At 42.0% G+C, this 115,343-nt stretch carries 107 protein-coding genes and 2 tRNA genes (1 of these 109 cut by a window edge); 64 read left to right on the forward strand and 45 right to left on the reverse strand.

The window, feature by feature from the left end; all coding sequences use genetic code 11:
• A protein-coding gene (locus LEP1GSC185_RS16690) for a bifunctional 3,4-dihydroxy-2-butanone-4-phosphate synthase/GTP cyclohydrolase II (protein WP_008592643.1) crosses the window boundary here: on the forward strand, positions 1-455 show its final stretch. The gene continues 751 nt to the left of window position 1, outside the view; the window shows 455 of its 1,206 coding nt (coding positions 752-1,206); its start codon lies beyond the left edge, outside the window; the stop codon is at positions 453-455.
• On the opposite strand, the gene pdxH is transcribed toward LEP1GSC185_RS16690, so the two are convergent.
• Genes pdxH through LEP1GSC185_RS16705 form a run of 3 tightly spaced genes read right to left on the reverse strand, consistent with a single transcriptional unit; the run spans position 452 to position 3,069 of the window.
• Complete coding sequence (pdxH, locus tag LEP1GSC185_RS16695; protein ID WP_008592639.1) at positions 452-1,093, reverse strand: pyridoxamine 5'-phosphate oxidase; 642 nt, start codon at positions 1,091-1,093, stop codon at positions 452-454. The two genes, LEP1GSC185_RS16690 and pdxH, sit on opposite strands and share 4 nt — an antisense overlap.
• A gap of 5 nt (positions 1,094-1,098) precedes the next feature.
• Positions 1,099-1,944, reverse strand: coding sequence for a prepilin peptidase (locus LEP1GSC185_RS16700; RefSeq protein WP_008592466.1), 846 nt, complete (start codon positions 1,942-1,944; stop codon positions 1,099-1,101).
• Between the two features lie 9 nt (positions 1,945-1,953).
• Entirely contained in the window at positions 1,954-3,069 is a 1,116-nt protein-coding gene (locus LEP1GSC185_RS16705) for a pyridoxal phosphate-dependent aminotransferase (protein ID WP_008597215.1), read from the reverse strand.
• A 321-nt stretch (positions 3,070-3,390) separates the two neighbouring features.
• Here LEP1GSC185_RS16705 and LEP1GSC185_RS16710 point away from each other — a divergent pair, with 321 nt between their 5' ends.
• From LEP1GSC185_RS16710 to LEP1GSC185_RS16740, 7 genes are all read left to right on the forward strand, one after another.
• A complete protein-coding gene (locus tag LEP1GSC185_RS16710; protein ID WP_008592278.1) occupies positions 3,391-6,420 on the forward strand; it encodes a vWA domain-containing protein in 3,030 nt (1,009 codons plus the stop codon).
• A 37-nt stretch (positions 6,421-6,457) separates the two neighbouring features.
• Positions 6,458-6,940: an SsrA-binding protein gene (gene smpB, locus LEP1GSC185_RS16715; RefSeq protein ID WP_008597191.1), complete on the forward strand. Its 483-nt coding sequence runs from the start codon at positions 6,458-6,460 to the stop codon at positions 6,938-6,940.
• Entirely contained in the window at positions 6,941-8,314 is a 1,374-nt protein-coding gene (der, locus tag LEP1GSC185_RS16720) for a ribosome biogenesis GTPase Der (RefSeq protein ID WP_008592987.1), read from the forward strand. It begins immediately after the preceding gene.
• Complete coding sequence (gene plsY, locus LEP1GSC185_RS16725; RefSeq protein ID WP_010515374.1) at positions 8,311-8,943, forward strand: glycerol-3-phosphate 1-O-acyltransferase PlsY; 633 nt, start codon at positions 8,311-8,313, stop codon at positions 8,941-8,943. The genes der and plsY overlap by 4 nt, the downstream gene beginning before the upstream one ends.
• Positions 8,944-9,024: 81 nt before the next feature.
• Entirely contained in the window at positions 9,025-9,711 is a 687-nt protein-coding gene (locus tag LEP1GSC185_RS16730) for a hypothetical protein (protein WP_008592730.1), read from the forward strand.
• 202 nt (positions 9,712-9,913) lie between these two features.
• On the forward strand, positions 9,914-10,126 hold the full coding sequence (locus LEP1GSC185_RS16735) for a hypothetical protein (protein ID WP_008592748.1): 213 nt from the start codon (positions 9,914-9,916) through the stop codon (positions 10,124-10,126).
• Positions 10,127-10,240: 114 nt separating this feature from the next.
• Entirely contained in the window at positions 10,241-11,173 is a 933-nt protein-coding gene (locus tag LEP1GSC185_RS16740) for a DMT family transporter (RefSeq protein WP_008592944.1), read from the forward strand.
• Here the strand turns inward: LEP1GSC185_RS16740 and LEP1GSC185_RS16745 are convergent.
• From LEP1GSC185_RS16745 to LEP1GSC185_RS16770, 6 genes are all read right to left on the reverse strand, one after another.
• Positions 11,170-11,391: a hypothetical protein gene (locus tag LEP1GSC185_RS16745; protein ID WP_010515377.1), complete on the reverse strand. Its 222-nt coding sequence runs from the start codon at positions 11,389-11,391 to the stop codon at positions 11,170-11,172. The two genes, LEP1GSC185_RS16740 and LEP1GSC185_RS16745, sit on opposite strands and share 4 nt — an antisense overlap.
• A gap of 12 nt (positions 11,392-11,403) precedes the next feature.
• Complete coding sequence (locus LEP1GSC185_RS16750) at positions 11,404-12,615, reverse strand: EAL domain-containing protein (protein WP_008592808.1); 1,212 nt, start codon at positions 12,613-12,615, stop codon at positions 11,404-11,406.
• Positions 12,616-12,879: 264 nt separating this feature from the next.
• Positions 12,880-14,130, reverse strand: a complete 1,251-nt coding sequence (locus LEP1GSC185_RS16755) for an MFS transporter (protein WP_008592130.1) — start codon at positions 14,128-14,130, stop codon at positions 12,880-12,882.
• A gap of 3 nt (positions 14,131-14,133) precedes the next feature.
• Positions 14,134-14,814: a biliverdin-producing heme oxygenase gene (locus LEP1GSC185_RS16760; RefSeq protein WP_008592530.1), complete on the reverse strand. Its 681-nt coding sequence runs from the start codon at positions 14,812-14,814 to the stop codon at positions 14,134-14,136.
• A 155-nt stretch (positions 14,815-14,969) separates the two neighbouring features.
• Complete coding sequence (locus LEP1GSC185_RS16765) at positions 14,970-16,022, reverse strand: serine/threonine protein kinase (protein ID WP_008592443.1); 1,053 nt, start codon at positions 16,020-16,022, stop codon at positions 14,970-14,972.
• 5 nt (positions 16,023-16,027) lie between these two features.
• Positions 16,028-17,851 (reverse strand): motility associated factor glycosyltransferase family protein, encoded by a 1,824-nt coding sequence (locus LEP1GSC185_RS16770; RefSeq protein WP_008592778.1) that lies wholly within the window; start codon positions 17,849-17,851, stop codon positions 16,028-16,030.
• A 77-nt stretch (positions 17,852-17,928) separates the two neighbouring features.
• Here LEP1GSC185_RS16770 and LEP1GSC185_RS16775 point away from each other — a divergent pair, with 77 nt between their 5' ends.
• The 3 genes from LEP1GSC185_RS16775 to thiH are packed head-to-tail and all read left to right on the forward strand — an operon-like array spanning position 17,929 to position 22,651.
• On the forward strand, positions 17,929-20,712 hold the full coding sequence (locus tag LEP1GSC185_RS16775) for a chromosome segregation SMC family protein (protein ID WP_008592926.1): 2,784 nt from the start codon (positions 17,929-17,931) through the stop codon (positions 20,710-20,712).
• 9 nt (positions 20,713-20,721) lie between these two features.
• Positions 20,722-21,534 (forward strand): thiazole synthase, encoded by an 813-nt coding sequence (locus LEP1GSC185_RS16780; protein ID WP_008592845.1) that lies wholly within the window; start codon positions 20,722-20,724, stop codon positions 21,532-21,534.
• The gene (gene thiH, locus LEP1GSC185_RS16785; protein ID WP_008592820.1) at positions 21,515-22,651 is read left to right on the forward strand and encodes a 2-iminoacetate synthase ThiH; all 1,137 of its coding nucleotides are present in this window, start codon (positions 21,515-21,517) and stop codon (positions 22,649-22,651) included. The genes LEP1GSC185_RS16780 and thiH overlap by 20 nt, the downstream gene beginning before the upstream one ends.
• A 79-nt stretch (positions 22,652-22,730) precedes the next feature.
• On the opposite strand, the gene LEP1GSC185_RS16790 is transcribed toward thiH, so the two are convergent.
• The 3 genes from LEP1GSC185_RS16790 to LEP1GSC185_RS16800 all read right to left on the reverse strand — a co-directional run bounded on the left by LEP1GSC185_RS16790 (position 22,731) and on the right by LEP1GSC185_RS16800 (position 24,487).
• Positions 22,731-23,018, reverse strand: coding sequence for a Cys-rich protein (locus LEP1GSC185_RS16790; protein ID WP_008592573.1), 288 nt, complete (start codon positions 23,016-23,018; stop codon positions 22,731-22,733).
• A gap of 23 nt (positions 23,019-23,041) precedes the next feature.
• Positions 23,042-23,115 (reverse strand) — tRNA-Met (locus tag LEP1GSC185_RS16795).
• Positions 23,116-23,239: 124 nt separating this feature from the next.
• Entirely contained in the window at positions 23,240-24,487 is a 1,248-nt protein-coding gene (locus LEP1GSC185_RS16800) for a hypothetical protein (protein ID WP_008592251.1), read from the reverse strand.
• 318 nt (positions 24,488-24,805) lie between these two features.
• Here LEP1GSC185_RS16800 and glnA point away from each other — a divergent pair, with 318 nt between their 5' ends.
• Complete coding sequence (gene glnA, locus LEP1GSC185_RS16805; RefSeq protein WP_008593017.1) at positions 24,806-26,227, forward strand: type I glutamate--ammonia ligase; 1,422 nt, start codon at positions 24,806-24,808, stop codon at positions 26,225-26,227.
• A 51-nt stretch (positions 26,228-26,278) separates the two neighbouring features.
• Here the strand turns inward: glnA and LEP1GSC185_RS16810 are convergent, their stop codons facing one another.
• Positions 26,279-27,037 carry a hypothetical protein gene (locus LEP1GSC185_RS16810; protein ID WP_008592494.1) on the reverse strand — a complete coding sequence of 253 codons (759 nt, stop codon included), beginning with the start codon at positions 27,035-27,037 and terminating at the stop codon, positions 26,279-26,281.
• Positions 27,038-27,273: 236 nt separating this feature from the next.
• Here LEP1GSC185_RS16810 and LEP1GSC185_RS16815 point away from each other — a divergent pair, with 236 nt between their 5' ends.
• Positions 27,274-29,199 (forward strand): alginate export family protein, encoded by a 1,926-nt coding sequence (locus LEP1GSC185_RS16815; RefSeq protein ID WP_008592547.1) that lies wholly within the window; start codon positions 27,274-27,276, stop codon positions 29,197-29,199.
• 233 nt (positions 29,200-29,432) lie between these two features.
• Positions 29,433-30,839, forward strand: coding sequence for a cytochrome c biogenesis protein CcdA (locus LEP1GSC185_RS16820; RefSeq protein ID WP_008597269.1), 1,407 nt, complete (start codon positions 29,433-29,435; stop codon positions 30,837-30,839).
• A gap of 223 nt (positions 30,840-31,062) precedes the next feature.
• Here LEP1GSC185_RS16820 and LEP1GSC185_RS16825 read toward each other — a convergent pair whose 3' ends face one another.
• Entirely contained in the window at positions 31,063-32,025 is a 963-nt protein-coding gene (locus LEP1GSC185_RS16825) for a prolipoprotein diacylglyceryl transferase (protein ID WP_008592786.1), read from the reverse strand.
• 72 nt (positions 32,026-32,097) lie between these two features.
• Positions 32,098-33,114, reverse strand: a complete 1,017-nt coding sequence (locus LEP1GSC185_RS16830; protein WP_008592954.1) for a M23 family metallopeptidase — start codon at positions 33,112-33,114, stop codon at positions 32,098-32,100.
• Positions 33,115-33,173: 59 nt separating this feature from the next.
• On the opposite strand from LEP1GSC185_RS16830, the gene pcnB reads away from it, so the two are divergent.
• The gene (pcnB, locus tag LEP1GSC185_RS16835) at positions 33,174-34,646 is read left to right on the forward strand and encodes a polynucleotide adenylyltransferase PcnB (RefSeq protein ID WP_010515394.1); all 1,473 of its coding nucleotides are present in this window, start codon (positions 33,174-33,176) and stop codon (positions 34,644-34,646) included.
• Positions 34,647-34,649: 3 nt separating this feature from the next.
• Here the strand turns inward: pcnB and recJ are convergent, their stop codons facing one another.
• From recJ to LEP1GSC185_RS16865, 6 genes are all read right to left on the reverse strand, one after another.
• A complete protein-coding gene (gene recJ, locus LEP1GSC185_RS16840) occupies positions 34,650-36,554 on the reverse strand; it encodes a single-stranded-DNA-specific exonuclease RecJ (protein WP_008592614.1) in 1,905 nt (634 codons plus the stop codon).
• A gap of 2 nt (positions 36,555-36,556) precedes the next feature.
• Positions 36,557-36,877: a bactofilin family protein gene (locus LEP1GSC185_RS16845; RefSeq protein ID WP_010515397.1), complete on the reverse strand. Its 321-nt coding sequence runs from the start codon at positions 36,875-36,877 to the stop codon at positions 36,557-36,559.
• Positions 36,878-37,167: 290 nt separating this feature from the next.
• Positions 37,168-38,337, reverse strand: coding sequence for an iron-containing alcohol dehydrogenase (locus LEP1GSC185_RS16850; protein WP_008592525.1), 1,170 nt, complete (start codon positions 38,335-38,337; stop codon positions 37,168-37,170).
• An 82-nt stretch (positions 38,338-38,419) separates the two neighbouring features.
• The gene (locus LEP1GSC185_RS16855) at positions 38,420-38,743 is read right to left on the reverse strand and encodes a flagellar biosynthesis anti-sigma factor FlgM (RefSeq protein WP_008592868.1); all 324 of its coding nucleotides are present in this window, start codon (positions 38,741-38,743) and stop codon (positions 38,420-38,422) included.
• An 18-nt stretch (positions 38,744-38,761) separates the two neighbouring features.
• A complete protein-coding gene (gene rsmI / locus LEP1GSC185_RS16860; protein WP_008592768.1) occupies positions 38,762-39,505 on the reverse strand; it encodes a 16S rRNA (cytidine(1402)-2'-O)-methyltransferase in 744 nt (247 codons plus the stop codon).
• Positions 39,502-40,227 carry an LIC11073 family putative lipoprotein gene (locus LEP1GSC185_RS16865; RefSeq protein ID WP_008592216.1) on the reverse strand — a complete coding sequence of 242 codons (726 nt, stop codon included), beginning with the start codon at positions 40,225-40,227 and terminating at the stop codon, positions 39,502-39,504. The genes rsmI and LEP1GSC185_RS16865 overlap by 4 nt, the downstream gene beginning before the upstream one ends.
• Positions 40,228-40,285: 58 nt before the next feature.
• Here LEP1GSC185_RS16865 and LEP1GSC185_RS16870 point away from each other — a divergent pair, with 58 nt between their 5' ends.
• Positions 40,286-41,005 carry an LIC_20245 family lipoprotein gene (locus LEP1GSC185_RS16870; protein ID WP_024864052.1) on the forward strand — a complete coding sequence of 240 codons (720 nt, stop codon included), beginning with the start codon at positions 40,286-40,288 and terminating at the stop codon, positions 41,003-41,005.
• Positions 41,006-41,076: 71 nt separating this feature from the next.
• On the opposite strand, the gene nadE is transcribed toward LEP1GSC185_RS16870, so the two are convergent.
• Together nadE and LEP1GSC185_RS16880 are read right to left on the reverse strand one after the other, a co-directional pair.
• On the reverse strand, positions 41,077-42,966 hold the full coding sequence (nadE, locus tag LEP1GSC185_RS16875; RefSeq protein ID WP_008592313.1) for an NAD(+) synthase: 1,890 nt from the start codon (positions 42,964-42,966) through the stop codon (positions 41,077-41,079).
• Positions 42,967-43,339: 373 nt separating this feature from the next.
• Complete coding sequence (locus LEP1GSC185_RS16880) at positions 43,340-44,581, reverse strand: 3-deoxy-D-manno-octulosonic acid transferase (protein ID WP_008592703.1); 1,242 nt, start codon at positions 44,579-44,581, stop codon at positions 43,340-43,342.
• A gap of 6 nt (positions 44,582-44,587) precedes the next feature.
• Between LEP1GSC185_RS16880 and LEP1GSC185_RS16885 the strand changes: the two genes are divergently transcribed.
• Positions 44,588-45,205: an HAD family hydrolase gene (locus LEP1GSC185_RS16885; RefSeq protein WP_008593034.1), complete on the forward strand. Its 618-nt coding sequence runs from the start codon at positions 44,588-44,590 to the stop codon at positions 45,203-45,205.
• Here LEP1GSC185_RS16885 and LEP1GSC185_RS16890 read toward each other — a convergent pair.
• Positions 45,177-45,917, reverse strand: coding sequence for a flagellar filament outer layer protein FlaA (locus LEP1GSC185_RS16890; RefSeq protein ID WP_008592566.1), 741 nt, complete (start codon positions 45,915-45,917; stop codon positions 45,177-45,179). The two genes, LEP1GSC185_RS16885 and LEP1GSC185_RS16890, sit on opposite strands and share 29 nt — an antisense overlap.
• Before the next feature lie 99 nt (positions 45,918-46,016).
• Between LEP1GSC185_RS16890 and LEP1GSC185_RS16895 the strand changes: the two genes are divergently transcribed.
• Genes LEP1GSC185_RS16895 through proC form a run of 3 tightly spaced genes read left to right on the forward strand, consistent with a single transcriptional unit; the run spans position 46,017 to position 48,144 of the window.
• Entirely contained in the window at positions 46,017-46,700 is a 684-nt protein-coding gene (locus tag LEP1GSC185_RS16895; protein WP_232298459.1) for a hypothetical protein, read from the forward strand.
• Between the two features lie 2 nt (positions 46,701-46,702).
• Positions 46,703-47,368 carry a YggS family pyridoxal phosphate-dependent enzyme gene (locus LEP1GSC185_RS16900; RefSeq protein ID WP_008592194.1) on the forward strand — a complete coding sequence of 222 codons (666 nt, stop codon included), beginning with the start codon at positions 46,703-46,705 and terminating at the stop codon, positions 47,366-47,368.
• A complete protein-coding gene (gene proC / locus LEP1GSC185_RS16905; RefSeq protein ID WP_008592456.1) occupies positions 47,365-48,144 on the forward strand; it encodes a pyrroline-5-carboxylate reductase in 780 nt (259 codons plus the stop codon). Before LEP1GSC185_RS16900 ends, proC begins: the two co-directional genes overlap by 4 nt.
• Positions 48,145-48,262: 118 nt before the next feature.
• Here proC and LEP1GSC185_RS16910 read toward each other — a convergent pair.
• Positions 48,263-48,335: transfer RNA gene (locus LEP1GSC185_RS16910), tRNA-Met, on the reverse strand.
• Between the two features lie 199 nt (positions 48,336-48,534).
• Here LEP1GSC185_RS16910 and LEP1GSC185_RS16915 point away from each other — a divergent pair.
• The 12 genes from LEP1GSC185_RS16915 (at position 48,535) to LEP1GSC185_RS16970 (ending at position 62,533) form a co-directional block, all read left to right on the forward strand.
• Positions 48,535-49,599 carry a sensor domain-containing diguanylate cyclase gene (locus tag LEP1GSC185_RS16915; protein ID WP_008592708.1) on the forward strand — a complete coding sequence of 355 codons (1,065 nt, stop codon included), beginning with the start codon at positions 48,535-48,537 and terminating at the stop codon, positions 49,597-49,599.
• 65 nt (positions 49,600-49,664) lie between these two features.
• A complete protein-coding gene (locus LEP1GSC185_RS16920; protein ID WP_008592549.1) occupies positions 49,665-49,895 on the forward strand; it encodes a hypothetical protein in 231 nt (76 codons plus the stop codon).
• A gap of 109 nt (positions 49,896-50,004) precedes the next feature.
• Positions 50,005-51,024, forward strand: a complete 1,020-nt coding sequence (locus LEP1GSC185_RS16925; protein WP_008592541.1) for a retropepsin-like aspartic protease — start codon at positions 50,005-50,007, stop codon at positions 51,022-51,024.
• A complete protein-coding gene (gene mnmA, locus LEP1GSC185_RS16930) occupies positions 51,017-52,171 on the forward strand; it encodes a tRNA 2-thiouridine(34) synthase MnmA (RefSeq protein ID WP_008592783.1) in 1,155 nt (384 codons plus the stop codon). Before LEP1GSC185_RS16925 ends, mnmA begins: the two co-directional genes overlap by 8 nt.
• Entirely contained in the window at positions 52,141-54,432 is a 2,292-nt protein-coding gene (locus tag LEP1GSC185_RS16935) for an alpha-hydroxy-acid oxidizing protein (protein ID WP_302621678.1), read from the forward strand. The genes mnmA and LEP1GSC185_RS16935 overlap by 31 nt, the downstream gene beginning before the upstream one ends.
• A gap of 250 nt (positions 54,433-54,682) precedes the next feature.
• Positions 54,683-55,909: a PilZ domain-containing protein gene (locus LEP1GSC185_RS16940; protein WP_008592837.1), complete on the forward strand. Its 1,227-nt coding sequence runs from the start codon at positions 54,683-54,685 to the stop codon at positions 55,907-55,909.
• Positions 55,910-55,973: 64 nt separating this feature from the next.
• A complete protein-coding gene (locus LEP1GSC185_RS16945; RefSeq protein ID WP_008593006.1) occupies positions 55,974-56,873 on the forward strand; it encodes an RluA family pseudouridine synthase in 900 nt (299 codons plus the stop codon).
• On the forward strand, positions 56,870-58,318 hold the full coding sequence (gene nhaC / locus LEP1GSC185_RS16950; RefSeq protein ID WP_008592899.1) for a Na+/H+ antiporter NhaC: 1,449 nt from the start codon (positions 56,870-56,872) through the stop codon (positions 58,316-58,318). The genes LEP1GSC185_RS16945 and nhaC overlap by 4 nt, the downstream gene beginning before the upstream one ends.
• 187 nt (positions 58,319-58,505) lie before the next feature.
• The gene (locus LEP1GSC185_RS16955) at positions 58,506-60,512 is read left to right on the forward strand and encodes a plastocyanin/azurin family copper-binding protein (protein ID WP_008592311.1); all 2,007 of its coding nucleotides are present in this window, start codon (positions 58,506-58,508) and stop codon (positions 60,510-60,512) included.
• Positions 60,513-60,562: 50 nt separating this feature from the next.
• Positions 60,563-60,877, forward strand: coding sequence for a phospholipase (locus LEP1GSC185_RS16960; RefSeq protein ID WP_008592468.1), 315 nt, complete (start codon positions 60,563-60,565; stop codon positions 60,875-60,877).
• Between the two features lie 16 nt (positions 60,878-60,893).
• Positions 60,894-61,928: a multicopper oxidase domain-containing protein gene (locus LEP1GSC185_RS16965; protein ID WP_008592516.1), complete on the forward strand. Its 1,035-nt coding sequence runs from the start codon at positions 60,894-60,896 to the stop codon at positions 61,926-61,928.
• Positions 61,925-62,533 carry an SCO family protein gene (locus LEP1GSC185_RS16970; RefSeq protein WP_008592658.1) on the forward strand — a complete coding sequence of 203 codons (609 nt, stop codon included), beginning with the start codon at positions 61,925-61,927 and terminating at the stop codon, positions 62,531-62,533. Before LEP1GSC185_RS16965 ends, LEP1GSC185_RS16970 begins: the two co-directional genes overlap by 4 nt.
• Positions 62,534-62,575: 42 nt before the next feature.
• Here the strand turns inward: LEP1GSC185_RS16970 and LEP1GSC185_RS16975 are convergent, their stop codons facing one another.
• The 3 genes from LEP1GSC185_RS16975 to LEP1GSC185_RS16985 form a co-directional block, all read right to left on the reverse strand.
• The gene (locus tag LEP1GSC185_RS16975; RefSeq protein ID WP_010515410.1) at positions 62,576-62,917 is read right to left on the reverse strand and encodes a DMT family protein; all 342 of its coding nucleotides are present in this window, start codon (positions 62,915-62,917) and stop codon (positions 62,576-62,578) included.
• 88 nt (positions 62,918-63,005) lie between these two features.
• Entirely contained in the window at positions 63,006-63,401 is a 396-nt protein-coding gene (locus LEP1GSC185_RS16980) for an Hsp20/alpha crystallin family protein (protein WP_008592159.1), read from the reverse strand.
• 11 nt (positions 63,402-63,412) lie between these two features.
• Positions 63,413-63,820, reverse strand: coding sequence for an Hsp20/alpha crystallin family protein (locus LEP1GSC185_RS16985; protein ID WP_008592749.1), 408 nt, complete (start codon positions 63,818-63,820; stop codon positions 63,413-63,415).
• A gap of 255 nt (positions 63,821-64,075) precedes the next feature.
• On the opposite strand from LEP1GSC185_RS16985, the gene purU reads away from it, so the two are divergent.
• The 4 genes from purU (at position 64,076) to LEP1GSC185_RS17005 (ending at position 69,242) form a co-directional block, all read left to right on the forward strand.
• On the forward strand, positions 64,076-64,939 hold the full coding sequence (gene purU / locus LEP1GSC185_RS16990) for a formyltetrahydrofolate deformylase (RefSeq protein ID WP_008592512.1): 864 nt from the start codon (positions 64,076-64,078) through the stop codon (positions 64,937-64,939).
• 38 nt (positions 64,940-64,977) lie between these two features.
• The gene (locus LEP1GSC185_RS16995; protein ID WP_008592627.1) at positions 64,978-66,384 is read left to right on the forward strand and encodes an SLC13 family permease; all 1,407 of its coding nucleotides are present in this window, start codon (positions 64,978-64,980) and stop codon (positions 66,382-66,384) included.
• Positions 66,385-66,490: 106 nt separating this feature from the next.
• Complete coding sequence (locus LEP1GSC185_RS17000) at positions 66,491-67,957, forward strand: SBBP repeat-containing protein (RefSeq protein WP_232298460.1); 1,467 nt, start codon at positions 66,491-66,493, stop codon at positions 67,955-67,957.
• 64 nt (positions 67,958-68,021) lie between these two features.
• The gene (locus LEP1GSC185_RS17005) at positions 68,022-69,242 is read left to right on the forward strand and encodes a CapA family protein (protein WP_008592999.1); all 1,221 of its coding nucleotides are present in this window, start codon (positions 68,022-68,024) and stop codon (positions 69,240-69,242) included.
• Here LEP1GSC185_RS17005 and LEP1GSC185_RS17010 read toward each other — a convergent pair.
• Positions 69,239-69,643: a type II toxin-antitoxin system VapC family toxin gene (locus LEP1GSC185_RS17010; RefSeq protein WP_008592337.1), complete on the reverse strand. Its 405-nt coding sequence runs from the start codon at positions 69,641-69,643 to the stop codon at positions 69,239-69,241. The two genes, LEP1GSC185_RS17005 and LEP1GSC185_RS17010, sit on opposite strands and share 4 nt — an antisense overlap.
• The gene (locus LEP1GSC185_RS17015; protein WP_008592560.1) at positions 69,627-69,905 is read right to left on the reverse strand and encodes a FitA-like ribbon-helix-helix domain-containing protein; all 279 of its coding nucleotides are present in this window, start codon (positions 69,903-69,905) and stop codon (positions 69,627-69,629) included. The genes LEP1GSC185_RS17010 and LEP1GSC185_RS17015 overlap by 17 nt, the downstream gene beginning before the upstream one ends.
• Positions 69,906-70,223: 318 nt before the next feature.
• Between LEP1GSC185_RS17015 and rpsF the strand changes: the two genes are divergently transcribed.
• The 14 genes from rpsF to LEP1GSC185_RS17085 all read left to right on the forward strand — a co-directional run bounded on the left by rpsF (position 70,224) and on the right by LEP1GSC185_RS17085 (position 83,975).
• A complete protein-coding gene (gene rpsF / locus LEP1GSC185_RS17020) occupies positions 70,224-70,499 on the forward strand; it encodes a 30S ribosomal protein S6 (RefSeq protein WP_008592451.1) in 276 nt (91 codons plus the stop codon).
• A complete protein-coding gene (locus LEP1GSC185_RS17025; RefSeq protein WP_008592888.1) occupies positions 70,492-70,932 on the forward strand; it encodes a single-stranded DNA-binding protein in 441 nt (146 codons plus the stop codon). Before rpsF ends, LEP1GSC185_RS17025 begins: the two co-directional genes overlap by 8 nt.
• Before the next feature lie 18 nt (positions 70,933-70,950).
• Positions 70,951-71,265 (forward strand): 30S ribosomal protein S18, encoded by a 315-nt coding sequence (gene rpsR / locus LEP1GSC185_RS17030; protein WP_008592731.1) that lies wholly within the window; start codon positions 70,951-70,953, stop codon positions 71,263-71,265.
• Between the two features lie 10 nt (positions 71,266-71,275).
• The gene (gene rplI, locus LEP1GSC185_RS17035) at positions 71,276-71,740 is read left to right on the forward strand and encodes a 50S ribosomal protein L9 (protein ID WP_008592149.1); all 465 of its coding nucleotides are present in this window, start codon (positions 71,276-71,278) and stop codon (positions 71,738-71,740) included.
• A gap of 12 nt (positions 71,741-71,752) precedes the next feature.
• The gene (gene dnaB / locus LEP1GSC185_RS17040; protein WP_008593036.1) at positions 71,753-73,075 is read left to right on the forward strand and encodes a replicative DNA helicase; all 1,323 of its coding nucleotides are present in this window, start codon (positions 71,753-71,755) and stop codon (positions 73,073-73,075) included.
• A 108-nt stretch (positions 73,076-73,183) separates the two neighbouring features.
• A complete protein-coding gene (gene aspS / locus LEP1GSC185_RS17045; RefSeq protein ID WP_008592312.1) occupies positions 73,184-74,989 on the forward strand; it encodes an aspartate--tRNA ligase in 1,806 nt (601 codons plus the stop codon).
• A gap of 4 nt (positions 74,990-74,993) precedes the next feature.
• A complete protein-coding gene (locus LEP1GSC185_RS17050; protein ID WP_024864053.1) occupies positions 74,994-75,962 on the forward strand; it encodes a PhoH family protein in 969 nt (322 codons plus the stop codon).
• On the forward strand, positions 75,962-78,370 hold the full coding sequence (locus LEP1GSC185_RS17055; RefSeq protein ID WP_008592080.1) for an HD family phosphohydrolase: 2,409 nt from the start codon (positions 75,962-75,964) through the stop codon (positions 78,368-78,370). Before LEP1GSC185_RS17050 ends, LEP1GSC185_RS17055 begins: the two co-directional genes overlap by 1 nt.
• A 64-nt stretch (positions 78,371-78,434) precedes the next feature.
• A complete protein-coding gene (ybeY, locus tag LEP1GSC185_RS17060) occupies positions 78,435-78,854 on the forward strand; it encodes an rRNA maturation RNase YbeY (protein WP_415857740.1) in 420 nt (139 codons plus the stop codon).
• Complete coding sequence (recO, locus tag LEP1GSC185_RS17065) at positions 78,827-79,600, forward strand: DNA repair protein RecO (RefSeq protein ID WP_008592565.1); 774 nt, start codon at positions 78,827-78,829, stop codon at positions 79,598-79,600. The genes ybeY and recO overlap by 28 nt, the downstream gene beginning before the upstream one ends.
• On the forward strand, positions 79,593-79,850 hold the full coding sequence (locus LEP1GSC185_RS17070) for a hypothetical protein (protein WP_008592434.1): 258 nt from the start codon (positions 79,593-79,595) through the stop codon (positions 79,848-79,850). Before recO ends, LEP1GSC185_RS17070 begins: the two co-directional genes overlap by 8 nt.
• 20 nt (positions 79,851-79,870) lie before the next feature.
• A complete protein-coding gene (gene argS, locus LEP1GSC185_RS17075; RefSeq protein WP_008592784.1) occupies positions 79,871-81,637 on the forward strand; it encodes an arginine--tRNA ligase in 1,767 nt (588 codons plus the stop codon).
• A complete protein-coding gene (locus LEP1GSC185_RS17080; RefSeq protein WP_008592776.1) occupies positions 81,634-82,890 on the forward strand; it encodes a nicotinamide-nucleotide amidohydrolase family protein in 1,257 nt (418 codons plus the stop codon). Before argS ends, LEP1GSC185_RS17080 begins: the two co-directional genes overlap by 4 nt.
• The gene (locus LEP1GSC185_RS17085) at positions 82,887-83,975 is read left to right on the forward strand and encodes a TolB-like translocation protein (protein ID WP_008592667.1); all 1,089 of its coding nucleotides are present in this window, start codon (positions 82,887-82,889) and stop codon (positions 83,973-83,975) included. The genes LEP1GSC185_RS17080 and LEP1GSC185_RS17085 overlap by 4 nt, the downstream gene beginning before the upstream one ends.
• Before the next feature lie 175 nt (positions 83,976-84,150).
• On the opposite strand, the gene LEP1GSC185_RS17090 is transcribed toward LEP1GSC185_RS17085, so the two are convergent.
• The 8 genes from LEP1GSC185_RS17090 to lepB form a co-directional block, all read right to left on the reverse strand.
• Positions 84,151-85,146, reverse strand: coding sequence for a response regulator transcription factor (locus LEP1GSC185_RS17090; protein WP_008592316.1), 996 nt, complete (start codon positions 85,144-85,146; stop codon positions 84,151-84,153).
• Position 85,147: 1 nt separating this feature from the next.
• Positions 85,148-86,272 (reverse strand): LIC_12097 family sensor histidine kinase, encoded by a 1,125-nt coding sequence (locus LEP1GSC185_RS17095; protein WP_024864054.1) that lies wholly within the window; start codon positions 86,270-86,272, stop codon positions 85,148-85,150.
• A 5-nt stretch (positions 86,273-86,277) separates the two neighbouring features.
• The gene (lenA, locus tag LEP1GSC185_RS17100) at positions 86,278-86,958 is read right to left on the reverse strand and encodes an endostatin-like outer membrane lipoprotein LenA (protein ID WP_008592132.1); all 681 of its coding nucleotides are present in this window, start codon (positions 86,956-86,958) and stop codon (positions 86,278-86,280) included.
• A gap of 19 nt (positions 86,959-86,977) precedes the next feature.
• A complete protein-coding gene (gene secG, locus LEP1GSC185_RS17105) occupies positions 86,978-87,358 on the reverse strand; it encodes a preprotein translocase subunit SecG (protein ID WP_008592814.1) in 381 nt (126 codons plus the stop codon).
• A 135-nt stretch (positions 87,359-87,493) separates the two neighbouring features.
• Positions 87,494-88,246, reverse strand: a complete 753-nt coding sequence (gene tpiA, locus LEP1GSC185_RS17110; RefSeq protein ID WP_008592879.1) for a triose-phosphate isomerase — start codon at positions 88,244-88,246, stop codon at positions 87,494-87,496.
• 29 nt (positions 88,247-88,275) lie between these two features.
• Entirely contained in the window at positions 88,276-89,457 is a 1,182-nt protein-coding gene (locus LEP1GSC185_RS17115; RefSeq protein ID WP_008592716.1) for a phosphoglycerate kinase, read from the reverse strand.
• Positions 89,458-89,460: 3 nt separating this feature from the next.
• Entirely contained in the window at positions 89,461-90,468 is a 1,008-nt protein-coding gene (gene gap / locus LEP1GSC185_RS17120; protein ID WP_008592325.1) for a type I glyceraldehyde-3-phosphate dehydrogenase, read from the reverse strand.
• A gap of 237 nt (positions 90,469-90,705) precedes the next feature.
• A complete protein-coding gene (lepB, locus tag LEP1GSC185_RS17125) occupies positions 90,706-91,263 on the reverse strand; it encodes a signal peptidase I (RefSeq protein WP_008592417.1) in 558 nt (185 codons plus the stop codon).
• 60 nt (positions 91,264-91,323) lie between these two features.
• Here lepB and LEP1GSC185_RS17130 point away from each other — a divergent pair, with 60 nt between their 5' ends.
• From LEP1GSC185_RS17130 to topA, 6 genes are all read left to right on the forward strand, one after another.
• On the forward strand, positions 91,324-92,910 hold the full coding sequence (locus LEP1GSC185_RS17130) for an LA_3751/LA_3752 family putative glycosyltransferase (RefSeq protein WP_008592770.1): 1,587 nt from the start codon (positions 91,324-91,326) through the stop codon (positions 92,908-92,910).
• 104 nt (positions 92,911-93,014) lie between these two features.
• On the forward strand, positions 93,015-93,572 hold the full coding sequence (locus LEP1GSC185_RS17135; protein WP_008592625.1) for a gamma carbonic anhydrase family protein: 558 nt from the start codon (positions 93,015-93,017) through the stop codon (positions 93,570-93,572).
• A 51-nt stretch (positions 93,573-93,623) separates the two neighbouring features.
• Positions 93,624-94,694 (forward strand): hypothetical protein, encoded by a 1,071-nt coding sequence (locus tag LEP1GSC185_RS17140; protein WP_008592996.1) that lies wholly within the window; start codon positions 93,624-93,626, stop codon positions 94,692-94,694.
• Positions 94,695-94,817: 123 nt separating this feature from the next.
• Positions 94,818-95,747 (forward strand): cysteine synthase A, encoded by a 930-nt coding sequence (gene cysK, locus LEP1GSC185_RS17145; protein WP_008593003.1) that lies wholly within the window; start codon positions 94,818-94,820, stop codon positions 95,745-95,747.
• Positions 95,748-96,111: 364 nt separating this feature from the next.
• Positions 96,112-96,960 carry an oxygenase MpaB family protein gene (locus tag LEP1GSC185_RS17150; RefSeq protein ID WP_008592400.1) on the forward strand — a complete coding sequence of 283 codons (849 nt, stop codon included), beginning with the start codon at positions 96,112-96,114 and terminating at the stop codon, positions 96,958-96,960.
• A 38-nt stretch (positions 96,961-96,998) separates the two neighbouring features.
• Positions 96,999-98,843, forward strand: coding sequence for a type I DNA topoisomerase (topA, locus tag LEP1GSC185_RS17155; protein ID WP_008592235.1), 1,845 nt, complete (start codon positions 96,999-97,001; stop codon positions 98,841-98,843).
• 189 nt (positions 98,844-99,032) lie between these two features.
• Here topA and LEP1GSC185_RS17165 read toward each other — a convergent pair whose 3' ends face one another.
• Positions 99,033-99,833 carry an ABC transporter ATP-binding protein gene (locus tag LEP1GSC185_RS17165; protein ID WP_008592620.1) on the reverse strand — a complete coding sequence of 267 codons (801 nt, stop codon included), beginning with the start codon at positions 99,831-99,833 and terminating at the stop codon, positions 99,033-99,035.
• Positions 99,820-101,301 (reverse strand): HDOD domain-containing protein, encoded by a 1,482-nt coding sequence (locus LEP1GSC185_RS17170; RefSeq protein WP_008592769.1) that lies wholly within the window; start codon positions 101,299-101,301, stop codon positions 99,820-99,822. Before LEP1GSC185_RS17170 ends, LEP1GSC185_RS17165 begins: the two co-directional genes overlap by 14 nt.
• A gap of 114 nt (positions 101,302-101,415) precedes the next feature.
• Here LEP1GSC185_RS17170 and LEP1GSC185_RS17175 point away from each other — a divergent pair, with 114 nt between their 5' ends.
• Positions 101,416-101,703, forward strand: coding sequence for a hypothetical protein (locus LEP1GSC185_RS17175; RefSeq protein WP_008592351.1), 288 nt, complete (start codon positions 101,416-101,418; stop codon positions 101,701-101,703).
• Between the two features lie 77 nt (positions 101,704-101,780).
• Positions 101,781-102,023, forward strand: a complete 243-nt coding sequence (locus LEP1GSC185_RS17180; protein WP_008592624.1) for a hypothetical protein — start codon at positions 101,781-101,783, stop codon at positions 102,021-102,023.
• A gap of 68 nt (positions 102,024-102,091) precedes the next feature.
• Here the strand turns inward: LEP1GSC185_RS17180 and LEP1GSC185_RS17185 are convergent, their stop codons facing one another.
• The 3 genes from LEP1GSC185_RS17185 to LEP1GSC185_RS17195 all read right to left on the reverse strand — a co-directional run bounded on the left by LEP1GSC185_RS17185 (position 102,092) and on the right by LEP1GSC185_RS17195 (position 104,024).
• Complete coding sequence (locus tag LEP1GSC185_RS17185; RefSeq protein ID WP_008592855.1) at positions 102,092-102,940, reverse strand: hypothetical protein; 849 nt, start codon at positions 102,938-102,940, stop codon at positions 102,092-102,094.
• 187 nt (positions 102,941-103,127) lie between these two features.
• Positions 103,128-103,484, reverse strand: coding sequence for an aspartate 1-decarboxylase (panD, locus tag LEP1GSC185_RS17190; protein WP_008592788.1), 357 nt, complete (start codon positions 103,482-103,484; stop codon positions 103,128-103,130).
• A gap of 6 nt (positions 103,485-103,490) precedes the next feature.
• Entirely contained in the window at positions 103,491-104,024 is a 534-nt protein-coding gene (locus LEP1GSC185_RS17195) for a type II toxin-antitoxin system antitoxin SocA domain-containing protein (RefSeq protein WP_008592123.1), read from the reverse strand.
• Here LEP1GSC185_RS17195 and lipB point away from each other — a divergent pair.
• The 6 genes from lipB (at position 104,002) to LEP1GSC185_RS17225 (ending at position 113,262) form a co-directional block, all read left to right on the forward strand.
• A complete protein-coding gene (gene lipB, locus LEP1GSC185_RS17200) occupies positions 104,002-104,691 on the forward strand; it encodes a lipoyl(octanoyl) transferase LipB (protein WP_008592445.1) in 690 nt (229 codons plus the stop codon). The two genes, LEP1GSC185_RS17195 and lipB, sit on opposite strands and share 23 nt — an antisense overlap.
• Before the next feature lie 65 nt (positions 104,692-104,756).
• Entirely contained in the window at positions 104,757-105,740 is a 984-nt protein-coding gene (locus tag LEP1GSC185_RS17205; protein ID WP_008592961.1) for an LIC_12071 family protein, read from the forward strand.
• Between the two features lie 5 nt (positions 105,741-105,745).
• Complete coding sequence (locus tag LEP1GSC185_RS17210) at positions 105,746-106,450, forward strand: STAS domain-containing protein (RefSeq protein ID WP_008592587.1); 705 nt, start codon at positions 105,746-105,748, stop codon at positions 106,448-106,450.
• A gap of 38 nt (positions 106,451-106,488) precedes the next feature.
• The gene (gene murJ, locus LEP1GSC185_RS17215) at positions 106,489-108,078 is read left to right on the forward strand and encodes a murein biosynthesis integral membrane protein MurJ (RefSeq protein ID WP_008592160.1); all 1,590 of its coding nucleotides are present in this window, start codon (positions 106,489-106,491) and stop codon (positions 108,076-108,078) included.
• Positions 108,079-108,098: 20 nt separating this feature from the next.
• Positions 108,099-108,320, forward strand: a complete 222-nt coding sequence (locus LEP1GSC185_RS17220) for a DUF167 domain-containing protein (protein ID WP_024864057.1) — start codon at positions 108,099-108,101, stop codon at positions 108,318-108,320.
• Positions 108,313-113,262 (forward strand): LA_1737 family protein, encoded by a 4,950-nt coding sequence (locus LEP1GSC185_RS17225; RefSeq protein ID WP_008592360.1) that lies wholly within the window; start codon positions 108,313-108,315, stop codon positions 113,260-113,262. The genes LEP1GSC185_RS17220 and LEP1GSC185_RS17225 overlap by 8 nt, the downstream gene beginning before the upstream one ends.
• A 55-nt stretch (positions 113,263-113,317) precedes the next feature.
• On the opposite strand, the gene groL is transcribed toward LEP1GSC185_RS17225, so the two are convergent.
• On the reverse strand, positions 113,318-114,958 hold the full coding sequence (gene groL / locus LEP1GSC185_RS17230) for a chaperonin GroEL (RefSeq protein WP_008592473.1): 1,641 nt from the start codon (positions 114,956-114,958) through the stop codon (positions 113,318-113,320).
• Between the two features lie 18 nt (positions 114,959-114,976).
• On the reverse strand, positions 114,977-115,264 hold the full coding sequence (gene groES, locus LEP1GSC185_RS17235; RefSeq protein WP_008592978.1) for a co-chaperone GroES: 288 nt from the start codon (positions 115,262-115,264) through the stop codon (positions 114,977-114,979).
• Between the last annotated feature and the right edge of the window lie 79 nt (positions 115,265-115,343).

Below are 115,343 nucleotides of genomic sequence, written 5' to 3' on the forward strand. Positions count from 1 at the left end.
TGGTCCGTGTACATTCAGAATGTTTTACCGGAGATATTTTCGGAAGTGGTCGATGCGATTGTGGGCCTCAGCTCCATTCTGCTCTTTCTATGATCGCTCAGGAAGGGAAGGGTATTCTTCTCTATATGAGACAAGAAGGTAGGGGGATCGGTCTGATCAATAAGCTCAAGGCTTATAATATGCAGGACCAAGGTTTGGATACTGTAGAAGCTAATGAGAAGTTAGGATTTGCTCCAGACCTCCGAGAATACGGTGTGGGCGCTCAGATCTTAAAAGATATAGGCGTAGGTAAGATGAAACTTCTCACAAACAATCCTCGCAAGATCGTCGGACTAGAGGGTTATGGTTTGGAAGTTACGGATCGAATTCCAATAGAGATCAAACCTACTGGAAACAACCACCACTACCTATTCACTAAAAAAATGAGAATGGGGCATTTACTCGGACTGAACTAAGGTTGTAGTCTGGTTTTTGCCCAAGAGCCGCTTTCTTTTCGGAATAGGATCCGATCATGTAAGCGGCTTCTTCGTCCCTGCCAAAATTCTATTTCAGAAGGTTCTAATACATATCCTCCCCAGTTTTCGGGTAAAGGTACGGTTTTACCTTCGTATTTTAGTTTTAGCTCTTCATAATGTTTATCTAAAATAGATCTATCTGCCACAGGATCGCTTTGAGAAGATGCAAGCGCTCCTATTTGGCTTGCGAAAGGTCTGGAATGAAAATAGTTTTCTGAATTTTCTCTGGAAACCTTGGAGATCTTTCCTCTGATCCTGACCTGTCTTTCCAGTTCTGCCCAAAAAAATACCAAACAAGCATTCGGATTGGATTCTAATTCTTTTCCTTTGGCGCTTGTGTAATTCGTATAAAATTGGAATCCTTCATTTTCGATTCCCTTGAGTAGAACGATCCTTGCGTCCGGCATTCCGTCTTTTCGAACAGTCGCCAATGTCATTGCAGTCGGTTCCAATACTTCCGAATGGACCGCCTGATCGAACCAAGTTTTGAAAAAATCGATGGGAGAATCTCCGATATCTTTTTCGTCCAGAGAAGCTTTACTGTATTCGTTTCGGATATCGGAGATATTGTTTTTCATATTTCTTATAAAATGAGATCAGCCCAATTGGGAAGTAAACCCGAATTTGAGAGCATTCTACTTATAAATGTCAATGCCAGACCGATCGAAAAATAGACTCCCATTGGGATCGGAACATGTCTCAAACTTTCTCCTTTTTTCCTCTTTAAGACAGTGACTATGATCGCTATCCCATACGAAGAATTTAAGAAGAATATCCACCATGGATGTATACTTAAGAAAGCGAATGCAGGAGCGAATATTGCATCGGCAAATCCCATACTTGCAGGGAATATAAAATAAATTAAGAAAAATACGGCGGAGAATGAAACATACACGATCAACTCGGCTTTGCCGGGGATAGAATCGAATAATAGATAATTTGCCAATCCTCCAAACAAAAGAATGAACGGCAAATTTTCGTAATCTAAAGAAAACTTTTTGAAGTCGGTGCTCGCCGCTACAAGCAAATGTCCGCATAAGGCGAGGAATACAAAACTTCCGAGTAATTTTCCGGAGAGAAGAAAGCTGACTACGAACAATAATCCGAACATCGCCTCACAAAGAGAATATAACGGATTAATGGGAGCCTTACAGTTCGTACATTCTTTTTTGGAGATCCAGTATCCTAATACAGGAATGATCGCTCTTCCTTTGATTTGTTTTCCGCAGGATTCGCAGGCGGAAGGTTCTAGTAAGATCTTTTTAAGCCTGAAAAGTTTGGAGCCGACCTTTCTCTCTTTTCCATAATAGAATCTAAGTATTCTATAGGCTAAAGTGGAATAAAAACTTCCTATGGAAAAGGAGACTAAAACGCCTCCAATCCATATAAAGAAGATCAAACTGGGAAATTCGGAATAGTACTCCGCCAAAATTTCCTCTTAAGACGCCAGTTCTTTTAGCGCTGTTATGCCTCGTTTCAGATTCTCCCATTCGGAAGCGAAACTGATCCGAATATATTCTTTGGAATCTACGAATATATAACCAGGCACTAAGATCAGGCTTTTTTCTTTTACTGCTCTTACGATAAAGTCGTCGTCCTTCTCCTTTATTTTTAAGAAGAAGTAGAACGCACCGCCGCTTTTTTTAAGCTGGTAATGGTCCTTTAGATTTTCGTAAACATAATCCCTTTTTTCCTTATAATCGTCTATATAAGGTTGCATTTCGGTTTTGAGTGCTTCTATTCCCATCCATTGGGTGACAGAAGGTGCGCAAACCAAAGTGTATTGTTGTAAGGTAGTTAACGTTTTTATGATAGGGGCCGGCGCCACTATCGAGGCAAGTCTTAGTCCTGTCATACTATACGTTTTAGAAAACCCGGAAAGAGTGATCGCTCTTTCATAAAAAGATCCTACGGACAGAAAAGACTTATCGTAATCGAATTTCTCGTAGATCTCGTCGGAGATCAGATAAGCTCCCGTTTTTTCCGCGAGCTCTGCAAGCGCCGTCAGTTGTTTTTTAGTTAAAACTGTTCCTGTCGGATTGGATGGGGTAGAGAAGATGATGATCTTTAACTTTTTATCCTTGAATACATTCAGGTCTTCCGGTTGGAAATCTTCCGAAACCGTATGCATTTTCCCGCCGTAAATTTTTATATAAGCAGGATACATTAAGAAGTGAGGAGTTACTACTAAGCACTCATCTCCTTCGTTCAAAAGAGAATTGAATAGTAGTAAAAACGCGGAACTGATCCCTGAAGTAACCAATATACGATCGGGACTCGCATAATCGATCTGGTTTTCCTGTTTGTATTTTTGGGAAAGTGCCTCTTTCAGTTCAGGAATTCCTGCAGTTAATGTATAAGCGGTTTTACCGTCGCGCAGCGCTTTAACCCCCGCTTCTATTATATTTGGAGGACAAGGGAAATGGGGTTGTCCAATGGAAAGATTGATCGGGTCTTTTAAGGTCCCGGCAAGTTCGAATGCTTTTCGTATGGCTGAGGAATCCAAACCTTGGATTCTTTGCGCTAGTACATAATCAAGGGTACTTTGGCTCATATAAATACGCTAATGTGGAAGCCTTATGGCGAACAAACGGAAATTGGATGAGGAGTAGAAAATTTTCACACAGAGGCGCATGGCACGCAGAGTAGCAAGGTCAAAAGAGCCGCAGAGGATTACGGCACGCAGAGGCGCAGAGAGGTGTGATGTTGGAGTTCCTACATTGGTTCAAATTTTTATACCTCCGCGACTCGGCGTCTCTGCGTGAGATCCTTAACGCTGTGCCTCCGTGTGATCTAGTTGGAGTTCCCAACCAATCGTTTTCAGAAATACCGAAATGAGATTGCCTCGGAATTCCACTTTCCGGATCTTGGGGACATGGATTCAATTTCAATCGCCGGCATCAAAGTACCTAAGTCTAAATTAGGAAATAACTCCGGCTCTTTAGGTTCCGATCTGGTGGAGACAGATTCCACGGTCAGGAATTTGCAAAATATTCTGTATCCTCTTTTAGAATCTAGGCCCGTGCTCCTAGTCGGAGACGCAGGTGTAGGGAAAAACGCACTTATCTATTATATCAACTTTAAGAGAAATCATCCTACTGCAAGATTCAGTTTTAACGAGGACACACTTCCCGAAGATCTGATCGGTTCTTACCGTTTACTTTTGGATGGAAAAGGTTTTGCTTGGGGAGACGGACCTTTGACTTCTGCAGTCCGAAGCGGTGCTAGCTTCGTTGCGGACGAAATGAATCTTTGTCCTCCCCATATCATCAAACGTTTTTCCACCGTTTATGAATCCAATTATCTGGAACTGATCGAAGGAGACGGAAGTCGTATCCACGGTGCAGACGGTTTCAATTTTATTGGGACCCAAAATCCTTCCGAAGGATTTGAGGGACGTAAACCTCTTCCTTTCGATATCACCAGATATTATTCTACTGTATTCATCGATTCTCATACCCCGGATGAGATCTTATTCATATTGGGGAAATTATATCCGAACATGAATACGGATATTCTGAAATCCTGTATCCGAATTTCTTTAGAAACCGAGTCTAAAGTGGTCTCTGGAACATTAGGAAAAGGTGATTTAGAAAAATATCACTTCAATATCCGAAACCTAAAAAAACTTTGTAATCGTATCCTGGCATTAAAAGCGGACCAACCCGAGCTTAGATTCAGGGAGCTTTGGAATTTTTATGTGGAACCGTTCCGTAAAGAAGAAGACCGAAATTCCCAAATAGAACTTCTGCTCAAGGAAACCGGATTAAAAACAAAGCCGAATCTTCCGGAGCCTAAGTTCGAAATACATAAGGGTTCCTTATTTTGCAATGATAAGGAAATCCATGTAACCAACGAAAATACCGCAAAAGAAATTCTATCTTCCGTTCCGATGCCTTTAAAACTAAGAGAGTTCGCGGAGAAGGTTTACTCTGCCGTTCAATTTAAAGAAAACGTTCTAATAGAATATTCCGAAGAGCAGGATCCTCAGCTCATTCTACCTTTGTTTACCGAGATTAGCGGTGTTCCATTGGAAGCGGTCCATCTTTGCAAAGGGATCCATACCGCGGATATCATAGGCGCTTTAAAACCGATCGCAGGTTCCCAAGTAGGATGGGTAGACGGCCCTCTTACAAAGGGGATTAGAGAAGGCGGGAATATTCTCATTACAAATCTGGAAGCGGCAGGCGCGGAACTAGTAGAAAAATTGAATATGCTTACGGACGATGCAAGAGCGCTTGTTCTTCCTCCGGAAAGTTCGGAAGATAAGCCTCTTTCTTTAAAGGAAGATTCCCGAATTTTTGCGCTTAAATTATTCAGAAAGACTAAATCTACTCCAACCATTTCAAGAGCGTTCCGTAACAGGTTTACCTCCGTTCTATTCCCAGAACTGGAAGATAATGCGACGCTCAAAGAGATCCTGAATTTTTATCTGCCGGAAGGTGATCTTGTTTCTAAAATGGCGGAGTTCCATACTAAGATTAAGGATCTTGCTAAAAAGAGAACGATCGGTTCCGCAAATTTGATGCCTTATACATTCGGACTTTCTAATCTTCTACAATGGAAGGACCATATCCTTCGTTATGCGGACGAGTCTCTCGGTAAAGAAGGACTGAGGGAGATCGCTCTCAGAGGTGGAAAGATCGCTTATTCCAACCAGGTGTCCGATCCCGGAGAAAGAAAAGAATTGGAAAGAATTTTGGAATTCTCCTTATCAGGGATCGAGATCGTATCGGACTTCTTCCAAACTTTGGAGGATAAGAAAAAAAAAACTCTGACTCCTTCCACCGAAATAGAAAAGAAACGTTGGTGGGATCCGGAACTACATAAGAGAGAACCTCTTACCGGAAAAGCAGAACTTAAAAACTCAGGAAGAGAACTAAGAGAAGGTCTGGAGATCAACACTCCTGAAACAGGTGGTCAAAGAAAAGAAGGACCTGATGCCTGGTACGGACAAGAGACCAGGGGGAACATGGGCCAAGGAGAACCCGCAGGCGGAGGCGGAGCCTGGGGTTATCGCACCGAGGAATTATACAAAGCATTCTTAGCAAAGCGCAGGATACTTTGGGAATATACCATCCAAACAAGCATCAAAGAATTTAAGGAAGTTTTCGGACGCAGCTTGGAAGAAGTGGAACTGAATCTGGAAAGGCTTTTTGATCCGGAGATAGATATCAACCGGATGTATAGAAGCGAAGGTTCCCGCATAGACACTCGAAAATATATATCCTTTCTCTCAGGCAAAGGAGACTCTAAGGTATTCGATAAGACCACTATCGATAAGGACGAAGAAAAACTAAAAGGTGTGGAAGTTGCCTTCTTGGTTTCCAAATCGCGTAGGATCTTCAACTTCGAATATTCTGTGGCTACATTATCCGCCATGCTTTCCAGCGCTCACATCTTGGATGAACACGACGTAAACTTCTCCGTAACGGCGTATTCGGATAGAATGAACCGAAAAGATAGGATCGACCTAGTCCAAGTGAAACGAATGGACGAATACTTCGATGCTAAGAAGGAAGAAGAGATGTTCGATTCTCTCCGTTCCGACTGGCAAGGGGATTCGATCGAAGAATACCAGCTCTTAGAACAGATAGAATCCTACTTTTCCCCGGAGGCCCAGACGAAAATACTGGTTATGATTTCGGACTTTAGGGGACAAAGGGGAAAAACGGAGATCGAACAGGAGATCCAATCCCGGGATAATAAACGTCTAAAAGCAGAGATCCTAAAACATTCGAATAAAAATTACGTGTTTTTGGGTGTGGGATTGGGTCGCAGATATATTGCTGAGCATTTATTTCCTGATTCCATCCAAATCACTTCCGAAAACTTTTATAATATGCCGAATTTAATCGGAGCGGAACTGGGAAGATTGATCCTGACTCACCATTCTTCCCGATAAAGGCAAGTGCGCGGTAAATTTCCGCGCCTTTCGAACTATGGCAACGAAGAAAGAAAAAGACAATAGCCACACGCCACTGGTAAATAAAAAAGCCAAGTTTAACTTCGAATTGATCTCGTTCATCGAAGCAGGCATTGTTTTGTCCGGATCGGAAGTCAAAAGTCTTCGAGAAAAAAAAGCGAACCTCACCGACGCGTTCGCCAAGATAAAGAACGGAGAAGTTTACCTGGATAGTTTTTCCATCACTCCTTATAAGAATGGAGGATATTCTAACCATCCGGATATCCGCCCGCGTAAACTTTTACTGAATAGAAAAGAGATAGATAAGTTAGATAAACAGATCAAAGAAAAGGGATTGGTGCTCGTCGCTACGAAAGTATATTTCAAAGACAATCGTTGGGCTAAGGTTGAATTAGCGTTAGCAAAACCTAAAAAACTCTACGATAAACGGGAAGATATGAAAAAAAGCGACGCAAAACTGGAAATCGCAAGAGCGATGAAGACCAAGAATTACTCCTAAATGTCCTCTAAAAAAAGAGTTCCGATTATAAGCATCGTAGGGCGCCAGAACGTTGGCAAGTCCACATTATTCAATGCACTTCTTAAGAAAAAATTAGCGATTACCGAGGATTATCCTGGTGTGACACGTGACGTTCTTCGTGCGCGCGTTTTAAATCCGGAGAAGGGTCTGGACTTTATTCTATGCGATACACCAGGTCTGGATATAGAAAGACCTGAAAGTTTAGAAGAAGCAGTTCTTGAAAATGCCTTCAGGCAAGTTGCGGAGTCCGACCTTGTAGTTTTTCTTTTAGATCTACACGAAGTCACTTCTTACGATTCCAGACTGATAGACAAATTCAGAAAAGATCCGGAGCTAAATCAGATCCCGGTCTTATACTGCGTAAACAAAGTGGATCATCCTGAGGACGAAGAGGATCTGGATTCTTTTTATAAGATGGGTCTGTCGGAGATCCTACCGATTTCCGCTATAGGAAGAAGGAATCTTCCTCTTCTTTTGGAAAAAATCGCATTCTTGCTTCCGAACGCAAAAAGAAGAGCCCAAACCTCGGAAGAAGGTGAAACTCCTACCACCAACGAAGACTTCAGTCTTGCAATCGTAGGCAAACCGAATGCAGGAAAATCCAGTTTATTAAATGCGCTTTGCGGATATGATAGAGCGGTTGTGAGCGAAGTTGCCGGAACAACTAGAGACTCGGTGGATACGACCGTTACCTTCGATGGCAAAAAGATCCGAATCACCGACACAGCAGGTATCCGAAAAAAATCGGATAAGGCCGAAGCCTTGGAATTTTATTCTTACCAAAGAACCAAAAGGACCATCCAGAATTCGGACGTAGTCATTCATCTTTTGGATGCACTCAAAGGTTTCGGAGAATTCGATAAAAAGATCGTCGGAATGTTGCAGGAAGAAGGAAAACCGTTCCTACTCGCGGTAAATAAATGGGACGCAATAGAAGATAAGGATAACGATTCTTTTAAGAACTACCAAGAACGTTTGTATTCTAGATTTCCTCTTCTAAAAGAAATACAGATCATCACTTTAAGCGCCAAGGAAAAGCAGCGGATCCATAAGATGATGGAGATGACAATCGACCTTGCATCCCGCTCCAAAAAAAAGATCTCTACTTCAGAATTGAATCAGTCGCTTAGGGCTTGGATGGCAGAAGCCGGTAGGTCTTTCTCTGCAAACAAACCTCCGAAGATGTTGTATTGTACACAAGTTTCAGTTTCTCCATTTCACCTCATCTTATTCGTAAACCATGTGGATTATTTTAAATCTAATCTATTAACATTCATTAAGAAAAAGCTGACTGAAAAGTATAACCTGAAAGGGATCCCAATCCGTTTGGAATTGAGATCTGATCGAAAATGAACGAGTTGTATATATTCTTCTTACCTGTATCTTTTCTACTCGGTTCTATTCCTTTCGGATTTTTGGCCGCCAAATTGAAAGGGATTGATATCAGACAAAAAGGAAGCGGGAATATCGGCGCCACCAACGTAACTCGTTTGCTTGGATGGAAGATCGGGCTTCCCGTTTTACTCTTAGATATCTTGAAAGGTGCTGTCTTCCCACTTACGATCAGATTGTTATACGGAGAATCCCAGGAACTACTTTCCCTTTTTTGCGGGGTTGCCGCAGTGCTTGGTCATATGTTTTCTCCCTTCTTAAAGTTAAAAGGTGGGAAGGGGGTGGCGACTAGCTTCGGAGTATTTGCAGTTCTTGCCCCAGGGCCGACTCTTATCACATTGATCGTATTCCTGAGTTTGAAAAAGATCTTCGGATTTGTGTCCATCGGTTCCATTGGAGGAGCAGTCACTCTACCTATTTCATATTATCTACTTTCTTTGATCGACGGAAGAAATTTTAATACTCCAATCTTTTGGGCGATTGTAAGTATCAGTTTGACGATCTTGGTCCTCCACCGAACAAATTTGATCCGATTGATCAAAGGACAAGAATTCGCTTCTGATAAAGAGAAGTATAAAGCCCAAGAATAAACTTTTTCTAAAATTTCCTAAGACCGGTTTTACGCTTGAACTAAAAGTGAATCCGATCTAAAAATCGATCATCAGGTTTTTATGATTCATAAGGAGATAGACGAAAACCGTACTAGGGAAGAGAAGATCGAGAGTCTGAACCGATTCTTGCAAGCTCATCCATTGGCGGAGATCCAAGATCTTTACAAATGGCTCTATTACGGAGAATTCGGAGAGATCGCCATCCAGGAATTTTATACGGAAAAAAAGAATGCTCCTGCTCTTCATTCTATGTTAGAAGAGTTAAGATTTGATGCGGATAATAATATTTCTCCCGAGAATGTTTGGGAACCTCTCGGTTTTTCTCAAAGATACCTGATGGTCTATCTTACACCATATTATAATATGGAATATCCTCTGATGAGGGTGGTCAATCTGATCCAAAGATCATCCGCATTCCAAGGATATCGAATGAGATTCAAACTGGATTGGATCTTACTCAAGGATGAGATCGTTTCCCGAAATATAGGATTTTCCAAACAAGACTTTATCAATTTTGAGGATAGGATCCAATTCCACCAATTGCCTGAGTTGGATTTTTCCGATACATTCAAAAAAAATTATCCTGCCGCAAAAAGGATTATTGCCGCCAAATTGTTCTTCGAATATTTTCCGGAATTTATAGGAGAGCCAAGGGGATTCACCTTGCTTGAAGACGAGGCTGGTTCTTCCATTCCGGAAGAGGAAGAAGAGATGGTTTACCCTCGCTGGGAAGGCGAGGCTTTATAGGGAGACGCGGAGTTTTTTGGACACGCGGAGACGCTAAGCCGCCGAGTTTCGGAGCGGATAAAATAATAAACCTCTGTGTCTCTGTGCCTCTGCGTGGTAATCTCTTCGCGGCTCTTCCAAACTCTGCGCCTCATAATCGAAATTTATTTCTTTACAGAACTTCCCGAATAGTCTAAATTTTGTAAAAATAGGATTCGCAGTTATGTTACAAGAAATCAACGCAGCCGGAAGCAATAACCGAGCAGCCCAACAATTCTCCCAATCCGAATTCACTATCCGTAATATGCCGGATCGTCTTCATCCGCTCAGCAACATGGACACGGTTGTAACAGCGCCGAAGAGTCTCGCCAAGGTAGGCGTAAATACCGACGATCAAATTACTCGCAGGGGTTATCTAATCGATCTAAATGCATGATCTTTCAGATACAGACTAAAGTCGAAAGGAAAACCCGGCAACTAAGGCCGGGTTTTTTATTATACTCCTCTTCAAGGAGAGAACAAAAACACTGGTAATGAGGCAGAACTAGGGATGTTCCAAAATCAATCTATAAAATTCTTTATCCTTCTCGTGATCGCTATGGTGAGTTGGGGATTCGCTTGGCCTTCCGCAAAATCTATCGTAGGTACGGAACCGCCGATCGTGATCGTATTCTGGAGATTTTTAGCAACGGCGCTTTCTTTAGTTCCTATATTGATCGTTAGGAAAGAATCCATCGCGTTGCCTGACAAAAAAGGATTACTACAGGTAGCGATAGGCGCCGTCTTATACACAATATACAATCAATTCTTCCTATTAGGGCTTAGCCAAGGATTAGCGGGAGCAGGCGGGGTATTAGTAACCACAATGAATCCGATCTTTACCTATATCTTAGTCCACACTTTCCAAAAAAAACTTCCTTCCGGAAAAGAACTTATAGGTTTGTTCATCGGACTAACCGGCGGCTTCTTACTCTTAAAAATTTGGGAAGGAGATTGGACGCAACTGTTCCAGTCAGGGAATGTTTACTTTTTACTCTGCGCGTTCAGTTGGGCTATTCTAAGCATGAACAGCCATAGCACTGGACAAAGAATTTCCCCTATGGTATACAGCTTCTACGTGTTTAGCATAGGAACAGTTCTAGATCTATTTCTTGCACTTCCATACGATCTAAGCGGAGTATTGGATAATGGTTGGAATTTTTGGGTCCAATTACTTTATCTTTCCGTAATATCTACGACTTTCGGGACGACGGTATATTTTTACGCGTCCAGTAGATTGGGATCCAGAACGGCGAGTTCCTTTATATTCTTAGTTCCTGTTACTGCGCTTTTTGGGAGTTGGATTTTTCTGGGAGAAGAGCCCAAATTGAGCACATTACTTGGCGGTTTGTTCGCAATCTCTTCGGTGATCATATTGAACAGAACTCAGGGAAAAAAAGAGGAAGTTTTAGCGGTGGAAGAAGAACTAGAAGTTCCGAATTAACCCCAATTACTTTTATAAAAATGTTTGCCTTTAGGAGCCACCTGGAAACCTTCCGGGTGCTCCACTATCAGACTTGCTTCTTTCAAATCTTCTAAATGAGGTCTCAACTTCCATTCGGTAAGGGAAGTGTTCAGTTCCAAATCCCTCATAGTAAGGAATCCTCCTTCGGAAGACGCCCTATAAATATCTTGTAGGATTTGATTTTCAACATCGCTCATTAAAACCGTTTTTTAATACGGTCGAGGAGCGGTCACGTCCAAAAATACATAAGCCCCCGATTCCACTTCTCTACTAAAAACGATCAGATCTTTGACCGCGTCGCTATCAAAGTAACGCTCGCTCATTCCCCAATCATCAGGTTTTCTCATCGAATCTCTAAGCTGCCTATAAAAGTAAGGGAGATATGACCAATTTTTGCCGATCCCATGACTTGTTTCCCTAAAAGAATCTTCTCCAGTCCTCATATAATAAGGAGATAATTGGGTTCCTTTAGAATCCGTAATATACACCCTATGGATCTCTTTGGAAGATTGAAAAACAGTATAAGCGTCTATTAAATATCTATTAGCTATTTTTAATACGGGAAAAGGATTTAGAAATTCTCCTAAAGTTAATCGTATCTTATTTTCAAAATTTAATTCCTGTTTAAGTGCTTCCATCTTTTTCTGGTGGAAAAATTTCACCATTTCTTTGATGGATAGAGAAGGTTCTTTCCCCGTGGAAAGTTCAGCCCCTGGTCTCAAAAGTAAAAAGCCCTGTAAGAATCTGGCTCCACCTTCTAATGCAAAATACAATTCTTCTTGGGTCTCTAATCCTTCATACAAAACGGAAGCTCCTAAAGAGAAGGCAAGGTCACGTATATGCTCTAACACTTTCCTTACCGACGGAGAGCGAGAAGATGCTCGTATCAATCTGAGGTCTAATTTTAAAAAATCAGGTCGGAGAAGTCCCACTCTTTCGATACCGGAAGCCTCCGATCCTAAATCGTCCAAAGCGATCTTGAATCCATATGCTCGGAGAAGGTCGACAGCGATCCTTAATGAATCCAAACTTCCGGAAAATTCTTCTTCTGTGACTTCTAATATGATCCGATTCGGTTCTATTCCGTATTCCCTAGTTAGACGCAATAATCGAAAAGAATCAATCCGTTCATTCTCCAATTCCCTGTAAAGCCGATTGGGAGAAATATTTAGAAATAGTTTGGACTGGTCCTGGTGAACTTTAAGCTTTTCTAATGCTTTTCTCCAAATATTTTCTTCCAATTCTCCCAATTCAGAATCGGTTAGACCGGCTTCAGAAGAGAAAAGATATCCCGCAGAAACGACTCCATCCTCCGTTTTTTTACGCGCCAAAACCTCATGCGCGAAAATTTGACCGTCTTCAACGGATAGGATAGGTTGGAAGTACGGTATGATTTCCGCTTTCTGGACTTGGAGGATCATTGTTCGTTATATCGGATGTCTTTGTCGCTATAGCAAATAGAAATCCCTAACCATAGTTGTTTTGGAGAGAAATACGTTAATATTATTAAATTAGTTTAATATAGTTTAAAATCAATTTCGCCATTCGCAAATTTATGCGAGTGTCTCATATTCTTCCAATTTCTTTAAATCGTAGAAAGAATTTTCTAAAATTTCGCGAGACGTTTTTTCTTTTGCGGATTCTGCACTAATCCTCAAACAAATTAATACAACTGATTTGTTGTATTAATCTAGTCTTTTTTCTTTTTCTAAAATTTTAGATAATAGGGGAAGAGTGCCTAATACCAATAAGACTTCTAGAGCTCCGAACAGTATTCCCGTAAATTCCAGACCGGAAGTCCTATCATATATATTACTAAATGACTCTTGAACGGAGATAGAGACTAAGGGGCCTAAAAGAAATCCTAATGAACCGAGACCGGTAAATACGGTCATAACCACAGCATTAAAACCGCTTGGTGCGAGAGAGGAAGCAAGTCTCATTGCAGGGACGTACATAATCCCGGCTCCAATTCCACATGCGATCATGGATAAATATAATCCGGAAGAAGTATTCAAGAACCCGGTGCTAGCTTGTGCAATTCCATATATGAAAGAACCGATCCAAACTAAGGAAATGGAATTCCATCTTTTGGATAGAAGTGCAGCAGGCAGGGATAAGACGCTCATCAGAAGGAACATGACTCCAAAAAGTCCGCCTACCTGGCCCGGAGAAAATTCAAGATCTTCTCTCAAGTGTAAATTTAAGGAACTCAGGAAATAACCTACAGTAAATCGATCTACAAAATGAAAAGCGATCGGAACGAGTAACAAAGGAGAAAGTGACAATGCCGTTCTGGTTTTTTGCCATCCCTCCCATTCTAGTTTTTTTAGATTACCTTCTTCCAAAAGGAAAAAAGATAAAATTCCCAAAATAAAAAGAAAGAGACCACCCACGAAGAATGGAAGAATAGGATTTTTATTCCCTAAAAATCCAAGGGATTGGCCTACACCCCCACCTAAAGTGAGCAGTGTTCCGGCTAATCCGAATAAAATTCCTTTATTATAAAAACTGGATGTTTGGTCCTTCTCCTTATCTGAAATACAAGTGAGAAGAAGACCGATCACAAAAATATGCGCTCCTCCCTCCAAAAATCTCAAAACAAAAAGAGAAGAGATATTCGGCATAAAAGGGAGAAGAACTAATAAGAGCGCATCCAATATAGCAAAAGTTCCGATTATTTTTTTTCTGGTCCCTAATTTATCCGATAGCCATCCTGCTAAAGGGGAAAATATAAAAGAACCAAGCATCGCAGAACTTTGGAACCAAGCTACTCCATAACCGGTCCCACCCAATCTATCTTTTACAATTTCTTTATATACCGGCACAATCATCGTGACCGGAAGCATTGCTAAAAAAACGAAGGATAATGTGATCCAGGGAAAAGAATCCGCCCCCAAGGAAGAGGATTCTTTTTTGGCAGATACTTTTAACAAAAATCAGTGCCTCGCAGGACTTGCTAAAACTTCTTCGAATTTGGCCTTGCCTATGGAAGAGATCAAAGTTTCTTCCAGCTCATCGAAAATTTTTCCGTTCAGTTTAAAGACTTCGTTTGCCTCGTGTACTATTTTTTCTTTTTCAGAGTCGGAGAGAGAAAGAGAATCTAAGGTGTTTCTATATTTATCCTTAAAATCTTTTGGACTGGAAATTTCAGGGAACTCGTAAAAGTCCAGACCTGATGTTCCTTCTATCCCTAAAGCTTTTGCGGCTACTCTTTTTAGGATCTGTCCGCCTGAAAGATCTCCTAAATAGCGAACATAACTATGTGCTACTAATAACTCCGGAGAAGTATTTGCAGTTTCTCTAATATGTTTTACGTATGCTTCGGTTGCAGGGGTGGCTTTTGGAGAATGTCCCGGTTGGAAAAAATGTCCCAGGTCTTTTTCGATCATCCCTTTTCTATATAATTCCGGGAATCTGATCTTTCCTACGATTGGATGGTCTTTTTTATTTTCCAACTCTTCCTCCATTGCGGCATACACGAAATAAAAAGATTCCAAATGTTTGGCGTAACTTTTGGGTTCTAATACTCCTTTCATAAAGCAGCGAATGAATGCGTTGTTTTCCGCAATGGTATGAGATTCAGAGGTTCCGTCTCTTAATGCTTGGGCTAGGCTCATGGGGCTTCTCCTGACAATACTGTGACAAATCTCTAATTTTAGGTTTGAGAGTCAATCTCAAAATATGAATTCTGACGAAATCGACTGGTTCTGAATCTTGTAGTATCTTCGACGAAGTGAGGAAGGAGGGGAGATTGCCAGATTCGAAGGCCTGGCTAATCCTCCATATCCCAGAAAAAGTCCTTATTGGTAAGCTCTGGCTCCTCTATTTTTTGAAAGGAGTTCCTTCCATCCGGTTCGGAAGAAAAAGGAAGGTCCGAACCAAGTCGTTCCAGGTCCTGGGTTTCTCTTTCCCAGTATTCTTCCGTTCCGAAATGAGGAAACGCATTCGGAAAAGAGGGATCTTCCCAACGTTTTGCAATCCATGCAGAATAATGAATATAACGTAAGCCGCGCAAAGGTTCCACCAGATCGAACCAAGAAGCGCGGAATTCCCTGAACTCTCTGTAGCCAGCCAAAAATATCTCCCTTTCGTATTCGGAAGCAGAGTCGCCAAAAGGTAGAAGCATCCAAAAATCTTGGACTGCCGGTCCGGTCACAAAATCGTCGAAATCTATAAAGCAGAGTCCATCCGTAGTTTGTATCAAATTTCCTTTATGGCAGTCCCCGTGGATACGATGGAACGGCATGTCCTTGGAAGTTTCGGAGAAAGAGTTAAAAATCCGGTTAGCAGCGTCTTCGTATCTTTTCCGGAGATGAGTGGGTAGGAACTCCTTCTCTTTCAAAAAACGTAAGGGCTCCTCTCCGAAATTTTTCAGATTATAATGTATCCTATATTTTGCCGGTTTAGAGGCGCCAATATTATGGATTCTGGCGAGTAATCTTCCCGTTTGGACTAAATTTTGTTCGCCTAGTTCTTCTACCAGTCTTCCTTTTTGGAGAGGCCAGATCGTATAATAAATTCCTTTTGTTTCTCTGACAGTGATGCCGTTTTCCAAAGGTAGGGGAGCTACCACCGGTATCTCTCCTTCTTCTAACTCCTTTAGAAAAGAATGTTCTTCTAATATCTGATCAAGTGTCCAGCGCCCTGGCCGATAAAATTTTACTACTAGCCTTCCGCCTTCTTCTAAGCCGACATCGTAAACCCTATTCTCTAAACTATTTAAAGCGAGGCAATGTCCGGAAACTGAAAATCCTGCGTCTTCTACCGCAGATAGAACGGAATCAATATCGAGTCTGTTGTAGAATTCTTTGCCTGGGATTTCCATAACTTTTAGTCTCCAGCGAGTAACTTTCTTCTTAAACCGGTAAACTCTTTCAGGATCGCACCCAAGAATAGTTCTCTCTTACGTGGCTCGTCCAGTTTATCTTTATGGCGAAGAATATACACTTCCGTTTTTCGGATCAAATATCTCAGATCTTCCCATTTGCCCAATTTGTTTCTAAAAAGAGAAAGCAGGTCAGTGTAGGCTTTGTCTTTTGTTTCCTGTTTGGAAAATTCGTTTTTGATCGTATCGATTGTTTCTAATAATTCTTTTTTAAAAATTGCAGGAGAACCTACCAATGTCTCCTGGATTAACTCCGGTTTCCATGCGGGAAATTTATGCCAGAAGTATTGGTGGTTTTGGAATTCGTTTAGTATCAGGCTTGCTTCTTCCGGTCCTATATTTTCAGCGTTCTCTATTTTTGCGCCTTGTGTGTTCACATTATAGACGGGAAAGTCCAAGGATTTGGAAGATTCTTCAAACCAATGTCTGTATAAGTCCAAAACATAATCTGTTAAAACTTCTCCGCCTTGGACGGAGGGAACGTAACGTGTATCTCTTTTTCGGACCACTGCTTCATTGATTTTTTCTAAACTGGTTTTTCTAGTAAGTAAGGTAAGCCATTTTTCGTTATGATGAGTTCCGGTAGAATGGATCTCTCTACCCGAATAAGCCAGGTCTTGGCCTACTAAGAAGCATGGTTTACATCCAAGACTTCTGAGTAGATCGAAAGCGGTTGTAGCGACACTTCCTCCGGATTGAACGTCTCCGATGGGGCCAAGCAAAGATTCTGCGCTGGAACTTCCTGCGGTTGCTTCTCTTTTTAATTCTCCGGAGGCATCCACTAAATATTTTGCTGTGATACTGTGGACCACCGACTTAAATTTCAAATTTCTTAATATAGGAGGGGAGCTAACAAGGTCCGCAAATAACGGGATTTCGGTCGTATCTTCTCCCAAAAAATGGAATACGGAATGCGTTTGTGCATCTAATGTCATTACGCCGTCAGGTATGATCCCGTATTTGAGAAGCACCTTTAGAGAAGTATCGCAAGACATTACAAAAACCTTATCTCGTATACTTTTGATCCATTCACATTGTCTTCGTAAGTTCGGTCCTGCGGATACGAGTAGGGAAGGTGTTCCGTTGAATTTTTCCTTTAAGGATTCTATTTTGGTCCTAGGACTCGGAGTCGATAGAAAGTTTGCGGTGTTTACGAGAGAATTTCTCACCCAAATCCTTTCGAATTCGAATTTAGTCAGAAGATCGCTCATCTTCGAGGATAGGATTTTTCGAAGTCTTATATCCGTTTCCGCGTAGAACATTTCTTCCAAAGAAACACTCGCTGCGTTCCTAAGTATTCTGATGCCTGAAACTCTTTCTACAGGAAGCGATTCTAAATAATTCCAAAGAAGAGAGAGAGAATTTTCTCCCAAGAACAAATGTCTTCCAGGGACTTCCATCACCGGTTCTAACCATTCTTCCCATAATGGAAAAAGTAGATCTCTGTCTTTGTCTATGAGTAATAAAATTTGTCCCGGTTCTAACTTAGATTCAACTTCTCGGATTAAATGTGGATTTCCGAGCCCTAAGATTGCGACCAGATCCGTGGATTGTATTGAGACGGAATCCACTTGGCGTTTTGCTTGGGTAAAAGGAGATACCGAACTTGCCAATGCTCTTCCTTTTTTAGAAAGAAAGAACTCATTTAGGTTTTTGGCCGCTTCCAGTCGGAACTCCAACATTTCTGTAGGAGGATTTTGGAAATACAGGCTGAGATAGGGTTTTTTCCCGAATATTTCTCTTGTTTTTTCCGGGAGATCGTGAGACATAATACTCCTAAGCATTCCAGAGTCCGCCCGATTCTGGTCACTTGCAATCAATTTCCCAAAGAAACACAAAAATACATATGTATCTCAAAAGCCTGAATATTGTTGGATTCAAGACCTTTGCGGACGAGACAGAAGTTCTTCTCGATCCGGGATTTACCGCAGTTGTAGGACCTAACGGTTCCGGAAAATCGAATATAGTCGACGCTTTAAAATGGGTCTTCGGCGAAAAATCCGCCAAGGGTCTTCGCGGTGATAAGATGGACGATGTCATCTTTCACGGTTCGGAGGCTCGTAAGCCTGCCGGCTTTGCGGAAGTCAGCGTAGTTTTCGATAATTCTTCCAAACTGATCAAGATGGATTATCCAACCATCAAATTGACCCGCAGATTATACGCGGATGGAAATAACGAATATCTAATAAACGATTCTCGCGTACAACGAAAGGAGATCGAAAAGATCTTACTCGATACGGGTATCGGAAAATCCAGTTATTCCATTATGGAACAGGGAAAGGTGGATCGGATCCTCCATTCCAAACCGGAAGAAAGAAGACTGATCTTCGAAGAGGCAGCAGGTATTTCCAGATTCAAGATGGAAAGGCAAGAGGCTCTCAAAAAACTTTCCGACACCAACCAGAACCTTCTTCGTATCCAAGACATCATGAATACCATGAAGAAGGAAATGGAAGTTAAGGAAAAACAAGCGGAGAAGGCGGAGGAATATTTTAAACTCAAACAAGAGTTGGACGAAACGGATAAGATCATTCGTTATGTCAAGTTCTCTACTCTCACCAGAAAATTCGAAACCTCCGAAAACGAATTAAAAGAAATTAAAGAAAAGAACCAGGTCTTACTCGAAAGAATATCCGTGGAAACAGGTCGGATCGAAGAGTTGGATCATCATAAATCCGATCTGGAAAAGAAGGTCGCAGAGATTGACAAAAAACTTTTGGACCATCTCACCCAAACCCAGATCCAAAAAGATAAAGTCGAGAGCAACAAAGGTATCATTCTAGATTATTCGGATCGTATTTCCGATATTAGAGAGTCCTTAACTAAGGAAGAATCCGCTCAAAGCATTCTACAGATCGAGAAAGAAAAACTGGAAAAAGAAGCGATCGATCTAGAAGGAGAAAGTAAATCTCTAGAATTAGGGATCGAAGATCTTCGTAAGAACAAAACCGAGATCGAAGCTAAGATTGAAGCCGAAAATACTTCCATCCAAGAGAAGGAAACCAGGATCCAGTCCAATGACAAACGGCATGTAGATCTGAGAGAAAGACTAAAAGAAGTCATCTTTGATCTGATCTCCCAATTAGAGTCCCGCAAAAAAGAAGCCCAATCCACTGAAGAGGAAAGAAACCGTCTCAAGGAACTCTTACTTGGAGAAGCGGATCGTATCCATTCCGTGGAAACAGAACTCAAAAGCGCATTGGATTCATATGCAGGAGAAGAGACTAAAAACAAGATCACTTATCTTGCAGGAAAGCTGGAAACGGAAAAGTTCAGGTCTCAGTTGGGAGAATATTTCTCCTTAGAAGACAGCATCCGCAGTTTATTATTCGATAGAGACGGATTTTTATCCCAGAAAGAAGGATTAGACCAAGAGATAGAAGATTTGATCTTGGAAAACGAAAATCTGACCAGATCGATCAAAGAATCCGGATTAACAATCGAGTCTCTCCGAGAAGAAGCGGAGAATATCCGCGAAAAGATCGTTTATTTAGAAAAACGGATCTTAGAATTAAATTCCGAAAAGAACTCTAAATTAGAATCCGCAAAGTCCCTTTCCGAAAGGATAGAAGAGACCCAAAAAAGGATTTTGGCTGCCCAAGAATCCATCAAAACTTTAGGCGCTAAAAAGACCGAATTCGAAAAAGAAGTGATCGAACTGGAACAACAGATCGAGAACAGATATAACGAATTTTTGGAAATGAGCCGCGCTTTAGATTCCGAAAAAGAAGCTCTTCGAAATATCGTAAAAGAGATCCAAGGTCTTAAAAACGAGATCCAGAAAAACCAAGAAGATTACAAGAACCTATTCCCTATTTTAACTGAAAAGGAAAAGGCGGTCTCCGTTTATAAGGTCCAATTGGAATCTTTTTCCGAAGAATTATATAATGATTACTCCATTTCCGAGCAGGAACTTGCGGACGAATTTAAGGACAAGAAACCTGAAAAAGGGGAGAGCGAGACCAAGCTCAAACGTTTGAAGTCTGATATCCAGATGTTAGGTTCGATTAACCCACTTTCTATCGAAGAATATAGAAACGTAAAAGAGATCTACGAACATCACCGCACTCAAAAAGAAGATATCGAAAGATCTAAAAACGATATCACTGAGATCTTGAAAAACATCAACGAAGAGTCCGAAAAACTTTTCAGAGAAACATTCGAAAGGATCAGAGAAAATTTCCAAGAAACATTCTCCACATTGTTCAACGGGGGAAGAGCTATGCTCGAACTCGTGGATGGAGAGGATAGCTTAAACGCAGGTATCGAGATCATGGCGGAACCTCCCGGCAAACATGTCCAAAATCTGAGACTTCTTTCCGGAGGAGAGAAATCCCTCACTGCAATCGCGTTGCTATTTGCAATCTATATGGTAAAACCTTCTCCATTCTGTTTCTTGGATGAGATAGATGCTGCCTTAGACGAAGCGAATAAACTTCGTTTCTGCCAGATCTTAGACAAGTTCAAGGATAAGTCCCAGTTTGTAGTGATCACTCATGCTCAGTCTACGATACACAGGGCGAATTCCATTTTTGGGGTTACGAACGAAGAGCCTGGAATATCCAAAATTATCAGCTTGAGACTGGACGAAGCTAGAGATTTTGCTGGAAGAGCGACCGAAGCAGTATAATCTGGAATTGTGGCGGAATCAGACGATCTAATCATCGCAGGCAGAAGGTTCAAATCCAGGCTGTTTTTAGGGACAGGCAAGTTTTCTTCAGGGGCCTCTTTGGAGCAGGCGATTCGATCTTCCGGGACGGAAGTGGTGACTGTAGCTCTACGCAGAGTGGATCTGTCTTCGCAAGAAGACGATATTCTTACGAGAATTGACAGGGAAAGAATATTGCTTTTACCTAATACAAGCGGCGCAAGAGATGCAGAAGAAGCAGTCCGCCTCGCAAGATTGTCCAGGGAACTGGGTGGAGGAAATTGGGTAAAACTAGAAGTTACTCCTGATCCAGTTTACCTTTTACCTGACCCGATTGAGACCTTAAAGGCGGCCGAGATCCTAGTAAAAGAAGGATTTAACGTTCTACCTTATATCAATGCAGATCCGATCCTTTGTAAACATTTAGAAGAAGCAGGTTGTGCCACAGTCATGCCCTTAGGTTCTCCGATCGGGACTAACCAAGGGATCCGCACCTTGGCAAACTTAGAAATTATTATAGAACAATCTAATGTGCCGGTCGTAGTGGATGCAGGGCTCGGATTACCGTCTCATGCCGCGCAAGCAATGGAGCTGGGAGCGGATGCGGTCTTAGTCAATACTGCAATCGCGATCGCTAAAGATCCCGCAAAAACCGCTTATGCATTCAAACTTGCCACGGAAGCGGGTAGGCTCTCCAGGTTATATTCCAATTCCGGAATTTCCACATCCAAAAAAGCGGCAGCCTCCAGCCCGTTGACGGGATTTTTAGAAGAAGAATCCAGAAATGTACACGGAGTTATTTGATAAAATCTCCTTCTCAGAAGCGAAGGAAAGAGTATTATCTAAATCTAAATTAGATATAGAGTCTGCACTCCATTCTTCCCATTTCGGAAAACCGCTACATTTCGAAGAGTATCTCTCTTTATTAAGCCCGGTCGCTGACCCTTATCTGGAAGAAATGGCTAATTACTCTTTAAATTGGACCAAAAAAAGGTTTGGAAATACGATTTCTCTTTATATGCCGATGTATCTCTCCAACGAATGTAGGTCTTCCTGCGTTTATTGTGGATTCAGTTTTGAAAATAAGATCCCCAGAAAAACTTTGAACGAGTCCGAGATACATGCTGAGTCTAAAATCCTTTATTCCAAAGGAATACGACACGTTCTCATATTGACCGGAGAAGATTATTCCATCACAAATTTGGAATATTTGAGATTTGCGGTCCGTATCTTAAAGTCCTATTTCGATTCTATCTCTATCGAAATTTATCCGATGGACCGGGAAAAATACGAAGTATTGATTGGAGAGGGAGTGGAAGGTCTGGCGGTTTACCAAGAAACCTATGATCCGGAGACGTACTCCAAATATCATCTTCGTGGAATGAAAAAGAATATGAGATACAGGTTAGATGCTCCCGACAGAGGAGGTCTTGCTGGATTTAGGCGAATCGGAATAGGCGCACTCCTTGGACTTTCCGATCCTTACGGAGAAATGTTCCGCTTAGGAGAACATGCACATTATCTTTCTAAAAAATATTGGAGAACTACTATACAAGTCTCTCTTCCTCGTATGAGACCTGCAGAAGGAGAGTTTGATAAGACGATCTTTGTGTCGGACAGAGAGTATGTCCGGTTCTTATTTGCGCTTCGTCTTTTTTTGCCGGATAGCGGGCTTGTTCAGTCCACAAGAGAATCCACACGAATGAGAAACCATTTAGCAGGAATGCCTATTACTCATATGTCAGTGGAATCCAGGACAGATCCAGGTGGATACTCGGGCGGAGAAGAATTAAAACAATTCGAGATCGAAGATACTAGAAAGATCGAAGAATTTACCGAGATGTTAAGGAAGAAGGGACTGGATCCTGTCTTTAAGGATTTCGACCGGGCATTTTTCCAAGTACCCGATCGAATGAGTTAGGAGCCCGTCCCGAAAGTCCAGGCTCTTGAAGATTAGGACCATAAATATCCGTAATCTAAGGTTCGGAGGAGTATAAGGATTATTTTTTACCTTTATAACTTTCCATCAAGCAGCTATTAAAAGCAGTACATTGACCTGAATGAGTTTCGTAACAAGAAGTAACCGCTGAATAATTTTTGCGGCAGGTGTTTAAACACCCTGCTCCCACTTTTTGTCTATCTGCAGCACTAAGCTTTTTTTGCCCTTCTACGCAGTTTGTGTAAAAATCACAGATCTGGTTGCATGCTTGGCTTTGAGCGGAAACGGAGGAGAATCCGGTGAAAACCGTAGCTAGCAAGATTAGGGTTGCGAGGATTGTTTTTTTCATGGGTGTGTTTTCTCCAAAGGACCTAGCGACGCAGGGATTCGAACCCCGGACCTGCGGATTATGATTCCGTTGCTCTAACCAGCTGAGCTACGTCGCCGTTATTCCTAGGAAATACCTATCAAAGGTATTTACCGGTCATTTTTTTTGAAATACCGGCCTTGTCAAAGATTTCTCTCCGGGTGATTCGAAACCTTTCCTAGGACAAACTGGCCCTATATTCTCTAATCAGACCCTTGTCCGATTAGAATGTTCCAGCTTTCAGGCGTTTTTCCATTCCCTTTCTGTTCCGGATTTGGTAAATTTTTTCTTTCTAAGAGAAGATTTTCAAGACGGACCTGTAATGTTTTTCCTAAATTTTCCCACTCCGTTTTTAATTCTTCCGGGAAGGAAAGTTTAGAATGGGATTCTACTTGAGAGAGAAGGTCGGGGATCAGCTTTTCTTCAATCTCCTTCTTCCGAAGTTGGAAATGTTCTAGTAAGTCTTTTTGAGAATGAGAATATTCTTTTTCTAATCTTTTGAGCAAGAATCTATCAGTTCGGTCAGAATATTTATCCAATAAATGGACGACCCTTTCTTCAAAGATCGCTTCCATTCCGGCTTCTGCTTTCGGATGAAATTCTTTTGCAGTCCATTCTTCTAGTTTGTGCAAAGCGTCTTTGTGTTGGGGTCTTTCTTGTATCCAACGGGAAACTAATTCTTCGTAAGCTTCTGCAAGAACGCATGCGAGTATCAAAAGTTGTAGTCCGAAGGAAAAATAGATTTTGGGTCTGAAAACGAATCCATTCTCAGATTCAATTTTCCCCAATGCGGACAAAAGGGAGGAGTATTTAGAATCGGCTCTTTTGTATAAGAACTTTTGGATCGCGGCCTCTAACTCGGAAGAAGATCCGTAGACTAATTCGTATTCATAGATCTCTTTAATATCCGTCAAAGATCCTACGAAAAACGCCTTTGCAAAGGAGAAGGAAGAAGAATATCTTTTTCCGTTCTCTTTTTTTCCCCATAATTTTCTTTCTAGAAGTAGAGACGTTGAATGTTTCTCTTCTTCTTTCCAAATAATCTCCGGGATCGAATGGATATTTGTTTCGAATATTTTACTAAGCTGTTCTTCGGATCTTTCGATCTTTCCTAAAACACGAATATAAGAGTCCGTTAAACTATTTCCATCCGAAGTCCAGAAACATAGTTTATTCCCGAATAATACAGGAGGGAGCAAATAAGAGAAGGTAATCTGATCCGGAATCTCTGTTTGCGCGCGGACAGGATAGGAAGGAAGGGTAGAGAGAATTTGAGAAGAAGGTATCCAATCTTCCAAGGGAACTAAATAGAATTCTTCTGCTCCATTCTCCTTTGCCCATGCCAACACGGATTGAAAATATTCTATGGAGTCTGGAATTCCGATCTGGGCATCTCTCCCGTCTGAAAAAGAAAGTTCGGATGGACTAGGCCATTTGGCAAGGGTCTGCATGGTTTCTCCCATGATTATATTTTGAGCGTAGTGTACCAAACTAGCGCAAGGCAAAGGGCCGATAGATCCAAAACCTTGGGGGTGAAAATTCTATCGAATCCATTCAATCGGAGTTTTTTACTGATTGCCTCAGGTTCAAGGATTTTTAGCCTGAGCATGGACTGCTTTTCAAGGGGCCTCTTCTTTTTTTGAAAGAAGGGAAGATACTTGCAGGATGGGTATTAGGATTTGGCACATCTCTTGCATAACATAAGCAGGACACGCTTTTCGCGTGCGAATTAGAGACCCTTAGTACAAACATATAGGAGATAAGTATCAATGGCGAAAAATGCCGCAGAAGTGATCGCTTTCGCAAAAGCGAACAAGGTTCTTTTCTACGATTTCCGTTTTACGGACATTAAAGGAGCTTGGCACCACGTTTCTTACCACGTAGATTCCGTAGACGAAACTACTCTTAAAGGACTTCCTTTCGACGGTTCTTCCATCCCTGCTTGGCAGCCGATCCACAAATCGGACATGCAGTTGATCCCTGACGCGAGTTCCATCTTTTTGGATCCGTTCACTGCAGATCCTACTCTTGTAGTATTCTGTGATGTATGGGACATTTATAAGAACCAAGCTTACGAAAAATGCCCTCGTTCCATCGCTAAAAATGCGGTGAAATACCTGAAAGATTCCGGGATCGGTGACACCGTATATTTCGGACCGGAGAACGAATTCTTCCTTTTCGACGGCTTAAAAGTAAGAGACGCGATCAATATTCAGTATTATGAATTAGATTCTTCCGAAGGTATTTGGAACTCTCACACCGATATGCCTGGTTCCATCAATACTGGACACCGTCCCGGAACCAAAGGTGGTTACTTCCCGGTAGCTCCTGTGGATTCTCAAGTAGATCTTCGTGCAGATATCGTTAAGACACTTCACAAGATTGGAATGGAAACTTTCGTGGTTCACCACGAGGTTGCTCAGGCTCAAGGAGAGATCGGAGTTAAATTCGGAACTCTTATTGAAGCAGCAGATAACGTTCAAAAACTGAAATATGTTGTTAAGAACGTTGCCCATAAATGGGGAAAAACCGCAACCTTCATGCCTAAACCTCTTTACGGAGACAACGGTAACGGTATGCACTGCCACCAATCCATTTGGAAAGACGGCAAAAACCTATTTGCAGGAAACGGATACCAAGGTTTGAGCGAGCTTGCTCTAAACTATACCGGTGGTGTATTGAAGCACGGAAAGACCGTAGCTGCTTTCACTAACGCATCCACTAACTCTTATAAGAGACTTCTTCCAGGATTCGAAGCTCCTGCGATCTTAGCTTACTCCGCTCAGAACCGTTCCGCTTGTGCGAGAATTCCGTTCGTAAGCGGCGAAAAAGCGAAACGTGTTGAGTTCCGCTTCCCAGATTCTTCCGCGAACCCTTATCTTGCATTTGCTGCATTGCTTATGGCAGGAATCGACGGTATCCAGAATAAGATCGATCCGGGACCACCTCGGGAAGAAGACTTATTCGAACTTTCTCTGGATGAGATCCGCGAGAAGGGAATCCAACAAATGCCACACACTCTTAGAGAAGCGGTTGAGCATATGTTGGCTGGTAAAGAAATTTTCAAAAAAGGAAACGTATTTACAGAAGAGTTCATCCAAACCTACAAAGCTTACAAATTCGAAACCGAAATTTGGCCTTGGGAAGGACGTCCTCACCCATTCGAGTTCCTTACTACTTATTCTTGCTAATCGTAAGATACAGTATGGATTTAAAAACCCCGAGAATTTCTCGGGGTTTTTTTATGGGATCTGATCTAAGTTCGGTTTATCCGCTTCCGGATATTTTGCAAGATACGCGCCCACAGTTTCTCTTTTTTTAGTCAGCCTTTCTCTATGATCTGAGATGATCTGCCCAAAGTCCAGTTTGCCAGTGATAATCTCGTATCTTTCCGTTTCCATGGTACCTAGATCCAGATCGTAATCGATCTCGGAAGCCTGGTCCGCGTATTTTCTGGAAGCTTCCCAGTAAGGAATAGCTTCTTTGTAGAATGAGTCCGCCACCTCGAAGGACTGTTTTAGTTCGTGAGCGAAATCTAAATTATAAAAATATAAATGCCTTTTATCGAATTGAGAAGCGATCCTCATATACGATCTCATGATCTGCAGGTTCATATGCATGAAGATCAGAAGTCTATATTTATGATATTCCTCTTCATTCGTTACCCGGCAAAGAGCATTCCTCGGATGGCGGAACCTTTTTTGTAATCCTGCTTTTAAGAAGAATATATTCCTTCTGAGTTCGTTCTCTTTATAATGAAGTTTAAGCCCATACATCTCATAATAGTCTTCTAAAAACTTAGGTTCCCATTTATGTAGTTTATAAGGAACCCAGTCGGAAAACTTGGTATATACGCCATTTTTTTCGTATTCGTAATTATAATCCAGGTCCGGTTCCGTGCTGATGGAAACAGGAATAGGATTCAATTTTTGTAATGTAGGAGAGAGCACCAGAAAGACTAGTATGATAGCTCTGGCTATATATTTTGTCTTTCGAAACATTCTATCTTATTCTATCGGTCTTTCCGTGTAATCCTGGATGGAAAAGAAGTTTCGGAAAATTCTACTTTAGCAGAGGGGATGCCGATCTGTCAGGCTAAATAGGGTGTTTTTATTTAAAAAAGCGACCTTGGGTCGAAAAATCTAAGAAAATATCAAATAAATTGTTTACAAAATCTGTTAAACTCTAATTTATATCCGCTATATTGGATTTTAATCCAAAATAAGGGACTCCCCATATGTTAAAAAATACAATTATGAGCCGACCGAGTCGGAACAAAAAATATACATTCTTACCAGTCCGACTCCTTCTCTCTTTCGGATTTCTGGGCTTGGGATCCCTTTGGGCCCAAGGTGTTGAGCCGCCTAAACAAGAAACGGTTACTCAGGCGGAGAATACACAAGTCAAACAACCTGCGCCTACAGAAGAGAAAGTTTCCGCTCCTTCTCCCCAAGCTCCTGCTACAAATGCGGATGCTAAGGACAAAGATAAGGAGAAGGATAAAGAAAAAGTTCCTGCCGCTCCGTACAAAAGTCCTTGGAAAGGTAAATTAGATGGGGAATTACTCGGCACTTTACTCTTAACTCCGGAACACCAAGATACGGTTAGAAAAAATCCCAATCTTTGGATCACAGACAACCTTCGTTTCGGTATACAGATCCGTCCTAGATTCGAAAATTTTAATAACCAAGATTTTGATAAATCTACAAGCGACTCTAAAAACTACGTTACTCAAAACAGCCAGTTCTGGACTCTTTTGGATATCAACGAATCCTTTGCGGTAAAATTGACCATCCAAGATACTCGTCTGTATGGACAGTACAAAGACCCGAGCGGGACTGGATACGGTCCTACTTCTTTTACGAACTCTATCGGGACTGCATATGCTCCCGGAAGTACGATCCCGGTAAAAAATAATACGGATATCCGAGAAGCTTATATGATCTGGAAGGATTTTCTTCCTTATACAAAATTGTATTTAGGTCGTCAGGTTTTCTCTTATGGAGATTCCAGGATCATTGGTGCTCGTAATGATAGCCAGATCGGTAACTCTTTCGACGGGGTAAGAGTTGCATTCGATACCAAAACTTGGTCAACTCATGCAGGTTATACTGTTCTTGCAGAAGAAAGTAACGGTCCGAACGGATTCGTAACTGCTAACAGCCAGAAGGTCGGTGGAGCAAAGGCGCTTAACGATACTTATCTCGCATTCTTATACAATACTTGGAAACCATCCGAAGAATTAGTGGTGGATCTATATGAGATCGGCGTTATCAAAAAATACAATACTACTACCGCAACGGGCGCTCTTGTGGATCCGAATGAAAGAACGAACGGTAGAGATAATCTTTTCACTACGGGTATTCGTTTAAGTAACAGAACTGCTTCGGGCAGAAGTCTTCCTGCAGGAAAATCTTGGGACTGGGGAGTTGAATATGCCGCCCAGACAGGAAGTACCGGACAGACGATCGACGCTTCTTGGGATACTCTGAATACTACCATTGGAAGTGGGACGAACAAACATGCTGCCTACAAGGAAACAGTCCAGCATGATGCTTCCTTTTTCTTGGCGCAAACAGGTTACAATTATAAAGGTTTCCGTGTGGGAGTTCAATTCGCGAGAGCTTCCGGTGATCCAAATAGAACCGACGGAAAATCCGCAACTTGGGACCCATTGTTTGCTACAAGATCGGGTGGATTCCCTTATTTCGATTCTGGGAACGGTATTGCAAACGCTGCCTTTTGGGCAAACGTAAGGACTTCTTCCGTCCATATCCAATATTATGATGATACTTGGGGTAGATTCATTTTCGCAGTTTACGATATTCGAAAAGATAAAGTCCAAGACGCTTGGTACGACGGTAACAGGAACGCAGTTACAGGATCGACTGGATACGATTCGAACGGAGATTTCCTCGCGAACAAGACTGTTACAGGAAGTACGGAAAACTATGCTAACAATCCTTTCCTGAAAAATTGGCAACCTGGACACAGACTTTTGTTGGAATATGATCTGATTTATATCAAGAAGATCAATGATTACTTCTCGATTTGGGTGGGAGCGACCGTTCTTTACGCGGGAGATGCGATCAAAAACCAAAAACAATTCAATCTGGATAGAAATAGCACCTATTTCTCGCTTACTCTTCAGTTTGCCATTTGAGATAATCTCCAGGCCCAGGCCCGGTCTTTTTTTAGAAAAGGATCGGGCTTTTTCTCTACTTTCCCCCTTTCCGCGTCGTCCAAACATGTACGGACCAAATCTAGGAGTGTCACCGATCCGGGAATTCAGGATTGACCATACTTTTAGAAATCGCAACTTGGTTTCGAAGTTATGGAGCCGATAATGAATCTTAGGAGAAAGAGAAATCCTATTTGGGTCTAATCGTCCATCTCATGAAGAAAATTCGGATCCTTCTCTCCTCAATGTTTGGCCTAAGAGCCGCACTTCTAATATTCTTCTTTTTTTTAACTGGCTCGTTACAAGCCGAATCCCAGGTAGTCTCCGAGTCTTGGATTTCTTCTCTCAATAGATGGTTGGAGACCGGGATTTCCGGTCCAGAATTTGGATTTAACTCTGCGATCTTTTTAGTTTTGGGAGGGCTTTGTGCAAGCCTTCTTCCCTGCGTTTATCCTTTGTATCCGATCACTGTAGGAATTATCCAGGCAAGAGGAGAGACTGCCGCGAACAAAATGTTCCATCCTCTGGTGTATTACGCCGGGTTGGCATCGATGTATTTTTGTTTCGGACTCGTGGCGGGAATTTCAGGTGGTGCGTTCAATACAGTTCTTAGGTATCCGGGAACCAATTTATTTTTAGCCGTAATTATCTTCTTATTGGGACTTGCTTCATTAGGGATTTTGCATCTACCGATTTTTCCCGTAAAAGAATGGAAAGGTTGCCAAGGTTGGAAAGGGACTTTCCTTTTGGGAATGGGAGCAGGTTTCCTTTCTTCTCCTTGCGTCGGGCCGATTGTAGTCGCGATTTTGATCCAAGTGACAGCCGGAGTCCAAAGTATCAGTGCTTATTCCCTGGCGGTTTCCGCTTTCAAGATGGCGTTGTTCGGACTTGGTTTAGGATTGCCGTTTTTATTTTTAGGAGTGTTCGGACTTTCTCTTCCTCGTGGTGGAAGATGGACCAGATGGATACAGATCGTTTTAGGATTTGTGGTCTTTTACTTTGCCTGGTCTTATTACAATAAAGCAATGCAGTTATGGTCCATTCCATTTGAACTGAGTTTTGGCATCTTAGCTGCCGCTCTCGCGGTTTTGATCACTGCTTATTTTTACCAACCGACATCTCTTCTTCGCACGGAAAGAATGAAGAGAGCATTACTTCTTACCGGATTGATTTGTTCTAGTGCGATCCTGATTCGGCTTGCGGGTTGGGGAACTGCTCCCGGCGGGATCAAGAAGGACGTAGTAGAAGAGCATGGAAATCTTGAATGGCATAGAATTTCCGACACTGCATTCGAGACTGCTCGAACTGAAGATCGTTTAGTATTCGCGGATTTTTATGCGGATTGGTGTTCTAACTGCAAAGCTTTCGAAGATCTGACCTTATCCGATACGAATTTAAACCAAGCGCTGGGTAAAACGGTCCTCCTTAAGATCAGAGACGACGATAAGGATTTTCTAATATATGAGAATGATCCAAGATTTCCCGAACTTAAGATAGGTCTTCCATTCTTCGTGATCTTCTCTCCTGACGGAAAGGTTCTTTTTAAAACTACGAATTATTTGAATACTGCGGATATGATCCGAACGATCCGAGGAGAGAATATCCACGCCTCAGGGGAGTGAGGCACGGTAAGAGTCGCAGGGTTTTTTATCCCACGCAGAGGCGCAAAGCCGGCGAGTTTTTATCACGCGAAGGATTCTTGGTTATAACCTTGTAGGAACTCCTACAAGGTTATATAGCTGAGCACCAAAGACTGTGTTGGAACTCCAACAAACCTATCTTGTTAACTCTCTGCGTCTTTGCGACTCTGCGTGAAAAAATGCGCCCCTTATAACTCTGTGTCTCTCAAGCTGGGACCGGTTCCTTCTCCCAGAGTTTCCATTTTACTAAGAAGTATATTCCGACCAATATGATCGCAATGGATACGTATTGGGATTGAGAGAATCCATGCCAGTAGTAGCCGTTCAAGAAGGTGGTTGTTTCTCCGCTAGCCCCGGGAATATTTGATTGTACCGGAGGTTCGAAGAAAGGGATCACTGCCTTGTTTACTCTCAAGAACTCTATTCCTAATCTTGCAAGTCCGTGCAATACTAGATACTGAGCTCCCAAACTAAATCTTTTGAAGTTCTGGAATCTTGCCCATTTCTGAAAGTAAATGAAGAATAGAAATGATATAGCGGATTCCATGACCGGAGTATTCCACACAGGAACTCCACTTGGGACTGCGCTCGTCGGCCAATAAGTGAATGTTAAAAGCGGAATGTCCGCATGAGTTGCAAATCCGTAACAACCGTCTCCTGAAACAAAACATCCTAATCTACCGATTGCATAACCCAATGCCATACTTGGAACTGCCGCATCCAAATAAGATTTCACGTCCAATTTGTTTTGGATCATATATAAGCTGATGAATAAGATCCCAAAAAGGAATCCTCCGTAAAATACCAAACCGCTTCCGGAGAATAAACTGGACCAAAGTCCTGGGCGACCAGGAAATCCATCTAAGTGGGTGAGTGGGTAAAGATATTTTCCGTCAAAACCCGGTGTATCTACGAATATTTGGTCCCAGATTTCAAAGATAAAAAATACCTTAGCGCCTACGAACGTTCCGAAAACCCCTAAGATCAAAAGCCAATCCGCATGGGATGGATCTAAATGTTTTCTTTCTAATTCCTTAGGTAAAAAATAAGAAGCCGCCAAAAAGGCGATCACTACTAAAATACTGAATGTGGAAATTCCTTCCCAACCGCTGCTGATGTATTTCTGGACGAATGGTACTAGTCCGGGAATATCTATGACTTTATACATGGTTCCTTCTGTTGGATCTTTTTTCCCTAATATTCGTTCCCCGAATCGGGAAAGTTTCGGGGAGATTAAAATTTATTCCATATTTACGAATTCTGCCGGGTCCATAGGAGGATCGTAACCTATATGGACCTCATAATGTACGTGAGGTCCTGTTGCTTTTCCTGTGGAGCCTACATTGCCTATATGTTGGCCTCTGGTAACAACCTGTCCTTTTTCTACTAAGACTACAGAGCAGTGACCATAGACCGTATAAAATCCATTCAGATGATTTATACGGATACTTTTTCCAAGTCCCCCCGCAGATTGTCCATTATCTTCTATCACACCCGGAGCTGTCGCGTATATTGGAGTTCCTTCACCCGCGGCAAAGTCGATACCGGAATGAAATTCTCCCATCTCTACTAGACCGAATGGGTCCACCCTTCCTCCAAAAGTGGAAGTAACAAATCCTACTCCAGGTTTCAAAGGTCTTCCTCTTGGCATCGCGTATAGAATGGACTCTCTTTCTTCCAAGTAATCGAATGCGTTTTGGAAGGCATGTTTGATCTTATATAATTCTATATTTCTTTCCGCGAAACCTTCGACAGTGTCGGAGTATAGATCCATGTTAGTCGATGATTCGGGAACATTCTTCTTTAAACTGAATTCGGGTACATAATCGAAGGTAAGAATCCTTTTCCAAGGAACTTCTTCCCACGCGACTAAGTTTAATTGTTCCGTCTTCTTTTCTAATCCGGAAATTTCTTTCTTAGCGTCTTTGAGAAGAGAGTTATAATAAAGAAATAGGCCCACATTATTGTCAGTTTCCCGGATCAACTCCCGATTCGGTACAAAAAAGAAGTTCATGTAGACCACGAATGCGCTCGCGAGTAGAAAAAGTAGGACCGAAAGCGCTCCTAAGAACGCCGCCATAAAAACGCTCAGCTCAACATTCAGAACTGCTTCGTGATCGTGAGGCACGAGTAAGAAAGAAATTTTGCGAGACCCTTTTTCTTTGATTTTTAGCCAGGAAGAACGAAAGCGAAGATATTTGATCTTCAGCCTTTCTGCGGCTCTGGGGCGGTCTTCGAACTTTGCCTCATTGTTCATAGATTTTTACTTGCAGGTAGGGGTCCGACGGGGATTATAGGACTTAACTATCCCATCATATGAAATTTCTGTCCAATCTCTTCAAGAAAAAAATAGGATCCGTCGACGACATTCTTATTTATCCGGAGGGACGGAGGTTTTATCGGGATTCGCATCCGGTTCGCAAGACTATGATCGACGAGGATGCGGTAAAGATCATCCATCGTCTCCACAAATTCGGATACAAAGCCTATATTGTGGGCGGAGGTGTACGAGATCTTCTTTTAGGGCGCAAGCCTAAAGATTTCGACGTAGTTACCAACGCGACTCCGAATCAAATTAAGAAAATCTTTAATAACTGTCGGATCATCGGTCGCAGATTTAAGATCGTTCATATTCTCTTCAAGGGAAAGGTGATCGAGGTCAGCACTTTTCGTTCTCTTCCGGAACATCGCTTTGGAAAACCTGTAGAAGATCAGGATTATCTGATCAAACGGGACAACAAATTCGGAACTCCGCAAGAAGATGCCGCCAGAAGAGACTTCACAATCAACGCGTTATACTATGATATCCGCAACGATTCCATCGTGGATTATGTGGGCGGATACGAGGACATCCAAGGCAGACAACTCCGAGTGATCGGCAATCCGGATATTTCTTTCAGGGAAGATCCTGTCAGAATGTTGCGTGCAGTAAAGTTTGCAGTTTTACTAGGTCTCAAGATAGACAAAGGAACTTCCAGGTCCATTAAGAAGAATGTCCACGAGTTGGAAAAAGCTTCTTCTTCCCGTATGTTGGAAGAATATAATAAAATTTTCCGCACCTGGAGAACTTCTCTTATTTTCCAAGGGATGGCTCAAAATTCTCTTTTAGAAGTTCTGTTTAAAGAAGCTTTCGAAAGAGAACGCCGTAAAAATCCGGATTTTGGGGACAAGTTTCTGGAGACTAGAGTCGGAAAACGTTTGGCGATTGCGGACAAACTTCTTTCTGAAAGAGAGGAACTTACTCCTCAGATTTTTTATGCACTTTTATTTTCCGATCTTGCAGAAGAATCCTTAACTAAGAAGAGTGGGGGGCACTTGGTTGCTTCCTTAAAACAAGCTTTAGAGCCTATTTTCCAGAGATTAGGAACTCCTAAAAAAGATAAGGAAAGACTGATCAAGGTATTTGCTTCTCAAGAAAGATTCACTCATATTGAGGACGACAAGGCCTCTCAGAATAACTTTTTCCGTAAGAAAGACTTCTTCTATGATGCATTTTACGTCTTTAAGATCAATGCGATTGCGGACAATAATGATAAAGCTCTGCAGTCTGCATTCTTCTGGGAAATCTCTCTTCGCAAAAGACCCGTTCTACCGAACAGTATCGGTGGCGTAGGAAGAAAGGAAGGCGGACAGGGGCAGGGCGGACGCCCGAATCGAAACCGTAAAGAAAAAGACGGTGGTCGATTTAAAGATCGTAACAGAAAAGGCGGACGTCAAAACGGAGAAAGCTCAAAACAGCAATCCGAATCGAGTTCCGAAGAATCTGACTTTTCCGAATCGGAAGATTAGTAACTATTCAAAGGATTGGATCACGAACTGAAGGTTTGTTTTGCCTCTGAAAGTGTTCTCTTCTAAACAACCCCAAAGATCTAACTCACCTTTTTCTCTTAATACTCGGGAGAATTCTTCCGCCTTATTCCATATGATTGCTTGGATGGATTCGGAAGAAGATAAAATTTTGAATCTTGCATGTTTACCGTTGGATAAAGGACGGTAAGATAGTATCCTTGCACCTTTCACGGAAAGTAGCGGAGTCGGATTTTCCATTCCGAACGGTTCGAATAATCCAAGCTCAGTGTATAAATTTTCTCTTAACTCTTGGGGACGCAGACTCACCAAACTTCTGGTCTCTTCTTGTAGGCCCGAAACTTTTTCCGATTCCAACCAACTTCCTGCTTCTTGGAAAAGAATTTCTGCAAGCCTAGGAATCTGATCTATAGAAAGAGAAAATCCTCCTGCTTCTTTGTGGCCGCCGAATTGATGAAAAATATTCTCCGCTTTTTTGAGAAGGTTTAGAACATTCTCTCGTCCGTATGCTCTAACACTTCCTTTAGCATGTCCATGGTCGGGCGCTATGAATACGACGGGCCTTTTGTATTGTTCCACTAATTTTGTGGCAACGATCCCGGAAACGCCAGGTTCGAAATCAGGTTCGTAGCAGAAAAGGATCGGTCTTTCCGTTCTTTCCCTTTTTCTTTTTAGGAAACCTTCTACCCGGAATAAATTTCTTTTAGTTCTTTCTCTTCTTTCTTCGTTTAGTTTGAGAAGGTCGGTTGCGAGTGTTTCCGCTTCCTTATCCGAGTTGGAAAGAAGAAGTCCGAGCGCTGCTTCCGTCTTTTGCATTCTACCTGCGGCGTTTAATGCAGGACCTATGCTCCAGCCTAAATCTCTGGAGAGCACCTTTTTTTTATCTAGGTCTAATTGGGATAAAAGTTTTTCCAAACCGGGACGATGTGAAAATTCTCCCGTTTTGATCTTTTGAAGTGTGGAACAACCTTCTTTTACGATGATCCTATTTTCTCCTACAAGAGGCATCATGTCTGTGATCGTGCCGATGGAAGCAAGGTCCAGATTTTTCAGGACCTGTTCCCATACCGCAGGAGAAGAATGGATTTGAGAATAGAAAACTTCTCTTTCTGGATACTGGGTTTTGGAGGTTCTAGGCCAATCTACAAAATTCCCGGAAAAACGTTTTTCGGCCTCGGATCTATCTCCTTGAAAAAGTTTGATCCCATTTTTTACGAGGGCGCCGCTGAAGAACGTTTCTCCATCTCTGATCCAAACTAATGAATTATAATGTTCTAATGTAGTGTAAAGCCAAGCGGTGATCAGCTTCCATGAAATAACGGAAGTGCAGATCTTTTCCGTCGGATAAAGAGAATCTCCTCTTTTGGGAGAGATCAATTTACAAGAAGAAGGTATCCTTTCCGGGATCTCATGGTGGTCCAATACCACTACTTGTATCCCTTCTTTGTTTAATTCCTCTATTTCTTGACTGTTACTTGTTCCGAAGTCCAGGGTAACTAGTATGTCCGGCCTCACTTCCCTTACATATTTCATTGCAGGTTCGCATAGTCCGTAATCTTCTTCGCTAGAAGTTTTTACGTTAAGTTTTCCTGGATGTATTCCTTTTAAAAAATTGGCAAGTAAGCTTGTGGAACAGACTCCGTCGCTGTCCCTATCTCCGTAGAGCAAGATGGATCTGTTTTCTTTAACAGCCGATTGAAGAATGCGGATAGATTCATCCATGTCCGGTAATAAAAACGGAGAAGGAAGATCCGAAATATTTTGGGAAAGTATTTTAGAAGGATCGGAAACCCCTCCGAATTTTGTCTCGAACACATGGGACTGGAGGGGAGTTAGGCCTTGGATGGAAGAATTTGGTAGAGTATGAAAATCCGGTCCATGTTGGGGCATAATTACATGATGCAATTCCCGCTGAATTTTGCTCCTGATTCGATTTCAAGATCCGGGGTGCGAACGTCTCCTACTAACTTTCCTGTCTTGCGGACGGAAACTTTGGAGGCAGCGCTGATATTCCCTTTTAGGTCTCCCTCGATTTCCAGGGTTCCGGTTTCGATATCGGCCTCGACTCTTCCGGTTTCTCCTACGATTAAAGAGCCTGTGGTCTCAATTGTGCCTTTAAATTGGCCCTTGATCTTCAGTGCGTTGTTGAAACGTAGTTTGCCTCGGAATTGGATGTCTTCCCCGATAATCGTGTCTATGGATTCTTCGCTCATGAGTCTCCATTCTCGGACCCCGATCGGACCTTTCAAATGTTTTTCCCGACATAAGAAGATTTTTTCTCCAGCGGAGCCCCAAAGACGCAGGGAGGGATTGGCTTGTCGGCGATCAGTATTTCGTTATTTGTCTTTTGGAGTTTCCAAAATTCAGATTCAGAAACATTAGAATTCCAATAGGATGACCGATTGATCATACGCAGGAACTCCTGCGCAACAACCCACTTCCAAACAAACTAACCGACTTCTCTGCGACTTCTCTGCGACTTCGCGCCTCTGCGTGAAAATAGCTAGAACGCAGCGACCAGAATCGTTTCGATCTCGTTTTTAGGAAGTTCTCTAGGGAGAGAATCCAAGAAAGGAAAAGAAGAAGCAAGACTTGCGATCCCAGGTAAATCTATTTTACGAACCTCGTATTCGGAAAGCCTTTGAGGGATCTTGAGTTCTATATAAATTTTCCGAATACCTTCTACCGCTTTGATTGCTGCCTCGATCACTGAAATATTAGTGATATCCTCGTCCAAAGCTTTTGCGATCATCACATATTTACCTGCGGAGGAGGTCAGGTTATATTCCATCACATGGGGAAGAAGAATGGACATCGCCTGGAAAACGTCCAGATTCGTAAGGTTAGATGCGGCCAATGAAAGTGCATAACAAAGTCCTAATGAACTAGAAGAATGCGACATTCCAACAAGTAAACTCGCGCCGAAGATCGCGTTTTTATACTGCAAGTTTTTCGGGTCTCTAATCGCTGGCACCAGGTTTTTATAAATGATCTCAATCGCACGAAGTGCGGACGAGTTAGTAAGTTCGTTTGAGTATTTGGAAAGAATACTATCTACCGCAGCGGCTAAAATTCCCACCCCAACTTTTGCAACGTCCGCAGAAGTCATGAAGCTGCTGATCTTGGCGTCTGCGATCACCATCTCTGGAAAAAGGAACTCGTTCGCAAAATAACGAACAGTCCTATCGTCGTCCATATATACCGTTGCGGTAGGTGAACATTCCAGTCCCATCACAGGATGAGTAGGAATTAGAATGAGTGGGATCGGTCTTTTAAGCCTAAGATTTTTTTTAAGGATAAAAACGTCTTCTGCAAACGCATCGTTATTGGCGAGAAGTGCGACTAATTTTGCAGTGTTCAGACTTTCGTAAGAGCCGTAACCTATAATACAGTTAGCGTTGGAGATCCTAGCGAAGTAGGCGGCAGTATCCAGTTCTTTTAATGTAGGTTCCTTCTCTATATTGTCGTAAAGAATAACGCCGTCTATATGTTTCTCTAAAGAAGTTTTGATGATGGAGAACTCGTCCATATTCTCCAACTCGCTTTGAGTGGAAAGAATGACTGCACGATTGCCGATGTTCTTGATGAAGTTACCCATTTTAAAGCCGCAATCGACTTCAAAATGGATTTTGGTGGGAAAACTAAAATTGATCCAGTCGGGGAGTATCGGCATTGTGTGTCGTTCTCCCTTTTAATTGAGAGGAAGTATGTAAAATCCGGAATCCAAGGGAAACAATTCCGGATTTAATTATTGGTTAACGGCCTAAAAAAGATTCTGCGATACGATCAGCTACTGCGTTTAAGATCTCAGGGCTGAGATTATCATAATCTCCGTTCTTAAGTTTTTCCTTCACTTCTTTAAGCTTAGTAGAACGCTCTGAATCAACAGGACTTGCTACGATCTTTTGAGCGATCGTTTGCACTTCCGCTTGGATACGAGCTTCCGAAGCTTTTTGTTTAGCAGTGTCGGAAATGGAAATATTGTCGAATGATTCCTTAGATTCTGATTTGCGAACAGGAGTCGACTTACGTGGCTCGTAAGATCCTCCGCCAATGCCGCCTATTTTATCGATAGTCATGGGTTTTCCCTCTCACTCCTAAGTATCGGCATCTCCGACACGTCCGTTAAGCATTTTTTTAGGATTTGTATAGATTAATACTACAAATTCGCCCTTTTCAGGGAATTTCAGGGATTCGAGGGCCTCCGTCGGCTCTATTTTCAGGATTTCCTCATGGATTTTGGTCAATTCCCTCCCTAAAAGAATAGGAGAATTCGGAAAAATTTCCCGGATCGCCGACAATGTATCCCTAATCCTATGAACGGATTCGAAGATGGTAAGCACACCTTCGAAGTTTTCCCATTCCTTGAGTTGGTTCCTTTTTTTACCCTTCTTCTCGGATAAGAAGCCTAAAAAGAGAGAAGGTTGCACCTGCCATCCTGAAACGGAAAGCATAGAGGTGAGTGCGCTTGCTCCTGGTATTGGAATAATTGGGAGCTTCTCTTCTCTTAAGATCCGAACTAGCTGGGAGCCTGGATCTGAGACTCCGGGAGTTCCTGCATCCGAGACCAAGGCCAAAGTTTTTCCCGATTTTAGATCTTCTATAATACCTTTATAAGGTTCAGCGCCTTGGTCTTTATATAATGTCCTAGCCTGGGTGGAAATTTCGTAGGTTTGCAAAAGCCTTCTGCTATGAGAAGAATTTTCGCAATAGATTACATCCACCTGCTTGAGTACTTGCACCGCTCTGAAAGTGATATCTTCTAAATTTCCAATGGGAGTGGCGACTACGTAAGCTGCTCCTGGTTGGACAATAAATTTAGAATTAGGAGCTTCGATCATAGATTGCAACCCGGCGGAGATTCTCCCGCAGGGCAGGCGCAACCTGTGGCCGCGTTTCCTTTGGTGCAAGGATTACATACGGTTCCGACAGGACAAAGAGATTGTGTAGAAGTAGAGCAGCTCGCCGTTGTGCACGCAGTTGGATTACAACTTGTATTGGTTCCACAATGATCCGGATAAATGGAACTACACCTTGTGACCGGAGTGGACATATTAGAGGTGATGCCTGTATTCAGTAACGCTCTTAATGTGAAAGTGTATACCTCACATTTTTGGAACATCTGTACTGGAGAGAACGGCTGAAAATTTTCGATTCCTTGGGTTACTACATTAGAAGTAGAAGCTTGGATCGCCAATTGAGGAAAAGAAGGTTGGACCCCATTTTCTAAATACAGATTTGCGTTATTAGTCGTTTCACCTGCAGATGGGATGGCGAAAGTAATATAAAGATTATAACCTACGAACTGAGGTTCCATATTGGTGATATAATACTTCAGGTCATACTCAGGCTTATGAGTATCTATATTATCATATTTAGCCGTGATGGAAAAGATTTGGGGAACTCCGACTGGAGTTAGGAACACAAAGGGAGATTGGGTCACCTCAGTATTCGTTCCACAAGAGGCGAAAAACAAAAAAAACGAGAATAAAACCGCCTGAACGGCAGGGGTTTTTAGGTTGCCCGTCTTTAGGGTATGTTGGATTCTAAATTTACAACCCACAAGGATAGAATTCGACCTTGGAGTGGTCTTACAACTAAAAAACTGGGGCTTCCTCATCGTGACTAGAGTTCGAACATTATTAATTTCCGTAGTTTTTATCGTAGTATTCATTTTCTTACTAGTGATCTTATTTTGGACCGACGACGACAAATCAGACTCCAGAAATAAACAAAGCGAAGCGGAAGCACTTGCAAGCGTTTTCGGCGGAGGAATGGGAGCTAATTCGGGACGCTCCGGTTACGGAAAAACGGGTGCAGATCCTTCCTTATTCGATTCCAATTCCGATTTTTACAAGGCGGGAAAAGCGGAGTATCGCGAACCGGAAGTAGGGGAACCTTCGTCCGAAAATAAACCTGGAGCTCCCGCTGCCGATTCGGATAACCCGGTAAACCCTCAAACTGGAAAACCTTATACAAATGAGGAGATGGAAAGATTCGCTCAACTTAAGGAAAAGTTTCCGAATAACTCACTTCTTCCAAGTAAGATGACCCCTGCGGAAAAAGAGCAGAGAAAAGTTTTCGAACAAAGAGTTTCCGAAGCAACCCGTGCCGTCTTAAGTCGGACAGCATCCAAGGAACAAACAGTAACATATTATGATTATATGGAAAAACAATCCAAGGATAGATTGGAGATCGTAAAATACTTGGTCGATCTCCAAAAAGGATCCGGAGATCCGGAACAAGAGAAGAAGTTAGAGACCATCCAGCAGACAATGATCCAACAATTGGAGCAGGTGCAAAAGGATAAGCAAAGGGCTTACGAACAAGCCGGATTGTAAGACACAGAGTGGGGGAGAGTCTCAGGGTTATTTTCACACAGAGGCACAAAGACGCGGAATGTGAAAAAATCCTAGAACGAAATTTCACTCAGGATCGGAAAACGGAAACTGGATTTAGGGTCTAAGCCGTATTCATCCAAATGGAAAGAAGGTGGGAGCCTTTCTCTTTTCCATTGGCTTGCTGAGAATAATTTTAAAAATTTCTTTTTACCTTCTTCCGCTTCTTGTGCGTTAGGCCATTCCTGGGACTCTAAAAGATTGTCAGGGGATTTTCCGAGATATACAAAATTCCTTTCTAATTTTTGGAGGAGAGGGTAAGGCATTAGATCTTTCTCATCCTCTTGTTTTTCGGAAAGCGGTTTTAGTTCGGCGGTTGGTTTAGAATGAACGATATCTTCCAAAGCGTTTATTTTAGGCAGAATAATATCCTTTCCTTCGTGAACATTCTTTAGCCAAGAAAGTATGAATTCCTTACTCACACCGGTGAGAGGAGCAACGGAACCGGAAGAGTCCCCATCCATCGTAGTATATCCTACGCTTGCCTCACTTCTATTTCCTGTGGAAAGAAGAAGATGTCCATTTAGGTTTGCAAGCAACCAGACGAGAGGAGATCTGACCCTAGCCTGTATATTTTGAAGTGCAAGATTATGATCTTTCCAATTCGGGACAATACCTTTCACAGAGGAAATTTTGTCTAACATCGATCTTACTTCTGAATCAACAGTAATCTCTGCGTGAGTAAAACCTAATTCTTCCGAAAGTTGTTTGGCGGAATTTTTGGTTTGTTCCGAATTGTTTTCCGTTCCCTGAAAAAGTGTGTATAATAGATTTTTAGGATCGAGACCTAAGGATCCTAAAAATTTAGGACCAAGTTCCTTTTCGGAGAATAGGATTGCTGCTTTTACAAGAAGCGCACAAGTGGCGCTGTCCGCTCCTCCTGAAAGAGATAACGTATATCCTTTTGTTTTGGATTTGATCAGATAATCGAATAAACCGAGAGAGGTCGCCCTGGTAAAATCTTGGAATAGATCCGACTCTGAGACTCGGACGGAAGTGTCAGAATTCTTTTGGACCTTTAGAGGAAGTATCTCAATTCTTTGTAGGCCTTTTCCTCTGGATCTGAATTCTTTTGTGCCGGAGGATCTAAAATTTCTTGCTCGATTGGATCTGAGTTCGGACGAATTCAGATCCAAATGGCTACTTTCGAAATCTGTAAAGTGAAGTCTCGGGCCTTCTTGTTTTACGCTCCCATCCAGGATGCCCATACATCCGCCTTCAAAGATCAAACGGCCTGACTCGTTCCCGTTCAAGTTTGCATAAAGAATTGCAGTGGAAGAACTACGGGAAGATTCGGAGAACATTTTTTTACGGATTTCTTGTTTTCCCAGAGCGAAGTGAGAAGCTCCCGGGGAAAGAATTAGATCGGCTCCCGCTTCTACCAGGTATTGTCCAGGTCTTGTTTGGACCCAGGAATCCTCACAAATCTCTATTCCAAAATTGAAATCGGGGCTTTCAAAAAGTAAGGAACCGAAAGGAAGTTCAGATCCGTCAGGGGTGATCGTATAATTTCTGGATTCTTCTCCCTTTGTGAACCATCTGTTTTCGTAATGGACGCCTGTTTGTGCTAGGTTTTGTTTTGGGACAAGGCCAAGGATTTTGCCGTTCTGCAAAACTGCAGACACATTGAATAAATAAGGGCTCTGGAAAAATGGAAGGCCTACAATGACCGTTTTGCCCGAGGTTACTTTTGCGATCTCTAAAAGGCTTTTCCAGGATTGTTCCCAGACCCAAGGAAAATAAAAAGTGTCCTCACAACCGTAGCCGGAAATGCAGAGTTCCGGAAAAAGGATCAAAGAAGAATTTTCGTTGGCTTGAATGGCGGCCAGGATCTTTTCTCTATTTCCCTTAAAATCCAAGGCGGTCGTTTTTAAACTTACTGCGGTGCAACGGTAGAAGGACATTTCCTTCCTAGTATCCTAATATCGGGAGTTATAGAAAAGGATTTTTTGTTTTGGAGTCACAGAGTAAGTAGAGACGCAGGGTTAATTTTCACACAGAGTCACGGAGGCACAAAGGGAAAGGTAATTAGGGTAGGGTTATTGTGGAGAGTAGCGGATGTTGGAACTCTATTACAAAAACCTCTGTGTCTTCGCGTCTCCGCGTGCCTAAAAATTTATATAGCTCACATTTTCACGCAGAGACACGGAGCCGCAGAGGGGGAAAGTTTGAATAAGGGTAGATTTGTAAGATTGTTGGAATTCCAACAAGGGATAGTATTAATTGTAGGAGCTCCTACAACACTAAAACTCTCCGTGACTTTTTGCCTCTGTGTGCCTAACCCTTTCTTCCGATCTCCCAATAAATCCTTTCTGCCGCCCCTCTGCCTGTTTCTACAAATTGGCGATTGGAAAAACGGATGGCCTCTTTTCTTTCGGAGTTTAGTTGCAATATTTCTAAAACATCTTCTTTGTTCTGGATAATGAACAATCCGCCTCTATGATTCAGTTCGATCGCTTCCGGAGCGTGTGTAATTTTTGGTCCACTCAAAAGTGGGAGTCCAAAGTAGGCAGGCTCTAATACATTATGCACTCTATTGTGTAATGCTCCTCCTACATAAGCAAAATCGGCGGCACGATATGCATGGGCTAAGATCCCAAGAACATCGAATAAGATGACTCTGGAAGAAATGGAATCGAACTCTGTCCTAGAATACAAAGTGTAATCCGACGTAAATCTTTTGATTTCGGATTCTAACTGAGTGATCCTTGCCGGGTCAGTCTTATGAGGGAAAATCCAAAATGCAGTGTTTTGAAGAGAAGTTTCTTGCAAAAGTGGAAGAAGCAATTTTTCGCAAGGCTCATAAGTAGAGGCGAGTAAAAACACCTGAGAGAATGGATAATTTTGGGGTCTTTTAAATTCTCTTTGGCTTGTTTCTATTTTTTGGATTACCGAATCAAATCTGGAATCTCCAAGTGTTTTGATAAATTTGTCCTCTCCCAGTAATTCTTTAAACTTATCTTCTCCGGAAGAATGAGAAGTGAGAATTTTATCGAATAGAGAAAAAGCCGCCTTATAAAATTTCCTTTTTAAAAATCCTTTTGGGGAAGTGATGACTGCGGAAGCGAGGACAGTTTGGATCCTTCTTTTTTTAGCCGCTAAAAGTAAATTAGGCCAACGATCCCAAGCCAAACATACTATAACTTGAGGGGAAAATTTATCTAAGATAAAATCGTAACTCCAAGGAAAGTCCAAAGGGAGACGAAATTTAAGATCCGCCGGAAATGCCTCAAGACTTGAATCTCTGACTGAATCGGAAAATACGCTTTGGAGAATAAAAGTTTCCGGTTCCTTCTTCTTATATACTTGAGCAAGCGCCTTACATTGGTCCAGTTCTCCCACCGACGCTGCGTGCAGCCAGATAACTTTTTGTGCCTTGGGAGCAAAAGGGTAAGAGAGTATTCTTTTTTTATCTTCGTTTCTGGACCGGATAAAATTTTTTGCACCTGGAACGATCAGTGAGAAAACGAAAATCCAGGGCCAAAGAAGGATCGTCAAAATCCGATACGTTATTAGCATAGTGGTATGAGATCTCCTCTTTTTGTATTCGACCTAATGGATACCCTGATCCAGGACCCGTTCCATTTGGCCTTAAAAGAACTTTTGCCCAGAGAACATTGGGAAGATTTTAAGAACGGTCGGGAAAAGCAAGCCTTCTTAGATTTCGAAATGGGAAGAATCGAAGAAGAGGATTTTTTCCGGAGATTTTATTTGGATTCTCATAGGGATAAGGGACTTCCACATCCAAAAGATCTAAAGGAAAAGATGTTTTCCAAGATCAATCCTATTCCAGAAACTTTAGAGATCGTAAAAAGTTTAAGATCCAAAGGTTTTTCAGTAATCCTCGCGAGCAATTATTCGATTTGGTATAAAGAAGTTATGAAATTCCCAGAGATAGGAGAAATTTTACATTCTCTGGATGCTTTGTATTTTTCCTGTGAAATGGGCGTTAGAAAACCCGCCCAAGAATATTACCAATGGATAGAGACTGATTTCCCTGGAAAAGATTATGTATTCATCGACGATAATCCGACCAATGTGGAAGTTGCCGGTTATATGAATTGGAATGCCTTTAAGTTTAATCCTAAAAAACCGGGAGAGCTAAAAGAATTCCTTACAGAGCAGTACCCCAATTGTCTTTGACTTCCGCACCGGGATAAGATTCTTCTCTGCTATCGATCAATATTCCCAAGCGGTCCATATAAAAATAAAATTCACCTTTGGGTTGAAAAGGGTTCGGTTTGATCCGGATGGAAACAAGCTCCAAAGGAAAACGAAGAGATTGGTTCAGCCTGATATTTTTTGCAGGAACCGCAATTTGGGTCTCTATTCTTTTCCAACCGTCGAATTTCAGATCTCCTAACTCCAGAACGATCTCTTTGGATTTTTTCTGATGAAATACCAACTCCAAAACCACGTTATGATTATTGGAATATGCCCAGAAAAACACTCTTGTTGGAATTCCAATAGGCAGTCGGATCGGTTCCTTTGGTCTGATCTCTAAATGTTCATGTTTCGGATTTTCGAAGAATGTTTGGACCATCATGGATCTGTATTCTTCTTTAGGAGATGCCTTATATAATTCTCTTTCTTTGGAGAATGCTTGGGAGTCCGGCACTTGTGCCACGTAATCTATCCTGTTTAAGAAAGAAACTCCTCTATACACTTCCCAAGGCCTTTCTCCTTCGAACGAATCTACTAGAAAAAGATTGTAATGCTTCCAATCGGTTAGTACTTTTTCTAATTGAAGGACTCTGCTTGCCTCGTCTTGGTCTCTTTTGACTGGAGGCGCCCAGGTCGGTTTTGGAAGGATCCATAAACTTAGGCAAAAACAGAATAGAACGGTCCGGATCACTCTAGATCTTTCGGTAGATTTTATAGATCTCCTAATAAGAACCCCGGTTTTTTGCCGAATTCCGGTGTTTTCCGGACCGATAATTCTAAAAGGTATTTTATGAACCGGGATATTCTCAAGATCCTACTCAGCGGACTTCTCATCCTATTACTTGGATCTCTCGCATTTTATTTATATGTGGAGAGGGATCGGATTGCCGCTTGGTACAAGGACAAAAATCTCCAAGTAGAGGAGAAGTCCCAGCCAGAGAGGACTATTCTAACTCCGGAAGAAGTACCAGACGGAAAAGATCTATCTTCTCCCAGCCAAAACTTCGACTCCGATTTTTCCAAACCTAAAGATTCAGTTACCGAACCTTCTTCCCAACCTTTGCCTAAGGACTATGAGGTTCCAGGTTTAGGAAAGGAGAAGAAAGAATCACTCTCCGCCAAAACTGACGATAAGCCGGAGACAAAGGTTACTGAAAGCGCTGATCTTCCCAAAAGAGAAGAAATGGATCGCCCAAGAACGAAACAAAGAGACGAAAGTTTAGTTGAATACGACGACGGCCCTAAACCGAAAAAAGAAAAACGTCATTCTAAAAAGTACAAGAAAAGAAGAACGGCACATTCCTCCGTAAATGCTAAGATCAGTTCTTTGGAAAAAAGAGTAGGCCGTCTAGAAAAAAAGTTAGGAATGAAAAACGGATCTCCTAAAAAAAAGAGTAAGATCTCTTTACGCAAAAGAGTGGAAATCCTAGAACAAGAAGTTTCCGGTCTGAAAAATAAGTCCAAGGCCGAGTAGGCGTGGGTGTCTCAGAGAATTATAGATCCATAGTACATGAATTGGAGTCCCTGAAACCGGTGGGAACTCCAACATTGATCGCAGTTTCGAAATTCCAGCCTAAAGAAAAAGTACAAGAAGCGATTTCCGGCGGAGTGATCCATTTCGGAGAAAATAGAGTCCAAGAAGGGATAGAAAAATTTTCCGACTTGGGAAAACCGGAAAAAGATTTTATACTACATCATATAGGTCCCGTTCAATCCTCTCATATCCGAAAGTATGCAGGACTTTATTCTTTCGTGCATGGAGTAGGTTCCCAAAAAGTTTTAGAAGAATTGAAAAGAAGAATGGACCAGGATCGATGGCTAATACGCTACTTCCTGCAAGTCAACTTAACAAAAGAAGATTCAAAATCGGGATTTTCGAAAGAAGAAGTTTTGGAACTTCTTCGCAAAAAAGAAAGTCTCAGCTCTGAGTTTTGTTTGCTGGAAGGATTTATGACAATGGGTCCAAGTTCGGGAGATCCGGAAGGAACTCGCAAAGTGTTTAGAGAGATTGCAAACTTGCGAAAAGAATTTTACCCGCAAGGAAAACTATCCATGGGAATGTCAGGCGACTACAGGATTGCGTTGGAAGAAGGCAGCGATTATCTTAGGATTGGGACCGCAATATTCGGAGAAAGAACATGAAATACAATAAAATAGGTATTATAGGCTGCGGTAATATGGGAGGAGCGATATTTCGTTCTCTCTTATCTAGAAAAATGGATGTGATCGGTTACGATCCTTATCTAGATCCAAAAAAAGCGGAAGGAATGGTTTTGGAAAACGATTGGTCGCAATTCCAAAAGAAAGCGGACATTCTCATCTTAGCGGTAAAACCGGCAGAGGTTTCTAAAACACTTAGATCCTTAGAGGCACCGAAAGCAATCCTTTCCGTTGCGGCAGGTATAGACACAAAGATACTATCTTCTTCCGCGCCTGCAGGGTCTAAGGTGGTCCGTATCATGCCGAATCTCCCCATTCTTGTTGGAAAGGGCGCTTTGGGTTACTACGGAGATAAGGAATTATACGAAAGTCTGAAAGAAATCTTCTCTCCTATCTCTTACTGTTTGGAACTTTCTAAAGAAGAACTAGTCGATGCGGTTACTGGACTCTCCGGTTCGGGGCCTGCCTATGTACTTAGGTTTATCCAAAGTTTGGCAGAAGGTGGAGTTGCCTCCGGTTTGACATACTCTCAAGCATTACAGCTCTCCATACAAACCGTGATAGGCGGTGCCGAATTACTTGCAAAAGAATTGGAAAAGGATCCTGATACTCATCCGGAAGTTTTGAAAAATAAAGTAACGTCTCCAGGCGGAACAACGATAGCGGGTTTGGAAGAGTTGGAGAAGAATAAGTTCCCGTATGCAGTTATCTCGGCAGTGAAAAGAGCAACGGAACGTTCTAAAGAGCTTGGAAACTAAATAGAAAGGATTAGCAAATAAGAGATTTGTTTCTTTTTTATCAGGAAAGAGTAGAAAAGGTAGAAATTAAACGTCTCTTTGTCTACTTTTGAGGATAATGATTTGATGTAAAACGCTCTAGCGCGGACAGGATTCGAACCTGTGACCTTTGGGTTATGAGCCCAACGAGCTACCGGCTGCTCCACCGCGCGGCGTCTAAAACCATGTTTCCTTAACCCAGGCTGAAAGTCAAATGAAAAACCAAAAAGAGTTTGATTTCCCCGAGGAAAGCTTTTTGATGCTACTACCTCTTGCGGATCGACTTCACGGAAAATGTTCAAAGTCCGTAGGCGAAGAAACGGATTAGCGAAATAAATTATCTTTTCAATTTTGTATTGGGAGATTCCACAGTTGATCGGAAAAGACAATGATCCATTGATGATCGAATATTATGAGAAGAAGATCTATGATCAGAAACAACTTCTCGAGATCAGTAAGGCTCTTAATTCCACACTGGATTATAAGTATCTAATTGATGCTATTTTAAATATTTGTTTAGCTCAATTGCAAACATTGAGCGCGGCTATCTTTTTAGCACCGGAAGCCGACTCCAATTATTTCGAATTAGAACCTAGCTTTAAAGGATTCGATCTTGCAGAAGACGATGCGGGCTTCAAGATCAAAACGGATGCACCTTTGGTTACTTTTTTAGAGACCAAACTAAAAGCAATGACTCCGGATCAGATCGAAGAGTCCATGGGCTTAAGTCCTGAGCTAGAATTTTTAAGAAGGATAGGCGGAGACCTGATCATTCCTTTGAACGCAAAAGGAAAAGTGAACGGGCTACTTCTTTTGGGTGAAAAGATCACCATGGGAGAATGGATGGAAGAGGACAGAGACTTCCTCACCACTCTCTCTACGCTTGCAGGAATTGCAGTGGAGAACTCCCGTCTTTACGAGCTGGCTACCGTCGATATGATGACCGGTTTGAAAGTGCATCACTACTTCCAAACCAAATTGAAAGAAGAGATGGAACGTTGTCGTAAAAAAAGAACGAATCTTGCTCTTCTGTTCACCGATGTGGACAACTTTAAAAAGTTCAACGATACTCATGGGCACCAAGCAGGGGACCAGGTATTGATCGAAGTTGCTGCGAGACTGATCCAATGTGCGGGCAAACATGATATTGCTGCCAGATATGGTGGAGAGGAATTCTGTTTAGTAATGCCTGGAGCCGACTTAAAGCGAGGCTTTGAAATGGGAGAACGTTTGAGAAAAGCGGTAGAAGCTGCTTCTATCCCGAATCCGAACGGAGGTCCTGATTTTCAGGTCACTCTTTCTATAGGAGTTTCCGAGTTTTGGTCAAGCGATCGAAACAATAAGGATCTGATAGAAAGGGCGGATAAGGCACTTTACGAGGCAAAACACTCAGGTAAAAACAGGACTGTTTCCTTCCAAATCCCGGTCCAGAACTAGTTTTTTCTAATTTTCTTGGGTATTTCTGGCTTATCGAATTCTAAAATTCGACCGAAATCTCTAGCATGGAAAAACAACTTGAGCTGGACCATTATTATATCAGCCAGATCGAAGAGGCGGAGCTCGGAAAACGTATCCGTAACCGTGCTTTAGGAAGAGAAGAGTTCGATTTTTCTCCGTATTCCTGCTTTATAGAGTATAAGGCAAAGGATGCCCAAACTGGAATAGAATATAGGGACTGTGTGATCGATTATACTCGTTGTCCAAATTCCCGTTGTATCAAAAAGCTACTATAATCCAAAGAGCGAACTCTTTAGAGTTCGCTCTTCCAAATTTTTTCCCATTAAAAAAGAATCGATTTTTTCCTCAAATTTGAAATCCTAATCGGGTTTTAGAACATTCTCGATGTTTTTTCTTCCGAATCGTACATTCAAAAAAAGAACTATTCTTTCCAGGATCATCCTTGGGACATTCTTCTTTTACGTAGCTGGATGTACTACTTTCGATTTTCGGAATTTATTCTCAGGTTATATCCGCTATGAAAAAGAAGCAGGAGGGATCTGGATCAGACTTCCTTTAAAGGAAGTGGACCATCTTCCCGTAATTTACCTTTCTTTGGATAAGGATAGGGAACCTCTTAGGTTCTTGATTGATACCGGCGCGTTTGTTTCTTTTCTTTCGGAAGATCATATCCCTGAAAATTCTCCTAAAAGAGTTTTGAGCGCAAGTTTTCCAGGAGGCTCCGTCCAGTCAGTTCGAAGAACCATCAAAAACGATCTATTCATCGGAGGGATCCGTCCATTCGAATCCGTGGAATTTTATTCTCATGTCTTCCCTAAAGAACTGAGGGTGGACGGCATTTTAGGAATGAATGCATTCTTAGGTTCAGTCGTTGTTCTGGATTTGCCGGATAGAATTTCTCTTTGGAGATCTTCTACCTCCAGTCCAGCTCCGGGTTTTTTGGAAGAAAATTTATTTCCGATGTTTTTGAAGTCTGGCCAACCTTCTGCGGTACTTCTTCGTCCGCCAGGGACCAGAAAAGAATCTTGGATCTTGGACACAGGAGCGGAATACAGCGTTTTAGATTGGGATACGATCAAGTCGGATCATCCTACGGAATATGTGGAAGGAAAGGAAGCCACAGTATTCAACTTTGGCGGAGGAAGACTTCAGGCTAAGATCAGAACACTTCGGCCTTTTTGTCCTGTTTTCGTAAAAAACGATTCCGAAGGGATTGGCTTCTGCACTCCTGAATTAGAGGTATTTCCGGGAGGTATACCGCCGGACGCTTTACATTCCGACCACCGAAGAGGAATCGTCGGGATACTTGGTCGGAATTGGATGGAAAACTATCGAATTCTTTTGGACACAAAAAGGAGTCTTATTGGTATAGTAGGAAAGGAATTGGTCCCAGGAAATGAGTAAAGGTAAGATCATAGTAGCAATGAGTGGAGGGGTGGACAGTGCAGTCACCGCAGGCCTACTCATGGAACAAGGTTACGAAGTGATCGGTGTCAACCTGCGTACCTGGGAATATGAAGCCCCTGCCTGCGATACCACTAAAAAATCCTGCTGTTCTCCAGAAGATATAAGGGACGCGAGAGACGTCGGTCTTTCTTTGAATATCCCTTTTTATGTGATCAAGATGGAGAAACTTTTCCAAGAGAAGGTCATAGACAGATTTGTAAACGACTACAAGGAAGGAAAGACCCCGAATCCTTGTGTGGAATGCAATACTTTCGTGAAATTCGGAGCATTATTCGAAAAGGCGAAAGCATTAGGAATTGATAAAATAGCAACCGGGCATTATGCGAATATCGTCGAGATAGACGGAAGATATGCAGTATCTAACGCCCAGGACATGAATAAAAACCAGGCATATTATCTATACGGATTGTCCCAAGAAAATCTGAAAAATACGGTTTTTCCTTTGGGCGGAATGACCAAACCTGAGGTGAGAGAGATCGCGCGTAAGATGGGATTGCCTGTCGCTGAAAAAGCGGAATCCCAAGAAATCTGTTTTATTCCTGAAAACGATTACAGAAAGTTTTTGGCTAAGAAAAATATTAACTTTACTCCAGGATTTTTCAAATTACAGAATGGGCAGGTAGTAGGAGAACATTCCGGAAAAGAGAACTTCACCATAGGGCAAAGAAAAGGTTTAGGTATAGCTTGGAAGGCGCCACTCTATGTGATCTCCATACAAGACGATGGAACAGTTGTTTTAGCCGAAGAGAGACAAACCTTTGTGGAATCTTTTATCGTAGAAGATCTAAATTTGCAAGCCTGGGCTCCCGTTTTAGGAACGGAAAGTTCTGAATGTAGAGTGCAAGTTAGATATCGTTCTCGTCCGATCAAAGCAAAAGTAATACGTAACGAAAACTTTATACAAGTATTTCCTTTGGAAGAAGTAAAAGGAGTGGCCCCCGGTCAATCAGCAGTATTCTATCCGAACGATTCGGATTATTTACTCGCAGGAGGGATCATCCGAAAAGGAAGTGTAACCACCTACGAGAAATCGGATCTTACTATATTAGAAAAATCGGAACTAGGAGTAAGCGTTCTTCCGTGAGTAAAAAAATCGCAGGAAAAACGATCCTGATCATTGGCGGAGGACTTTTACAAGTCCCGATCATCCAAACGGCAAAAACAATGCTTCTTAGGACTGTGGTGGCGGATATGAATCCGGAAGCGCCCGGTCTGAAAATTTGCGACCTTCCTCTCGTCATGTCCACTAAGGACATAGAAGGAATGGTGAGAGAAGCCAAAAAATTATCCACTACCACTAAGATAGACGGGGTCATCACAGCAGGAACGGATGCGAGTATGACGGTTGCCGCAGTGGCTAACGCATTAGATCTTCCGGGGATCCGTTTCGTCGATGCGGAAGCCGCTTCGAATAAAGTAAAAATGAGAGAGCGCCTGAAAAAAGCAGGCGTTCCTATTCCAGGGTTTGCTCCCGTATGGAGTATCCAAGATACACGTGACGCGTTGGAATTCCTACAATTCCCTTTGGTAATGAAACCTGCGGACAATATGGGCGCTCGCGGGGTAGTAAAAGTAAATAATAGGGAAGAACTACAGGCCGCATTTAAACATGCCAAAAAATATTCTCCTACTGGCGAGATGATCTTAGAAGAATATATGCCTGGTCCTGAAGTTTCCGTGGATGCTCTTGCATGGGACGGTAAATTTATGATCACCGGCCTTGCGGATCGTATCATAGAAAGAGAACCTTATTTTATAGAGATGGGCCATAATATGCCTTCTGCTCTTTCCTCTGAGATACAAAAAGAAATAGAAGATGTGATGTTCCGAGGTATGCAAGCGCTCGGGATCAGAAGGGGTGCAGGTAAGGGAGATATCAAAGTGACCCCTACCGGCGTGAAAGTGGGAGAGATAGCTGCAAGACTGTCCGGCGGTTTCATGTCAGCATTCACTTTTCCTTTATCCAGTGGGATCAATCTGAATCGAGCAGCAATACTCATCGCGCTCGGAGAAGAGCCTGATAATTTAGAGCCGTTATTTCATAGAGTCTCTATCGAGAGAGCATTACTCGCTCCTAAAGGAAAACTTCTTTCAATCGATGGGTTGGAAGAAGCGAAAAAGATAGAAGGTGTAACGGATATTTATTTATTGCACAAAGTTGGAGATATCATTCCGGAGCCCACGAACAATATTGAAAAAACGGGACATGTAATCATCTCTGCGGAAAATTTAAGCCAAGCAGAGAGTATATTCTCCAAAGTATTAAAAACGATCAAATTCACTTGCGACGAGTTATATTCCATTTCCGAAAAAGAAATTGCCGCGAATGCAAGGGCTCGTTTCGGAAAAGAGATCTGTTGGGTCTGTAAGGTTTGTGATGGAACGGATTGTGCCTCCGGTGTGCCTGGAATGGGCGGCGTCGGAAGAATGCTCAGCTTCCAAGACAATACCAAGGCATTAGAAGAATATTCCATTCTCCCCAGATATATCCGAGACAATGTGCAGGCAAATACTGAGAGCCAATTTTTAGGACAGAAATTATCCACTTCTTTTATGTGTGCGCCTATGACGGGTGCGATCACAAATATGAGCGGGGCCATGGATGAGTATACTTTGGCCGCCGTATTATTGGAAGGGTGTTTGGCTTCCGGCACCTTAGCATGGTTAGGCGATGGTGCAAGCCCCGAAAAATATCTGATCATTTTGGAAGCTCTAAAAAAATTCAACGGCAAAGGTATACTGATCTGCAAACCTCGGGAAGATGAAGGACTCATTAAGGAAAGATTTCAAGAAGCGGAGGCTCAGGGAGTTCTTGCGCTTGGAATGGATATAGATGCGGTGAATTTCAAAACTCTGGTCCAGAAAAAGATCCCATCTATAACAAGAGGAGTCGATGCTCTTTCTAAAATACGCTCTTATACAAAACTTCCTTTTATCTTAAAAGGTGTAATGAGTCCGGAAGATGCGATCCTTGCTAGAGAATCGGGAGCGGATGCGATCGTTGTTTCCAACCATGGAGGCAGAGTGTTGGACGATATGCCAGGGACAGCAAGAGTTCTTCCTATGATCCGAGAGGCATTGGGTCCCGATTTCCCGATCTCTGTGGATGGTGGAGTGAGAAGCGGAGCGGATGTTTTCAAAATGCATGCATTAGGTGCAAACAATGTTCTGATCGGAAGACCTTTGGCGATCTCCGCGGTGGGTGGAGGAGTGGCAGGAGTCCGTTTTTTAGTGGGCCAATATACGGAAGGTTTGGCACAAGCAATGAACACTGTAGGCGTTTCTAAAATTTCCGAGATTAGGAAAGAATTTATTTTCAGAAAAAAAGAGGAAACTTCCTCTTAAAATCTCGCTTGGATTTTTCTTTTTGCCCGACTTTTGATATAATTCCGATAAAGGTGTCCGGCCATCCCCTTAACGTATTAGTAGAATATAATGCAAAATGTAGATTTATATTCCTGGTTGGAATTCCCACAAAAGTAAAAGGAATGATCTGGAAAATTCCTCGGAACTAGTAAATTCCTTTCCCTAAACAAGGGAGCCGTTAAACTCGGATTCCTTGTTAAAGGCCGAGGGATTCCTTTAGGAGGAAAGTTTGGACAGGACAGTCAAAGAAACAGAGGCTCTGACTAAAATCCTCCAAACATTGTTTGCGAGACTGCCTGTTTCCGTGGAAATAAAGAACAGGTCCTATCCGGCAAAAATCGTAGGGATCAAAGACGGTCTCTATCTTCTGGCTTCTCTACCCGGAAAATCGGATGGGGAGAAAACCAGGATATTATTTCTTACACATAATAATCACTTTTTCCATGGTGTTTTTACCGTTGTCCAAAGAAACGAGGGAAACGGTTTAGAACTGCTTAGGATCCAGGCCGTAAAGGTCAGCGAGGCGAAGCGTGCCCAGGGCAGGGTGGAGCTGGAGAATGGAGGTGAACCGATTATACTCACCAATATTATCAATCAACTCCACTTAAGGCGTTCATTAGGTTTTATTGATAAAATAGTTGAGAACATCCTTCAGAAACATTCCAAAAAAATGAAGGAAACTTATCCTGATTCTTTGATCTATTTTTCCGATCGAATGGATAACCGTCTTAGGATCATGTACAACTTCGAACAGTCTATCTTTGTTACCAATCGTACGGAAAGAAGTTCCGGCGGAGCGGGGCAAAATTTTGTGCCGATCGAAGAATATCTAAAACTTCTCGCATTGAATAAGATAGAATCCAGATTTATTTCCGAAATTTCAGTTTTAATACGTTATAAAAATTATACTCCTCTCGGATATGTTCAGGTTTTATCGGACAGGCCATTAGATACGGAAGATTATAATAAGATCACTTTATTCGCAGCTGCTATCTCCAGAGATGTGATCGCTTCCGGATTCTTCCAAGAATCCAAGGAAAGATGTATCGCAGAAGATATAAGCAGAAGCGGACTTGGGTTCTTCCATCCACAATCCATTTTCTTTTCCAGAAGTTTTGCCGTGGGAGAGATATTGTTATTCGATCTGCAGATGAACCAAGAGTTGAGAGGAACATATCGCGCCGTTATCCGAAATATTACGAACACCGACAAGATGTTCCGTATCGGTTTACAATTCTTTAACTTAAATTCTAAAGAAGAAGAGATGTTGAATCAATTCGTGGATTCTAGATTAGGACCGGGGGAAGGTTCCCAAGCTCCGGAATCGAGTGTGCAAGGATCGGGTCCACCATCCGAAGAAACGGTCGGAGCTATCGAGGGATCTGCTCCGGAAATGGAAACTGTTTCGGAAGAAGTTCCGGATATGGGTTTCGAAGGAGAAGAAGAGTCTGTCTAATTCTCCTACACAGGAAGGCCTCAAAACTAAGATCGGAAAGGAAGACGCCGGTTCCAGGCTGGATGTGTTTCTCGCTTCCAGATTTACATATCAATCCAGGTCCAATTGGAGAAAAATATTAGAAGAAGGTAAAATACTTGTACAAGGAAAACCTGTAAAACCTTCTTATCCGATCAAAGAAGGGGATGAGATACTATATCTTCCCGGAGAAAGTTTCGAGCCACCCGTTCAAACCGACTTTAAAATTTTATACGAAGACTCTCGTTATATCGCAGTAGAAAAACCGGGAGACATTCCAATTCACAGCGCAGGAAGATATAGAAAGAATAATCTTACGGATCTATTAGAGGAAGATCCCCGTTTTGAAAAAATTTATACCATTCACAGATTAGATAGAGAAACTTCCGGAGTGGTGGTCTTTGGGAAGGATTCGGAGGCCGCTTCCAGAATGGCCGATCTATTTTCTAAAAGAAAAGTAAATAAAACATACATCTCTTATGTTTGGGGAAATTTTCCTACCCGTCTTAGTGCGAAAGGGTTTTTGGTATCGGATACTTCTTCTTTGATCCGTAAAAAAAGAAAATTTCTAGCTGAAGGCTCTTTTCAAAAATTAGAAACTCCGGACGAGAATTCCGAAACAAGCGAAACCAATTTTAGAAAAATCGGAGAGGGTAAGCTTCATGGAATTCCATTTTCCAAAATATATTGTTTCCCGAAGACAGGAAGACTTCACCAAATCAGGGCTACATTGTATTCTTTGGGATTTCCTTTACTTGGGGATAAAATTTACGGCAAGGACGAAAGTGTATTTCTGGAATTTATAGAAGGAAAAGATCCGGATTTGGCTTCGAAACTTGGGATGGATCGACAAGCCTTACATTCCAGTTCACTTAAATTCATTCATCCGTTTACCGGGAAAAAGATTAAGATCAGATCCGATTTGCCGAAGGATTTTCCGGAATGAACGATAAACCGGGATTTTGGATCTCTTTTTTTCCTCTCGGATTTTTGATCCTCTCTTTAAGCACCGCGGGGTATTTATTCGGAAGCGGAATTGCAGAAGGACCTGCCCAAATTTTATTATTCAGTGCCGGTGCGATCTCTGCAGGAATTTCCAGACTTAGAGGAATTTCTTGGGAAAGGATAGAAGATACAGTTTTAGATTCTCTGCGAAACGTTCTTCAGCCAATACTCATTTTACTTTTAATCGGCGCTTTAATTGGGATTTGGATCCGCTCCGGTATTGTTCCTGCGCTCATCGTATGGGGATTGGAACTATTAAAGCCGGAGATATTTTTACCTTCCGCACTCATCTTATCTTCAATCGTTTCCTTAGCAACTGGAAGTTCTTGGTCCACTGTCGGGACTATCGGAGTCGCTTTGATTGGAGTAGGAGCGGGACTTGGAAAACCATTGGGAATGGTGGCTGGGGCAGTTGTTTCAGGAGCTTACTTCGGGGATAAACTTTCTCCCTTTTCGGAGACTACGAATCTCGCATCTTCTATTACCGGAGTTTCACTTTTATCACATATCCGTAATATGGCCAGGACTACTTTACCGGCGTTCGGGATTTGTCTTTTGGCGTTCGGACTTTTGGGTTGGGGAACCAACCAAGGGCAGACAGAAACCGCAACGGGACCAGTTATCGCCGCGCTCAAGGCCGAATTTCATATTTCCTGGGTTTTACTTTTTCCACCATTACTTACTTTTTTTCTGATCTACTTTAGAATTTCTGCAATTCCTTCCATTTTTATAGGCGTCTTAAGCGGAGGGGTTTGTTTCGTATTGACCCAGTCCAATATATATGCAAATTCTTTAAACTTCCAAGATGCAGCTTCCTCGGTTTTCCGAAATTTGGTCTCCGCCGCCTCCGAAGGTACAAAGGTCAAAACAGGGCATACAATCGTAGATGGATTATTGTCGAGGGGCGGAATGTCCTCTATGCTTTCCACAGTTTGGCTCATTATCTCCGCTATGTTTTACGCGGGGATCATGGAAGGAGGCGGGATGACCCAAGTTTTAGCGGAGAAAGTTTTAAACTGGGCCAAGGCAAGAGGTTCACTGTTTGCAGCTACGGTTTTTACCTGTATAGGGACAAATCTATTCTGTGCGGACCAGTATCTTGCGATTGTAGTCCCAGGCAAAATGTTCAAAGAGGCGTATTCCAGAAAAGGATTGGATCCTAGAAACCTGTCCCGTTGTCTGGAGGATTCGGGGACAATGACATCTGCATTAGTTCCTTGGAATTCCTGCGGCTCCTTTATGGCGACAGCATTGGGAGTTCCTACACTAGTGTATCTTCCTTACGCATTTTTAAATTTACTTTCTCCTTTGCTTTCCTTACTCACCGGATGGACAGGTTGGGGGTTGGCTGGAAAAGAGCTGGAATCTAAAAAAGAGTTATCCTAAACTCTTTTTAGCTTTTAAGAAGAACCAGGTTTCTATAACATTTGCTCGATTATAAATCATAGAAAAATGCTTGTGTCATCACAGCGATATGCGAAAATAATAAAAAGTGAGCAAAAGCTCACATTTTAAAAAGGGCATGTCTCGGCTGAAATTCCGAGATACTTCGAATATGAAGAGAGGAGTTCCGATGCCTAAATTCCATTTAAAAGATAGGTATGTTTCCCTTATAGGACTATTGGTCCTGGGGATTTTGATGGGAGCCTTCGCTTCTTCTTGCAGTAGCAAAGAAGGGGAGACGACGGAAGGTTTTGCTCATGTGGTAATGGTGGATAATGCATTTTCTCCCCCTATGCAAAAGATTCCAATCGGCGGTCAGATCGAATTTATAAATTCAGGGGCCAACCCTCATAATGCGATCGCAGTAGATAAGTCTTGGTCTACCGAAAAAAGTTACGGTAATATCGTGATGCCAAGGGGCGCAAAGGTAAAGATCACTTATCCTAAGGAAGGTGTTTTTCCCTATTATTGCAGCTTTCACGCTTCTCCCGACGGCAAAAGCGGAATGGTAGGAGATATCGTAGTAGGTAATGCTGCTTATAATCCTGCAGCAAGAGCAGGTAAGGATTGGAAAGTCGCTGAAAAATTTTCCGGAACCACTCGTAAGGTCCCACAAATGTATCCGACTATCCAAAACGCAGTGGATGCAGCCGCTCCTGGCGATCTTATACTCATCGACGAAGGCGTATACTACGAAGAAGTCGTGGTAACTACTCCTTCTATTACCTTAAGAGGAACGGATAGGAACAAAGTAATCTTAGACGGTCAGTTCCAAAGAGCGAACGGTGTGATCGTAGTGGGCGCAAACGGTGTTGCGGTAGAGAACATGACCGCAAGAAACGCCACCTTAAACGGTTTCTTTTGGACGGGTGTAAAAGGGTATAGAGGTTCTTACATCACCGCTTACAATAACGGAGACTATGGGATCTATGCCTTCGATTCAATTAACGGAGTATTAGAACATTCTTATGCTTCCGGATCTCCTGACGCAGGGATCTACGTAGGACAGTGTTATCCTTGTAAATCGATCCTTTATGACGTTATCTCCGAGAATAGCGCCTTAGGTTATTCCGGAACGAATGCTGGGGGAGAATTATATATCCTCAGTTCCATCTGGAGGAATAACATAGTAGGTTTAGGGCCGAATTCCCTGGATAGGGAACTTCTTCCTCCGGAAAGAGAAACGTATATCATCGGGAATTTAATCTACGATAATAATAACTTAACCGCGCCGATCAAACCATTGGAGTATCCTACCTACGGAACCGGGATATTGATCGCCGGAGGTTTACATAACGTTATCAAGAATAATGTGGTTATCGGACATGATAACTACGGGATCGCGATCTTTCCTAACCTGGACGAAAATTTCTGGTTCTCCCATAAGAACGTTGTGGAAGGGAATATAGTTCATTCTTCCGGTTTTGGGGATTTGACTCTTGCAGGACCGATCAGCATCGGCAACTGTTTCTCCGATAACAAATACCAGACCTCAATTCCGCCTTTATTAGAAAAAACGAATTCTTGCGCTTCGGGGATCAGATTCCCTATGGGTGGAGAACTTTTTTCGGCGTATAATGCACTCTCTCTGATGGTGGATGCTACTCACGGAAATTATCCGAGCGGGGATTGGAAGAACCAGCCGGTTCCTCCACCTCAAACGAATATGCCTGGCGGAGTTGCAGCGCAGGTAAAACCTGCTATCCATCCTTTCGAAGATTTCGGTTTGGATTTGGACAAAGTAAAACTTCCGGAAGAAGCTGCTAAAATTCTCGCGGAAAGAAAGCCTAAATTCGGCGACGTTCTGGGCGGATTCTCGGTTCCAAAACCTTTGGACATTCAGATCGTGTTATTCCGTTGGTTCGGATATTTACTTCCGCTTCTTCTTTACGTATGTTTGGTCAGCTTGAGTGTTTATGACCTGGTTTCCAAATCAGGAACAAGCATCGGCAAATACGTTTGGTTGGCGTTCGTTTCCTTAGTGCCGTATATCGGAGGAGGGGCTTACCTTCTTTCGGGCAAATCTTTTTATCCTAAATACCTGAGATTCACTCTTGTATTTGCGGGGTTCGGAGCTTCCTTAGCCTTCATTCTCTACCTTGCATTTACCATCGTAGGGAACGTCGGAGAGGGTTGATCTCGGGAAATTAGATAAATTAGAATTTTAGAATATTATAAGGAGTTTTTATGGAAACTACTCAATTTTACGATCCAGGATTTTTTACCTTACTTTTCAACTTTTACGGATACTATATTTTCTACATTTTATTCGCTCTATGGGCGCCTTTAGCTCTGATAGATTTGTCTAAAAGGGAAGATGTGGACGCCAAGAAAGGAAGTTTATGGACTGCTGCCATCATTCTTGTTCCTTTATTCGGGGCGGGAGCTTATCATATAGTCGGCGGTTCTAAAATACCTTCTTGGGCAAAGAACAGCCTTGTGTATGGTGGGATCGGTCTTTTGATTTTAACACTCTTGATCTCCACTATCGCAAGATTCTAATAGACGGAAAAGTAATATGAATCGGAAGGATTTCCTTCGTTGGTTAGGAATAGGCGGTGCCGGACTCGCAGCCGGAACCGGGATCGCCGGAATTACCTCGGGCAAAAAAGAGGATCCGCTTTGTAGGACCGGATCTTCCGTTCTTGGGCAGACATCTTCTTCGCCGAATCCTTCTATCCGACTACCAGGATCTATAGGTGGGAATTCCTACGGAAGTATGATCCATCCTCCTATGTTCGCAGACTCTGCGTTCTTATCTAGGATGGAATTACATTCTAACATACCTCAGGCTCCTTCCGGCTCTAAGTTCAGCTCAGAGATTAATATTATAGAAATGCCATTAACTGTGGCTCATAATACTGTCGTGGATGCCTGGACCTTCGACGGTGTTGTTCCTGGCAAGGTGATCCGTGCAAGACTTGGCCAGGAGATGGAACTTCTTTTTAGAAATCACTCCAATCATCCTCACTCAGTCCATTTTCACGGTACTCATGATCCTCAGCAGGATGGTTGGGAACCTATCGCTCCGGGTGCAGAAAAAATATACAAGATCACTGCAGGTCCGATCGGTTTTCATCCTTATCATTGCCATGTTCCTCCTTTAGCAAGCCATATGTCCAAAGGTTTGTATGGGGGATTCATAGTGGATCCTCCCGGTGGGAGACCTCCTGCGTTAGAGTTTATGTTAATACTTGCAGGTTGGGATCTAAACGAGTCTGGAAGAAACGATATATATGCTTGGAATGGGATCGCAGGATTTTACGATCGTTTTCCGATCAAAGTCCCTGTAGGAAAAAAGGTAAGACTGTATATCGCAAATATGACTGAACATGATCCGATAGCTTCTTTTCATCTTCATTCTCAAACGTTCGATGTATATAGGACTGGAACCAAATTGGTGCCTGACGAACATACCGACGTGATCACACTCGGCCAGACGGAAAGAGCGATTGTGGAATTTACTCTTACCAAACGAGGAAGATACATGTTCCATCCTCACCAAACACATATGGCGGATCGAGGAGCAATGGGTTGGATAGTGGCAGTATGAATTTTTTAAAATCGAATTATAAAAATATAATTTATTCTCTTTTGATCCTTGGGGTCGGCTTCGGTGTCGGATATTATATGAAGAAAAAACCTTCTTCTAAATTCGCCTCGGAAGCTCCGGTAGCGGAATGGAAAACGGCAATCCTAAAGGATACGGAAGGAAGATCCGTCCACCCGGCGGAACTGCCCGGGAATTTGTTCGTAGTTTATTTCGGATTCTCTCATTGTCCCGATATGTGTCCTATGGCATTGAACGATATAGAGAACGCATTTACATCCTTAAAAGAAGATTCTAAAAATGTCACTCCCGTCTTTATCACTATCGATCCTGAAAGGGACACCCCGGAAGTATTAAGAAAATATATCTCTCATTTTCCCGGAAAAGAGCTCGTAGCTTTGACCGGCGGAAAGGACCAGATAGGAGAATTGCAGAAAGGATTCGGAGTGTTCTCTCAGAAGACGCAAAATCCGCAAGCGAGTGGAGAATATGGAATGGATCATACTCTCTTCATTTATTTGGTAGATAAAACCGGAAATGTCTTAAGAGCCTATCCGACTGGGATCAAGGGAGAGGAACTTGCAAAAGAGATCAAGGAGCTCTTATGATCTTTTAAAACGTTCTGCGTTTACCGTGAGCTCTGCACGATATTATTCTTTATCATAAAAAGCGAATACAACTGCGAGGATCACCAGAAAGAAGCTTACTGCGTGATTCCATTTCATTTTTTCCTTTAAAACTAAAATTGCAAATCCCACAAAAATGGTGATAGTTATAACTTCCTGTAGTATCTTGAGTTGGAAACCGCTTAAGCCATCTTCCGCATAACCGATCCGATTAGCAGGGACCATAAGGCAATATTCTAAAAAAGCAATTCCCCAAGAGATCAGAATAGTCTTCCAGATCGGAACATCCTTCCAAAACTTCAAATGACCGTACCAAGCAAAGGTCATGAATAAATTGGAAAGTGTAAGTAATAGAAAAGTCCTCATAAATCCAGGAAATTCGAAAGTAAGAATGGAGGCAAAAAAAAACCGGACCAAAAGCCCGGTTTACAAGTAAGGATTTGCTGAAAAACAATTAGTTAGTTTTTACCTCTATCTTTTTGCTTAAAGGTTTCTTTCTAGGGAGTTTGAGTTGTAGGACCCCGTTTTTAAGAACTGCGGAAATTTTTTCTTCATCCACAGGTTCAGATACAAGGAAAGTCCTTTTATAATCTCCGGTCCCATACTCCGAATACCTTAAGTTTCCTTTAGGTTCGGAAATGTTGGTTTTTGCGGAGATCCTAAGCTCGTCCTTCTCTAAAGAAATTTCCAGATCGGACTCTTTTACTCCCGGAAGATCCAGAATTAGTAGATGTTCTTCTTCATTGGAATAAAGGTCTGTAGAAGGAGTATAAGTCGGTCTCGGTCTTTGGATCTTCTCCTGTTCTGTTGCCGATTTATCTTCTGTTTTTAGTAATTCTGATACGCTCATTTTTTTTCTCCTTATGCCTTTGCTTCGATACGGATCTTTCTTGGTTTTTCGCTCTCTAGAATTGGAAGCTCTAAGGTCAAAACTCCGTCTTTTACGGATGCTTCTACCTTTTCAGAATCTACTGCTACCGGCAGTTCTAGTCTGCGTTGGAATTTGCCTCTGGCTCTCTCTATTCTGCGCGGCCTATCTTGTGTGTATTCCTTCCACTCGCCTGAGATGGTAAGAAGGTTATGAGCCACAGTGATGTCCAGATCCTCGGGAGAAAGGCCCGGAACCTCGGCAGTTACTGAGATCTTGTCTTGGTCCGTATAGACATTTAGAGCAGGATAAACCTGTCCACCTTCTGAGACTGGATCGAATAAATTATGGAATCTATTTTGAATTCTTCTGACTTCGCTAAAAAAATTTGGGGTTCTCATTATCGCCTCCTGGGCATATTTAGCACTCATGTATATAGAGTGCTAAATATAAAAAAAGGTTTCAACTATTTTTTAAAAAATTAGCACTTTTTTAAAAAGAGTGCTAATTGGGGGAAGGGCCCAAATCCGGTCGATTCTTGCCCAAAACAGGCTTTTGGAAGCAAAAAAGAAGATATTCCATTTCCGGTTCGGAAGTAAGATTAGCCGAAATTTTAGACTTCTTAGGCATTTCTTTCAGACCAGAAAGGAGAAATTTTGAACCCGGAGCCCAATCTGAAAAAGAACAGAATACTTTTGATCCGTTGTAAAGATGAGGCAGGACTGATCCATCGGATCACCGGCTTTTTGGCGAATATCGGTGCCAATATAGTCGGGAACCAGGAGTTCGTGGAACCGCTGGAGAAAGTATTCTTCATGAGAACTGAATATTCTTTGGAGAACGACGCTAAAGAAGAAGGTTTGATTTCCGAACTTGCAAAAATCCTTCCGAAAGACGCAGTTCTTACTTTATCGAACCCAAGACTTCCTAAAGTGGTTTTACTCGCCACCAAGGAGCCTCATTGTTTGGGTGATATTCTTCTTCGCTGGAGATATGGAGAATTGCCCATGGAACTTTTGGGTGTAGTCTCTAATCACGAAGTTTTAGGGGACTTAGTACGGGATTTTAAACTTCCTTTTCATTGTATTTCTAGTGAAGGATTGAGTAGGGAAGAACATGAGAATCGACTGGATTCTTATTTGAAAATGTTCCAACCGGATTGGATAGTTCTCGCAAAATATATGAGAATACTCACTCCCGAATTCGTAAAAAAATGGGAACATCGTATATTAAATATCCATCATTCGTTTTTACCTGCGTTCGTCGGGGCGAAACCGTACGAACAAGCATATAAACGCGGAGTTAAGATCATAGGCGGGACAGCTCATATCGTGACTGAAAATTTGGATGAAGGACCTATTTTAGTTCAGGACGTCTGTCATGTGGACCACGGTTATTCTCCTGAACGTTTGGTTTTATACGGAAGAGATCTGGAGAAGGTAGTCTTGTCTAAGGCTCTACGTCTACTTTTGGAAGATAGAGTGATGATCTTTCAAAATAGAACGGTCATTTTCGAATAGATTATATACTACTATAATATTAGGTTTTTAGAACATATATGAAATTGAAATACTTAGGCTTTATTTTTTCCTTACTGTTAGCTTGTATTCCTCCGGTGTTTTCCTTTTACGGTTATGTTCCTCAGCCCGTCGGGGCAATGTTTTTTATATTCCTGATTGCTGCAGGATTATGGATCTTCGAGATTATTCCGGGTCACGCAACTTCTATTCTGATCATATTTGCCGAGATCATCCTTTTTTCGAATCCGGGTAAATGGGAATTTTTGAAACAATACGCAGGGCCTGGAAAACCGAATCCACCAGCTGTGTTCTTAGCGTCGCTTGCCGATTCAGCGGTCGTCCTATTCTTAGGAAGTTTTGCGTTAGCTAAGTCTTGTGTAAAAGTAGGGGTGGATCGTTGGTTGGCAAATCGGGTTTTGCCTTATTTCGGGACTTCCCCAAAATACGTTCTACTAGGGCTCATGTGTATTACTGCGACAATTTCCCTTTGGATGAGTAATACCGCCACAGCATCTTTGATGATCGCTTTAGTGTTCCCATTGCTGATGGTCTTGGATAAGGATGAAAAATTTAGAAAAGCGGTCCTGATCGGGATCCCATTTGCAGCGAATTTAGGGGGGATCGGAACTCCGATCGGTTCTCCGCCGAATGTGATCGCATTCGCTAATTTGAAAAATCAGGGATATGGGGATTATATTTCTTTCGGGAGCTGGATGTTTGTTGCGGTTCCACTTTTGATCATTCTACTTTTTGCAGCCTGGCTTTGGCTTCTACGCGCATTTCCTGCAAGCGATGGTTTAACACTTTCTCTTCGTTATGAAACTATTTCGGAAGAAGGTTCGGAGAAAAAGCTCAGATTTGTTTTGTTTGGGTTTTTGTGTACGGTACTTCTATGGTTGACCGAATCATTTCATGGAATTCCTGCAGGAGTTGTGGCTTTATTTCCGCTTCTTCTTTTTACTTCGTTTGGAATATTAGAATCCAATGATTTACGTTCTTTGGAATGGGATGTTTTGATCTTAGTTGCAGGAGGGATCGCTCTAGGCACAGGGATAGAAAAAAGCGGGGCAGGGATATGGTTCGGAGAATTGATCGGCAAACAAGCAGGCCCGGGAGAAAGTCTTTGGGTGCTTGGTATCTTCTTTTCGATCGGACTTTTTCTTTCTACGTTCTTATCCAATACTGCCACCGCAAATCTTTTAGTTCCATTGGCCCTTCCCGTCGCAGCATTATTACTTCCTGGAAATGAATCTTATGCGATCCAATTAGTTTTAGGATCTGCGTTAGGTGCGTCTTTGGCAATGTCGTTACCTGTATCCACTCCTCCGAATGCCGTGGCCTATGCCGTAGGAGGTTTTGAGATCAAGGATATGGCTAAAGTGGGTGTGAGGATCGGACTTTTGGGACTGGTTCTGGTCCTTTTGGGATTTTTGATCTTTCAGTGAGCTTGTGCTGAAATTGCCTTGAAAGGGTATTATCTAAGAATAAACGATAAAAAAACAGGAATGATCCTAACGCGGATTAGATGAAAATTTTGGAAATACAAGTTAGTTGCTTGTTGTTTCGTGCATGTGTCCCGCTTTTCAAAGAGTTTTATTCCAGATTTCCTTAGTTTCTTCTCTTTCTATTTCTTGCACCGGATCAAATCAACCTGATCTTACATCTGCGTTAGCTCTCGCTTTCAGTGATTTTGTGCAGCCGCCTACTCAGTCTCCTTCCGGTCCCCAAAAACCTTGGCCTAAATTTTTAGGGGTTTTTGGCAGCACTACTTTCGCAACTGGAGCGAGTACAGATCCCGACGGAAATATAGTCGCGACCGGATTCACAGAAGGAAATTTGGGCGGGCAACCTATGCTTGGCAAAATGGATTCTTATATTACAAAATACGATGAAGAGGGCAAAAAACTTTGGATCAGGCATTTGGGAGGAGGCCCTAAAGACTTCTCTAAAGGAAGTACTTACGGTCTCGCTGTAAAAACCGACAAGGATGGAAACGTTTTAAGTACAGGAATGACGGTTGTAGAGAAGTTGGATGGGCAGAATAAAATCGGATACCAAGACGCTTATTTATCAAAATATGATAAGGACGGAAATAAAAAATGGACCAGAATGATTGGTGGAGGGAGTAACACTGATTTTCATTTTGGAACTTCCGCAGGTAGAGGCGTTACCTCCGACCAGTCGGGGAATATTTACGTTAACGGTACTACGAATGCGGATACATTTTTCGGCGAAACGAATCCAGGAGGACATGACGGTCATTTTATAGTCAAGTATGATCCGGATGGAAACCGAGTATGGGCGAGAATGGCCCGCAATACGAATCCGGATAATCATGAATCGATCGCAGGAGACCTTACGATAGATTCGAATGGAGAAATCTATTTTGTGGGAGCTGCTCAAGGCGGTTTTGATGATCAGAGCGAGATAGGGACTGAGGATGCTCTTCTGATCAAGTATGATTCGGATGGAAATAAACTTTGGGTCCGGTTATTAGGTGTTCCGGGTCAAATTTCCGTTGCAAATGATGTTGGTTTAGATCCGGATCGAAATATTTACATAGTGGGGATTACTTCTGGAGAGCTAGATGGTCAAACTCCTATCGGAACAACTGATACTTTTATAGTAAAATACGATAAAGATGGAAACAAGTTGTGGACCAGACTTATTGGAAATCCTGACTATTCCGATTTTTTCAGAGCGGAAACCCAAGGATTCGGAATTACTGTCGATCCAAATGGGAATTCGTATATCGCTGGAACGATCTCTGCGGCAAAAATACTTTTTAGTAATTCGATAAATAGCGCTTTCGCGGCAAAATTTGACACAGCTGGGAATTTAGTCTGGTCGAATTTGAAATATATGGAAGAGGTCACAAAATGTGAGGTCCATGCCCAAGATGTAGTTCTGGGTATGAATGATTCTTTTTTTGTAGTAGGTTATACTTCCTGTCTTCTAAGTATATTGGACCCTGTTAACGGTATCAATAGCCTTTTTATTTCTAAAGAATCTCTGTAAGGGTTTTTCTTTTTTCAGTATTTTATTTCCGAAAACGAATCGGGACCTAAAACTGTCCCGAAACATGCAGTTTTTCCGAAAACAATTCATTTACTCGATTCCTGTCCTTTTTTATTTTCCGTTTTTACTCTTGTTTGCGTGTGCTGGAGTTCCGGAAAATCCAGCCGGATCTGAAAAACCTCCGGAACCACAGACAAATATCGTAGATAAGATCGGAACCCAAATAGAAAAGTTATTCGGAAAGGAAGAAGACCCCGAAGTAGTAAAGGTCCTGTTGGGTGGAGACGTTATGTTTAACTGGGGGATCCGGGACACAATCAAGTCCAAAGGAGAATTGGCCCCTGTCAAAGGACTAAAATCCGTTTTTGAAAGTGCAGACCTGAGAGTTTTAAATTTAGAGACCCCGGTAGTATCCGAAAAAAGTTGGGATCACGGCAAGGCTTATGTTTTCCAAGCGAGAGAATCCGATCTGGAGAGTATGAGTTTTTTAGGAGTGGATCTTGTCTCTCTGGGAAACAATCATGCAATGGATCATGGTCTGGAAGGATTGGAAGAAACTCTCAAGTTTTTAGGCGATAGAAATATTGCTTCTATCGGCGCAGGAAAAAATTTAGAATTCGCTTTTCGTCCCTGGATCTGGGAAGGGAAGGATACTTATCTTAGGGTTTATTCCGCCACGAATGTAGCGGAAGGTAGATCTCATTATGCAGGGCAAAGTCCCGGTGTTATGCCTTTGGATCCGGAACTGATCTTAAAAAAATTCCAGATAGAAAAATTCCAATTAAATTCAATTAGGAACGGATCTCGCGGTCCTAAAAAAGATAAAAAATCAAAAACAATATCTACCGGAAAACAATTCAGGATACTTTCTCTTCATTGGGGAGTGGAGTATTCTCCTTTTCCTACGATGGAACAGAGAAAGATCGCAAAGACCTTGGCCGACGGTGGATTGGATATTATAGTAGGACATCACCCTCATATTCCCCAAGGTATCGAAAAGATAGGTAACACGATCGTATTTTATTCTTTAGGAAACCTGATCTTCGGAAGTAGGAACGCCTACTTAAACCATAACTTAATCGTAATACTCCATATTAAAAAAAGCAAATTGATCAATATTGAGCTTGTTCCTATTTTCGGGAAATTCCAAAATGAGGATCATTTGGTCAGACCACTGGAAGGAAAGGAAGCTGAGAGTTTTTTAAAAGAAATCGCGGTCCTTTCCCAAGACTTGGGCACTAAGGTCCGGATCGATGGGGACAGAGGTTGGGTGGAGCTAGACTAAGTCACGTATGCCCAGTTCTCCATTCTTAGGCCCGGAATTTTTTGGAAATGTTTTTCGTTATTCGTAACTAAGGTATAATTCAAATACAAAGCTGTGGACCCGATGAGTAGATCGAAATCCTCTACAGTATTTCCTTTTTTCTGTTGGATAGCCTTGAGTTCTCCATATGTTTCCATAATTCCTTCGGTCAATTGTATCACTGGAAAAAGTTCGGCAATTCTTCGGACGGTTGCCAGATTTCTTTCCTTGTAGGTGGATTTCTGGGCTCCAAAGATCAATTCTCCATAAGTGATTACGGAAAGCGATTTGATGGAGTTCTTACGGTCCAAAAAATTTTGCCGAACGATCGGATCTTCCTTTAAACTATAGATGATAATGTCCGTATCAATCAAATAGCTCATCTGCATCCTTTCCTAAAGTGTTCTTGGTTCGAGAGGAGCGTATATCCTTTACGATCTTGTCCGGACTTCTGTCGTCCACCCAGGAACCTGATAATTCCAAGAAACCCAAGGTCTTACGTTCGGATTCTTTGTTATCGTGCGCTAAATAGTTTTCGATTAGAAGTACTACTTCTTGGCTTACGGATCTGTGTTCCATTTCTGCCCTCCTTTTTAATGCTTCGTAGAGTCTGTCGTCTATGTCCCTGACTTGTAAGTTTGCCATATTCTAAACCTCCCAGAAAATGGTGGGCTAGTTTCATGAAATTGAAAGCAGAATTCATGAATTATGGAGACTTAAAACGGAAAAGACATTTCTCTCGCATTTTTGGAGAGTCAAAGAATGGATTTATAAAATTGGAATTAGAAATGAAGAAGGTCATCGGAATATTGATTCCAATTACGCCTTAGCGCCATTTTGGGAGCTAAGATGCCAAGATCTATTCCACTTGACCCCTTGCCCCCAAAGCCGAAAATAGGACAAAATTCGGTTCTTCTGCTCGCCGCATTTGCGCAGACGGGCATTTTCCCATAGGAGAAACTTTTGAGAAACTACGAGATTACTACAATCACGCGTTCCACCGCGAAGGAAGTAGCTAAAACTGAGGTCCTTGAGATCTTCAAAAAGCATTCCATCAACGTGACCGCAGAAGAAGATTGGGGTCAAAAAAAACTTTGGCATCCAATCCAACACCAAGACTACGGAATATTCACTCACTTCAAAGTGAATGCAGAACAATCCGCCTTAGAAAAGGTAGAGCGTGACTTTGGTCTGAACCAAAATTTACTGCGCTCTATGATCGTCCGCCTCAATGGCTAACGATATCAATCGGGTGACCCTTGTTGGGCGCCTGACCCGTGACCCGGAATTTAAAACCGTAAACGGGACTTCTCTTGTGAATTTTTCCTTAGCTAACGGTCGCACTTATGTAACCGGCGGAGAGAAAAAAGAGGAAACTCATTTTTTCGACTGCGAGGCTTGGGGAAAAGGCGCGGATATCATCCAGCAATACTGCAAAAAAGGCAAACAACTCGTGATCGAGGGACGCCTTAAGCAGGATACCTGGGAAACCATGGAAGGCAAGAAGGCCTCCCGCATTCGTATCGTCGTGGAAAATTTCCAGATGATAGGTGGTGCAAGGGAGAATGGAAGCGGAGAGTACGGCTCTTCTGCTAATAGCGGATCTTCTTCTTATTCATCTGCTCAAGATGATATGGGAAGTTCTGCGATGGACGACGATATACCTTTTTAACGAGGATAAATAATAATCATGTCAGATAATGAAACACAAGAAGAATTAAAGCAGGAAGTTACTGCTGAGGGCATGCCTTTAGACCAAGAAGGAGGACGCCCCCCTAAAAAACAAAACAAGTATAAGAAGAAAGTTTGCCGTTTTACTGCAGACCCTGAACTTGCTAAACAGATTAATTATAAGAACACCGAACTTTTGGAAAGATTTATTACAAACCGTGGTAAGATTATTCCAAGAAGAATTACCGGAACTTCTGCAAAGTATCAAAGAATACTCGCAAGAGAGATCCGCAAAGCACGCAGCATCGGTCTTCTACCGTTCAAAGTAAACTAAGGAGAAACTAATGAGAGTAATATTACAAAAAGATGTTTCTAACTTAGGAGACGCTGGAGACGTTAAGGAAGTTGCGGACGGTTTCGCTCGTAATTATCTTTTTCCTCAAAGACTCGCTGTAAGAGCTTCCGAAGGTAAGACCAAAATGGCTCTTCACCAAAGGAAACTTGCGGACCTTAAAAAAGAAAAACGCAAAAAAGATATGGAATCCATATCCGGCGGACTGAACGGAAAAGAGTTCGAAATTTCCGTTAAGACCGGAGGTGGGGATAAACTTTTTGGAGCGGTAACTCCTGCTGATGTAGCAGCTTTGTTAAAAACCGCAGGATTCGAACTAGACAAACGTAAGATCGAATTCCCTGAGCCTATCCGTAACCTAGGTTCCTATAAATTAAAAGTGCGTCTTGCAGAAGGTATCCTCCCAACTATCACTGTACATGTGAAGAAAGAAGAAGCCGTTTCTACCGAAGCGTAAGCCGGAGCAAGAATGCAAGCCGACTCCTTGTTTGAACTGGAATCCGAGAAATCTTTTCTCGGATTCCTACTTCTTAAAGGAGCGGATAATCTAATCGATATTCCTCTCGTTCCAGAGGATTTTTACCAAGACACAAACAGAAGAATTTACAAGGCAATCCTGGACCTTGTGGACAAAAGGACCGCTGTAGATCCGGTTTCCGTCCTAAACTTTTTAAAAGAAAACTCACTACTCAAAGATCCTGAAAGAGAATATGAATACATTTATTCTCTCTATAAGGATTCTGTGGTTTCCCATCCACTGGGTTATTATGCGGAAAGGATCAAACGTCTTTCCGAAAGAAGAAAATATTCTAAATTATTAATGAATGCTCTGGAGCTGATCCAGAAAGAGCCGGGCGAAAACGAGTCTGTATTCAATCAAATTGAACAGAGCCTTACAGAAGTCTCCAGATCTGCGGATGTAAAAGGACTTCTTCCTGTTTCCGGGGACAAGGCGGCTCTCTCCGAATATATCAAAGAGATCATGGAGAGTAGGGGCCAGATCAAAGGTCTTAGAACTAATTTTACCCAGTTCGATGAGATGACTTCCGGCTTAAAAGAATACGAGATGATGGTCCTGGCTGCGAGACCTGGTAACGGTAAGACTACCTTAGCTTTGAATATAGCATCCAATGTGGCTCTAATTCATAACCGACCTGTGGTCATTTTCTCCTTAGAGATGAGTAGAATGGAGCTTCTACTCAAACTGGTCTGTTCCTATGCTCAGGTAGAATCCAATAAATTAAAACGTTCCGAAGTGACCAAGTCGGATGCGCCTAAATTGATCGATGCAATTATCAAGGTAACATCTTCTCCTATTTATATAGATGACTCCGGCGCGCTGAGTGTGGACGATTTTAAGGGAAGGGTTCGTAAACTTCTTACTAACGAAAATCTTGGCCTCATCATCGTCGATTATCTTCAGCTCATGAACGATCCGAAAAATAGGGATGGGGGAAGACAACAAGAGGTCTCCTCGATATCTAGGGCGCTCAAGCAGATGGCAAAAGAAGCCAGATGTCCGGTGATCGCACTTTCTCAGATGAACCGATCCATAGAGCAAAGATCCAAGGACCAAAGACCACAACTCGCGGACTTAAGAGAGTCGGGCGCGATCGAGCAGGATGCGGATATTGTTACATTCATCTATCGTGGAGAGAAGGGTAAGGACGAAGAGGAAGATCCTAGAATGAAAGGAATGGCGGAGATCATCATCGCCAAAAACAGGTCCGGACCAACAGGTTCTTTTCCACTTGCCTTCCGACCTGAACTTTCCAGATTTGATAACGTGTAGTCCTGCGGACTGGATCCTAGGACCATCACTTTTGCTGCTTGCTTGTCTGTTTTCGAAAAATATTCGAAATCGAGTTATTATATTATTAAATAAGGAACTGGAATTTCTTTGGAAGATTGGATTTTAGAAGGTTATAGATCAAGAGCCTGGGCGGGAGAAATATCCGAAGCCCAAGAAGGTAAAACTCTCACTTTATTCGGTTGGTCTTTCCGATTCCGGGACCAAGGCGGGGTCATTTTTGTGGATCTCCGAGACAGAACCGGGATCCTGCAAGTAGTATTACGTAAAGAGATCCTGGAGGAGCATTTTACTGCGGCAGAAAAGATCCGCTCAGAGTATGTGATCGCAGTCCAAGGAAAGCTTAGGAAACGTGATGCGGAAAGTATCAATCCTAAGATGAAAACCGGGACGATCGAACTTGTGGTAGATCGACTGATCATTCTGAACCAAGCCAAAACCCCTCCATTCTCCTTGGATGAGTTCGAAGAGATCTCGGAAGAAAACCGACTCAAATATAGATACTTGGATTTCAGAAGGGATGAACTCAAAAACAGGATGTTGAAACGCCATGAGTTCGTATTCGCAATTCGTAATTATCTAAACTCACGCAAATTTGTGGAGATAGAAACTCCGATCTTGAACAAATCCACTCCGGAAGGTGCACGCGACTTTTTGGTACCTTCCCGTCTAAACCCGAATTCATTTTACGCACTTCCTCAATCTCCTCAGATCTTCAAACAGATACTGATGGTTGGTGGAATGGAGAGATATTTCCAGATCGTAAAATGTTTCCGAGACGAGGATCTAAGGGCAGACAGACAGCCTGAGTTCACACAGTTGGATATGGAATTCTCTTTTGTTTCCCAAGAAGAGATCCTTTCCGAGATCGAAGGATTATTCTCCCAAGTGATGAAGGATGTGTTTGGTCTGGATTTCAAGGGTCCATTCTCTAGAATGCCTTATAAACAAGCCATGGAGGAATACGGTTCCGACAAACCGGACCTTCGTTTTGGAATGAAACTGGTGGATGTTTCCGAAATCGTAAAAGATTCAGATTTCCAAGTATTTGCAGGTGCGGTTGCAAACGGCGGAGTCGTAAAAGCGGTTTGTGTTCCGGGCGGTTCTGTGATTTCCAGAAAAGAGATAGAAGATCTAACCGCTTGGTTGAACAGAGATTATAAAGCAAAAGGCCTTGCATACATGAAACACGGGGCAGAAGGATTGGAATCTACTATTACAAAAAGATTCACTCCGGAAGCTCTTTCCAAAATTGCGAGCGCGGTAGGCTCTAAAGAAGGGGACATGATCTTTTTCGGAGCCGACGAAAGAGAGATTGTAAACCATTCTCTAGGCGCTCTTCGTCTGAAACTTTCGGAAAGATTTGACAAACCTGCAGAAGGAAGCTTTCATATTTCCTGGATCGTGGACTTTCCGATGTTCGAATGGAACAAGGACCTCAAACGCTGGGATGCCTTGCACCATCCGTTCACTTCTCCTGGAGATTCCAGTTTGGAAATTTTTTCTTCCGAGGAAAGACTCCAGAAAGAAGCTGGGAACGCACTTGCAAAAGCCTATGATCTGGTGCTGAACGGGGTTGAGATCGGTGGAGGTTCCATTCGTATCCATTCCAAAGATGTGCAGACTCGAGTCTTCTCCACTTTGGGGATCGGACCGGAGGAAGCTAAAGAAAAATTCGGTTTCTTATTGGAAGCCTTGGAATATGGGGCACCTCCTCACGGAGGGATTGCATTCGGTATCGATAGGATCTTGATGCTGATGACCGGCGGAAAATCTATCCGAGATGTGATCGCATTCCCTAAAACACAAAAGGGTGTTTGTTTGATGAGCGAATGTCCGTCTGAAGTGGAAGAGAAACAGCTCCAAGAATTGAAGCTTAGGTTAATAAAGGTTTAATCGTATCAGGAAAGAACAGTTTACTTTCGAAAACCAAGACCTGTATCGTAAGATCTGCGGGATCAACGATACGGGTGTCAGAAATTTGGAAAAACAATTGGAGATCGATCTAATCCCTAGAGGGAACGGTTTCCAAGTGGAAGGAATTCCCACAAAGGTGGAATTCGCTTTGGATTTTTTCAGATTATTGGAAACAAATTATCGCGACCGGCCGGACCGTGATTTTACGGACCAATTTGATTTCGGTTATCTTCTGAAACAAGCCACTCGGGAAAAGAAGAAGGAAGAGCGTAAGTCTGATGACGAACCGTTCAAACCTAGCGAAAAGATTCTCACCACATACAAGGGAAAACATCTTTATTCCAGGACGAAAAACCAGGAAAAGTATATTCAATCTTTCTTAAATAATTTGATCACTTTCGGGATCGGGCCCGCCGGAACCGGAAAAACATTCCTTTCAGTTGCAATGGCCTGTAGATTTTTACAGAATGGGATCGTAGATAAGATCGTCTTAACTAGGCCCGCAGTGGAAGCCGGAGAAAATCTAGGATTTTTGCCTGGGGATCTGAACCAAAAAGTAGATCCTTATCTTCGTCCGGTATATGATGCTTTGAATGAATGTATCGGTTTTGAAAAAACCCAAGAGTATATAGCACTTACTAAAATAGAGATCGCGCCAGTCGCGTTCATGAGAGGACGGACGCTTTCCAAAAGTTTTATCATTTTGGACGAGGCCCAAAACTGTACTCTGGCTCAACTAAAAATGATTATGACCCGTTTGGGGCGTAATTCCAGAATGTGTATCTCCGGGGACGTGACCCAAATCGATCTAGAACATGGTAGATCCGGTTTCGATCGTGTGGTAAACTTGTTCAGACAAACCGAAGGGATCGGGCAGGTATTTTTCGGAAAAGAAGATATCACGAGACACCCTCTGGTAGAGACCATTGTTAGGAAGTTTGAGGAATTGTAATGTTTCCCTTGGGATCACTTTTAGAAAGAGGAATGGCTTGGATCACGGATACTTTGACCAAGATCCGTCCGATTTCTTTCGTGAGAAAATTCCAAGTAATCCTCACGGCGATCACTTTGATCATCGTAACCTGGATGCTCGCGATCCCGTTCTTTGGTCAGGACAAAATTAATCTTTCTCAAGACGGTCCTTATTCGGAAGGCAAGAATGCTTTGGATAAGGTTGTCTCAACTAAAGATATTGTTTACGAAGACGAAGAAAAAACGAAGGCCAAAAGGCTAAAAGCATTCCAATCCGCGCCGAATTTTTTCGATAGAGATTATAGAGTTCTAATAGAAGTAATTCGACCTGCGATCCAAGAGGATATGGAGAAGTATAGGGAACCAAAACCGACCGGAGAAGTGAAAACTTCCGCAGAATTATTGGCGGCAGTTCCTAGATGGAAGAACAGATCCAAGGAAGAGTTGGAACTCCTACTTAAGACCCCCGGGAAGTCCAGAGTTAGGGATCTCGTTCAACAATATAGTAATTTAGTTTTTTCTAATTTTTGTATTTTAAGGGACCAGCCTGCGGATTACTCCGCGATCCGTTCCGCTGAGGCGAGAATCCGTAATTCTGGAGCGAGCGGAAATAAGGAACAGATCTCTTCTGTCGAAGGAACGCTCGTGATCCCTCGAATGTATCTATATAGAGATAGCGCGACCGTAGATGCTTTGAACCGTCTGGCAGCGGAAAAATTACAGGCCACGGATCCTCAGCTACTTTCCGTGATCCAAAAACTTGCATTAACTTATTTGTATTCTAACCCCGCTTGTACTTTTAATGCGGAAGAAACCAAAAATCAGAAACAGGCCGTCATGGACAGAACGGAGCCTGTAAGTAGCCGGATCAACGCTGGAGAGACTATTGTAAAAGCAGGGGAGATCATTACTCCCGATATCTATCAGAAATTGTTGATAGTGAACCGTTATGCTACTCGAGCGAACATTGCGTCCATCATTTCTATTCTTCTTATTCAATCCATTTTTGTGATTATCGTATATGCGTTCTTGAAGAAGTATAATCCGAAACGATTGAACGATGTTTCGAGTAATGTGATCGTGTTCACTTTGATCTGGTCCTTGGTATTATGGGCTTACCTGGCATCTAAGGCGTTCTTCAGTTTTGAGAATAGTTACGATTCAGTCTTTTATTTTGCGCTTGTGATCCCGACCGGAATGGTTTGTTTGATCTTGTCGATGATCTATGACGAACAATTGTCGATTGCGATAGGATTTTTCCTATCCTTCTTCGTATTTGCCGCTTCTAGATACAATCCTACTTCTTTCATTCTTGCCTTCGTAATGACTGTGGTTGCGGCTACTTACGGAAGAAAAATGAGAAAGAGGATCGATTTTATCAAGGCCGGATTCTATATGGCACTTGTTCAAATGCTGATCTCTTCGTCGGGATATTTGTTCGATTCCAGGAATTACTGGGTAGCGGTTCCGTCAGGTTCCCATTTTAGGGACCTTTGGGAGTCCAATATATTCAGATTATATTTATTATGCTTAGTGAATGGATTCGTATGTTCTACTCTGACCCAGCTGCTTCTTCCTATCTACGAGTATGTATTCAATATTCCTACCAGATTTAAGTTATTAGAGCTTGCGGATACTGGGCATCCATTACTTCAGGATCTGCTGACCAAGGCTCCTTCTACGTATACCCATACTTTTTTAGTGGCCGCAATGTCTGAAAGAGCGGCTCAAAATTTGGAACTGGATTGGCTTTTGACTAGAGTTGGCGTGTATTTCCATGATATAGGTAAGATACCTAACGCAGGATTTTTCGTAGAGAACCAACACTTGATCCCTAAAAAGGAAAACATTGATAAGAACAACCCAGCTAAAGCCGCAAAAATAGTCATCGATCACGTTTTGGACGGGATAGAGATGGCTAAGAAGGCTAGGCTTCCTAGGGAAGTGATCGATTTTATTCCGGAGCATCACGGGACTTCCACCATGGCTTTCTTCTATCATAAGGCTCTAGCGGAACTTTCTCCTTCTCAAAAGAAAAAATTGAAAAAAGCGGACTTCCAATATCCAGGACCTAAACCTCAAAGAAAGGAAACAGCGATCGTGATGATCGCAGACAGTCTGGAAGCTGCGAGTAGATCCTTGGAAGAAGTAACTCCTGAAGCCCTAGATATTCTTATCACTAAGATTGTGAACGGAAAATTGGCGGAAAACCAATTGGATGAATGCGGACTTACTTTAGGAGATCTGGAAGTTGTAAAACATTCCTTTAAGGAAGTTCTTCTCTCTAGTCTTCACTCTAGACCTAAATATCCTAAACCTGAGGATACAAAAGCGTTAGAGGAGAAGAATAAAAATATACTGGGGAAACATACCCCTAAGAGCCACTGAATTGTTCGAGTTCTCCTCGGATTTCGATCCGAATTCTCTTCCACCTTGGTTATCCGAATCGTCTCTGGGATCTCGTTGGAAAATTTTAAGTGCATTCTCTTTTCCTAATGTAAATACCCAACTTTCTTTGGTCCTGACCGACGACGAATCTATCCAAGAATTGAATCGTGTCCGAAGAGGGAAGGACTATGCGACCGACGTTCTTTCTTTCCCTTTGAGTTTCGATCAGACTCCTTGGGAACTTCCCCCCAATAAAAAACAGAATTTCGGACCGATCTTGAGTTTAGGTGAGATCGTGATCTCTTGGGATACCTGTAAAGCCCAAGCTAAGAGTATAGGTCATAGCGAAGAGGATGAATTTTTCAGATTATTCGTACACGGATTTTTACATTTGATCGGTTATGATCATGAACGAGGAGAAGAAGACGAGGCTCTGATGAAGGAGAAGGAGGATCTATGTCTGGATCTAATCCTGGGGCCTTAAAAAAAACCACAGGTATTGTGATGGAAAGCCGTATCCTTCCCGAGGGAGACGCGTTTTTACGACTCCTGCCTGAAGAGGGGGAAGTGGGAAGTTTCCGAGTCAAAGGTATTAAAAAAAGTAAAACGAGACCCATCGCGGCGGTAGAACCGGGATCATTAACTGTGCTGGATTATTATTTTACCCAAGGTAGAGAAACGTTTAACGTAAAAGAGATAGGATTAATCAGAAGATTCGATAAGGCAAAGACAGGATATTCAGGTACCGTTTTGGTTTCGTATCTCGTAGAACTTGTTTCTTCCTTTTTAACCGAAGGAGGTTCTCATCCCATGGAATTTAAACTTCTTCTGGGGGCCTTGAAAGAATTGGACGAAGACGGTTATAAGCCGGTGTTTTTGCCTTTTTTCAAACTGAAGTTACTGTATGTGGGCGGTTTTTTGTCCAAGGAAATGGAATGCGCGAGTTGTGGAAAAAATCTATCAGAGATCCACTCCTGTAGTTTGGATGAGACACATTTCGAAATAGTTTGTGGGGATTGCGGAAATCCCCAGCCGGACAAGTACGGACTCGTATTATTCGTCCAAGATTGTTTGGCCTTGCGATACAGAGACCTAAAGGACAAAAAGATTTCCCTTGAACTCCTGAAGGAGGCGGATAGCTTAAGCAACCGGGCCTTAAAACCGCTCCTTGGAAAAAGACTTAAATCGGAACCTATGTTGTACGAATCCTTAGGGGAAAATCTTGGATAAACTTTTTAAAACCATATTTCTACTTATCTATACCGTGGGGCTGATCTTTCTGATCGTTCTTCAGGAAAGATGGGGAAAAAAGGATATCCCACCTCGTCCGGTAATCGCAGAGGTATCCAGAAATTGCCAATATCTTGAATGTATCCTAAGGGAGAAAAATCTGGTTCTCGGGGCCTTGGATAAAAGTTGGAAACTGATCGGAAACAAAAGGTTGTTTCCTGATTGGGATCATAATTCCCCTAAAAAATAGGAACTACTACAAAAGACAGAATGAAAGAAACGGATACTCTTAAACAAATCGTTTTGGAAGCTTTAAAGGAAGGAGTAAAACTCTATTGCGAAAAAGAAGCGCCTAACGTTTCTTTTGGAGATCTGAGGATAAGGATAGAATATTCCAGAGAGGAATCCTTCGGAGATTATTCCACTTCTTTCGCTTTGGAAAATTCCAAACTGCTGGGCAAAAAACCTTTAGATTCCGCTGCGCTTCTTGTAGGTTATCTTCAGGCAAAAACGGATTTATTCGAGAAGGTGGATTTCACTCCTCCCGGTTTTGTGAATTTCAGGATATCTCCTTCTTTTTTGATCCGGTTTTCGGAAAATACGATCCAAAAAAACGATATATTTCCTAAATTAGAAAATCCTAAAAAAGTAAATTTGGAGTTCGTAAGTGCGAACCCTACCGGACCTTTGAATATCGTGTCCGCAAGAGCAGCTGCAACCGGAGAAGCATTTGCAAATCTACTTAAAGCAGTCGGTCATTCCGTCGATAAGGAATTTTACGTAAACGATTACGGTAACCAGGTGTTTTTGCTCGGGGTTTCTACAATGGTGCGTATCAGGGAAACTCTGGGGGAATCTTCTTCCATCCAAGAGAATGCAGACGACGGAAGATCCATTGAAGAACTACTTTCTCAGAATGTGATCCCCGCAGAAGGATATAGGGGAGATTATCTCAATATCATTGCAAAACAATTATTAGAAAATCCGAATACCGAAAAAGAGATCAAGTCGCATCTCGACAAAAAGGAATATTCGGTTCTTGCCGAAAAATGTTCCCGCTGGACTGTCGAATCCAATCTGATCTGGCAAAAAAAAGATCTGGATCTATTCGGAGTAAACTTCGATCGATTCTTTTCCGAGACAACTCTTCACGAATCCGGTAAAGTTTTAGGAGTATTGGAAAACCTGAAAAAATCCGGAAAGGTTTTTGAAGAAGAAGGAAAACAGATCTTCAGATCTGAGGACTACGGAGACGATAAAAATCGTGTGGTCGTCAGGGATGATGGACGTCCTACCTACCTTCTCGCAGACATTGCCTATCATAATGATAAAATTTCCAGAGGTTATGAGAAGATCATAGATATCTGGGGGCCGGATCATCACGGTTATATTGCAAGACTAACAGGTGCTGTCCAAGCATTGGGTTATCCTAAAGAAAATTTCCAAGTGATCATCGCCCAACAGGTGAATCTTCTTATGGCCGGCCAAAAAATGAAGATGAGTAAACGTGCGGGAGAATTCCAGACAATGGAAGATCTTCTGGGTTATTTGGGAAAACATGCCAAGGATGTTGCACGTTATTTTTTCACTATGAGGTCCCTAGATTCTCCTCTGGATTTCGATCTTGATCTGGCTAAGGACGAGTCCGATAAAAACCCGGTATTCTATCTTCAATATGCTCACGCAAGGGTTTGTTCTATCTTTAGGGAAGTAGGAACACACTCGGATGCCAAAGCATTAGAAAATCTTGAAATGACTGAAGAGAGAAAGAGGCTTCTTTTTTGGATCTCTCGTTTTCCGGAAGAAGTATTGGATGCTGCTGCGACCTTGGAGCCTCATCGGATCGCAAATTATCTGCAGAATCTTGCAAGGGCTTTCACTCAATTCTATATCGCAAAGAATAATAGACTTAAAGATTCTGACGAGTCTACAAGACTAGGGCTTGCAAGAATTTGCCAAGCAGTCCGCATTGTACTTGCGGAAGGTTTAGCGCTGCTTGGAGTTTCCGCTCCGGAAAGATTGGAGAAAGAAAATTGAATCCTCCTAGAGTCACAGTTATTTCCACAGGCTCGGAGCTGACTGCAGGAAGAAGCCAAGATACAAATTCTTCCTGGATCGCTAATGAACTTTTCGGATTAGGATATTCTACCGAAAAATTCATTGTATTGCCCGATGATCCCAAACTAATCACCGATGAACTAAAAAATTTAGCTTCCGGAGCCTCTAAAGAAAATCCGGTCCTTCTTGTGATGACAGGTGGTCTTGGACCCACGGAAGATGATTATACTTTAGAAGTAGTGTGTGAACTCACTTCTTCGCAACCTGTGCTAAATGAAAAAGCCCACGATAGGCTCCAGGCATTGTATCGCCTTCGTGGAAAGGGCTTCCAAGAAGCGTTAACCACCGCATTGCGTCAGGTTTCTATCCCCTCTAATTCCATAGTTTTGAATAATTCGGTAGGGATTGCTCCCGGGTTTTGGTCGGAACTCCAACCAGGCGCTTACTTGGCGTGTATGCCCGGAGTTCCTTCCGAAATGGTGACCATGTTCAAAGAGGAATTGGTCCCTCTTATCCAGAAACAATTCCATTCAGGCCAGCTATATTCTGATTTTCTGTTTATCTGGGGAATGAGCGAATCGTTATTCCAACAGGAATTTATAATAGATATCGAAGAATTAAAGAAGGGAAAAGCGGTTTGGGGAGTCGCCGCAAAAAAAGGATTTATCCGAGTCACTTACCAGTCAGAAGACAAAAGTTTGGTAGAAGAACTGATCCAAAAGACAAAAGAAAAATACCGCGGACTTTGCACAGGTGACTTATTCGAAGAATTCCCTAAACTTCTCTCCGAAAGGAAGCTAACTATCGGGACGATCGAAAGTTGCACTGGCGGACTTGCGGCTAAGATACTTACGGATCGTGCCGGTTCTTCGGAGTATTTTTTGGGGTCTGTAGTCAGCTATTCCAATCTGATCAAAGAAAATATAGTAGGCGTCAAAAAAGAAACCTTGGAAGCTCACGGAGCAGTGAGTGAAGAGACTGCAACCGAAATGGCGGATAACGGAGCAAGAATACTCGGCACTGATCTGGCAATCAGTATTACCGGCATTGCCGGTCCAGGTGGAGGGACTCCTACAAAAAAAGTAGGGACTGTATTTATAGGAACCCACATTAAGGGCGAAAAAACGGAAGTAAAGGAACTCTTTCTTCCTTTTAAGAGGGAGCTATTCCGAGAGGTAGTGGCCGCTACTTCTCTTTATTTAATGTACAATCGATTGAGGAAACTCGTATGATCTATAGGATTTTGGCCCTAAGTTTAGTGATCTTTCTAGGGTTTTATTATTTTTTAGGGAATCCATACGAGCCGGCGAGAACTATACAAAAAACCTGGTATTGGAACAAAGAATCTAAGTTAGCTAGCTTTCCAGATCCACGTAGTGACTTTGATCCGGAAAGGAACGTTAACGGATATAAAACGAAAACTTCTTATATCAGAATTCCTTGGGGTGAATCTATCCTGATCGACGATTCTAACCGGATAGAATTTCCGCTCAGAGCGAAAGGATATTTAGCGTATAAAAAGATCGGAAGTTCTGTGGAATTTTTTTCAGAAGCAGGAGAACTTCTTTGGACCAAGGATTACAAAAGTTATCCTCGTATTCATCCCGACGGGAATTTAGTCCTATTTTTATCCGGGGATAATAACCAGGTTTTGGTTTCCGATATCAATGGAAATCCGTTGGGTGCTAAGAAATTGGACGGTAGATTTTTAACCGACATCTCCTTTGCTCCAAAAGGAATTTCTAATGGAGAAACCGCCGTTTTATTTTCAGGCGGGGAATTATTTCTCTTAGACGGAAAGGGAGAAAAACTTTTCGAAACAAAATTAGGAGAAAAGGAGCCGGTCTTTGCAAAAAGCCTTTCCATTTCCGCAAATGGCCAAAAAATCGCAGTTCACTTTTTGAAAAACAATCGAGACTTTATTCGAGTCTACGACAGAGACGGCTCTGAATCGGAAGAATGGAATTTGGGAAGAGTGATCCCATACAAAGTAAATCTTGCTGTTTCTGATAATGGTGGAGTGCTTGCTGGTTTCTCCGATAAATTGACCTTATATTCCGAATCGGGAAAAGTTCTCTTCGAAAAAAATCGGAACAAGGCACAGTCAGTTTACCAGACAGTATTCCATTCTGGAGCTTGGTTTGCTGGAGAATGGGAGGGCAATTTGTTCTTCTTGGATGAGAATGGTTTTATCCTGAAAGAAGAAAAGATACGCTCCGGAGAAAAGCCATTTCGTTTTTATTCTTCGGGCCGCATTGGAGAAGCATTCCTAGAAGGCGGATCCGATATTGTTCTTTATCGTGAGCTACATAGATAGGTTTTAGAGACGCAGTTTTATTGGCACGCAGAGGCGCTAAGTCGCTGAGAAAGCAGATTTGTTAATGTTGGAATTCCAACACGCGTTATCTTCATTTTTGTACTTTAAAAACTCTGCGGCTCCGCGTCTCTGCGTGAGAAAATCTCAGCGACTCTTCTTCCTCTGCGCCTAAACCTCAAACTTCATAAATAGACAAAGACTTATAACCCTTATTTGTCTGTTTGTCTAAGAGAGCGATGATTTCAGTCCTTGTTTCCTTCTCAATATTAAAGATCAACTGATCTGAGATCTCTCTACAGATATACAGACCACGGCCATGAGAATCCGCAAGACCCGCAGGTAAGCCGGTAGGGCTGTCCACAGTGATATGTCTGTCCAAACGTTTTAAAATTTCTTTTTTATTCAAGGAACCGAAATGATCTCGTACTACTACGATGTAGGAATTCTCTGCGATTCCATAACCTATCTCGAAATAATCCGTTTCAGCAAGTTGAATGTGTTCCAGTGGGACTAAAAGGTCTCTAGAAGGAAGTTCATATTGGTATTTTGAATTACCTTTAGAATCTCTAGGTGCACGGATCATTGCGTTAGAGGTCAGCTCTTCTAAGATCTGCTGGACCGCATTCGGCGCTCCTTTTTCGATCAGGAATTTACCCACACGATTACAAATATAATTTCGATCCTTGTCAGAACTGATCTTACGGAATACGATCCCGTTTTCCGGTGGGACTAAAAATTCTTCCTCTACGTTTCCTTCTAAGATCTTGAAGTCCGGGCCGAAATATTTCTCTACTCCGAAGATATCCTTATATAGAAGTTTTTTGACCATTATAGTGATCAGATTGATGTCCAAGAAGGAATACTTGGGGATAATATTCCAGATATCATGCTGATAAGCAAAGTTAATATAATCGTTAATATTATAAGCTGTCATCAGTGAATACTGAACTCTTGGATGTTCCTTTTGGATGGTCTTGATCAGATCCAATCCGGACTTTCCGGGCATACGAATGTCGGTGATTACCAGGTCCACATGTTCGTTAGAAAGAATTTTGACCGCCTCGTCGTAATTTTCCGCATCGAAAACTTCGTAATCTCGGATCAGGATATCTTTTACGGCCTCCCGGATGGAATGTATATCTTCTACTACTAAGATACGATGCTTGGACAATTTAGTTTCCTTTGGGTTGTACTAAGGGAAGGGAAATTTTAAATCTGGTCTTTCTATCGTACGAACGAACAGTCAATTCTCCCGAATGTTCTCTCACGATGGAATGGCAGATAGAAAGTCCGAGACCGGTCCCGATCCCTGACTTGTTTTTGGAGAAAAAGGGGGAGAAAATTTTATCCAGCATATCCTCCGGGATTCCTCCCGCAGTATCTTCCACAAAAATATGCATCATATTACGAGTTCTTCTGACTTCTACTTTGATCTTACCTTCTCCGTAATCGTAAGCTTGCAGAGAGTTTTTGAAAAGATTTATGAATAACCTTTCCATCTTTACCGGATTGAATTGAAAGGTCATGCCGGGTTCGCTGAAAATTTCCCATTCCGTATTTTTAGAAAGGACAGGATAGACCCAATTGACCGAATCCTTTGCCTTCATTATGGTTTCATGAATATCAGCAGTAGTAGTTACTAATTTGTCCGGTTTAGCAAAACTGATTACATCCAAAACGATCATTGCTGCACGGGTAAGATCCTCTTTGATCATCTCCAATCTTTTACGGAAAAAAGCGGGATCCATACTGGATAGATTGTTCATTAAATTTTGTAGAGTAAGACTCATACCGGTTAGCGGGTTGTTCAACTCATGCGCCACACCGGAGATAAAAATACCCAAAGAAGCAAGGTTACGGATACGAAGGTTCTCCTCTTCTTTTTCTTTGATACGAGTGATATTACTGATCTTCTCCACTATGGAGACTATACTTCCATCCTTACGTATAGGGAAAAAATCCAGATACAATGTTTCCTTTTGGTCGTTGGCTACGTGAAATATCTCTCTTCCAACTTCTCCCTTTCCTTCGAACTGAGCGTCGAAATCGGGTTCGTTCTCATGATGATCCTTCATAGGACAGTAAGGACAAACCGCAGAACGGTTGTACAGAATTTCGTAACATTTTCTGCCTAGGATAGAAGGGAAGTCAGGCTCACTTGAAAATTCGAGAGTGGCCTTGTTTACACGACGAACCCGGAAGCCCGAGTCTATCAGAACAAGCGGCTCCGTGATTCCGTCCAGAATTGCTTGGAGTTCCTCCGCTCTTTCGTGGAGGTTTTCCATTAGGGATGACATCCGGATCAATATTCTAGGGATTCTTTATAACTTTGCAGTAATTTTTTTTGAATTCTGGAAGAATGTTGAGACTGCATTTCCTGAAGTCTTAGAACGTGCACAAAAAAATCCTCGATCAGTTTTAAGTAAAATTCTTTCTTAAACTCGGATCTGTCCCGGTTTACCCCCTCATCGGGTAGGTAATTCAGAGGATATTCGGCCTCTTTCCCGTTTTTATCTGCATAGATTACCAGATCATCCACATTATTATCCAAAGGGGTAGTGTCCGTCATTCGGATCATGATCGTATCTTCCGAAGAATAATTCGCTGTTTTGATCTCTGAAACTACCTTAGAAAGAGTGGAACCGTTAAATTCCAGAAGAATGGACTTTTCTTCCGCTCTTTCTATCCCGCCCGGAGAGGGAGACTGGGTTACCGAAAACTTAGTGATCTTTACACCTTTACGATTCGGAAAATTTCCCACCCAAGTTACCAGAGTACCGATTGGCAAAGCTTCCATTCTTTCGAATTTCAAAAGTTCTCTCGCTACACTTAGGCTTTCATAAGCTCGTAAGATCCTCTGGTTCAACATTTGGGTAGAAGAAGAGGAGGAATTGTTCTGGGATTTTGTCCCATCTTGGTTTTGAGCGTTTGTGGAAAAAAAGGAAAGAAGAAGTAGCAGAAGGAAGGCGGCTTTAGGCGCCACCTTCCGGATAGAATAAAAATTAAGGCTTAGGTTGCTCTGGAGTCGTATTGCTCGGTGCGGTCGTAGGCGCGGATTCTTGGGCATTTGTCCCTCCTTGGTTGCCCTGGGCCTCTTCCGCAGCAGGTGGAGGAAGGATCTCAGGTGTTGGAGTGGTATTGTATCCGCTAGTCTTCGCAAAAAGGAAAGAAAGAATCAAAGATAGAGCTAAAAAAAGAAGTCCGGCAACTCGTGTCGCTTTAGTCAAAACATCCGCAGTAGAGGAACCGAAAACGGATTGGCTCGCTCCTCCACCAAGAACTCCACCCATTCCTCCTTTACCTGTTTGGATCATAACAAGAAGGATCAGAAATAGACTGACGAAAACGAAAAGAACAAGGATGGTTCCGGTGATAAAGCCCATGAGTCGAATTCCTAAAGGTAAAAAGGTATGTTTTTTGGCGAAATAATCCGCTATAAATCCAAACTACCGCCAAGCCCTAGGCTGACAAGCCGTTTCGGGGTTTCCAGAACGGCCTTGTATTGCGGTAGGAAAAAATTAGAATAAAGCTAAGAAGCTTTCCAGTTTTTGGCTGGCCCCGCCTACAAGCCCGCCGTCGATATCCGCTTGGGATAGTAGTTCCTTCACGTTATCAGCTTTTACGGAACCGCCGTAAAGAATAGGCATAGCATCCGAGATCGTTTTCCCATTTTGGAATAATCCGGAAATTTCTTTTCTGATAAATGAGTGAGCTTCCTGCGCTTGAGCAGGAGTTGCAACCTTTCCGGTTCCGATCGCCCAAACTGGTTCATAGGCAACCCAGATACGAGAGAACTGGTCACTTTCTATGGAACCTAAACCTTCTTGGATCTGTTTTTTAAGTATTTCGAAAGTTTTGCCTGACTCTCTTTCTGCCAGAGTTTCTCCCACACAATACACAGCGGTAAAACCGTGCTTTGTAAGATAAGAGATCTTTTGGTTGCAGAAGGAGCTTGTTTCTCCTAAGAACTGTCTTCTTTCGGAGTGACCGACAAGCGCAAATTTTATTCCGAGTTCTGAAAGTTGGTCCGGACCGGTCTCTCCTGTCATAGCTGTGAGAGGAGCTGGATATATATTCTGAGCTCCGACTGCTATTTTAGAATTTTCTAATATTCTGGAAACAGCAGCCAGATGAATGGAAGAAGGAAATACGACCGCCTTTTTATTATCCGGAAGGGAAGAGGATTTTTCCTTTAGGCCGCTTGCAAGAGCCAACGCTTCCTTTTCGGAAAGATTCATTTTCCAGTTACCTGCGATAATTTTAGGGCGCATATATATTTCCTTTGATCCTTTTTAGATTTTTATTTTAGAAGAGCCACAACTCCGGGGAGTTTTTTACCTTCTAAAAATTCCAAGGAGGCTCCTCCTCCGGTAGAAACGTGAGTGATCTTGTCTTCCACTTTAGCCTTATTGATCGCTGCGATGGAATCTCCTCCGCCTACGACCGTTCTGGCCTTGGACTTAGAGACAGCTTTAGCGATCGCCATAGTTCCAGGTGCGAATTTATCGAACTCGAAAACTCCCATTGGCCCGTTCCAAACGATAGTTGCCGCATTCTTAATTACTTTTTCGTAATTTGCGATCGTCTTAGGACCGATATCCATTCCCATCCAACCGTCCAAAATTCCCATTTTGTCCACGGTTTTGGTCTTAGCATTCGCATCAAATTTATCAGCGATCACATGATCCACAGGAAGTTGGAAATCCACACCTGCGACTCCAGCTCTTTCGATCAGTTGAAAAGCTTCCACTTCGAAATCTTTTTCCACTAGGGAATTTCCGACAGGGATCGCTCTGGATTTCAGGAATGTATAAGCCATTCCCCCACCGATCAAAATATGATCCACTTTTTCGATTAGGTTTTTGATTACGCTGATCTTAGAAGAAACCTTGGAACCTCCGATGATAGCCACGAAAGGTTTTGCAGGACGGGAAAGAAGAGAAGAAAGTTCTGTGATCTCTTTGTACATCAACAAACCTGCAAAAGAAGGCAGGAGATGTGCAATTCCTTCCGTAGAGGCATGGGCTCTATGAGCCGCACCGAATGCGTCGTTTACATAAACATCGGCAAGAGTGGCCAGGCTTTTGGAAAAAGCAGGAGCATTCTCTTCTTCTTCTTTATGAAAACGTAAATTTTCCAGAACAAGGATCTCTCCGTCTTTCAGTTCTTTGGAAAGTTTTACGACATTCTCTCCGACTACATCTTTCGAGAATGTTACAGGAGCTTTAACTAAACTTTTAAAAACTTCGTAAACCGGTTCCATTGAGTATTGAGGATCCGGTTTCCCTTTAGGGCGGCCAAGGTGACTTGCAATGATCACCCTAGCGCCTTTTTTTACCAAAAGTTCAATGGTAGGAAGTGTCTTTTCAATTCTAGTCTTGTCGGAAACTTTACCGTTCTCCAGAGGGACGTTAAAATCGACCCTCAGAAAAACTCGTTTCCCCTTGACGTCCTCGTTTTCGAGTCTGGGTAATTGCTGCATCTATTAACCTTTTTTAGCCATGTAACGGATCAGGTCTAAAACCCTATTAGAGTAGCCCATCTCGTTATCGTACCAAGAAACCAATTTAAAGAATCTGGAATTTAACTCGATACAAGCATCCGCATCGAAGATAGAAGAAAGAGTAGAACTCAAGAAGTCGTTAGAAACAACCATCTCGTCAGTATAACCTAAGATACCTTTCATAGCGCCTTCGGATGCTTCTTTCATTTTTGCAGAAATTTCTTTTAAGCTGGTTTCTTTAGTAGTTCTTACGGTCAAGTCTACAACGGAAACGTCCGGAGTTGGAACTCTGAAGGACATACCGGTCAATTTTCCGTTTACTTCAGGAATACAAAGACCAACCGCTTTTGCCGCACCGGTAGAAGCAGGAATGATATTTTGCATTGCTCCTCTTCCACCTCTCCAATCCTTTTTAGAAGGACCGTCAACAGTAGGTTGGGTTGCAGTAGTAGCGTGGATTGTGGTCATAAGACCTTCTTCGATCCCGAAATTGTCCAGAACCACTTTAGTGATCGGAGCAAGACAGTTCGTAGTACAGGAAGCGTTAGAAACAACATGATCCTTGCTTGGATCGTATTTTTCGTTGTTTACTCCCATAACGAAAGTAGGGATGTCCTTGTCTTTTGCAGGAGCGGAGATCACTACTTTTTTAGCTCCGGCCTTGATATGTTTTTCAGCGCCCACTCTGTCAGTGAATAGACCTGTAGATTCGATCACATAGTCTACTTTCAGATCTTTCCAAGGGAGTTTTTCAGGATCTCTTTCGGATACACAAAGAACTTTTTTACCGTCTACGATAAGTGAGTCGTCGGTATGCGTAACGGTGCCGTTAAAACGTCCATGAGTAGAATCGTATTTTAAAAGATATCCTAGGTTGTCCGGAGTTACTAGGTCGTTGATTGCTACAAATTCAATATTTGGGTCTTTGATCCCGGAACGGAATACCAGGCGACCGATTCGGCCAAAACCGTTGATAGCGATTCTTGTCATTTTCTTCCCTTTATTTCCTTAATGTTATTTGATAAAACGAGGAGCTTGGAGCTCTCAAATACATCTTTTTATAACAAAACCATCCTGAAAATCCGTTTTTTTGCGGTTTCGCAGCGACCATAGGGGCGAGAAAACGACCGTGTAGCGAGTCGGTGACTGGAAAGCCAAAAAAAGCAAGACCTAATAAACCCGCCTCCCGTGTGTCCTTTACGAAAAAGAATGAATGGGGTTTTGGGTTTAAAGGACTTTGCCTAGGATCTTTTCGAAGGGTAAAGGGCCGAAGTCTCTGGAATCCATACAGTCGTCTCTGTTGTCACAGAGTAGAAAGTAGTTCCGATCTTCTACCGTTAGGTTGGAGAGATTATCGCGGCTTGAATAGGTACCAGAGAAGGCGGGTCTAGCATCTTTATATTGTAAGGAAAAGTCTGATCTTTCCTGAGCCTCTGAGATGCCATTTCTGTAAAGTATCTTGTCCTTGATTACGATCTGGTCCCCGGATTTTCCCATGATACGGACCAGAGCCACTTTTCCTTTTTGTGTCGGATGTGCTACTAAAACCACATCGCCTAAAAACAAGGAAGAATCCCTAACAAATCGGGAGATATAAATTCTTTTTCCTTTAGGAAACGCGGGGGACATCTCTTCGGTTTCCGGGACGAACGGAAACACGAACCAGATCCGAACTGCGGTCGCAAATAAAAATCCGACAACGAGAGAAATGGAAAGAACCTGAACGAACTTCTTTCGATCGAATTTTTTTTCCTTCTCTCCGAACTCTTTTTTCAACGAGAACATTATAAGGCTATGGTATGAATGTATAGAAAATGGGCAAAGTAGATTTTATTTAAAAAAAAGTTGAAATATCAGATTTTCGAGGGTCATATATTCGAATTCGAAAATAAAGGAATCTTCTTCTTCTTGGAAACAACCGGCAGAAAAAGTCTAATTTCTAAACTTCAGTTATTCATTCCTCTAAGCTGTATCTTATTCACTCTATTATTCTTATTTAAGATAGATGCAAATTCGGTTTTAGTCTCCGACAACCAAAACAAAATCGCTCAGGCTCAGGCCTTTTTAGATTCAGGATACAAGAGCCAATACTTCAGTTGTAAGATATTAGCGGACTTGGGGGGATGTAAATTTTTTCCAAGCTGGCAGGTCCATTTAGAAAACGGTATTTCGGGTCCTTTTCCTGTAGCATTTTCACTGTTTGCATCCTTATTCGGTTTATTGGGAGATTATAGTCTTTTATTTTACGTTTCTATTTTGTTCTTTTGGATCGGAGTATTTTTTCTAAAGTTCGAATTGAACTTAAGATGGGGTGCAGTTTTATTCTTAAGTTTTGGTCCTGCATTTTTTCATTCCGCATTATTCCCTGATTATTCGATTACGTTTCTTTTAACATGTGTCGGACTCACCTTTTATGCCTGTCCTGTAAAAACGAGGCCACTCGGACTTTTGATCGGGTTTTTTGTGGGTCTCGGGTTCTTCTTCCGACCTGAGAATACGATCCTATATTTCTTATTAGGTATATTTCACCTGATCGAATTCGTTTATAAGGGCAGATCAGGGGTTTCTACTAAAGATAAGGATAGACTGATCCTGCTTATAGGAACAGGAATCGGAGTTATATTTTACGGAATTCTGAATTATTATCTATATGGTTCCGTTTTAGGAACAAGAATTGAGACTAATGCGGAAATAGGGTGGGATACCGGAATTGCAAAGTATTCATCTCTATTGATTTTTGGAAATGGAAGAGTCGGATTTTTGTTCTTCTGTCCTTGGATCTTGCTTTGGTTGGCTTACTTTTTTATTCGCTGGAAGGCCCTTGAAAGATTCGAAAGAAAACTTTCTTTGGCAATCTTAGCAGCGCTTTTTTTGGGAGCATATCTGGCTCCGAACGATTCCAATATAGATTGGGGGACAAGATATCTTTCCTGGCTTATTGTTCCGATTATCGTTCTATTCTTCTCCCAAAAGAATGCAGAAAAAGTTCCAAAGCTCGTTTGGATTTTGACAGGGATCTTATTCTTAGTTACCTTATCCTTCTCTAAGATCTACTTTCTAATGCAGGAAAAACTTTCTCAAGAATATGTAAAATACAACGAGTTCTTATTAAGTTCGGATGCGGACATATACGTTACAACGGATCCGAGTATATCCGCATTATTCGGTCAGGAAATTTTACGAAAAAAAGTTATGAGAATAGAAGATCTGGAAGATCTTCCAAAATTGACCAAAATGCTCTCTTCTAAAAAAGGGACCATCTCCTTAGTACGTTATGAACCGCTCACATTAACTCTTTTGCAAACCTTGGAAAAGAACGATTCTGAAAAGTTAGGAACCGAGATGAACGACTGGTTTTTAAGATCAGGATGGAAATCGGGATCAAAACAAACTTTAGAAAAAATAGAAATTCTAAAATTTGTGCGTAATTGATTTTTGATATAGGTATATCCGTACTTTAAAAAGCATCTATATTTTGGACTTGTGCGGCTCATGGAATGTTGTAAAATGGAAGCGCTATTGAGGGGGAATAATATATGCAGAAAGTGCATCTATCTGGAAATATATTAGAATATATGGGTAAACGTCCTATCTTCAAAGACGGAGTGTTCTTAGCTCCGGGGTCTTTGGTAGTAGGGGATGTTGTGATCGGAAAAGATTCCTCTATCTGGTTCCAAACGTTGATCCGGGGAGACGTAAATTATATCCGGATCGGAGACAATGTAAATATACAGGACATGACAGTTGTCCATGTCTCCAGAAACACTCATCCGGTGGAGATCGGAGATAATGTTTCCGTGGGTCATAGAGCGGTCCTCCATGGATGTAAATTGAAAGATCATTCCTTTGTAGGAATGGGGGCGATCATCATGGATGGAGTGGAGCTAGGGGAATACTCTTTTGTGGCTGCAGGTGCCATGGTGACCCCGGGCAAGATCATTCCACCTGGAGCGATGGTGATGGGATCTCCTGCAAAGATCGTAAGAGATATAACGGAAGAAGAAAGGAATTTGATCGAGAGAACGGCTGCAAATTACGTCGCCTATAAGAACAATTATCTGGATGATTTTTCCTATAGGATCAGCATAGTTTAATTTTCCAAAATTTTCCTATACGTTTAGGGAACTTGCGGAATACTTTACTATGTGAGCGAGACAAAAATTCCGGGAGTATATCTCAGAGGGACAGGGGTCATAGGTTGGCCTCTGGCTTCTTTGTTATTATTGTTAAAGAATAAATTTGGCGGTTTCCAAGTATTTGTAGAACCTTACAAATTGCAAAAATCCGAAATACCTCAGATACTTTCCCTGCTCGAAAAAGGCGCAATCATAGTAGATGACGGTTCCAATGGGGTCCAAAACTTTTTCCCGGAATGGATCTCCAAAAGAGATGCATTGTCCCAATCCCAGGTGGTATGCGATTCTTCTCCTCCTGGAATTGCGGACAAAAGAAAATCCGAGTATTCAGAATCAATCTACGATCGAATCCGTATTTTTATCGCGCAGGGAAGCGAACATTCTTTCGGACCTCAATTTTTGTATCCGGAAAGTTCTCCCATCTTAGAAAATAACCCGCCTAGGTTCATACATGTCTCCACATGCAACACTCATACGTTAGCCGGGATACTTAGACCCTTCTACTCAGAAAAACCGCAAGAGCTATCGTATATCTTAGAAGAAGCTGATTTTTTCGTGATAAGACGGGATGCGGACATGGCTAAAAACGATCCGCACGTAACAGGTCCTTTGCTCGTTCTTCCTGAATCGGAAACTGGAACTCATCACGGTAGATTATTGAACGAAGTCTATCACGATCTTGGATTTAAGATCAAATTGGGATCTTCTTCCGTAACGATCAATTCCCCCTATATGCATTTGATCCGTTTTCATCTTCGATTAAAAAGAGAAATTTCCAAAGAATGGCTGATCTCTAAGATCAATAATGATCCGTTTCTAAGTATTACTGAACTTGTTTCCACGAACTCGATATTCTCTTCCGGGAGAGATCGAGGGTTGTACGGCAGGATTTTCTCTCACGCTGTCTTCCCACTTTCCGCATTAGAAGTGAACGGAAAAGAAGTCAGAGGATATGCGGCCACACCTGGGGATTCGAACGTACATATTTCCACAATTTATGCGGTTTATAAAGGGTTAGGGCTCTCTTGGGGGCCGGAAACCGAGGCCTTTTTAGCCGGAATTGTCTTGAAAGAAGTTTGACCCATCTTAGAAATAGCCGGACAGTTTTGATCTTTTTTCATTGATTATATTTGATATATTGAAAAATATGTTTAATATATTGACAAGTTCACAAAAATCCAGCTGCAAAGGTAGGAATTCCTAATGAAAGTAAATAATATCTTAGAGACGATCGGTAATACTCCTCATGTGAAAATCAATCGACTCTTTGGATCCAAATACAATGTGTATTCTAAATTAGAGCGTAGTAATCCAGGCGGTTCTATCAAGGATCGTATCGCGCTTTCTATGATCGAGGACGCTGAAAAAAGCGGAAAACTCACTAAGGATACAGTAATCATCGAGCCAACTTCCGGAAACACAGGTATCGGTTTAGCCCTTGTTGCTGCAGTAAAAGGATACCGTTTGATCCTGGTAATGCCTGAGTCAATGAGCGTGGAAAGAAGAAGAATTATGGCTGCTTACGGTGCAGAATTCGATCTTACTCCTCGCGAAAAAGGAATGCCTGGTGCAATCGAAAGAGCGAAACAACTGGTTTCCGAAAATCCAAAAGCTTGGATGCCTCAACAGTTTGAGAACGAAGCAAACATTAAAGTTCACATTGAGACCACTGCAGCAGAAATCCTAAAAGACTTCCCGAACGGAGTAGACGTTCTGATCACAGGAGTTGGAACAGGTGGACATATCACCGGAGTTGCTAAAGTTCTAAAGGAGAAGTTCCCTAAAACTAAAGTATTCGCAGTCGAGCCGGAAGCTTCTCCCGTAATTTCCGGAGGAAAACCAGGACCACACCCGATCCAAGGAATTGGAGCAGGATTTATTCCTAAAAACTTGCACACCGATCTACTAGACGGAGTGATCCAAGTTTCTAAGGACGAGGCTTTCGAATACGCTCTTCGTGCGGCTAAAGAAGAAGGAATTTTCTTAGGAGTATCTTCCGGTGCATCTCTTGCAGCGGTTGCTAAAAAACTTCCTGAACTTCCGGAAGGAGCTACGGTTCTTACTTTCAACTACGACACCGGCGAAAGATATCTTTCCATCGAAGGACTTTTCCCAGTTCCTTCTAACGGCTAAGATTTCAATCTAAGTCTGTGACTTTCAAAATCCCGGCGGCAACGTCGGGATTTTTTATTTTGCACAGAGATTTTTTGGCACGCAGAGACGCAAAGTCGCAGAGAGTTTTGCTTTTGTTGGACTTCGGACCGCGTGAATATAGCATAACTCTTGCATGCTAATTCTGAAATGTAGAATTCCAACACTGTTCCTTTTCTCTGCGGCTCCGCGACTCTGCGTGAGTCCAACTCAGTGATCTCTGCGCGAACCTTTTTGTTTGGCATAAAATCATCCAAATAAATGACTTGCGTTTGCTATTTAATCGAACATCTGTGCGAAAAAGTGGACAAATAGAAAGTTCGGTATCAAAGGAAAAAATAAACAGATGTTCAACCGTTTGAGAATATTAAAACAAATTAATGAATTAGATGCGGAGAAAGACGCGCAAAAGATCGTTTTCCTTTCCGGAAGTTACGATTTCCCTCAGGATGTGGAGATCTCGCTTGCAATTTCCTTTTTTAGGACGTTTGCGATACCTTCCATTTCCAAAATATTAAATACTACCAAACGATTCGAGCTTGCAGGACAAAAAAGATATGATGATACCGCATTGATCCTCGCGGAATTTATAGAGAACGGATTGGACAGCGATAGAGGTAGGCAAGCAATGAGAAGGCTGAACCAGATCCATAAAGAATACGATATCAAGAATGAAGACTTTTTATATACGCTTACTACATTCATATTCGAACCGGATCGCTGGAATCAAAAGTTCGGTTGGAGAAAAAGTACCGAAAAAGAAAGACTAGCCAATTTTTATCTTTGGAAGCGGATTGGAAAAATGATGAATATCAAAGATATTCCGGAAACGTACGAAGAGATGTTGGAATTCAATCAACGTTTCGAAAGAGAAAAATTCCACCGCACTCCGGATTCAGAACAAGTGGCGCTTGCGACTATGAAAATCGCTTCTGCTCGAATTCCAAAAATCCCAGGTCTGGAATATTTGGTTTATCATGCTGTATATTCTCTGATGGACAAGCCGCTTAGAGAAGCAATGGGATTTCCGAAAGCGAATCCTATTGTTGCCGCGTTGACCTATGGCGTTTTAAAATTGAGAGCCTTTGTTATCCGATATTTTTGGCCGCCTAGAAAAACTCCCTATTACGTGACTAAAAGAAATAACCCTACTTATCCGAACGGATATTTGATTGAAGAGTTAGGACCACATTAGAAAAATACGGAAGGGCCGGATTTCCGGTCCGATCTCCAATGTCCGTCTTAGTAATTGTAGAATCTCCTACCAAAGTCAAAACAATCTCTTCTTATTTGGGAAAGGAATATAAGGTTCTTGCTACCTTTGGACATATTTTGGATCTTCCTCCGGATCGAATCGGGATCAAGATCGAAAAAGATTTCGAGCCTGAGTATGTTCCGCTCAAAGGCAAAAAGAAAATTCTTTCTTCCATTTTAAAGGAAGCAAAGTTACATTCTTCCATACTCATAGCGACCGACCCCGATAGAGAAGGTGAATTTATAGGATATATCCTGGCTCAAAAATTAGGGAAGAAAGCAAATATCTCCCGAATTCGTTTTCAAGAGATACAGAAAGACAAAATTTTACAAGCAATCTCGGAACCGGATGAGATCGATCTGAACTTAGTGGATTCTCAAAAGGCCAGACGGATCTTAGATAGACTGATCGGATACAAGGTCAGCCCATTTTTGTGGAGAGCAGTAAGCGGGGAAGGTTTGTCAGCAGGAAGAGTCCAATCAGTTGCTCTTAAATGGATCTGCGAAAGAGAGGAAGAGATCCGTAGTTTCGTTCCTGTGATCACTTGGCTTGTTTCCGCTACGGTATTTTACGGATCTGGCGAGAATGAAAAGATCGTTTTTTATCCCAAGAGAGGAGCATTCTCCACCCAAAAAGCAGCTTCCGAATTCCTGGATTCTATATTAAAAAAAACAAAAGTATTACAGATTACCGAAAGAAAGGAGAAGGCAGGTGAAACTCTTCCTCCACCTCCTTTTACGACTGCCGCTTTGCAGCAAGAAGCGTTTAGGGTATTAAAATTTTCCGCATCCAAAACCATGAAACTGGCCCAAGAATTGTATGAGGGAACTGATCTTGGAAAAGGAAAATCCCAAGGACTGATCACTTATATGAGGACCGATTCCGTCCGGATTGGAGAAGACGCGAGAGATTCCATCCGTAGAAAGATCGGCTCTAAGTTCGGCAAAGAATTCATATCGGATAAGGCCCAAACTTATAGGCTTAAAAGAACAAAAGGAAGATCACAGGATGCTCACGAAGCGATCCGACCTGTAGACGTATTCTTAGAACCTTCCTTTGTATTCGAAGTCGCCGATCGTAATTTAAGTAAGGATTCTAAAAAATTATACGAACTGATCTGGAAACGTGCAGTCGCTTCTCAAATGAGATCGGAAGCATGGAAAAGATTAGAGTTTGTCGCAAACGTCGGAGAAGAAGTTTGGGAAGGAGAGAAACTTTTTACTGTGGATCCCGGTTATAAAAAGATCTATAACGTAAACCCGGACATTCTCCCCGCTTGGAAAAAAGGAGAGACTTTAAAACCTGATCCTTGGGAAATACAAGAAAAAACCACGGAACCTCCTCATAGATACACGGAGGCAAGTCTTGTTTCCAAACTGGAAAAAGAAGGGATAGGCAGACCTTCCACATTTGCCTCCATCCTGGAAACGTTATATAAAAGAAAATACGTATATTCCGAAAAAGGAAAATTATACGCCGAGACTCTCGGGGAAAGAGTGAATACATTTCTGCAGGCTGCGTTTTCGGATCTATTTAGAGAAAAGTTCACTTCTGAAATGGAACAAAAATTAGATTCCATCGCATCGGGAGAAGAAAGTCGATCCAAGGTGCTTTCCGAATTCTACTCCGTCCTGGATTCTCAATTAAAAAAAACGAATATAACAGCCATCAATAAACAGCTAAAAGAGAAGCCTAAAACTCCCAAGTACGGGATTTGTCCTGTATGCAAAGAAGGGGAGAGGGTTCGAAAAAAATCCTCCAAGAAAAAAGAATATTATATCTGTTCCCGATTTCCTGCCTGCGACTACGCGGAGTATATCTAGGATCTATCTCAGAAATGTTTTAAAATACTTTGGAGATTGTATTGTGGAGACTTCGCCAAGAATGCGTATAGGAGTTCCAACACGCCAAATCTCTCTGTGACTTTGTGTTTCTGTGTGAAAAAATCTCCGCGTCTTGGCGTCTCTGCGTGGGAAAAACTCAGAGTCTCTTTAAACTCCACCCCTCCGTTTCTACTTTCTTTCGGTGACTGCAACCCAGGTTCCGTTTCGATTTTCCGCTTCTACCTTACGATCGTACAGCTCGGAAAGTCTTGAGGAAGTGAATGCTTGTTTGATCTCGCCTGAGAATAAAATTTTGCCGGATTTCAAAAGAGCTGCGTGTTCATAAAATGGAGGGATCTCGTCGATCCTGTGGGTGATATAAATGGAAGTAAAGTTGCGATTTTTCTTATATTCGTCCAAGAAATCTATGAATTCTTCTCTTGCAGTTAGATCTAATCCGGAGCAAGGCTCATCCAAGATCACAAATTCAGGAGAAGTGCACATCGCTCTTAAGAAGAGTACCTTTTTCTTTTCTCCTGATGATAATGTGCGGAATAGTTGGTTCCTTTTTGCGCCGAAACCGTTCTCTTCTAAAATTCGTTCCGCTTCTTTTTCTTCCCATGCATTTGATTCTCTGTAAAAACCTATGGTATGAAAAAAACCGGTAAGAAGCACATCGTAAACAGTAAGACTTCTTTGGAGTGCGCTTTCTTGTTGGGAAGAATCTAAGATGCCGATCTTATTGCGCAAAATCTGCAGAGGGGTTTCTCCGAATGTTTCCCCGAAAAGATTGATCCTACCTGCAGTGGGCCAAACGGAGCCGTAGATCAAATTTACAAGTGTCGTTTTGCCCGCGCCGTTACGACCTAAAAGCACCCAATGTTCACCGGAATTGATCTGAAAATCGATCCCATCCAGAATGGGAGTCCCGGATCTATAAAACTTAATTCCGTGTAAATTGAGCAGATTATTGGATTCAGTTTTCTTCATTCGCGATCTCGTAGGCCTTTGCTAATTTTTCGCAGGTCTCTTCGAACTTTACCTTATCGTCTAACTGGAATTTTTTTAGTATACTCGAGTCAGCAGCATAATAGCTGGTCTTCTTATCCAGATAATCACACATCATATTTGCAACGTATACAGAATCAACTAAATCCGTATAAATCGTGTTAGTCGCCATAAAAGCTCTATGATGGAATTCTATCATATGTACTAGATCCGGAGGAAAATCCCATTTTCTAGCGAGCATTGCTCCCAGGGTGGGATGAGAAATACCTGTGGAAATTTCTTCTAAGATCGTGGAATTGGAAAGGTCCCTATGCTTTTGGTAAGATGCCAAACGTTTGAATAATGTAGGATCTAATGAAAGCAAAATGAATTTTCCTAAATCATGGAGTAAAGCTCCGACCGCAGCGATATCGGAGAGTTTTCCGAGTCCCGCTCTTTGAGAAACCTGTCTTGCGAAATAACTCGCAAGGTTGGAATGGTTCCAGACTTCCTGAAGTTTGGAATATCTTCCTTCCATGATCTTTCTTACGCCTGATACGTACAAAAGATTTCGGACGTTCTTCAGTCCCACAACCTTAACAGCTTGGACGATAGTATTGACTTTATTCCTACTTGCGAAACCGGCTGAGTTGGAAAGTTTTAAAAGATCCGCACTGATTGCGGGGTTTCTTTCTATCTCATTTGCAATCACTCCTAAATCAGAATCAGGATTGTTACAAAGATTAATTATTCGTGTAAGAGTATGAGGAAGTGGAGGAAGCCCTTCTACTTCCGCTAGGATCCGGTCCTTTAGCTTGGTAGTCACATCTAATGGAATGATCTGTTTTGGGATCGCTAAGGTGGCTCTTGTGATCTTACCGTCGGTCTCTATCTTAAATTTATCAGAGCCGATCCCAGAGTTTTTTAATAATAACTGTATGAGAACTAAACCTAAGCCCGCACTCTCTTGGCTATCCGCCATGGAAAGAAACGCATCCGATAGATCGTTAAACTTACTCGCCGATTCTAATCTTGCTTTGATCCTTTCCGATTCTTGGGGGAGGAGCGCAGCATCATTTTCTATCAAAAAGATCAGATTTTGATTCATGATCTTAGCCCGAAGGCGGACGGATAGATTGGAACCTTTCAGGACCTTCTCCTGTTCATCCCATTTATGAATGATATCTTCCAGGAAACGTTTCATCCCCTTATTGTAATGAGATGCTTCGTTGATATTTAGTCCTTCCGAAAGGAAGAAAAGTCTTTTGGCGTTCGCTTTATTTGCGTTCATCAGAAGTTCTTTCAGAATGGTGGAAACCACTTCCGTAAGAAACAACCGGTCCAAGTTTCCCAAAACCTGAAGTAGCAGAAGGTAGATCTGCTGATGGTCCTCGTCCGAAATAAATCTATATTCCAGTTCGATATCTTTTCCTGAGACAAGGGTTTCCGTGAGTTCGGTCGGATTTAGCATTCCCTCAAATTTGGGTCTAAACTACTTTGTCGCAAGAAAAAAAATGCGCTCCATTCTTCGGATTAGGCACCTGTTTGTCCGGGGAGAACCTAAAATACTATATGGGGGCCGGAAATGGAGAAGGAGCCAAAAAATTCAGAACAAGGGACCGAAAAGAACGGAGAAGATTTGCAGGAAGAGCTTCGGTTTTTTTTGGAAAATCGATTGGACGGGCTTTTGGACGAGGCCAAAAAGTTCAGGCAAACCAAACAATCCTATAGAAAGACCCGATCTACGTTTTTGAGAAAGGAGCCTATTCCGGAAAAAAATCAGGGGTTTTTGCCTTTTCTATACTCCATTTCCAACCAGAAGGAGGGGAACAGGGAGGAGCCGGAGTCTAAAGTATCAGGCGACGAGTCTTAACTGGGTCGGCCTAGATTATTTTCTCATTAGCTAAATAAAGATGGACATTTGGATGGAAAGATTCATGATAGAAGCGAATGGATAGCAACTTCTACTTCGAAGAGGCTCCTGAGGACTCGGAGAGTCGAGATATCTTAGATATCATGGACTCCTACCGTTACATGAACTCCTCTTACTTTTTCGATTTTATGTCGGACGGAAGATGGGATCACGGAAAAGGTTGGGTGGAGAAAAACATCGACCGAGGACTTTGGACCACAAGATTCGTTCCGGGCAGTATAGATCGTTATCATAGGCCGAGTTCCGGTCAAAGTCCCTGAGCACAAAAAAAGGACCCTTTTTACGGGTCCTTTTTTATTATACCGACCTGAAAAATCTCTTTTTGGTCTTAGTTCACCAACTTCAAACCGTTGATGTCTATTATCTTACGATAGACTAATTTGTTCTTCTCTTTTTGAGGGTTGAAGATTAAAACCACAACCTTGTTAAAAGTAAAATATCCGGGACGATACTCAGTGTAGTGGTGAGAGAAGATCGTGGATTTATACTTAGCGTTGTATATGGTATAAGTGTGTTTGCTCAGAGTATCATGCTTTTGTTTTTGCAGATCTTCAGCAGTTTGAGGCACGAAGTTACTGACTAGTACTTTGTCTTTTGTAGGACCTTCTTCTCCGTAAAGAACGATAGGAAGAGCATCCTTAGGATTATTAGTGAGATAATGAACTAGAGTATCCAGATTCGGGTTAGGGAATTTTACTTTTTCCCCTCTAGCGATCTTTTCGTCGTAGCTCTTCTTGATCTCTCCGTATTTCTTCTCTCCCCATACGTTTTTACTGTCTAGTTTTACCGGAACCAGATTCTGGAAGTTTACTACTTTTGTTTCTTCTTCCACATCGTACTGTCTCCATTTAGGGAAGGGGACCAGTTCTCTACGATCGTCCACTCTTGAAAGAGGAGTTTCGTTTACCGCTAAAATATAAATGGAAAAGTTCGCTGCGTCAAAGTCTCTATTTTCGAGTTCTACCATCACATCCATGAACTCGCCTTTTCCGTTATCCGCATGTCTACGAAAGAAGGAAACTTCTTTGACTAAAAGTCTATCGTCGTAATACGCGAGTGGATAATATTCCACTCCTTCGGAACCTTTGCTTTCCTTCTCTGCATTGTTTTGGCCGGAAATGCCATTTCCCAAAATTAAGAATAATAGGATAAAAGAAAATTTTGCGATGGATTTCATGCGATTTATTGTCCCAGTACGGTTCTTCATATTGAATATCGACTTCTAAGCCTCGAAACTTAGCCGTTCCTTCTCATTTTTCCTCAAAAAAATGAGAAGAATTCCGTTTCGGGCGGAAAACGGATCGATTCTATCTGAGTTAGTAAATTTAGTCCAGCGGATTAAAGTTTAGGGAAAGCCTAAGAAATTAGGCTTTTTTGATATGGTTCTTGTCGTCTACTAGAACGACTTGAGGTTTGTAGCCCTTTGGAAGGTCCTTTTCTTCCAGGGAGCCGTAGGAGATAATAATTACTTTGTCTCCTTTCATTCCGAGTCGGGCAGCAGCGCCGTTCAAACAGATTTCTCCGGAACCTCTTTTGCCTTCGATCAGATATGTTTCGAATCTGGATCCATTGTTTACATTTACAACGGAAACTTTTTCGTAAGGAAACATTCCAGCGGCATCTACCAAATCCATATCCACAGTCAGGCTTCCCTCGTAATTGAGGTCCGCATCGGTTACGGTGGCTCTATGGATTTTACCTTTACAAACAGTGATGAGCATTCGTGTTTACTCGCTAAAAAGTACCTTAAATATTTTGCCCGAGATATTCAAAAGCGTTTTTCTCTTAAAGAAATGGATTTTAGTGTTAATAGTTTCTTTGCTAAACTTAATTTCCGAGAAAAGGGGAGTAATCACGTAATTCTCATACAAATTCGGATACACTCTATTTTCGTCGTAAACACTTCCTTTGAAATTTTCCAGAACTTTGCGGAGAATCCTTTTTTCCTGACGATTCAGGTCTATTTCATCCTCATGCTCTGTTCCGACCCAGGTTAACAAATAACCCGAGATCCCGGTCTCGGTCAATTTTGGGACCACATCTATTAGACGATTTTCCTTCAGGTGTAGAAGGGCCTGATTCAGTTCCATTGGATAGGGGGAATCTTCCAAATGGATGTATTTTTGGTGCGTAATGACTTTTGCGTATTTTTGGAAGAATACTCCATCGGACAGATAAACAAGTTTTGCGAGTTCCTGACGGTTTCTTCCTCTGGGAGATCTTTGGAGTATAAAGGAGATGACTTCGAGCAGCTTTTCCATAAATAATACGAGTGTGCAGGCTTTTTCCCTGAAAAATCCCCTTCCGTACGAAGACTATGTTCGTTTCCAGGAAAAGTCCCGGGAGAATAGAAGAGAATCGATTCTATTTTTAGAACACCCTCTTACGATTACCGGGGGGATCAATTATAATATCGACAATCTTCTGCGAAATGAGGACTTCCTTTCCGAACACGGGATCTCTCTCCAATATATAAAAAGAGGAGGGGATTATACCGCTCATGAGCCCGGACAGATCGTTACCTATGTACATTTGGACTTAAAAAAAAGGGAAATTTCTATCTCGGAATTTTTGGACCAAGTGCTTGAATCTGCAATTTATTCCACAAAGAAAGTTTGGGGTTTGGAACTTGTAAAAAATCCGAATGCGCCCGGACTGTATCTTTCTAATTCTCCCAATCGTAAAATTCTTTCGATGGGAGTTTTATTCAAGTCCTGGTTCACTAGCTATGGTATCGCTCTCAACGTTTCCAACGATTTTTCCGCTTTTCAGTGTATCCATCCCTGCGGACAGGACTGGAAGTCAATGATCTCTGTCTCTCAATTGGGACTAGAAAGCGGGGAAAATAAGAAGAAGGAATGGATCCAAGCTTTTCAGTCCAAATTTCTGGAAAATTTAAGGCCGATTAAAGAGGGAATCGGCGCCTAAAAGGGATTTTATTCTTTAGAAAAACGGCAAAATCAGCCGATTTTTAAAAGAAGAGAGGTTCTCAGGTGCAAATTTTCAAACATATTCTATTTTTCATTTTAGCACTTTTAATTTGCGAAGGGATCGCTGCCGGAGCCTCTGCATGGTCTTTTTTGGAATCTTCTCTTGCATCTTTTGAGCAGATCAAAAATCTTTCGGACCAAAGAGCCAGAGATACAATCGGCGCAATTTCCAAATCCAGCGAAGGAAAATTAAGCAAAGATAAACTGGAAGATCTGAACTTTGCATTCACTAGGCTCGTAAAGGTAACGTCAGGAGATAAGGAAGGATTCATTATTTCCGAGATCAGTATGGCAGATGATTCAGGGATCGTTCTTGCATCATCTAACGAAGATTATGTGTCCGATCCAAGAGCGAAAAGAAAACCGGAATCTAAGTTTTTATCTCCAAGTTATACCGCTGCACATCATTTGAGAAAATGGCAGATCGGTACTCCCATCCTTTTGGGAGAAAAGAATACGTTCCAGAACGATAAATTGATGCAGATCGTTTCTCCTTATTTTCCTGAAATTTCCGAGCCGAGTGTTCTGCTTTCCATGGCCGTATACCATCCGGAAAAATTGGAAAGAGTGGCTTCTCTTCATATGAAATACGAAAGAGGGAATTTTGCACATTTTGTGAAGATCCAGACAGAGTTATTCTGGTGGACCTTACAAAATAACGCGATCATCGCACTTATCTGCGCTCTTATATTAGGATTTTCTCATTTATTAATTAAGAGTGTCCGCACTTCTTTTACGCAGGACGGAAAGTATATTGCGGATCCTTCCGCTCCTCCATTATGGGAGAAGGTTGACTTTGCACAAACTCAAGGGCCTATTCGCTGGCGAGAAAATGCTCCTGCTTCTTCTACTCCTTTCCAAAGTCAACCGGCACCTGCGAGTGTAGAGAGAAGTATTCCTGTTCCGCCGCCAGCTTCATCTATTCCGCAAGCGCAAGCGGTGAATCGGGAGAAAGCGGAAATTATAGACGCTATTTATCTAGGATAAACTTTTTGGAAATTCATACTACAAAACTGGGACATATTTTGAAGGTAACCCCCAAAGGGGTTCTGGATTCCTATTCTGCATTCGATCTGGTACGTTTTATCAAAACTCGCTGGGAAGAAGGGGAAAGACTTGTGTTAGTCAATTCCCGTTTTGTGGAGTATATAGAAGAGGATGGGATTTCCGCACTCGTAGAATTAAAGAACTTCTTTGAAAAATTCGGCGGCAATATTGCATTCAGCGATTGGAATGAAGAAGGTTTATTGATTTTAGGATTATTCGGTCTGAACAAGAGCCAAAACTTTTTTGCCCACGAAAAAGAAGCGGAAGTTTGGCTTTCTTCTTTAAAGATCGAGGATAGAAGAACTATATCCGAAAAGTCGGAGAATATTTCTTCGCTCAGACAAACTAAACCGATCCAGTTTTATTCTAGTCCTTCTTCTTCTTTGACTAAGTCGGACGTGTATGTTCCCGAGATCAGTACTGTTCCGATCCCTGGACAAGAACCTACTGAGAAGACGAAGATCGGAAAGGATCTGGATCATTCTTTGGAACAAGCGCGAAACATCCAAGAAAGAGTATTGTACTGCGAATCTTGTAGAGCAAGACTTAGGATCAAGAGTCTTGGCCGCCACCAATGTCCTAATTGTGGAATTCAGTTTGACGTGAGTCGGACCGGCGGAGTTCGATACTTAGAGAAACTATTAAGTTAGTTTCAGATTAGTCGGAAACACCGACCACGTAGGATCTCTTGTCCCAAGCAGCCAGAAGAAGTTTCGCTCTTTCTTTTTACACCCTCGTTTCCAGAATTTTAGGAGTGTTCCGAGACCATTTTATGGCCGTATCTTTCGGGACAGGCACGGTAGCCTCCGCATTCTCGGTCGCTTATAGACTACCCAATATGTTCCGAAACCTTTTGGCAGAGGGAACTCTTTCCCAATCCTTTATGCCATTGTATTCAGACGCGGAGAAGGAAGGAGTGGTCGCCGCTCGAAAGATGAGCGGAGCAGTATTAAGTTTTCTTTTCGTAATCCTTCTAAGTTTCGTAGTGATCGTATTTACGTTTTCACCTTTTGCTTTGCCTATATTGGTAGGAGGGACAGCGGAATATTCAGGGCTCGTAGTAGAGCTTACCTATATTCTATTTTTCTTAATCGTTACCGCAAGTTTGTCTTCGATCTATATGGCGATTTCCAACGTCAAAAATAGATTTTTTGTTCCTTCTCTTTCTCCTATAATTCTTAATTTAAGTTATCTCACTGTGTTTTTGGGAGTTTTCCCTTTTGTGCATTGGGAACTTTTGACTAAGGTAAGAGTTCTCTGTTTTGCGATCGTAGGAGGAGGGATCATACAGTTGGCCGTCCAAGCCTGGTATGTTTCTAAGAACGGAGAAGGCCCGATATTCTCCTGGAATTATAAACATCCGGCTATCTTAAAAATATTTAAACTAATGTTGCCTGCCACTGTAGGTGGCGGTTTTTACCAATTAGGGCTTTTAGTGGATATATTTTTAGCTAATTATGTGCAGAATACGAATCCAGGCTTAGGTGCCGTTGTTAGTTTGGATTATGCGCAGAGATTGGTGCAACTTCCTACTGGGATTATAGGCGTGGCACTTGCTACTACAACCTTACCGGCTTTACTTTCATCCTTAAAAGAAGATAAACATTCCGAAGTCCCTAAGGAAATGTTAGGAGTTTTAGGATTTGCAGCATTCTTAACTGCACCTGCCGCTTTGGGGATCGGGATTTTGGCTGGGCCGATCTTGGATTCCATTTATTACGGAGGTAGATGGGACCATCTTGCTACGGAAACTACGATCTTACCTTTGATATTCTATTCTTTGGCAGTTCCATTCTACAGCATGAATAAGGTTTTGATCTCCACCTATTATGCATTCCAAGATACCAAAACTCCTTTGAGGGTTCAAGCTTTCACATTTATACTGAACTTAACCTTGAATTTTTCGCTCATATTTTATCTGAAACATTCCGCAATCGCGTTGGCATCCGCAGTCTCTACTCTGATAACCTGGACTTTGTTATCCAGCAACTTGAGAAAACATAGGGTGGCCTTTCCCTGGGAAGGCTTTCTTTCTAAAATTGCGAAGTTAGTTGTACCACTTTTGGCGATGGCCGTATTCTTATTTTTCTACAAGGAAATGGTCCATCCTTGGGCTTTGGGTTTCCTTTCGGAGAGAGGTTTAAGTTATGCGAATTCTTCCAGACTCTCTCTTTCCGCCGCAGTTATTCCCGGCATGGCAATTTTTTTCCTGATCAGTCTGCTTTTGGGCTTGGAAGAGATAAGGTTAATAGCTGGAAAAATATTTCGTAAGAAGTAATTTTGCCCGGAAGATCTCCGGTGAAAATTCAGGTCAGAGTAAAGCCGAATTCTAAAAAACCGTCCGTGACTAAAGCGGAAGATGGCGTTTGGATCGTCGCAGTAAAAGAGCCTGCTACCGAAGGTAAGGCAAATGATGCTGTAGTCCGAGCGGTTGCGGAAGAACTGGGACTGGCGCCTTCTAAGGTAAAAATCCTCAGGGGAGAAAAGGGTAAGTTAAAACTTCTGGAAGTTTATGATTAGGGATTTTTCGAAACTCAGACAAATTTCATTCCTAATTTCCGTTCTCATTGTTTGTTTTCATTCTTGGGAGTTAGGTGCGGTCGACTACTTCGATACTTTAACTGCCGAAAAAAAACCTATCTTAGGGAGTGATAAAGAGGATAAGTATCGGTTCAGACTTCCTCCTTTTGCCAGCGAAGAGTATTGGGGACCGCATTATTCTTTAAATATTCTCGTTCTTTATACCCGAACAAATTATCCTAAGTTTACTCAAACCAGTTTTTTTCCTCTCATCGATCATTTATCCGCAAAGGAAAATGAATCTTTTAGATCTTATTTTTTTCCTCTTTATTATGCACAACGGATCCAGAACCCTCAGTCCGATTCGGGCGTGAACTTTTCTTTATTTCATTACAATTCATACGAATCAAGGGGAGAAAAATTTTCGGAGAGTTGGGTGTCTTTTCCTTCTTTTCTCCCTTTGTTCGGTAGAAGCAAAACGATCGAAAGCGGCAAAGAAGAATCCTTTTATTTTGCGGTTCCTTTTCTATTTTTTCGGAATCGAAACTTGAACGACGATTGGAACCATTTTTTGATCTTTCATTGGGGAGAAGACAGAGAGTCTTCTTACGGTTCCATTCTCCCTTTGGTGTATTGGGGTTCCGGAAAAAGAAAATTCCATTTTAGTTTTTTTCCGATCTTCTTCTATAATACATTCTATAATTCTTATTCAGATAAAGAGAATTTTCATTTTACCGTTTTTCCGTTGTTCTCTTACAACTCTTGGGATGGGGGAGAGGAAGGCTCCTTCTTTACTCCGCTTTTCGGCCAGACTTGGAAAGAAACTCCTCAATTAGGGGGAGGAGGGAAGAATGAGGAGAAATTTTCCTATTATTTGGCATTCTTCTTAAATCGGAACTATCATGATGGAGAATTACAAAATTATAATGCGAATATCCCGATCGTATTCAATAGAAAGTGGGAAAAGGGTGGCAAATCGGACACAAACGTCTTATTGATCAGCGGCTGGAGCGCAAACGAGAAGGGAGATTATTCCTCTTCTTATTTATTTCCCTTAATGTTCCACAAGAAGAACGAATATTTTTATCTGTTTCCCGCCTATTTCGATAATGGCACCGAAAAATTCGGTATAGTCCCTCCGTTCTATTATAGTCGGACTGCAACGGATCTGGACTTTTACGCTTTAAATTTCTATTATACTAAGGATTGGAGGGGATCTTCCAAATTCTTATTTTTTCCGATCTATTATCATTCTTTTAAACCGGATGAGTCGAAAGTAATCACTCCGATTTCTTATTATTATTCGGATGCATCCCAAACAAGGACGTTATTGCCTTGGTTTCTTTTTTATAGAAATAAGGAAAAGGACGCCTCGCAGAACTATTTTATCAATACCTACCTTTCCTGGGATGATCAGGGAAAATTTCAGCGTGGATTTTTCTTCCCTCTTTGGTTCTATAAGTCCGACGATCATTTTCATTTTATTCCTTTATGGGCGAGAGGAAATCAGCCTGGGAATGAATATACTTGGATCATTCCTTTATTCACTTATTGGAATAAGAATCGGACTTGGGTTGGCCCATTTTATTCCAGAAGGAGTGAAGTAGGAGATCAATTCGATAGATGGATCTTTTTTCCGTTCTGGTATTTTTATAGGGATTCTTGGCAAGGGAGCAAGTCCGAAAGTTATACACTTCTTCCGATCTTTCAGTGGAATGATACTTCCGAATATAAGGAACTCATAACTCCTCTGTCCTATTCGAAAGAATACAAAACCAAGTTCGAAAAGTATTCATTAGTTACGTTGTATGAAAGATACGACACAGATCAGGAATCCAGAAGAAGGATATACCCTTTTTATTTTTCGAATAGCACAAACGAATATTCTTATTGGAATGTACTCGGAATTTTAGGGAGAGGTTTTGATAAGGCGGGAGATGCGAGATACAGCTATACATTTCCGTTCTACTTTTATAAAAGAGATAGTTTTCGTTTAGTTCTGCCTTTTTATTTCCGTTTCGGAAAAGATTACGATATTTACACTCATTTCGGTCTTTTTCATTATTGGAATCGTTCTGCCGAAAAGGATAATACCTGGATCTGGCCTTTATTATGGTTTTCGAATGTAGACAAGGTCCGTAAAGAAGAGTTTACGACCTGGTTTCCTTTATATTGGAATTGGGACAATCCAAGATCGAAAGGAGATATGTTCCTTCCTATTTGGTTGAACTATTACGAAGCAGATAAGTCCCTGGAATTGAGGTTAGCCTATTCTTCCTCCAAAACCCTCGGAAGTTTTACAAATTCTGCAAGTGGATCTTTAGGAGCTAATGAAAAGGATTACTATTTAGACGCGGATATCTCCTTATTCTATAATCTATTCAGTATATCTACCAGAACTTCGATCGGAAAGGAAGAGATACAATTCTGGAAAGAAAATCATCCGGTGGAATCTTCTTCTAAGATCATTCCTGAACAAGCTCAAGAGAGCGTTTCACAGCAAAAAGACGGTCTCGGCCAATACAATCGATTAACAAGAGATAAGGTCCGCTCTTTCTTGGGAGTGAACGCTCTCTTTGGGATCTTTAGTTATGAGAAGGGCGATGATAGACGACATTTCCGACTTCTTCCTTTGAGTTGGTTTTCTTGGTCTGAAAAAACATCGGATAAGGTTTATGCTGCCCCATTATTCTTCTGGAGTAGGATCGGAGACGAATCTTATTTTGTGCTTTTTCCTTTTTATGGAAGACAGGAACAAAAGGATAATTTCCAAGAATCGTATCTACTTTTAGGGTTTCTCAGAGGAAAACAAGGAGAGGTAAGGGACTATTCCCTTCTTTGGCCTTTCACTCGTTTGTATTTTTCTGCGGAAGCTTGGGGATTTAGGATCTTTCCATTGGTCGCTCATGACCAATCTAAAGATCATTCTCGTACGATTTCGCCTTTATATTACAGAAAACGGATCGTGGAAGGAACTACTACCACCAGATCTTTTCATTCTTTACTTTTACCTCTGTTCCATTCAGGTTCGGAGTCCAGCCAAAACCAGGACCTATTCCAAGAGAAGTCATATAATCTCTTGATACCGATCTATTTGAGTTACGATTCTAAGATACAATCTTTATCCGGTGATTCTTATGAGTCCAAATTTTATACCTTATTATCCGCATATTCGAGCAGAAGAGAATTGAACGGAGAAGAATCCTCTTCTCTACTCACTCCTTTTTATTATTATTCTAGATCCAAGGGTGCCTCTGAAACTCAGGAACAAACTACCAAGGTGGACTTTTTATTTTTCCCTACGATCTATTCCAGACGAAATTCCAGTGAGAATACACTTTTTGTCTTAGGATATTATAGCGAATCTTCTCCTACCGTTTCTAAAGGGAATTTTCTGGGTTTGGTTTCTTCTGCGGAAGAGAAAAATGGAGAAAGGAGTTCTAGTCGTTTTCATATATTTCCTTTTTATTTTTCCGGCTCGGAAAAGGAAGGGGACAAGGTGCTGGAATATTATACTACCGTTCCGATCCTCTATTATGGTTATAAAAAAGGAAACAGTTCCGGATGGAATATATTAGGAATACTGAATGGTTCCGGTTCTGATCAGGAGAGTTCTTTTGCGATTTATCCTTTTTACTCCAACAAGGAGAAAAACGTTCCTAACGTTTATAAGGAAAGAGTTACCTGGGGGCTTTTGTATTATTCGGATAGAACTGAATTCAAAGAGGGAAGTTGGAATTCATTCAATTCGAATCCCTTCGGGATCTTTTCCTCTTACGGAAGTAAAGGTTTAGAAACTAGTTCTTCTTTTTACTTTTTACCGATCCCATTCTTATATACATATTCGGAAAAACAGAGCTTGGATAATCGGGAATATTTCAAGAGGGATGTGACCTTTTTAAAATTGATAGATTATTCCAAATACGAATCTGTTTCTCTTAAGGAAGGTAGTACCGATAAGATCGTGGATCAATGGAGGGACTTTACTGCATTCTTCCTCTTCTCAAATACGTTGCATACGGTTAAGGATCTCAAAAAGGAAGAAACGACTAGTTTGTATTTTAAGTCTTATCTTTTTCCGATCTATAGATTCGAATCGGAGAGCGATCCTTTTAAAAAGGAAAAACATTTAAACTTTTTGTTAATTACCGATTATAAATCCGGAAATTCCGGTTTAGAAAGATTAGTGATCGGCCCCGCTTTTTATTTGGATAATTCCGAACGTACTGCTTACGGTCTCGCTCCTCTTGCATTTTATAGGAAAAGTAAAGAATCCAGATTTTGGTTCGCATTCGGCTTTTATAGTTATAAGGACAATGAGTGGGATCGTTGGGGCTTTGCGGGAATTATAGACACAAATTACGAAAGTTATCAGAAAAGAAGAAATCTGAACTTTTTCTTAGGACTGATCCATACTGAATTGGAAGAGCAAAGGACCAAGGTTGCGATCTTTGGCGGACTTTTAGGCGGATATGAAAGAAGTCCCGACTATTCGGATACGAATTTCCTTTGGTTACGTTGGAAATCGGTTCCGGGAGAGACTCTCGCAAATTTCCTTCCTGTCCTTTATTATCATTCGGATCCATCCGGAACGGCAACTTTGATACCGCCAGTTTTAGGATATTTCTCCTCCGAAAAAGACGGAAGATTCGATATGTTAGGTCTAGGATTATTATATTATAGAAATCAAAAAATTTCCAAAGAAGAGGATCTAATGCTCGTAGGTCCTGGATTATTCTACTACAGACAGTACGGGAATAATATGAACGGCTTACACGCGATGGGAATTTTAGCAATCCCTGGAATGGGAGGTCTTCTTTGGGATTGGGAATATGAGACCAAGACCAAATACAGTAAATACTCTATTCTAAATTTATTATATAGCCACACGATCACTAAGGACGGAAACGAGATCGATAGAGTGCTCGGCATTAAGTTATAAAAAAAGCCGAGGTGGAAACCTCGGCTTTTAACTTTTCCGAAAGGAAAGAGAGGCATTACATCATGCCGCCCATTCCTCCCATACCGCCCATTCCACCCATAGGAGGCATTCCGCCACCGTCTTTTTCAGGTTTGTCGGTGATTGTAACTTCTGTAGTTAACAACATTGATCCGATAGAAGCAGCGTTTTGGAGTGCGGAACGAACTACTTTCGCAGGGTCTACGACTCCAGCTTGAAGAAGGTCTTCCCAAACCATAGTAAGAGCGTTAAAACCTTCGTTTCCTTTTTTACCTTTTGCTTGCTCTACGATCACGGATCCTTCCAGACCTGCGTTAGAAGTGATCATACGGATCGGTTCTTCTAATGCGCGGAAGATGATCTTTGCTCCAGTAGCCTCGTCGCCTTCTAATTTAAGAGCGGCAACTGCTTCTTGTGCTTTTAAAAGAGTTAATCCACCACCAGGAACGATCCCTTCTTCTACTGCTGCGCGAGTAGCCGAAAGTGCGTCTTCCACACGGTGTTTTTTCTCTTTCATTTCTACTTCTGTAGCTGCACCAACATGGATCACTGCAACACCGCCGGCAAGTTTCGCCAAACGTTCCTGCAATTTTTCACGATCGTACTCGGAAGTAGTATCTTCGATCTGTTTTTTGATCTGACCTACGCGGCCTTGGATATCTTTAGAAGCACCTTGTCCTTCGATGATGGTGGTGTTTTCTTTATCCACGGTAACTTTTTTAGCGCGTCCCAGTTGTTGAACTGTTGCGTTTTCCAGTTTCATTCCTAGGTCTTCCGAAATCACTTGTCCGCCAGTAAGGATCGCGATATCTTCTAACATCGCTTTACGACGATCTCCGAAACCAGGAGCTTTAACAGCCACGCAAGAGATTGTTTTACGAAGAGTGTTTACTACGATAGTAGCAAGAGCTTCTCCTTCAACTTCTTCCGCGATAATAACTAAAGGTCTTCCTGCTTGAGCAACTTTTTCCAATACAGGAAGAAGGTCTCTCATAGAAGAGATCTTTTTGTCGTAAATTAGGATATAAGGATCACTTAAAGTAGCGATCATTGCTTCCGGATCCGTTACCATATACGGAGAAACGTATCCACGGTCGAATTGCATACCTTCTACCACGTCTAAAGTGGTTTCGATTGATTTTGCTTCTTCAACAGTGATAACTCCGTCTTTTCCGACTTTGTCCATAGCATCTGCGATCAGATTCCCTATATCCTTGTCGTTGTTTGCAGAGATAGTTGCAACGTTAGCGATGTCTTTTTTGTTTTCGATCTTAACGGAACGTTTTTTGATACTTTCAACTGCTGCATTAACCGCTTTATCGATACCGTGTTTAAGTGCCATTGGGTTAGCACCGGCAGTAACGTTTTTCAATCCTTCGTTAACGATTGATTGAGCGAGAATAGTAGCAGTGGTAGTTCCGTCTCCGGCAACATCATTTGTTTTTGTGGAAACTTCTTTTACCATCTGAGCGCCCATGTTCTCGATGGAATCTTCTAGTTCGATTTCTTTTGCTACGGTAACTCCGTCCTTAGTGATGGTTGGAGATCCGAATTTTTTGTCGATTACTACGTTTCTTCCCTTAGGACCAAGGGTAACTTTTACAGCGTTTGCAAGTTTGTTAACGCCTTCTAAAAGTTTGCGTCTAGCTGTTTCATCATACTCGATAATTTTTGCCATTTTAATTTCCTCGGCCTATTACTTTTTCACGATGGCAAGAATGTCGCTTTCGCGAATGATCAGGTATTCTTTGCCGTCAGATTTAATTTCAGTTCCGGAATATTTGCCGTATAGAACGACATCACCAGCTTTAACTTCTAAAGGAACAAGCTTCCCGTCTTCATAACGTCCGCTTCCTACCTCTACAACTTTTCCCTCTTGCGGCTTTTCTTTCGCAGTATCAGGAACGAAGATGCTGCCGATTTTTTCTTCGGCGTCTTGTTTAGGTTCAACCAGAACACGGTCGCCCAGTGGTTTAATCGCCATGACTTTCTCCTTTCAGTCTCTTTAGCACTTGTAATAAATGAGTGCTTGAATATAAATTCCAGGAAATCCGAAAGACGGG

It is taken from the genome of Leptospira licerasiae serovar Varillal str. VAR 010, from assembly GCF_000244755.1.
Classification (GTDB): domain Bacteria; phylum Spirochaetota; class Leptospiria; order Leptospirales; family Leptospiraceae; genus Leptospira_B; species Leptospira_B licerasiae.

Excerpts from the sequence above, each read along its gene's own strand:
- LEP1GSC185_RS17115 (WP_008592716.1), bottom strand. The coding sequence starts at position 89,457 with ATGCAGCAATTACCCAGACTCGAAAACGAGGACGTCAAGGGGAAACGA.
- LEP1GSC185_RS16995 (WP_008592627.1), top strand. The coding sequence starts at position 64,978 with ATGAAATTGAAATACTTAGGCTTTATTTTTTCCTTACTGTTAGCTTGT.
- LEP1GSC185_RS16985 (WP_008592749.1), bottom strand. The coding sequence starts at position 63,820 with ATGAGAACCCCAAATTTTTTTAGCGAAGTCAGAAGAATTCAAAATAGA.
- LEP1GSC185_RS16955 (WP_008592311.1), top strand. The coding sequence starts at position 58,506 with ATGCCTAAATTCCATTTAAAAGATAGGTATGTTTCCCTTATAGGACTA.
- LEP1GSC185_RS17225 (WP_008592360.1), top strand. The coding sequence starts at position 108,313 with ATGATTAGGGATTTTTCGAAACTCAGACAAATTTCATTCCTAATTTCC.
- LEP1GSC185_RS16740 (WP_008592944.1), top strand. The coding sequence starts at position 10,241 with ATGTTCCAAAATCAATCTATAAAATTCTTTATCCTTCTCGTGATCGCT.
- LEP1GSC185_RS17055 (WP_008592080.1), top strand. The coding sequence starts at position 75,962 with ATGTTTCCCTTGGGATCACTTTTAGAAAGAGGAATGGCTTGGATCACG.
- groL (WP_008592473.1), bottom strand. The coding sequence starts at position 114,958 with ATGGCAAAAATTATCGAGTATGATGAAACAGCTAGACGCAAACTTTTA.
- LEP1GSC185_RS17150 (WP_008592400.1), top strand. The coding sequence starts at position 96,112 with ATGTTCAACCGTTTGAGAATATTAAAACAAATTAATGAATTAGATGCG.
- LEP1GSC185_RS16855 (WP_008592868.1), bottom strand. The coding sequence starts at position 38,743 with ATGACTATCGATAAAATAGGCGGCATTGGCGGAGGATCTTACGAGCCA.
- LEP1GSC185_RS17175 (WP_008592351.1), top strand. The coding sequence starts at position 101,416 with ATGGAGAAGGAGCCAAAAAATTCAGAACAAGGGACCGAAAAGAACGGA.
- recO (WP_008592565.1), top strand. The coding sequence starts at position 78,827 with ATGTCTGGATCTAATCCTGGGGCCTTAAAAAAAACCACAGGTATTGTG.
- argS (WP_008592784.1), top strand. The coding sequence starts at position 79,871 with ATGAAAGAAACGGATACTCTTAAACAAATCGTTTTGGAAGCTTTAAAG.
- LEP1GSC185_RS16825 (WP_008592786.1), bottom strand. The coding sequence starts at position 32,025 with ATGTATAAAGTCATAGATATTCCCGGACTAGTACCATTCGTCCAGAAA.
- rsmI (WP_008592768.1), bottom strand. The coding sequence starts at position 39,505 with ATGATCGAAGCTCCTAATTCTAAATTTATTGTCCAACCAGGAGCAGCT.
- LEP1GSC185_RS16925 (WP_008592541.1), top strand. The coding sequence starts at position 50,005 with ATGTTTTTTCTTCCGAATCGTACATTCAAAAAAAGAACTATTCTTTCC.
- recJ (WP_008592614.1), bottom strand. The coding sequence starts at position 36,554 with ATGCCCCAACATGGACCGGATTTTCATACTCTACCAAATTCTTCCATC.
- LEP1GSC185_RS16765 (WP_008592443.1), bottom strand. The coding sequence starts at position 16,022 with ATGGAAATCCCAGGCAAAGAATTCTACAACAGACTCGATATTGATTCC.
- LEP1GSC185_RS16815 (WP_008592547.1), top strand. The coding sequence starts at position 27,274 with ATGTTAAAAAATACAATTATGAGCCGACCGAGTCGGAACAAAAAATAT.
- LEP1GSC185_RS16810 (WP_008592494.1), bottom strand. The coding sequence starts at position 27,037 with ATGTTTCGAAAGACAAAATATATAGCCAGAGCTATCATACTAGTCTTT.
- LEP1GSC185_RS17025 (WP_008592888.1), top strand. The coding sequence starts at position 70,492 with ATGGCTAACGATATCAATCGGGTGACCCTTGTTGGGCGCCTGACCCGT.
- secG (WP_008592814.1), bottom strand. The coding sequence starts at position 87,358 with ATGGGCTTTATCACCGGAACCATCCTTGTTCTTTTCGTTTTCGTCAGT.
- dnaB (WP_008593036.1), top strand. The coding sequence starts at position 71,753 with ATGCAAGCCGACTCCTTGTTTGAACTGGAATCCGAGAAATCTTTTCTC.
- LEP1GSC185_RS17180 (WP_008592624.1), top strand. The coding sequence starts at position 101,781 with ATGGATAGCAACTTCTACTTCGAAGAGGCTCCTGAGGACTCGGAGAGT.
- LEP1GSC185_RS16770 (WP_008592778.1), bottom strand. The coding sequence starts at position 17,851 with ATGTCTCACGATCTCCCGGAAAAAACAAGAGAAATATTCGGGAAAAAA.
- lipB (WP_008592445.1), top strand. The coding sequence starts at position 104,002 with ATGACTTCGAGCAGCTTTTCCATAAATAATACGAGTGTGCAGGCTTTT.
- LEP1GSC185_RS16970 (WP_008592658.1), top strand. The coding sequence starts at position 61,925 with ATGAATTTTTTAAAATCGAATTATAAAAATATAATTTATTCTCTTTTG.
- LEP1GSC185_RS17005 (WP_008592999.1), top strand. The coding sequence starts at position 68,022 with ATGCAGTTTTTCCGAAAACAATTCATTTACTCGATTCCTGTCCTTTTT.
- nadE (WP_008592313.1), bottom strand. The coding sequence starts at position 42,966 with ATGTCCTTCTACCGTTGCACCGCAGTAAGTTTAAAAACGACCGCCTTG.
- LEP1GSC185_RS17010 (WP_008592337.1), bottom strand. The coding sequence starts at position 69,643 with ATGAGCTATTTGATTGATACGGACATTATCATCTATAGTTTAAAGGAA.
- LEP1GSC185_RS17185 (WP_008592855.1), bottom strand. The coding sequence starts at position 102,940 with ATGAAATCCATCGCAAAATTTTCTTTTATCCTATTATTCTTAATTTTG.
- cysK (WP_008593003.1), top strand. The coding sequence starts at position 94,818 with ATGAAAGTAAATAATATCTTAGAGACGATCGGTAATACTCCTCATGTG.
- thiH (WP_008592820.1), top strand. The coding sequence starts at position 21,515 with ATGTACACGGAGTTATTTGATAAAATCTCCTTCTCAGAAGCGAAGGAA.
- LEP1GSC185_RS16745 (WP_010515377.1), bottom strand. The coding sequence starts at position 11,391 with ATGAGCGATGTTGAAAATCAAATCCTACAAGATATTTATAGGGCGTCT.
- groES (WP_008592978.1), bottom strand. The coding sequence starts at position 115,264 with ATGGCGATTAAACCACTGGGCGACCGTGTTCTGGTTGAACCTAAACAA.
- mnmA (WP_008592783.1), top strand. The coding sequence starts at position 51,017 with ATGAGTAAAGGTAAGATCATAGTAGCAATGAGTGGAGGGGTGGACAGT.
- LEP1GSC185_RS17165 (WP_008592620.1), bottom strand. The coding sequence starts at position 99,833 with ATGAAGAAAACTGAATCCAATAATCTGCTCAATTTACACGGAATTAAG.
- tpiA (WP_008592879.1), bottom strand. The coding sequence starts at position 88,246 with ATGCGCCCTAAAATTATCGCAGGTAACTGGAAAATGAATCTTTCCGAA.
- LEP1GSC185_RS16920 (WP_008592549.1), top strand. The coding sequence starts at position 49,665 with ATGGAAAAACAACTTGAGCTGGACCATTATTATATCAGCCAGATCGAA.
- pdxH (WP_008592639.1), bottom strand. The coding sequence starts at position 1,093 with ATGAAAAACAATATCTCCGATATCCGAAACGAATACAGTAAAGCTTCT.
- LEP1GSC185_RS17170 (WP_008592769.1), bottom strand. The coding sequence starts at position 101,301 with ATGCTAAATCCGACCGAACTCACGGAAACCCTTGTCTCAGGAAAAGAT.
- LEP1GSC185_RS16775 (WP_008592926.1), top strand. The coding sequence starts at position 17,929 with ATGTATCTCAAAAGCCTGAATATTGTTGGATTCAAGACCTTTGCGGAC.
- LEP1GSC185_RS16895 (WP_232298459.1), top strand. The coding sequence starts at position 46,017 with ATGAACCGGGATATTCTCAAGATCCTACTCAGCGGACTTCTCATCCTA.
- lepB (WP_008592417.1), bottom strand. The coding sequence starts at position 91,263 with ATGTTCTCGTTGAAAAAAGAGTTCGGAGAGAAGGAAAAAAAATTCGAT.
- LEP1GSC185_RS16850 (WP_008592525.1), bottom strand. The coding sequence starts at position 38,337 with ATGCCGATACTCCCCGACTGGATCAATTTTAGTTTTCCCACCAAAATC.
- LEP1GSC185_RS16980 (WP_008592159.1), bottom strand. The coding sequence starts at position 63,401 with ATGAGCGTATCAGAATTACTAAAAACAGAAGATAAATCGGCAACAGAA.
- gap (WP_008592325.1), bottom strand. The coding sequence starts at position 90,468 with ATGACAAGAATCGCTATCAACGGTTTTGGCCGAATCGGTCGCCTGGTA.
- panD (WP_008592788.1), bottom strand. The coding sequence starts at position 103,484 with ATGCTCATCACTGTTTGTAAAGGTAAAATCCATAGAGCCACCGTAACC.
- LEP1GSC185_RS16960 (WP_008592468.1), top strand. The coding sequence starts at position 60,563 with ATGGAAACTACTCAATTTTACGATCCAGGATTTTTTACCTTACTTTTC.
- LEP1GSC185_RS16975 (WP_010515410.1), bottom strand. The coding sequence starts at position 62,917 with ATGAGGACTTTTCTATTACTTACACTTTCCAATTTATTCATGACCTTT.
- LEP1GSC185_RS16790 (WP_008592573.1), bottom strand. The coding sequence starts at position 23,018 with ATGAAAAAAACAATCCTCGCAACCCTAATCTTGCTAGCTACGGTTTTC.
- LEP1GSC185_RS17085 (WP_008592667.1), top strand. The coding sequence starts at position 82,887 with ATGATCTATAGGATTTTGGCCCTAAGTTTAGTGATCTTTCTAGGGTTT.
- LEP1GSC185_RS16965 (WP_008592516.1), top strand. The coding sequence starts at position 60,894 with ATGAATCGGAAGGATTTCCTTCGTTGGTTAGGAATAGGCGGTGCCGGA.
- LEP1GSC185_RS16830 (WP_008592954.1), bottom strand. The coding sequence starts at position 33,114 with ATGAACAATGAGGCAAAGTTCGAAGACCGCCCCAGAGCCGCAGAAAGG.
- LEP1GSC185_RS17095 (WP_024864054.1), bottom strand. The coding sequence starts at position 86,272 with ATGTCATCCCTAATGGAAAACCTCCACGAAAGAGCGGAGGAACTCCAA.
- proC (WP_008592456.1), top strand. The coding sequence starts at position 47,365 with ATGAAATACAATAAAATAGGTATTATAGGCTGCGGTAATATGGGAGGA.
- nhaC (WP_008592899.1), top strand. The coding sequence starts at position 56,870 with ATGAACGATAAACCGGGATTTTGGATCTCTTTTTTTCCTCTCGGATTT.
- LEP1GSC185_RS16730 (WP_008592730.1), top strand. The coding sequence starts at position 9,025 with ATGATTCATAAGGAGATAGACGAAAACCGTACTAGGGAAGAGAAGATC.
- rpsR (WP_008592731.1), top strand. The coding sequence starts at position 70,951 with ATGTCAGATAATGAAACACAAGAAGAATTAAAGCAGGAAGTTACTGCT.
- LEP1GSC185_RS16820 (WP_008597269.1), top strand. The coding sequence starts at position 29,433 with ATGAAGAAAATTCGGATCCTTCTCTCCTCAATGTTTGGCCTAAGAGCC.
- LEP1GSC185_RS16760 (WP_008592530.1), bottom strand. The coding sequence starts at position 14,814 with ATGAGCCTAGCCCAAGCATTAAGAGACGGAACCTCTGAATCTCATACC.
- rplI (WP_008592149.1), top strand. The coding sequence starts at position 71,276 with ATGAGAGTAATATTACAAAAAGATGTTTCTAACTTAGGAGACGCTGGA.
- glnA (WP_008593017.1), top strand. The coding sequence starts at position 24,806 with ATGGCGAAAAATGCCGCAGAAGTGATCGCTTTCGCAAAAGCGAACAAG.
- LEP1GSC185_RS16880 (WP_008592703.1), bottom strand. The coding sequence starts at position 44,581 with ATGCTAATAACGTATCGGATTTTGACGATCCTTCTTTGGCCCTGGATT.
- smpB (WP_008597191.1), top strand. The coding sequence starts at position 6,458 with ATGGCAACGAAGAAAGAAAAAGACAATAGCCACACGCCACTGGTAAAT.
- LEP1GSC185_RS17135 (WP_008592625.1), top strand. The coding sequence starts at position 93,015 with ATGCAGAAAGTGCATCTATCTGGAAATATATTAGAATATATGGGTAAA.
- LEP1GSC185_RS16750 (WP_008592808.1), bottom strand. The coding sequence starts at position 12,615 with ATGATCCTCCAAGTCCAGAAAGCGGAAATCATACCGTACTTCCAACCT.
- der (WP_008592987.1), top strand. The coding sequence starts at position 6,941 with ATGTCCTCTAAAAAAAGAGTTCCGATTATAAGCATCGTAGGGCGCCAG.
- LEP1GSC185_RS16885 (WP_008593034.1), top strand. The coding sequence starts at position 44,588 with ATGAGATCTCCTCTTTTTGTATTCGACCTAATGGATACCCTGATCCAG.
- topA (WP_008592235.1), top strand. The coding sequence starts at position 96,999 with ATGTCCGTCTTAGTAATTGTAGAATCTCCTACCAAAGTCAAAACAATC.
- LEP1GSC185_RS16710 (WP_008592278.1), top strand. The coding sequence starts at position 3,391 with ATGGATTCAATTTCAATCGCCGGCATCAAAGTACCTAAGTCTAAATTA.
- LEP1GSC185_RS16845 (WP_010515397.1), bottom strand. The coding sequence starts at position 36,877 with ATGAGCGAAGAATCCATAGACACGATTATCGGGGAAGACATCCAATTC.
- LEP1GSC185_RS16735 (WP_008592748.1), top strand. The coding sequence starts at position 9,914 with ATGTTACAAGAAATCAACGCAGCCGGAAGCAATAACCGAGCAGCCCAA.
- plsY (WP_010515374.1), top strand. The coding sequence starts at position 8,311 with ATGAACGAGTTGTATATATTCTTCTTACCTGTATCTTTTCTACTCGGT.
- LEP1GSC185_RS17195 (WP_008592123.1), bottom strand. The coding sequence starts at position 104,024 with ATGGAAAAGCTGCTCGAAGTCATCTCCTTTATACTCCAAAGATCTCCC.
- pcnB (WP_010515394.1), top strand. The coding sequence starts at position 33,174 with ATGAAATTTCTGTCCAATCTCTTCAAGAAAAAAATAGGATCCGTCGAC.
- LEP1GSC185_RS16800 (WP_008592251.1), bottom strand. The coding sequence starts at position 24,487 with ATGCAGACCCTTGCCAAATGGCCTAGTCCATCCGAACTTTCTTTTTCA.
- LEP1GSC185_RS17015 (WP_008592560.1), bottom strand. The coding sequence starts at position 69,905 with ATGGCAAACTTACAAGTCAGGGACATAGACGACAGACTCTACGAAGCA.
- LEP1GSC185_RS16705 (WP_008597215.1), bottom strand. The coding sequence starts at position 3,069 with ATGAGCCAAAGTACCCTTGATTATGTACTAGCGCAAAGAATCCAAGGT.